At 41.7% G+C, this 115,343-nt stretch carries 114 protein-coding genes, 4 pseudogenes and 3 riboswitches (1 of these 121 running past the window's edge); of the genes and pseudogenes, 50 read left to right on the top strand and 68 right to left on the bottom strand.

The genetic code is table 11. The annotated features are described in order from the left end of the window. Positions 1-360: 360 nt before the first annotated feature. On the bottom strand, positions 361-1,533 hold the full coding sequence (locus tag V7L31_RS06370; RefSeq protein ID WP_334695465.1) for an AGE family epimerase/isomerase: 1,173 nt from the start codon (positions 1,531-1,533) through the stop codon (positions 361-363). Positions 1,534-1,709: 176 nt separating this feature from the next. Between V7L31_RS06370 and V7L31_RS06375 the strand changes: the two genes are divergently transcribed. Continuing rightward, positions 1,710-2,609 (top strand): aspartoacylase, encoded by a 900-nt coding sequence (locus tag V7L31_RS06375; protein ID WP_179064666.1) that lies wholly within the window; start codon positions 1,710-1,712, stop codon positions 2,607-2,609. 158 nt (positions 2,610-2,767) lie between these two features. Here the strand turns inward: V7L31_RS06375 and V7L31_RS06380 are convergent, their stop codons facing one another. Then, entirely contained in the window at positions 2,768-3,454 is a 687-nt protein-coding gene (locus tag V7L31_RS06380; protein ID WP_334695466.1) for a DUF6875 domain-containing protein, read from the bottom strand. Between the two features lie 730 nt (positions 3,455-4,184). After that, complete coding sequence (locus V7L31_RS06385) at positions 4,185-5,852, bottom strand: alpha/beta hydrolase (protein WP_334695467.1); 1,668 nt, start codon at positions 5,850-5,852, stop codon at positions 4,185-4,187. A gap of 504 nt (positions 5,853-6,356) precedes the next feature. Here V7L31_RS06385 and V7L31_RS06390 point away from each other — a divergent pair. Continuing rightward, complete coding sequence (locus V7L31_RS06390) at positions 6,357-6,800, top strand: hypothetical protein (RefSeq protein WP_334695468.1); 444 nt, start codon at positions 6,357-6,359, stop codon at positions 6,798-6,800. Positions 6,801-6,891: 91 nt separating this feature from the next. On the opposite strand, the gene V7L31_RS06395 is transcribed toward V7L31_RS06390, so the two are convergent. Beyond that, entirely contained in the window at positions 6,892-7,926 is a 1,035-nt protein-coding gene (locus V7L31_RS06395; protein ID WP_334695469.1) for a M28 family peptidase, read from the bottom strand. Between the two features lie 739 nt (positions 7,927-8,665). On the opposite strand from V7L31_RS06395, the gene V7L31_RS06400 reads away from it, so the two are divergent. Beyond that, complete coding sequence (locus V7L31_RS06400; protein WP_334695470.1) at positions 8,666-9,811, top strand: hypothetical protein; 1,146 nt, start codon at positions 8,666-8,668, stop codon at positions 9,809-9,811. A 357-nt stretch (positions 9,812-10,168) separates the two neighbouring features. Then, complete coding sequence (locus tag V7L31_RS06405; RefSeq protein WP_334695471.1) at positions 10,169-12,514, top strand: adenylate/guanylate cyclase domain-containing protein; 2,346 nt, start codon at positions 10,169-10,171, stop codon at positions 12,512-12,514. 120 nt (positions 12,515-12,634) lie between these two features. Here V7L31_RS06405 and V7L31_RS06410 read toward each other — a convergent pair whose 3' ends face one another. The 4 genes from V7L31_RS06410 to V7L31_RS06425 all read right to left on the bottom strand — a co-directional run bounded on the left by V7L31_RS06410 (position 12,635) and on the right by V7L31_RS06425 (position 17,641). Then, positions 12,635-13,810: a homospermidine biosynthesis protein gene (locus V7L31_RS06410; RefSeq protein WP_334695472.1), complete on the bottom strand. Its 1,176-nt coding sequence runs from the start codon at positions 13,808-13,810 to the stop codon at positions 12,635-12,637. Positions 13,811-14,330: 520 nt separating this feature from the next. Then, positions 14,331-15,029, bottom strand: a complete 699-nt coding sequence (locus V7L31_RS06415) for a DevA family ABC transporter ATP-binding protein (protein WP_334695473.1) — start codon at positions 15,027-15,029, stop codon at positions 14,331-14,333. A 132-nt stretch (positions 15,030-15,161) separates the two neighbouring features. Further along, positions 15,162-16,337 carry an ABC transporter permease DevC gene (gene devC, locus V7L31_RS06420; RefSeq protein WP_334695474.1) on the bottom strand — a complete coding sequence of 392 codons (1,176 nt, stop codon included), beginning with the start codon at positions 16,335-16,337 and terminating at the stop codon, positions 15,162-15,164. After that, entirely contained in the window at positions 16,334-17,641 is a 1,308-nt protein-coding gene (locus V7L31_RS06425; protein WP_334695475.1) for an HlyD family efflux transporter periplasmic adaptor subunit, read from the bottom strand. The genes devC and V7L31_RS06425 overlap by 4 nt, the downstream gene beginning before the upstream one ends. 340 nt (positions 17,642-17,981) lie before the next feature. Between V7L31_RS06425 and V7L31_RS06430 the strand changes: the two genes are divergently transcribed. After that, positions 17,982-18,599, top strand: a complete 618-nt coding sequence (locus V7L31_RS06430; protein ID WP_334695476.1) for a TetR/AcrR family transcriptional regulator — start codon at positions 17,982-17,984, stop codon at positions 18,597-18,599. A 138-nt stretch (positions 18,600-18,737) separates the two neighbouring features. Here the strand turns inward: V7L31_RS06430 and infC are convergent, their stop codons facing one another. Beyond that, positions 18,738-19,229, bottom strand: a complete 492-nt coding sequence (gene infC / locus V7L31_RS06435) for a translation initiation factor IF-3 (RefSeq protein ID WP_334695575.1) — start codon at positions 19,227-19,229, stop codon at positions 18,738-18,740. A 236-nt stretch (positions 19,230-19,465) separates the two neighbouring features. Between infC and V7L31_RS06440 the strand changes: the two genes are divergently transcribed. The 3 genes from V7L31_RS06440 (at position 19,466) to V7L31_RS06450 (ending at position 22,927) form a co-directional block, all read left to right on the top strand. After that, a complete protein-coding gene (locus V7L31_RS06440) occupies positions 19,466-20,806 on the top strand; it encodes a DEAD/DEAH box helicase (RefSeq protein WP_334695477.1) in 1,341 nt (446 codons plus the stop codon). A gap of 413 nt (positions 20,807-21,219) precedes the next feature. After that, the gene (locus tag V7L31_RS06445) at positions 21,220-21,924 is read left to right on the top strand and encodes a Uma2 family endonuclease (RefSeq protein ID WP_334695478.1); all 705 of its coding nucleotides are present in this window, start codon (positions 21,220-21,222) and stop codon (positions 21,922-21,924) included. A gap of 331 nt (positions 21,925-22,255) precedes the next feature. Then, entirely contained in the window at positions 22,256-22,927 is a 672-nt protein-coding gene (locus V7L31_RS06450) for a glutathione S-transferase family protein (RefSeq protein ID WP_334695479.1), read from the top strand. Between the two features lie 250 nt (positions 22,928-23,177). On the opposite strand, the gene V7L31_RS06455 is transcribed toward V7L31_RS06450, so the two are convergent. From V7L31_RS06455 to ndhC, 3 genes are read right to left on the bottom strand one after another with little or no spacing between them, the layout of a single operon-like run. Beyond that, on the bottom strand, positions 23,178-23,708 hold the full coding sequence (locus V7L31_RS06455) for an NAD(P)H-quinone oxidoreductase subunit J (protein ID WP_334695480.1): 531 nt from the start codon (positions 23,706-23,708) through the stop codon (positions 23,178-23,180). Next, entirely contained in the window at positions 23,701-24,438 is a 738-nt protein-coding gene (gene ndhK / locus V7L31_RS06460) for a photosynthetic/respiratory NAD(P)H-quinone oxidoreductase subunit K (protein ID WP_334695481.1), read from the bottom strand. The genes V7L31_RS06455 and ndhK overlap by 8 nt, the downstream gene beginning before the upstream one ends. Continuing rightward, positions 24,429-24,791 carry a photosynthetic/respiratory NAD(P)H-quinone oxidoreductase subunit C gene (gene ndhC / locus V7L31_RS06465; RefSeq protein WP_104908259.1) on the bottom strand — a complete coding sequence of 121 codons (363 nt, stop codon included), beginning with the start codon at positions 24,789-24,791 and terminating at the stop codon, positions 24,429-24,431. The genes ndhK and ndhC overlap by 10 nt, the downstream gene beginning before the upstream one ends. Positions 24,792-25,146: 355 nt before the next feature. Here ndhC and V7L31_RS06470 point away from each other — a divergent pair, with 355 nt between their 5' ends. From V7L31_RS06470 to V7L31_RS06495, 6 genes are all read left to right on the top strand, one after another. Next, positions 25,147-25,482, top strand: a complete 336-nt coding sequence (locus V7L31_RS06470) for a rubredoxin (protein ID WP_334695482.1) — start codon at positions 25,147-25,149, stop codon at positions 25,480-25,482. A 94-nt stretch (positions 25,483-25,576) separates the two neighbouring features. After that, the gene (locus V7L31_RS06475; RefSeq protein ID WP_334695483.1) at positions 25,577-26,596 is read left to right on the top strand and encodes a photosynthesis system II assembly factor Ycf48; all 1,020 of its coding nucleotides are present in this window, start codon (positions 25,577-25,579) and stop codon (positions 26,594-26,596) included. 206 nt (positions 26,597-26,802) lie between these two features. Next, complete coding sequence (gene psbE, locus V7L31_RS06480; protein ID WP_094348030.1) at positions 26,803-27,051, top strand: cytochrome b559 subunit alpha; 249 nt, start codon at positions 26,803-26,805, stop codon at positions 27,049-27,051. A gap of 9 nt (positions 27,052-27,060) precedes the next feature. Continuing rightward, complete coding sequence (gene psbF / locus V7L31_RS06485; RefSeq protein WP_015115279.1) at positions 27,061-27,198, top strand: cytochrome b559 subunit beta; 138 nt, start codon at positions 27,061-27,063, stop codon at positions 27,196-27,198. 8 nt (positions 27,199-27,206) lie between these two features. Beyond that, complete coding sequence (locus V7L31_RS06490) at positions 27,207-27,329, top strand: photosystem II reaction center protein L (RefSeq protein ID WP_012411802.1); 123 nt, start codon at positions 27,207-27,209, stop codon at positions 27,327-27,329. 70 nt (positions 27,330-27,399) lie between these two features. Next, positions 27,400-27,522 (top strand): photosystem II reaction center protein J, encoded by a 123-nt coding sequence (locus tag V7L31_RS06495; protein WP_179065658.1) that lies wholly within the window; start codon positions 27,400-27,402, stop codon positions 27,520-27,522. Positions 27,523-27,713: 191 nt separating this feature from the next. On the opposite strand, the gene psaI is transcribed toward V7L31_RS06495, so the two are convergent. Beyond that, positions 27,714-27,863, bottom strand: a complete 150-nt coding sequence (gene psaI / locus V7L31_RS06500; protein WP_334695484.1) for a photosystem I reaction center subunit VIII — start codon at positions 27,861-27,863, stop codon at positions 27,714-27,716. 217 nt (positions 27,864-28,080) lie between these two features. Then, positions 28,081-31,278, bottom strand: coding sequence for a hypothetical protein (locus tag V7L31_RS06505; protein ID WP_334695485.1), 3,198 nt, complete (start codon positions 31,276-31,278; stop codon positions 28,081-28,083). A 552-nt stretch (positions 31,279-31,830) separates the two neighbouring features. Here V7L31_RS06505 and V7L31_RS06510 point away from each other — a divergent pair. Then, the gene (locus V7L31_RS06510; protein ID WP_334695486.1) at positions 31,831-32,028 is read left to right on the top strand and encodes a hypothetical protein; all 198 of its coding nucleotides are present in this window, start codon (positions 31,831-31,833) and stop codon (positions 32,026-32,028) included. An 81-nt stretch (positions 32,029-32,109) separates the two neighbouring features. Then, positions 32,110-32,586: a Tic20 family protein gene (locus V7L31_RS06515; RefSeq protein ID WP_334695487.1), complete on the top strand. Its 477-nt coding sequence runs from the start codon at positions 32,110-32,112 to the stop codon at positions 32,584-32,586. Positions 32,587-32,589: 3 nt separating this feature from the next. Here the strand turns inward: V7L31_RS06515 and V7L31_RS06520 are convergent, their stop codons facing one another. After that, positions 32,590-33,363, bottom strand: a complete 774-nt coding sequence (locus V7L31_RS06520) for a fumarylacetoacetate hydrolase family protein (RefSeq protein ID WP_334695488.1) — start codon at positions 33,361-33,363, stop codon at positions 32,590-32,592. A 266-nt stretch (positions 33,364-33,629) separates the two neighbouring features. Here V7L31_RS06520 and rpsF point away from each other — a divergent pair, with 266 nt between their 5' ends. Both rpsF and V7L31_RS06530 read left to right on the top strand, forming a co-directional pair. Further along, positions 33,630-33,986, top strand: coding sequence for a 30S ribosomal protein S6 (gene rpsF, locus V7L31_RS06525; protein WP_179065663.1), 357 nt, complete (start codon positions 33,630-33,632; stop codon positions 33,984-33,986). Positions 33,987-34,338: 352 nt separating this feature from the next. Then, positions 34,339-34,899 (top strand): Npun_F5560 family protein, encoded by a 561-nt coding sequence (locus V7L31_RS06530; protein WP_292842107.1) that lies wholly within the window; start codon positions 34,339-34,341, stop codon positions 34,897-34,899. 1,020 nt (positions 34,900-35,919) lie between these two features. Here the strand turns inward: V7L31_RS06530 and V7L31_RS06535 are convergent. Continuing rightward, positions 35,920-36,276 (bottom strand): STAS domain-containing protein, encoded by a 357-nt coding sequence (locus tag V7L31_RS06535; RefSeq protein ID WP_334695489.1) that lies wholly within the window; start codon positions 36,274-36,276, stop codon positions 35,920-35,922. Between the two features lie 486 nt (positions 36,277-36,762). Here V7L31_RS06535 and V7L31_RS06540 point away from each other — a divergent pair, with 486 nt between their 5' ends. Further along, positions 36,763-37,395, top strand: a complete 633-nt coding sequence (locus V7L31_RS06540) for a DedA family protein (protein WP_334695490.1) — start codon at positions 36,763-36,765, stop codon at positions 37,393-37,395. Positions 37,396-37,503: 108 nt separating this feature from the next. Here the strand turns inward: V7L31_RS06540 and V7L31_RS06545 are convergent, their stop codons facing one another. From V7L31_RS06545 to V7L31_RS06585, 9 genes are all read right to left on the bottom strand, one after another. After that, positions 37,504-38,706, bottom strand: coding sequence for an argininosuccinate synthase (locus V7L31_RS06545; protein ID WP_334695491.1), 1,203 nt, complete (start codon positions 38,704-38,706; stop codon positions 37,504-37,506). A gap of 303 nt (positions 38,707-39,009) precedes the next feature. Next, the gene (locus tag V7L31_RS06550) at positions 39,010-39,519 is read right to left on the bottom strand and encodes a PEP-CTERM sorting domain-containing protein (protein ID WP_334695492.1); all 510 of its coding nucleotides are present in this window, start codon (positions 39,517-39,519) and stop codon (positions 39,010-39,012) included. 74 nt (positions 39,520-39,593) lie between these two features. Next, positions 39,594-41,585: an alkaline phosphatase gene (locus tag V7L31_RS06555; RefSeq protein ID WP_334695493.1), complete on the bottom strand. Its 1,992-nt coding sequence runs from the start codon at positions 41,583-41,585 to the stop codon at positions 39,594-39,596. Between the two features lie 39 nt (positions 41,586-41,624). Continuing rightward, a complete protein-coding gene (locus V7L31_RS06560; protein WP_334695494.1) occupies positions 41,625-41,864 on the bottom strand; it encodes a hypothetical protein in 240 nt (79 codons plus the stop codon). A 125-nt stretch (positions 41,865-41,989) separates the two neighbouring features. Then, complete coding sequence (locus V7L31_RS06565; protein ID WP_334695495.1) at positions 41,990-42,964, bottom strand: cation diffusion facilitator family transporter; 975 nt, start codon at positions 42,962-42,964, stop codon at positions 41,990-41,992. Positions 42,965-43,395: 431 nt separating this feature from the next. Beyond that, positions 43,396-43,554, bottom strand: coding sequence for a hypothetical protein (locus V7L31_RS06570; protein WP_334695496.1), 159 nt, complete (start codon positions 43,552-43,554; stop codon positions 43,396-43,398). Between the two features lie 30 nt (positions 43,555-43,584). After that, entirely contained in the window at positions 43,585-43,926 is a 342-nt protein-coding gene (locus V7L31_RS06575; RefSeq protein ID WP_334695497.1) for a hypothetical protein, read from the bottom strand. Then, positions 43,905-44,405 (bottom strand): hypothetical protein, encoded by a 501-nt coding sequence (locus V7L31_RS06580; RefSeq protein WP_334695498.1) that lies wholly within the window; start codon positions 44,403-44,405, stop codon positions 43,905-43,907. Before V7L31_RS06580 ends, V7L31_RS06575 begins: the two co-directional genes overlap by 22 nt. Continuing rightward, a complete protein-coding gene (locus tag V7L31_RS06585) occupies positions 44,365-44,706 on the bottom strand; it encodes a hypothetical protein (protein WP_334695499.1) in 342 nt (113 codons plus the stop codon). The genes V7L31_RS06580 and V7L31_RS06585 overlap by 41 nt, the downstream gene beginning before the upstream one ends. A 49-nt stretch (positions 44,707-44,755) precedes the next feature. On the opposite strand from V7L31_RS06585, the gene V7L31_RS06590 reads away from it, so the two are divergent. From V7L31_RS06590 to V7L31_RS06600, 3 genes are all read left to right on the top strand, one after another. Next, positions 44,756-44,893: a hypothetical protein gene (locus tag V7L31_RS06590; protein ID WP_334695500.1), complete on the top strand. Its 138-nt coding sequence runs from the start codon at positions 44,756-44,758 to the stop codon at positions 44,891-44,893. Positions 44,894-44,997: 104 nt separating this feature from the next. After that, a complete protein-coding gene (locus tag V7L31_RS06595) occupies positions 44,998-45,939 on the top strand; it encodes a glycosyltransferase family 2 protein (RefSeq protein WP_292842087.1) in 942 nt (313 codons plus the stop codon). Between the two features lie 44 nt (positions 45,940-45,983). Then, on the top strand, positions 45,984-46,784 hold the full coding sequence (locus V7L31_RS06600; protein WP_334695501.1) for an RMD1 family protein: 801 nt from the start codon (positions 45,984-45,986) through the stop codon (positions 46,782-46,784). Between the two features lie 286 nt (positions 46,785-47,070). On the opposite strand, the gene V7L31_RS06605 is transcribed toward V7L31_RS06600, so the two are convergent. The 4 genes from V7L31_RS06605 to V7L31_RS06620 form a co-directional block, all read right to left on the bottom strand. After that, positions 47,071-48,507 (bottom strand): esterase-like activity of phytase family protein, encoded by a 1,437-nt coding sequence (locus V7L31_RS06605; RefSeq protein WP_334695502.1) that lies wholly within the window; start codon positions 48,505-48,507, stop codon positions 47,071-47,073. A 241-nt stretch (positions 48,508-48,748) separates the two neighbouring features. Continuing rightward, a complete protein-coding gene (locus V7L31_RS06610) occupies positions 48,749-48,901 on the bottom strand; it encodes a hypothetical protein (protein WP_334695503.1) in 153 nt (50 codons plus the stop codon). A gap of 273 nt (positions 48,902-49,174) precedes the next feature. Then, a complete protein-coding gene (locus tag V7L31_RS06615) occupies positions 49,175-49,447 on the bottom strand; it encodes a hypothetical protein (protein ID WP_334695504.1) in 273 nt (90 codons plus the stop codon). Positions 49,448-49,747: 300 nt separating this feature from the next. Beyond that, positions 49,748-52,867: an MFS transporter gene (locus V7L31_RS06620; protein ID WP_334695505.1), complete on the bottom strand. Its 3,120-nt coding sequence runs from the start codon at positions 52,865-52,867 to the stop codon at positions 49,748-49,750. A 332-nt stretch (positions 52,868-53,199) separates the two neighbouring features. On the opposite strand from V7L31_RS06620, the pseudogene V7L31_RS06625 reads away from it, so the two are divergent. Beyond that, a pseudogene (locus V7L31_RS06625) lies at positions 53,200-53,343 on the top strand (high light inducible protein); the annotation flags it as partial. Between the two features lie 221 nt (positions 53,344-53,564). Here V7L31_RS06625 and V7L31_RS06630 read toward each other — a convergent pair. Both V7L31_RS06630 and V7L31_RS06635 read right to left on the bottom strand, forming a co-directional pair. Continuing rightward, positions 53,565-54,416: a sulfite exporter TauE/SafE family protein gene (locus tag V7L31_RS06630; RefSeq protein ID WP_334695506.1), complete on the bottom strand. Its 852-nt coding sequence runs from the start codon at positions 54,414-54,416 to the stop codon at positions 53,565-53,567. Positions 54,417-54,616: 200 nt separating this feature from the next. After that, positions 54,617-55,237 (bottom strand): universal stress protein, encoded by a 621-nt coding sequence (locus tag V7L31_RS06635; RefSeq protein WP_334695576.1) that lies wholly within the window; start codon positions 55,235-55,237, stop codon positions 54,617-54,619. 83 nt (positions 55,238-55,320) lie between these two features. Between V7L31_RS06635 and V7L31_RS06640 the strand changes: the two genes are divergently transcribed. Further along, positions 55,321-55,446, top strand: a complete 126-nt coding sequence (locus tag V7L31_RS06640; protein ID WP_334695507.1) for a hypothetical protein — start codon at positions 55,321-55,323, stop codon at positions 55,444-55,446. Then, positions 55,413-55,632: riboswitch (cyclic di-AMP (ydaO/yuaA leader) on the bottom strand. (Overlaps the previous gene by 34 nt.) A gap of 17 nt (positions 55,633-55,649) precedes the next feature. Here V7L31_RS06640 and V7L31_RS06645 read toward each other — a convergent pair. The 3 genes from V7L31_RS06645 to ntrB form a co-directional block, all read right to left on the bottom strand. Beyond that, on the bottom strand, positions 55,650-56,486 hold the full coding sequence (locus V7L31_RS06645; protein ID WP_334695577.1) for an ABC transporter ATP-binding protein: 837 nt from the start codon (positions 56,484-56,486) through the stop codon (positions 55,650-55,652). A gap of 55 nt (positions 56,487-56,541) precedes the next feature. Further along, on the bottom strand, positions 56,542-57,984 hold the full coding sequence (locus V7L31_RS06650; protein WP_334695508.1) for an ABC transporter substrate-binding protein: 1,443 nt from the start codon (positions 57,982-57,984) through the stop codon (positions 56,542-56,544). A 270-nt stretch (positions 57,985-58,254) separates the two neighbouring features. After that, positions 58,255-59,106 (bottom strand): nitrate ABC transporter permease, encoded by an 852-nt coding sequence (gene ntrB / locus V7L31_RS06655; protein ID WP_334695509.1) that lies wholly within the window; start codon positions 59,104-59,106, stop codon positions 58,255-58,257. 97 nt (positions 59,107-59,203) lie between these two features. Continuing rightward, a riboswitch (cyclic di-AMP (ydaO/yuaA leader) is annotated at positions 59,204-59,413 on the bottom strand. Between the two features lie 280 nt (positions 59,414-59,693). On the opposite strand from ntrB, the gene V7L31_RS06660 reads away from it, so the two are divergent. Next, complete coding sequence (locus V7L31_RS06660; protein WP_334695510.1) at positions 59,694-60,887, top strand: sensor histidine kinase; 1,194 nt, start codon at positions 59,694-59,696, stop codon at positions 60,885-60,887. Positions 60,888-61,076: 189 nt separating this feature from the next. Here V7L31_RS06660 and V7L31_RS06665 read toward each other — a convergent pair whose 3' ends face one another. Next, positions 61,077-62,387: an aminopeptidase P N-terminal domain-containing protein gene (locus V7L31_RS06665; protein ID WP_334695511.1), complete on the bottom strand. Its 1,311-nt coding sequence runs from the start codon at positions 62,385-62,387 to the stop codon at positions 61,077-61,079. A 293-nt stretch (positions 62,388-62,680) separates the two neighbouring features. On the opposite strand from V7L31_RS06665, the gene V7L31_RS06670 reads away from it, so the two are divergent. Together V7L31_RS06670 and V7L31_RS06675 are read left to right on the top strand one after the other, a co-directional pair. Beyond that, positions 62,681-63,148, top strand: a complete 468-nt coding sequence (locus V7L31_RS06670) for an NUDIX hydrolase (protein ID WP_334695512.1) — start codon at positions 62,681-62,683, stop codon at positions 63,146-63,148. A gap of 305 nt (positions 63,149-63,453) precedes the next feature. After that, positions 63,454-64,695, top strand: coding sequence for an FG-GAP repeat domain-containing protein (locus tag V7L31_RS06675; RefSeq protein ID WP_334695513.1), 1,242 nt, complete (start codon positions 63,454-63,456; stop codon positions 64,693-64,695). Positions 64,696-64,786: 91 nt separating this feature from the next. Here the strand turns inward: V7L31_RS06675 and V7L31_RS06680 are convergent, their stop codons facing one another. The 8 genes and pseudogenes from V7L31_RS06680 to V7L31_RS06715 form a co-directional block, all read right to left on the bottom strand. Further along, a complete protein-coding gene (locus tag V7L31_RS06680; RefSeq protein WP_334695514.1) occupies positions 64,787-65,554 on the bottom strand; it encodes an MBL fold metallo-hydrolase in 768 nt (255 codons plus the stop codon). Positions 65,555-65,569: 15 nt separating this feature from the next. Continuing rightward, the gene (locus V7L31_RS06685; RefSeq protein WP_334695515.1) at positions 65,570-66,157 is read right to left on the bottom strand and encodes an anthranilate synthase component II; all 588 of its coding nucleotides are present in this window, start codon (positions 66,155-66,157) and stop codon (positions 65,570-65,572) included. 315 nt (positions 66,158-66,472) lie between these two features. Continuing rightward, positions 66,473-66,928, bottom strand: a complete 456-nt coding sequence (locus V7L31_RS06690) for a diacylglycerol kinase family protein (protein WP_292843743.1) — start codon at positions 66,926-66,928, stop codon at positions 66,473-66,475. 152 nt (positions 66,929-67,080) lie between these two features. Continuing rightward, complete coding sequence (ybeY, locus tag V7L31_RS06695; RefSeq protein WP_179068961.1) at positions 67,081-67,608, bottom strand: rRNA maturation RNase YbeY; 528 nt, start codon at positions 67,606-67,608, stop codon at positions 67,081-67,083. A gap of 40 nt (positions 67,609-67,648) precedes the next feature. Continuing rightward, positions 67,649-67,804: a DUF3285 domain-containing protein gene (locus V7L31_RS06700; protein ID WP_334695516.1), complete on the bottom strand. Its 156-nt coding sequence runs from the start codon at positions 67,802-67,804 to the stop codon at positions 67,649-67,651. 214 nt (positions 67,805-68,018) lie between these two features. Then, positions 68,019-69,141 (bottom strand): peptide chain release factor 2 gene (prfB, locus tag V7L31_RS06705; RefSeq protein ID WP_334695517.1). Its coding sequence is split into 2 segments (ribosomal slippage): positions 68,019-69,068 and positions 69,070-69,141, totalling 1,122 coding nucleotides; the frame shifts between segments, so codons are not numbered across the junction. A 117-nt stretch (positions 69,142-69,258) separates the two neighbouring features. Further along, a pseudogene (locus V7L31_RS06710) lies at positions 69,259-70,390 on the bottom strand (PCRF domain-containing protein). Positions 70,391-70,522: 132 nt separating this feature from the next. After that, positions 70,523-71,251, bottom strand: coding sequence for a Bax inhibitor-1/YccA family protein (locus V7L31_RS06715; RefSeq protein ID WP_334695518.1), 729 nt, complete (start codon positions 71,249-71,251; stop codon positions 70,523-70,525). A gap of 533 nt (positions 71,252-71,784) precedes the next feature. On the opposite strand from V7L31_RS06715, the gene V7L31_RS06720 reads away from it, so the two are divergent. Next, positions 71,785-72,570: an RNA polymerase sigma factor SigF gene (locus tag V7L31_RS06720; RefSeq protein WP_334695519.1), complete on the top strand. Its 786-nt coding sequence runs from the start codon at positions 71,785-71,787 to the stop codon at positions 72,568-72,570. A 390-nt stretch (positions 72,571-72,960) separates the two neighbouring features. Here the strand turns inward: V7L31_RS06720 and V7L31_RS06725 are convergent, their stop codons facing one another. Next, on the bottom strand, positions 72,961-73,842 hold the full coding sequence (locus tag V7L31_RS06725; RefSeq protein WP_334695520.1) for a shikimate dehydrogenase: 882 nt from the start codon (positions 73,840-73,842) through the stop codon (positions 72,961-72,963). A 101-nt stretch (positions 73,843-73,943) separates the two neighbouring features. On the opposite strand from V7L31_RS06725, the gene V7L31_RS06730 reads away from it, so the two are divergent. Then, entirely contained in the window at positions 73,944-74,876 is a 933-nt protein-coding gene (locus V7L31_RS06730) for an alpha/beta fold hydrolase (RefSeq protein WP_334695521.1), read from the top strand. An 82-nt stretch (positions 74,877-74,958) separates the two neighbouring features. Here the strand turns inward: V7L31_RS06730 and V7L31_RS06735 are convergent, their stop codons facing one another. Together V7L31_RS06735 and V7L31_RS06740 are read right to left on the bottom strand one after the other, a co-directional pair. Next, positions 74,959-75,678 (bottom strand): hypothetical protein, encoded by a 720-nt coding sequence (locus V7L31_RS06735; protein ID WP_334695522.1) that lies wholly within the window; start codon positions 75,676-75,678, stop codon positions 74,959-74,961. A gap of 907 nt (positions 75,679-76,585) precedes the next feature. Then, positions 76,586-76,753 carry a hypothetical protein gene (locus V7L31_RS06740; RefSeq protein WP_334695523.1) on the bottom strand — a complete coding sequence of 56 codons (168 nt, stop codon included), beginning with the start codon at positions 76,751-76,753 and terminating at the stop codon, positions 76,586-76,588. A 239-nt stretch (positions 76,754-76,992) separates the two neighbouring features. Here V7L31_RS06740 and V7L31_RS06745 point away from each other — a divergent pair, with 239 nt between their 5' ends. From V7L31_RS06745 to V7L31_RS06760, 4 genes are all read left to right on the top strand, one after another. Beyond that, positions 76,993-77,592, top strand: coding sequence for a DUF1802 family protein (locus V7L31_RS06745; protein WP_334695524.1), 600 nt, complete (start codon positions 76,993-76,995; stop codon positions 77,590-77,592). A 330-nt stretch (positions 77,593-77,922) separates the two neighbouring features. Further along, complete coding sequence (locus tag V7L31_RS06750; protein ID WP_334695525.1) at positions 77,923-78,213, top strand: hypothetical protein; 291 nt, start codon at positions 77,923-77,925, stop codon at positions 78,211-78,213. Between the two features lie 229 nt (positions 78,214-78,442). Beyond that, positions 78,443-78,706, top strand: a complete 264-nt coding sequence (locus V7L31_RS06755; protein ID WP_334695526.1) for a hypothetical protein — start codon at positions 78,443-78,445, stop codon at positions 78,704-78,706. Positions 78,707-78,830: 124 nt separating this feature from the next. Beyond that, entirely contained in the window at positions 78,831-79,460 is a 630-nt protein-coding gene (locus V7L31_RS06760) for a Uma2 family endonuclease (protein WP_334695578.1), read from the top strand. 44 nt (positions 79,461-79,504) lie between these two features. Here V7L31_RS06760 and V7L31_RS06765 read toward each other — a convergent pair whose 3' ends face one another. The 4 genes from V7L31_RS06765 to V7L31_RS06780 all read right to left on the bottom strand — a co-directional run bounded on the left by V7L31_RS06765 (position 79,505) and on the right by V7L31_RS06780 (position 82,856). After that, complete coding sequence (locus V7L31_RS06765; protein ID WP_334695527.1) at positions 79,505-80,407, bottom strand: glycine betaine ABC transporter substrate-binding protein; 903 nt, start codon at positions 80,405-80,407, stop codon at positions 79,505-79,507. 380 nt (positions 80,408-80,787) lie between these two features. Beyond that, on the bottom strand, positions 80,788-81,420 hold the full coding sequence (locus tag V7L31_RS06770; RefSeq protein WP_334695528.1) for an ABC transporter permease: 633 nt from the start codon (positions 81,418-81,420) through the stop codon (positions 80,788-80,790). Next, positions 81,417-82,175, bottom strand: coding sequence for an ATP-binding cassette domain-containing protein (locus V7L31_RS06775; protein ID WP_334695529.1), 759 nt, complete (start codon positions 82,173-82,175; stop codon positions 81,417-81,419). Before V7L31_RS06775 ends, V7L31_RS06770 begins: the two co-directional genes overlap by 4 nt. Before the next feature lie 315 nt (positions 82,176-82,490). Further along, positions 82,491-82,856 carry a hypothetical protein gene (locus V7L31_RS06780; protein WP_334695530.1) on the bottom strand — a complete coding sequence of 122 codons (366 nt, stop codon included), beginning with the start codon at positions 82,854-82,856 and terminating at the stop codon, positions 82,491-82,493. Between the two features lie 503 nt (positions 82,857-83,359). On the opposite strand from V7L31_RS06780, the gene V7L31_RS06785 reads away from it, so the two are divergent. From V7L31_RS06785 to V7L31_RS06810, 6 genes are all read left to right on the top strand, one after another. Further along, positions 83,360-83,896 (top strand): GAF domain-containing protein, encoded by a 537-nt coding sequence (locus tag V7L31_RS06785; protein WP_334695531.1) that lies wholly within the window; start codon positions 83,360-83,362, stop codon positions 83,894-83,896. Positions 83,897-83,989: 93 nt separating this feature from the next. After that, complete coding sequence (locus V7L31_RS06790) at positions 83,990-84,379, top strand: VOC family protein (protein ID WP_334695532.1); 390 nt, start codon at positions 83,990-83,992, stop codon at positions 84,377-84,379. Positions 84,380-84,568: 189 nt separating this feature from the next. Then, a complete protein-coding gene (locus V7L31_RS06795) occupies positions 84,569-85,426 on the top strand; it encodes a hypothetical protein (protein WP_334695533.1) in 858 nt (285 codons plus the stop codon). A gap of 339 nt (positions 85,427-85,765) precedes the next feature. Continuing rightward, entirely contained in the window at positions 85,766-87,505 is a 1,740-nt protein-coding gene (locus tag V7L31_RS06800) for a Dyp-type peroxidase (protein ID WP_334695534.1), read from the top strand. A 204-nt stretch (positions 87,506-87,709) separates the two neighbouring features. Continuing rightward, entirely contained in the window at positions 87,710-88,897 is a 1,188-nt protein-coding gene (locus tag V7L31_RS06805) for a class I SAM-dependent methyltransferase (RefSeq protein ID WP_334695535.1), read from the top strand. Positions 88,898-89,532: 635 nt separating this feature from the next. Then, positions 89,533-90,411: an NAD(P)-dependent oxidoreductase gene (locus V7L31_RS06810; RefSeq protein ID WP_334695536.1), complete on the top strand. Its 879-nt coding sequence runs from the start codon at positions 89,533-89,535 to the stop codon at positions 90,409-90,411. Positions 90,412-90,655: 244 nt separating this feature from the next. Here the strand turns inward: V7L31_RS06810 and V7L31_RS06815 are convergent, their stop codons facing one another. From V7L31_RS06815 to pheT, 6 genes are all read right to left on the bottom strand, one after another. Further along, the gene (locus tag V7L31_RS06815) at positions 90,656-91,015 is read right to left on the bottom strand and encodes a type II toxin-antitoxin system PemK/MazF family toxin (protein WP_334695537.1); all 360 of its coding nucleotides are present in this window, start codon (positions 91,013-91,015) and stop codon (positions 90,656-90,658) included. Further along, positions 91,002-91,232 (bottom strand): type II toxin-antitoxin system MazE family antitoxin, encoded by a 231-nt coding sequence (gene mazE / locus V7L31_RS06820; RefSeq protein WP_334695538.1) that lies wholly within the window; start codon positions 91,230-91,232, stop codon positions 91,002-91,004. The genes V7L31_RS06815 and mazE overlap by 14 nt, the downstream gene beginning before the upstream one ends. A gap of 313 nt (positions 91,233-91,545) precedes the next feature. Next, positions 91,546-92,340 (bottom strand): Tab2/Atab2 family RNA-binding protein, encoded by a 795-nt coding sequence (locus V7L31_RS06825; RefSeq protein ID WP_334695539.1) that lies wholly within the window; start codon positions 92,338-92,340, stop codon positions 91,546-91,548. 84 nt (positions 92,341-92,424) lie between these two features. After that, positions 92,425-92,694 (bottom strand): YciI family protein, encoded by a 270-nt coding sequence (locus V7L31_RS06830; protein ID WP_334695540.1) that lies wholly within the window; start codon positions 92,692-92,694, stop codon positions 92,425-92,427. Positions 92,695-92,709: 15 nt separating this feature from the next. Further along, complete coding sequence (locus V7L31_RS06835) at positions 92,710-93,105, bottom strand: hypothetical protein (protein WP_334695541.1); 396 nt, start codon at positions 93,103-93,105, stop codon at positions 92,710-92,712. Positions 93,106-93,226: 121 nt separating this feature from the next. Next, the gene (pheT, locus tag V7L31_RS06840) at positions 93,227-95,677 is read right to left on the bottom strand and encodes a phenylalanine--tRNA ligase subunit beta (protein ID WP_334695542.1); all 2,451 of its coding nucleotides are present in this window, start codon (positions 95,675-95,677) and stop codon (positions 93,227-93,229) included. 60 nt (positions 95,678-95,737) lie between these two features. Between pheT and V7L31_RS06845 the strand changes: the two genes are divergently transcribed. Next, on the top strand, positions 95,738-96,115 hold the full coding sequence (locus V7L31_RS06845; RefSeq protein WP_334695543.1) for a hypothetical protein: 378 nt from the start codon (positions 95,738-95,740) through the stop codon (positions 96,113-96,115). Positions 96,116-96,225: 110 nt separating this feature from the next. Further along, positions 96,226-96,480, top strand: a pseudogene (locus V7L31_RS06850) (ATP-binding cassette domain-containing protein); the annotation flags it as partial. 149 nt (positions 96,481-96,629) lie between these two features. On the opposite strand, the gene V7L31_RS06855 reads toward V7L31_RS06850, so the two are convergent. Genes V7L31_RS06855 through V7L31_RS06870 form a run of 4 tightly spaced genes read right to left on the bottom strand, consistent with a single transcriptional unit; the run spans position 96,630 to position 99,315 of the window. Further along, on the bottom strand, positions 96,630-97,463 hold the full coding sequence (locus tag V7L31_RS06855; protein ID WP_334695544.1) for an energy-coupling factor ABC transporter ATP-binding protein: 834 nt from the start codon (positions 97,461-97,463) through the stop codon (positions 96,630-96,632). Further along, positions 97,438-98,250, bottom strand: a complete 813-nt coding sequence (cbiQ, locus tag V7L31_RS06860; protein ID WP_334695545.1) for a cobalt ECF transporter T component CbiQ — start codon at positions 98,248-98,250, stop codon at positions 97,438-97,440. Before cbiQ ends, V7L31_RS06855 begins: the two co-directional genes overlap by 26 nt. Then, positions 98,247-98,549: an energy-coupling factor ABC transporter substrate-binding protein gene (locus tag V7L31_RS06865; RefSeq protein WP_334695546.1), complete on the bottom strand. Its 303-nt coding sequence runs from the start codon at positions 98,547-98,549 to the stop codon at positions 98,247-98,249. Before V7L31_RS06865 ends, cbiQ begins: the two co-directional genes overlap by 4 nt. Then, positions 98,536-99,315 (bottom strand): energy-coupling factor ABC transporter permease, encoded by a 780-nt coding sequence (locus tag V7L31_RS06870; protein ID WP_334695547.1) that lies wholly within the window; start codon positions 99,313-99,315, stop codon positions 98,536-98,538. The genes V7L31_RS06865 and V7L31_RS06870 overlap by 14 nt, the downstream gene beginning before the upstream one ends. Positions 99,316-99,341: 26 nt before the next feature. Next, positions 99,342-99,480: riboswitch (cobalamin riboswitch) on the bottom strand. A 149-nt stretch (positions 99,481-99,629) separates the two neighbouring features. On the opposite strand from V7L31_RS06870, the gene V7L31_RS06875 reads away from it, so the two are divergent. From V7L31_RS06875 to V7L31_RS06890, 4 genes are all read left to right on the top strand, one after another. Continuing rightward, positions 99,630-99,950, top strand: a complete 321-nt coding sequence (locus V7L31_RS06875) for a 2Fe-2S iron-sulfur cluster-binding protein (protein WP_334695548.1) — start codon at positions 99,630-99,632, stop codon at positions 99,948-99,950. Positions 99,951-100,282: 332 nt separating this feature from the next. Further along, a complete protein-coding gene (locus V7L31_RS06880; protein WP_334695549.1) occupies positions 100,283-100,462 on the top strand; it encodes a hypothetical protein in 180 nt (59 codons plus the stop codon). Between the two features lie 117 nt (positions 100,463-100,579). Then, positions 100,580-101,635, top strand: coding sequence for a DUF3326 domain-containing protein (locus V7L31_RS06885; protein ID WP_334695550.1), 1,056 nt, complete (start codon positions 100,580-100,582; stop codon positions 101,633-101,635). A gap of 44 nt (positions 101,636-101,679) precedes the next feature. Then, entirely contained in the window at positions 101,680-102,276 is a 597-nt protein-coding gene (locus V7L31_RS06890; RefSeq protein ID WP_334695551.1) for a CPBP family intramembrane glutamic endopeptidase, read from the top strand. Between the two features lie 238 nt (positions 102,277-102,514). Here the strand turns inward: V7L31_RS06890 and V7L31_RS06895 are convergent, their stop codons facing one another. Beyond that, positions 102,515-103,150, bottom strand: coding sequence for an HAD-IA family hydrolase (locus V7L31_RS06895; RefSeq protein ID WP_334695579.1), 636 nt, complete (start codon positions 103,148-103,150; stop codon positions 102,515-102,517). Further along, positions 103,125-104,098, bottom strand: a pseudogene (queG, locus tag V7L31_RS06900) (tRNA epoxyqueuosine(34) reductase QueG). Before queG ends, V7L31_RS06895 begins: the two are co-directional and overlap by 26 nt. Before the next feature lie 221 nt (positions 104,099-104,319). On the opposite strand from queG, the gene V7L31_RS06905 reads away from it, so the two are divergent. After that, entirely contained in the window at positions 104,320-104,751 is a 432-nt protein-coding gene (locus tag V7L31_RS06905) for a ketosteroid isomerase family protein (protein ID WP_334695552.1), read from the top strand. Between the two features lie 345 nt (positions 104,752-105,096). Here the strand turns inward: V7L31_RS06905 and V7L31_RS06910 are convergent, their stop codons facing one another. The 3 genes from V7L31_RS06910 to V7L31_RS06920 all read right to left on the bottom strand — a co-directional run bounded on the left by V7L31_RS06910 (position 105,097) and on the right by V7L31_RS06920 (position 108,083). After that, a complete protein-coding gene (locus V7L31_RS06910; protein ID WP_179065960.1) occupies positions 105,097-105,522 on the bottom strand; it encodes an ATP-binding protein in 426 nt (141 codons plus the stop codon). A 3-nt stretch (positions 105,523-105,525) separates the two neighbouring features. After that, on the bottom strand, positions 105,526-107,199 hold the full coding sequence (locus tag V7L31_RS06915; RefSeq protein ID WP_334695553.1) for a SpoIIE family protein phosphatase: 1,674 nt from the start codon (positions 107,197-107,199) through the stop codon (positions 105,526-105,528). 164 nt (positions 107,200-107,363) lie between these two features. Beyond that, positions 107,364-108,083 carry a response regulator transcription factor gene (locus tag V7L31_RS06920; protein ID WP_334695554.1) on the bottom strand — a complete coding sequence of 240 codons (720 nt, stop codon included), beginning with the start codon at positions 108,081-108,083 and terminating at the stop codon, positions 107,364-107,366. Positions 108,084-108,413: 330 nt separating this feature from the next. Between V7L31_RS06920 and V7L31_RS06925 the strand changes: the two genes are divergently transcribed. Both V7L31_RS06925 and ftsE read left to right on the top strand, forming a co-directional pair. After that, the gene (locus V7L31_RS06925; RefSeq protein ID WP_334695555.1) at positions 108,414-109,178 is read left to right on the top strand and encodes a WecB/TagA/CpsF family glycosyltransferase; all 765 of its coding nucleotides are present in this window, start codon (positions 108,414-108,416) and stop codon (positions 109,176-109,178) included. 185 nt (positions 109,179-109,363) lie between these two features. Then, entirely contained in the window at positions 109,364-110,110 is a 747-nt protein-coding gene (gene ftsE / locus V7L31_RS06930) for a cell division ATP-binding protein FtsE (protein ID WP_334695556.1), read from the top strand. Positions 110,111-110,218: 108 nt separating this feature from the next. Here the strand turns inward: ftsE and V7L31_RS06935 are convergent, their stop codons facing one another. Both V7L31_RS06935 and V7L31_RS06940 read right to left on the bottom strand, forming a co-directional pair. Continuing rightward, entirely contained in the window at positions 110,219-111,016 is a 798-nt protein-coding gene (locus V7L31_RS06935; protein ID WP_334695557.1) for an armadillo-type fold-containing protein, read from the bottom strand. Positions 111,017-111,295: 279 nt separating this feature from the next. Then, entirely contained in the window at positions 111,296-111,880 is a 585-nt protein-coding gene (locus V7L31_RS06940; protein WP_334695558.1) for a hypothetical protein, read from the bottom strand. Positions 111,881-112,412: 532 nt separating this feature from the next. On the opposite strand from V7L31_RS06940, the gene V7L31_RS06945 reads away from it, so the two are divergent. Then, a complete protein-coding gene (locus V7L31_RS06945; protein ID WP_292841158.1) occupies positions 112,413-113,309 on the top strand; it encodes an alpha/beta fold hydrolase in 897 nt (298 codons plus the stop codon). Positions 113,310-113,599: 290 nt separating this feature from the next. Here V7L31_RS06945 and V7L31_RS06950 read toward each other — a convergent pair whose 3' ends face one another. Further along, complete coding sequence (locus tag V7L31_RS06950) at positions 113,600-114,133, bottom strand: DUF4330 domain-containing protein (protein ID WP_179065968.1); 534 nt, start codon at positions 114,131-114,133, stop codon at positions 113,600-113,602. 393 nt (positions 114,134-114,526) lie between these two features. Between V7L31_RS06950 and V7L31_RS06955 the strand changes: the two genes are divergently transcribed. Further along, a protein-coding gene (locus V7L31_RS06955) for a M48 family metallopeptidase (RefSeq protein ID WP_179065969.1) crosses the window boundary here: on the top strand, positions 114,527-115,343 show its 5' portion. It continues 47 nt past the right edge of the window; the window shows 817 of its 864 coding nt (coding positions 1-817); the start codon lies at positions 114,527-114,529; its stop codon lies beyond the right edge, outside the window.

The raw sequence follows: 115,343 nt of genomic DNA on the forward strand, positions 1-115,343 counted from the left end.
CTATCAAATAGATATACTTTAATCTTCCGCCCAAAATTTAACATATTTTGGGCTGTTTTTATCGGATTTTTCTTAACATTCAACACTTTTGGTATTGGGTGAGGAGATTTCTTGGCTCTTAACAACTACACTGCCAAAAGCTAGGATAGCTAAGGGGAGAATCAGAGACAGTTTCCTCATATTAAAAACTTTTTGTTGGGGAAATACCTTTAATTAAATCATTTTGTGTTTAGTTTGTCTAATTACTTCACTTGCCATCTGTGAAAATGTTGGGTTGAGGAACGAAACCCGACCTACATTGGAGTTATTTTTTAAGCTTAACCGAACAGTATAGGGGTACACTAGCAGAGATTAAACTGACTACGATTTCAATGCCTCAAATTGCTTCCAACAAAGGTAGAATGCACGCGGTACATGAAAACATCCTTTCCATTTGCCGCCTTTGAGGTTCAACAATACTTCTCCACGCCGATTCAGGTAGCCGAACCACTCACCGTACTCGGAATCAGCAAAGTGTGACCAGGCGTAATTGTGCATCTTTTGATACCATTCCCAACACACCTCACGCCCTGTCAGGCGATAGCCCATCGCTAATGCAACCAATGATTCTAGGTGAACCCACCACAGCTTTTGATCCCATTCCAATTGTTGTGGGGGATGACCGACTGCATCCATAAAGTAATACAAGCCGCCATACTCGTTATCCCAAGCAAAATTCAGGATATTTAGCACCACATCAACGGCTTGGTTAATAGTTTTGGTATCGTTTTGGCGACGGGCAATGTCCATAATAAACCACATCGCTTCGATACCGTGACCTGGGTTAATCAGCCGTCCCTCAAAACAATCAATGTGGGAACCATCAGGGGCAACGTTTTCATACATTAGCCCCCGTTCTGTGTCGAGAAAATCGGTCATTACTTCGCGGACAGTTTCAGCTAGGACATTCTCTAAGGTTTCCTTTGGCAGCAACCATTCCATTTCTAGAGTCAGGTTGGCTAAAATCATCGGTACAGCCAATGATTTCATCGGGCGTGTGCCGGGATAGGTTTTATTATATTTGCCCTTCGGGTTATCTTTGCGGCGTAATACGTTGTTATAAGCTTGTATAGCCACATCCTTTGCCCATTCTTCGCCGCCAGCGAGTGCATATTGACTAAATGCCATCGCCGCAAAGCAATCAGAAAAGATATTGTAAGGCTGAACCAGTGGTTTCCCTTCACGGGTGAGGGCAAAGTACCAGTTACCATCGCTATCTCTGCCATGTTGGGCGAGAAAATTGGCGCCATTACTGGCAATTTTTAGCCAATTTTCGCGCTTTTCTAGCTGGTTGTAAAGCATCGAAAAAGTCCACACCTGGCGGTTTTGCAGCCAGATGAATTTGTCTGTATCATAAATTTTGCCTTCGCGATCGAGGCAGGTAAAATAACCGCCTTGCTGCCAATCGAGAGAATATTTTTCCCAAAAGGGGAGTACGTCGTTGAGGAGGGCGTTTTTGTAAAGTTCAGCGAGCGCTTGAAAGTCCTTCTCCATAAATTTGCTCCCCTTTTATACCAAAACCAACAGCTTAACAGTTATCATATTTTGGCTCGAACATGGAGCATAGGCGTCAGTCTTTTACAAGATTTAGTTAGCAGCAGTTATACTTCTATCTTGGATCTTGCACCATTTTCAATAACCGTAGGGTAGTTTTTTAGACAGAGGTGGTTATGAGTCAGATTGAACGAGTTGCGATCGTTGGAGGAAACCACGGTAATGAGTTAACAGGAGTACATTTAGTCAAAAAGTTTCAGCAGTATCCTAATTTAATCAATAGAGCAAGTTTTGAAACTCTGGCATTACTTGGCAATCTTAAAGCTATTGAAGAAGGCAAACGATACATTGAAAAAGATTTAAATCGTTGCTTCACTAATCAAGGCTTGCAAAATCCCCAACTCTCAAGTTATGAAGATACGCGGGCAAAAGTAATTCAACAGATATTGCAACCGCAAAATCAGCCTTTTGTAGATGTAATTATTGATTTACACAGCACAACTGCCAACATGGGGTTAAGTCTGATTTTTTGCGATATGCATCCTTTATTGCTTCGTTTAGGTGCTTATTTAAGTTCTATCAATCCTTTAGTGAAAGTCTATATTAATCAGGAATCCAAAGAAAATGGTTTTCTCCGTTCTTTGTGTGAATTGGGTTTTGTTATAGAAGTTGGGGCTGTGGCTCAGAATATATTAAACGCCGAATTATTTCAGAAAACAGAACAGCTTATTTATGCGGTTTTAGACTATTTTGAAAGGTGCAACCAGGGGAATATTCCGCAGACAAGCAACCAGCTTACACTTTATAAATATATTAGAACTGTGGATTATCCGAGAAGCGATGCCTACGGCGGGTTGCACCTACGAGGGGAGATTCAAGCGATGATTCACCCCCAGCTTCAATTTAGGGATTATGAACCTTTGAATCCAGGCGATCCAATGTTTCTGACTTTTGAAGGCAAAGATATTTTCTATGAGGGAACGTCTACTGTTTATCCTATTTTTATTAATGAAGCAGCTTATTATGAGAAAGGAATTGCGATGCATCTAACTCAAAAGCAGCAAAAGGTCGTTTAATTTATTCGCCCTTCTCGCCAAGATTGCAAATCAGCCTCATAATTGTCTGGATCTTCTCATATAGGTAGTCTTGATAAACCAGCTTTACTACCAACGCTTTCCTCATCTTATGCACATTTGGGCTTTGAACGATCACTTCTTGCGGCTGTTATTACTGATTATATGCAGGAACTCACTAAATTTTCTTTTTTAAGCTGTTCTTTCGCTAAAGCCAATGCTTGATGAGCATTTTTAAACTTAGTTGCATCTGTAAAATTATGACCAAAACGCTGTAAGTAAGCTTCCAGATAGCGAATACGTAAGCGTGGATCGGCTGGACTCACAAGAAAAGGGAGGTCAGCTTCAACCATAAACCGGATAGCTAACAAAGGTATAGGGCTACGAAGTGGACGAAAATTTGGATTGTGCAGACCAGGACTTTCATTACGTTTATGAAATTCCCCTATCATCAGTCCTGACTCAACAAATAAAGGTTTGAGTTTTTGTTGGATACGATCTACTACTCTAGAAGCATCATCTATATGGATATCAGGCAAGATCAGTAAAAAAGCTTTATTAATTGCTGATTCCTGCTCATTATTATCTATTTCTAGAAATATATCTCGGTAGCGTCCAACAACCTCTTCTAATTGTTCTGGATACAAATTTTCTGTGTGAATAACTGCTAAACGAATACTATTTGACTTGAGAGAGTAAGGCACAAAAGGGCAAACTGCGCCGGGTCTGCCTAAGTTCGGATGAGGTTTTCCTAAAAAATTTTTCACCCACTCCATAATTTCAATTAAGGAAGAAAGGTCTTCGTGCTGTTGAAGTTGTTCGATTTCACGAGTTGTATAGAGTTGCATAGGCTTGGGCGAAATGAGTAATTGTTTAATTCTAAATCCGAAATTAGTTTTGCTATATCATGTGCCTAGAAATCTTTGTTGTCTGAGTAAATGAAAACAAGATTTAGGTTTTTATGTTGTATTCATCTGTAGTTTTTAGTCGATAAATTTGAAGAAGTTTATACTACAAAATGTATGAATATATTTTGCAATAAGCAACTTGTATTCATTGATTTTTGGTATTTTAGCTGAAATACAGATGTATTATCCAGTTGATGCTCCTCATTTTTACACTCTCAAGCTTCTATTATTTTTAACGAAAATATTATGAAGTTTATATCTAAATAGTTATTTTTACTGTGAAAGTTTAGTATTGCTTTAATAGCAACTATAAATTTATTAACAGCTTGGTATACTTTTATCTAAGTAAAATCATCAAAATTCAGCCCAATTTTATTGTACAAACTGATTTACAACAGTTTGCACGTAGGTGAGCTAGAAAATGTAAGACTCACGGATCAGATATAAAGAGTTTCTACCTCCTGCCTCAAAATCTGTAACTTCATACTTCATGTAAGAGAAAACTGCTGTATCTATTAATCGTAAGGAAGGCAGGATGAGAGGCAATACTTTTCGGTTAAGACAAGAGACGCGATGAATCGCCGTCTTTACAATAATCAGTCTTTCGTCTTGAGGGCGATTTATCGCGTCTTTGTATTGGATATTTTTTTATTTTGAAATCCTTTAAAGCTTATTTGTCAACAAATTCTTTTACTACTGCCATAGCATCAGGAGGAATCTCCGTAATGAGGCGAAATGGAAATGCAGCAGTTGAAGCAAACTGAGCATAATCTGATGTCAAAAAGACAGCGTAGTTTTTAGCCTCTGGAGTCATCTGTGCAGCGAAGGCTAAAGCTATAGCTTTAACGTACTTACGAACATCTGCTGCTTGTTCACCCACAACTTCACCGCCACTAATCGGTGTATTGGGTTGTCCTATCTGATCCAAAGTGGTGCTGGGGTCTTTGACGCTCAAATGAGTGCCTCCAACTATACCAACTAGCCATTTTGGGGATGGGATTTTGTCAAATCCTACAATCTGTTCAGTTAAAGCTGGGGTGGTTTTATCGGCGGAACCTGTTAACACTAGGGTAGGAACTTGTATCTTAGTTAACCCAGTTTCGCCAAAAATCAGAGAAGTTGTCGGATCGAAAGCGATCGCTTGTTTTATTCTGGCATCTCGTAGCTGATAACTATTTTCTGGCAATTCTTGAGCGATGCACTGCATATCTTCTCCCAGACTCAAGACAGTCAAGTTCTTTTTACAGCGTTGTTTAAGATGTTCTAGTTGTAACTCGGCTCCAGCCAGTGCTAAAGCTGTACCACCGCCAAAAGAATAGCCAATAATCATCGCTTTATTGGTTGCAAGTTTCCCTTGCAGCGGATGATTAGCCGTTTGGTTGAGCTTTTCTAATTCGTCGAGAACAAAACTAATGTCTTGAGGGCGATCCAAAAACTCCTGAGGCTTCATAACTCTAGTTTTGCCTTGGAATGCTAAGTCAGTATTTGCCTGATTACTACCGGGATGTTCTAAAGCTGCGACTACATAACCGTGGGATGCTAAATGTTCTGCTAGATAACGCAAGTCTGTGCGGACTGAAGCGAAGCCATGAGAAAGGAGAATTACGGGTTTGTCGGGAGTTGCAGCAGTTGACCAATAAATATCAACTGGAATTTGGCGTTGGCGTAGCCCGCCGTAGGCATCGCGCTTTTGGTCATTCAGGCTTAAATTGAGTATTTTTACTTGAGCGTTTCCTGGTTGGCTGGGATCAAAAGGGAAAGCAATCTGTGGTGTTTTAGAGTCGAGTTGCGGAGCGATCGCTAGCATAAATTGTTGAGTACGCCAAAAAGCTGTATTCAAACTCCCTGCAACTAAAAAAGCCTGTGACAAATCAATTTCTAGGCGTTTACTGGGATAAGCGGCGATAAAACTTAGTATAGAAAGACCCTGTGGTGCGGCAGAGCCTAATACCAATCCGGCTCTCAGTGCTTGTACCCCAGCTTTATCCTTTCTAGCTAAGGCCGTAGCGAAGTCATTGAGAATAGTTGTGCCAATTCGACTATTAACTAACTTATCAACGGTGACAATATTCATCGGTATATTCATACCCAACGCCCCCAGGAAGAAGCGGCGTTGTTGTTCAGATAATTCTTTAGTGTAAGGCTGCAAACTCTCAGGCAATTCCCCAGTTTTTACAGCCTTTTGTAACTCAGTAAGAGAGATGGACTCTGTAAATAAGCCCAAACGCACAATCACTGTGTCAGCCGCAATGGCCGAAGCATTTCCCCCGAACTGTGTAAGTACAATTGCACCTAAGAAACCCGCAACTGTCTTAAGACTTCCCCAATTTATTCCCATAAATATTTATACCAAGTGTTACTTACGGGAATATAACGGATATTTGTGTATTTGACTACCCTATTAATGGCTGAGAAATAAAAGTAAATTTTTTCCTGAAGTTGATGGCGATGTCTACGATGGGCTACGCCTACGCCCAGATATCCTGAAAGTATCTGCTGATGGGAAAAAAGCTGATAAAAAGCAAAGAATTGTAGAATTCATCACAGCTAAAAAATTGAGCATAAATCAGTGTTAATAGCCACAAAAGCCTAATTGTTTCTCAGCTAGGTTTAATACTATAACAGCGATAATTAAAAATTAGTTATTCAGAGCAATTTATGTATGGATTAATCCAAAATCCAAAACTGAGTATAAGTTTTGATAACACGAAAATTTAAAGACAAGTTAATGTTTTGTCTTTGACCTTTAGAGCGTGTTGCAGGTAGATAGTCTTAGTGCTGTAGCTGCATTATCATTACTCATCAAATTCTACCAGCCGCATCAACAATTTCTCTTAGTTTTATGCGTCGCAGACTCCGCTATATTTTACTTTTGCTGCTCTCCCTGAGTATTATTACATTGTGGTGGACTGTGAATGATTCTGATTGCAATTTCGAGCCTTTTTTAGCATCAAAAACTACAAAATTTCAAGTACATGCTACTAAAGTTAGTATTCAGCCGTGGCGTGGTCGTCACCATGTATATGGAATATTTATGATTCCTGATGAGTACAAACAAGCTCCATTTTTTGTGGTGACAGTTCAAGGTGCTGGTAGTTATTGTTCCAAACAATCTGGTTATCAAAAAAACTTTGATGATATCTTTGCTGAACCAGGAACTTATCTGGTCAGAAAGTTTATTAGAACTCGAATAGCTCTACGGCTAATTCTCCAAGGTTTGTACTTTCAACTCAATGATAAACAGAACTGGACATTGACTTTCCCGGAAGCAAAGACTATTCAGTAGTGCTGAGTAATGAGTAATGAGTAATGAGTAATGAGTGATGGAGATGAAGGACAAACAACTCCTGCTCCCTGCTCCCTGCTCCCTGCCTCCTTCAAAAGTCGGTCTTCTCTAACAAGGTAGTCGTAGCATTGACTACAATCTGTGCTGCTCCTGTGAAGAACGATCGCTCGATAGTTGCTGGAACATCGCTAGGTTTATGATAGTGCGGAGTACGTAAATTTGCGGTATCTGTAACTAGCACAGCACCCACGCCCTGATACCAAAATGGTGCATGGTCGCTGCGTAGGGTATCGGGTGTCAGTAAACCTTTAAAAGGAATCGGCAATGTTAGTACTGCTGGCAGATTTAATTCCTGTTTATTCAGGGCGGTTGAGGGGATATTTTGTGAGTTGTGAAAGGCACTCAGTAAAGATAAATGTTCTGTATCACCGATTACTGCTAAAAAGTCGCCTTTGTCGCTAGGTGGCTTAACAGGCAATCCAGTAGGGTATTTCTGACATCCAGCAGTGTAACAAGCATAACCAACCATATCCATAACGATCGCTCCGCCTAAGTTTTGCAAGCGTGCTTTCTTGTTAACGAAAGCCTGACTACCTAAAAGTCCTGCTTCTTCTTGGTCAAAAAAAGCTAGCTGTAATGTTCGTGGCGTGGGGTAGGAACCGAGTAACCGGGCAACTTCCAGCACTACAGCTACACCACTAGCGTTATCATCAGCGCCGGGGGATGAGGCAACAGTGTCGTAATGCGCTGCTACCAGAATTGCTTTTGCGGCTTTGTTAGTTCCTGGACGTTCGGCAAAAATATTCACACCATCGGAGAACTTTTCTAATTTAGGCTTCCAGCCTAATTTTTTTAGTTCAGTTGTGATATAAGTGCGAGTAAGCGATCGCTCTGTTGTTGTGTAGCGCTGAAAATTTAACTTTTGAATATGGGTTAACAGCTTGTCAGTAGATACTTGTAGGATATTGTCAACTTCTTGCGATTCTGGCTGTGGTTGGGGTGTTTCTACTGGAATACGCTCAACAATCGTCGGTGAGGGAGGCTGTTCAAAAAACGTGCTACCTCTGCTACCTACCACCACAACTGCCATCAGCGCTAACAGTATCAGCCAAATCCATTTTTTCATTATGATTGATCCTTGGCTTCCTGACTTAGGGTAGCGCAAATTTACAAGCATAACTTTCCAGAATTGTTAGGAAGGGTTTAATATTTCGGTTTTCTAAATTATTAAGGAACAAACAATCAATACATTAGCGTCTGTCTTTACATCTGTTTCAAAAGACAAATATTAAATTAATTCCAAAGTGTGAAGTTTTGGAATTATATGCTTTATAGGAAGAATTCAGAACTCAGGAGTCAGAATTCAGTATGAATTCTGTACGAGTGGGTAATGAATATTGGTTAGAGGGTGTTTGAAAAGTCTAAATTATTACTAGCCCTGGCGATTAGAAATCGCGGCTACACGAGACTTAACCCACCTCTGTGGGTTAAAAAACCTTAATTTTTTATTAGTCCACGGAAGTGGAATTGGTTTGTGTGGTAGCGAATTATATGAGACTGTTGGTCAATTCATGGTGGGTTTGACTCCTCACCCCTAAAACATTGGTTTGGCGTTGCTTTCCCGCCCTGAAATAAATTTCGGGCTAATAGCTCAAGTCCGTTTCAACGGACTGAAATCAGAGTAATGAGGAATGATGCGTTAGACTCCCTATTAATTCGCCAACAGTCTCATGTTATTCTCTCAAAACTTTTCAAACATCCTTTTAGGGTAGAGTATCCATAATTCTGAATTCTGAATTCTGAATTCTGACTCCTGGTTTATTATCCATTAGTAGCTGGATACTATTTTTTTGTTCTATATTAATATGAAATTCATGTTGAAAAACTACTTTAGCACCAATGGAAGACGGGTTTTCACGGCTTTAATTCTGACTGGAATTTTATCCGTTTCTAGCGGTTTTACACTTATCAAAGGTGCTGTGGGAGCTTCTGCAAACTTTTCTTTAGAAACAAGCAATGAAGTCCTCAAAGACAATATTAAACCAAACCGCTTGCCACGTCTAGTAGCTAATGCAGTACTGCGAGATTTAGCCAGTAGACAGGGAATTTCAACCAGAGAACTGCAAATCATTGACTATAATCAACAAACTTGGCGCAATGGTTGCTTGGAACTGCCTCAACCGGATGAAATCTGCACCCAAGCATTAATTCCGGGTTGGCGAATTGTGGTATCTAATGGCAAACAAAACTGGATTTATCATACCAATAATAATGGGCGATCGCTACGTTTAGCTTCGGCAAACACTCCCTCAGAAAATCTGCCAGATCAACTACCCACATCTGTAAAAAATGCTGTTTTGCAAGCCGCATCCAGACGTTTGCAACAGCCAACTTCTCAGCTAACTATCATTCAGGCTCAACAGCAAACCTGGAGAGATAGCTGTTTAGAATTAGCTAATGTCGATGAATTTTGTACTCAAGCTTTAGTATCAGGTTGGCGGGTGGTTATCGGCGCAGTTGACCAAACTTTGGTTTATCATACCAATCAAACAGGTTCTTTACTCAGGCTGAATCAAAAGGCTAACGAAAGTACACTGACTCCTGTGCAAATTCCAGTTAGCGAGTTACCACCACCCTTAGATAGAGATATAGTATTTCGGCAAATCTCCAGTGGTGGTTTTACTGGCAGAACCTACGAGACTGTTTTACTCAAAGATGGGCGATTGATTCGTGTGCGGATTGGTGATGCCAATGATTCTGAGCGTAGTGTTCGCCGCGTTTCTGTACAACAGGTAAAACAATTTGTGCGATCGCTAGAACATTCTAAGTTTAGTAAATTTAAGAATTTGAGTTACCCAGCCCCCAGTGGTGCTGCTGATTATATCACCTATACTCTGACCAGCCAAGAGGGTACGGTTCAGTACAACGATATTTCTCAAAATAACCTACCTAAGAATTTACAGACAGTAGTTAAAGCCTGGAATCAACTCGCAGCCAGCGCACAATCTTGAAGAAGAATTCAGAAGTCAGAATGGGCGTTAGTTGCTAGAATTCAGAATTGAATTCTAGCAACTTCTATTTTGTTAAAGTTAAACATGAAGACCACTATTGAGTACAAGTCTTCAAAATTTCACTATTCTATTCAATTGTCAATCATCCAAAAGAAATACATTCAAATATTATGCGGGCTTATTTATGCCCACTTACTTAAGCAAGGTGTAGGGGCATGCCCCTACGGATGTACCTCACGTGAATGAGAACTGCTGTATCGCAAAAATTAGAGGTTTTTTCTTCCTATTTCTTAAAATCTTCTCTTTCCTCTAAATCTTTCTTTTAAAGATAAGTCTAAAGTCTGTTTCCATACCATAATGAAAGACCAAGTATTAGACCAGATTTTTAACAAACCTTCTTTTCCCCTTAAATTTGAACGCTTGGAACTGGATGAGAATTTCTGCATCATCCATACATCCGAGCAAGTGCAACGGTTTGCAGAACATCCTGAGGACGTGATTCGGGGAAAAGATATCCGGCTAAGTTTTCCTGAGTTGAGAGGACTTGAAAATATCCTGAAATCTCTTCTACAAGGAGAGCAAGAACTGTTTGAATTACAAGCAATTGAACGATATTCAGAGCATAATATTTCTGTATATATAGATATATATATTATCGGCGAACAGCAAGAAAATAAATTAATTATCCTGATTGAAGATGTTACCGACAGGCTTGTTTTAAAGCAAAAACTAGCACAGCAAGCTAATGAAACGAATCTGCTATCAAGTGCATTAATCTCATGTGAGAACTACATGGAACAAGTAATCACTTCAATGGCAGATGCTTTGTTAGTAACAAGTAACACAGGAAAAATAAAAAGAATTAATTATGCGGCTCAAAAACTATTTGGTTTTAGGGAAGAAGAATTAATTAATCAACCAATATCACTGATTATTGATAATAATCAGATATTACTAAAAGCTATTTATCAGCATTCTTATTTGAAACGAAATTTACAGAATCTAGAGGTAGTTTGTCGAACAAAAACTAGAGAAAAGCTGTTGATTGCTTTTTCTTGTTCAGTGATTGCAAAAAAAACAGAAGAACTAGAAGATATTGTCTACATTGGTCGAGATATTACTGCTTGGCAGCACCGAGAACAGCGTACAAGTGCCCAATATGCTATCACTCGGATATTATCAGAATCTCAAAGTATCAAGCAGGTAATTCCGCAAATTTTGCAGTCGATTTGTCAAAACTTAGGGTGGGATTTAGCCGAGCTTTGGACACCAAGTCAATATATTGGCACTTCAGTACCAGGAGATAGTCTGAATGTAGTACTAAGGTGTGTGGAAATTTGGTCAAGTCGATTGATTTCTGTCCGAGAATTTAAAGCAATCACGTGGCAAACTACCTATACGCCTGGTGCTGGCTTACCTGGTCGAATTTGGATTAGACGTTTGCCTTTGTGGATTAAAGATATCACAGAAGATGGAGATAAAAGGCGATCGCAAGCCGCGACTGAGGCTGGATTACACGCAGCCTTTGGCTTCCCGATCTTAGACGATAGTGAAATCTTAGGAGTGATGGTTTTCTTCAGTCGGGATGTACAACCAAAAGACAAAGACCTCTTGCAAATGATGGGTGCTATTGGGAGCCAAATCGCCCAGTTTATCAAACGCAAACAAGTAGAAAATGCTCTTAGAGAAAGTGAAGAACGATATCGAGATTTATTTGAAAATGCTAACGACTTGATTCAAGCTGTCAATGCTTATGGGCGTTTTTTGTATGTTAATCGTGCTTGGCGAGAAACTTTAGGATACAGCGAAGCCGAAATTGCGAATATGAATATTTTTGATATTATACATCCAGAGTTTAAACAACACTGTTTGCAAAGATTTTATCGCGTGCTATCAGGAGAAAAGCTTGGGCAAGTAACAGCTACATTCGTTACTAAAAATGGTCAAACAATCTTTTTAGAAGGTAACATTAACTGTAAATTTATCGAAGGTCATCCGGTTGCAATTCGCGGCATTTTTCGTAATGTCACCCAGCGACTAGCAGCAGAAGCAGCGCTGCGCCAACAGCAAGTAGAAACCGAACGTTTATTGCTAAATCTTTTGCCAGCAGCAATTTCCAAAGAAATTCAAGAAGAACCAGCCGACATTGCCCAAGATTTTACTGATGTCGCAGTTTTATTTGCAGATATCGTCGGCTTTAGCGAAATTGCTGCTTCTATGAGTGCAATTCAACTAGTGAACTTACTCAACTCAATTTTCTCAGCTTTCGATCGCCTCACCGAAAAACATGGTTTAGAGAGAATCAAGACTGTTAACGATGCTTATATGGTAGTTGGCGGCTTGCACACACCCCGCCAAGATTGTGCTAAAGCGATCGCTATTATGGCACTGGATATGCAAACTGCGATCGCTCTCTTCAATACTGAGAATAACCAAAATTTCAGCATCCGTATCGGTATCCATAGCGGTTCCGTAGTGGCAGAAGAAATCGATCTAAACGAGTCTACTTGCGATCATCTCTGGAGAGACACAGTAAACATCGCTAGCTGTATGAAATCCCAAGGTATTGCTAATAAAATCCAGGTTACAGAAGATATTTATAAGTCCTTGTGTAATGAATTTTTATTTGAAAAGCGGGGCGAAATCGAAGTTAAAGGCAAAGGGAAGATGACAACTTATTTGTTGATTGGACGGAAGGGATGAGGGGGATTGGGCATACAAGTAAAAAGAACCAAGTAAAAAGTAAAAAGAAAGATAAATTCAATATTTCTTTTAACTTTTAACTTTTAACTTTTAACTTGTTTCTTTCCCCCTGCCTCTTCCCTAATGACTATTCGGAATCAATCGACCACAGGGATAAGTCGCTGTTTGCTGTGAAGCACTTTCAGCAACTACTGCTGGAATCCGATCTGATGGTTGGGTTTTGGCTGCTAGATAGTCTTTTTGCAGTTTATCGAAAATGGCTTCTCGCTTATCGTAAATACGCTTCAGGGGACGAGGCTGGCATTTGTTCAACACATACGCTGTCACCAGTGGTAAAGCGATGGTGCTATCGGTATAACAAACGATTGTGTTAGGTAACTCATCTGGGTCAATCTTACCCCAGCTGACTGCTTCCGATGGGGTTGCCCCAGATAAACCGCCTGTATCTGGACGTGCATCGGTAAACTGCACAAAGTAATCGTGTCCTCGTTCTTCTAGTCCTAAAACCTCGTGAAGTTGCGGCTGAGTTTGTAGTAAAAAGTTCTTAGGACTACCGCCACCGAGAATTACAGCTGCACTTTTACCTCCTGATTCACGGGCATTATATGCGATCGCTGCTGTCTCATTCACGTCAATTGATGGATCTATCACCAACTGCGAACCTTCCAATGCTAAAGCCGCCACGTTCATCCCAATTGAGCTATCTCCTGGAGAAGACGTATAAATCGGTACGCCATATTCATAAGCTGTAGCTAACAAGCAGGAATGCTGCACACCCAATTGCTTTTCTACTTCTCGGACATATTTACCTAATAAATGGTGAAACTCAGCCGTTCCCATCCGCTTTTGAAACGCTTCTCCTTGGAGAATTTTGCGGATAAACGCATCAGTTTCTAGCAGCACATCGTAGCCAAAGATAATGTCGTAAATGCGAATAGTGCCTTCTTGGCGCAGTTTCACATCATCCAAAAACGGATTACCAGCAAAAAGTTCAAAACCTAATCCGTAGTGCATATCGTGGTAAAGATTTGCACCAGTACTAATCATCCAGTCAATAAAGCCGTTGCGAATTAAGGGTGCAAGTGCTGAAACCCCAAATCCTGCTGGCGTCATCGCACCGGAAAGGCTAACTCCCACCGTAACACCTTCCGTTAGCACATCGCGACTCAGTAGTTGGCAGATTTCCCGCAACCGCGCTGAGTTGTAAGCGGTGAAGTATTGATCGATCAAATCTACCACATTGATATCATTAGATATAGGTGTGGGTGCGATTTTTTGACCCAGCTGTTTAGACATTTTGGCACTCCCGAACAGTAAACACGCCCGAATTAATGTTATCTAGCTTTCAGCCAAAGTGACAGCAATACTTTTTAAGCTAGCGCTCAAAAAGTATTGCGATCGCTTCTTGTTTCTACGAGAGGCTGCGCCCTAAGTACAAAATTTCATTAATTCATAGCGAATTAACTTTGGCAAAACTCTGTGTTCCTCTACGTTTAAAAAAGTTACGAACTTATGCAAAGCTGTACTAAGCATAGCTATACCCCAGGCTTTATACCAATTCACGAAAATCCTGATACATATAAATTTATCGTAGGGGCATGGCAATGCCCATTGGTGTCAACTTAACGTGAAACCGCTTGTCTGCCGGGAATTTAAATTCCCGTATTATAGCTAAAGTCATCTGAAGATGACTAAATATCGCCAAAAATCTCTAGTCTACTGAAGTAGACTTAAGCTAAAAGCCAAAAAAATTTATTTCCGGGCGGACATATCAGCCAACAGATAAGCTCTTTCCATCTGAAGTTGACACCTATAGTTAAGATGCTGCAACAACAGCACGGTCATTTACTAGCTTGCCATCTTCCATGTAGACGATGCGATCGGCAATATCTAGAATGCGGTTGTCATGAGTAACCAAAAGAATGGTGCAATCTTGCTCTTTAGCTAATTTTTGCATGAGGTTGACCACATCTCGTCCCGATTTACTGTCAAGGGCGGCGGTAGGTTCATCCGCTAAAACAATTTTAGGACGACCAACTAAAGCACGTGCGATCGCAACTCTTTGTTTTTGTCCCCCAGATAAATCATCAGGATAGTAATTCAGGCGATGCCCTAATCCTACTTCCTCTAACATTTGGGCTGACCGGGTTTTCATTTCTGCCGGTGAAATATTATTATGCACTTCTAGTCCCATTCTGACGTTCTGGAGTACTGTCAGGCTACCGTGCAAGTTGTGCGCTTGGAAAATATAACCGTTATTACGTCGCACCTGGGTAAGTTGTGCTGTACTAGCGCCACAAAGTTCTTGTCCCAATATCTGCAAACTGCCGGATTGGGCAGAACGCAAGCCGCCTGATAAGGTGAGAAGTGTAGTTTTACCAGAACCAGAAGGCCCAGTCATAATAATAATTTCGCCAGCGTTAATATCCAGGTTGATATCAAAGAGAACTTGCTTACGAAGTTGACCATGACCAAAATAGTGGTCAAGGTTTTTAACAGAGATCACGGGAAACATACTAAATTTTAGATTTTAGATTTTGGATTTTGGATTGGTGATTAGGGACTGGGGACTAGGGATTGGGGACTAGGAATTAAAAGTTAATATTCAACACCCAGTACCCAATACCCAGTCCCCAGTCCCCATTTTTTAAAACATATCTGCGGGGTCAGCAGATTGTAATTTCCGAGTAGCGATCGCACCAGAAATTATGCACATAATCATAGTCAGCGTTAATACCGTCAAGGCTCGTGCTACGGTCATGTAAAGTGGTAAATTAGTGGCATTGCGAGTTAAAGCATAAAGTCCTAAAGGTGCGATCGCTCCTGGGATAAAGCCCAAAATTGCCAAGATAATCGCCTCTTCAAACACTACACCTAATAAATAAAGATTGTTATATCCCATTGCCTTGAAAGTGGCGTATTCTTTGATATGGGAATTCACATCTGTAGAAAGAACTTGATAGACGATAATCACGCCCACCATAAATCCCATTCCTACACCCAGGCTGAAGATAAACCCGATGGCGGTATTTTTTTTCCAATAATCTGTTTCAAATTCGATAAATTCTGCTTTGGTAAAAACTTTAACATCATCATCTAAATGAGATTCTAAAGCTGCTTTCGCCTGTTTTACGTCATAGCCTGGTTCTAGTTGAACCAACCCTAAACTGACACTACTTGCTTCTCGCTTCGGAAATAGCCGTAAGAAATTCTGGTCACTGGTAATCAGGTTGCCATCAGCCGCAAAGGAAGCGCCGATGGAAAATAAGCCGCTAATGGTAATCGTCCGGCGGTCAATTTCAGTCGTTACAGGTTTCCCTTGTGCAACTTGAGCGATCGCTTCTTGATAATCTCCTCTAGAAGCGCGATCGAACAGCAGAGTATCTGGTAGCTTCACTCGATCTATCTGGCTGTTCACATCCGGTAAGTCAAAGGCTGGCTTTTCAGGATTGATCCCGATAACTAGCACAGATGTCTTTTGGCGTGTTTTCGGATTCTTCCAATCGACAATGCTGATATACATTGGTTCTGCTGACTTCACCCCTTGTACATCCATTGCCTGATACAGCCGCCGCCGTGTAAAGGTGGACGCATTTAACACGTTACGGCCTTGAGGACTAACTAGAATAATATCAGCCTGTATACTTTTGTGCAGCTTAGTATTACTTTCAAATAAGGCGGTCTGAAACCCTAGCTGCATGAACATAAGAACATCAGCGAAAGCAATACCTCCCAATGCCACCAACAGACGGCTTTTTTCGTGACTCAGTTGCAGCCATCCTAAAGGGGTTCGCTGCCGCAATTGTTGAATAAATCCAATCATAGTTCTATCACTGCCTTTACTTGTAGATTGGTAAACTTGGCAGCTTTGACGCTAGATGCTTCATCTAGTCGCACATGAACTTCCACTACTCTGCCGTCAATATTGCTAGAAGGATCGCTGTTGACGAGATTTTGTCGCTGTACCTGCATCCCCATCCAATCGACAGTTCCCTGCAATTCTCCAGGTAGAGAATCGCTGATTAGTTTAACCCGTTGCCCCGATCGCACTTTGTTAATATCACTTTGGTAAACTTCTGCGACTGCATACATCTGATCGGTTCGACCAAGTTCTACAATCCCGTCATTAGAAACGGTTTCTCCGGCTCGTGTATTAATCTTCAGAATTTGTCCAGCTTCGGGTGCGCGGACATAAGCCTGATCGAGTTGCGCTCTAATTTTTGCCACAGTCGCTTGAGCGCTGTCTACCTCTGCTTGGGCGTTGGCAATATCTGTAGGACGGACTTCAGCCGTTTGGTTAAGGGTGGCTTTAGCTTCGTTAATCTGCTGTTGCAAGCTAGCGAGAGTTTGGTTACGGTTCGCTTTAGCTTCTTTAATCTGCTGTTCTAAAGTCGCGACAGTTCTTGTCTTATTAGCTTGGTTTTCAATTACCTGCTGAGTAGAAGTTTCTGCACTCAAGCGTTTTTGATCGGCTTGCTGGCTAGAAATTGCCCCTGCTTTATATAGAGCTTCGTAGCGTTGCACTTCTACTTGAGCGTTCCGCTTTTCGGCGGCGACGCGATCCACTGTTGCTTGTAAACTCTGCCGTTGTCCTTGCAAATCTGCTTCTAGGCGATCGATTGTGGCTTGCTGAGTTTTGACATTTCCCTCTAATTCAACTTGCAGACGGCTGACAGCAGCAAGTTTTGCTCCAATTTCTCCCTGTTTCGCTCCCGCTTTTACTTTGTCAAGGTTGGATCGGGCAACTTGAACTTGTTTTTGGGCTTCCACTAAACTTGCTTGCAAGCGATCGCGACTGTCCATAATTGCAATTATCTGCCCAGCCTTGACGCGATCGCCTTCTTTTACCAATAGCTTCTGAAGCAGACTTCCCTCAGTAGAAGTTGTTGCAGACAGTTTTATAACTTCTCCATTGGGTTCTAAGCGTCCCAATGCTGTAACTGTTTTTACCACTGGCTGAACAGCTATTGGTGTGGCTGGCTTTTCATTAGCGGTCGCCTGAAACTTTAGCACCGTATAAACACTAGCTCCACCTATTGCTAAAGATGCAATTATTGCTAGTGTGGTGGGCGATCGCAAAAGATTTTGGGGAGACTTTAAATCCTGTAATTTCCAGTTCTGCACCATTGTGTTCACCTTTCCCCGTTAGTAACTTGTACTAAACTGTTCAGTTCAGTTTATGCTAAACTAAACGGAGTAGTTTAGTCAAGTGCGCCAAGCTAAAATTCTCAATTTAATGGGTCACGCCAGGAGCAGGGGAGCAGAGGAAGGAAAGAGGTAAATAATTACTCATTCTCCCCCTTGCACCCTGCACCCTGCCCCTCTGCCTCTTCTGCCCAATCCCCAATCTCTTTTTCAATAAATTTGCGTTGAGTTATACACCAGAATGCTTGTCACAACTGGATTAATGACGTAAGGTAAATTGCCGCATCTATTAAAATTGTTTATAAGAGAGGATAATTAATAAATGGTACGGATTAAAGCTGACGAAGTTGAGCGAGATCATTCCGTTGATAAAGTAGAGCAAATTTTGCAAGGAGCAATGCAGGAGTTCCTGCAAAATGGCTATGCTGGTACAAGCATGGATCGAGTAGCGGTAGCTGCGGGTGTTTCTAAAGCGACAGTCTACAGCCATTTTCAAGATAAAGAAGGACTTTTTAAAGTACTGATAGAGTCCTTAGCACATCAGAAGTTTAACTCTCTCTTTGATACGGAACCGATGGAGGGAGAACCAAAAATCGTCCTGCGCCAATTAGGAAGCAAATTATTAGAACAGATGAATAATGACCACGAACACTGTGCATTTATGCGAGTGTTAATTGGAGAATCGGGTCGTTTTCCTGAATTAACTCAGATTTGCGTAAGGGCGATGATTAAACCAATGCTGGAAACGATCGCTCAATATTTGGTTGTTCACCCAGAACTGAATATTACTGACCCAGAGGCAACGGCGAGGATTTTTTTAGGTACATTAGTTAATTTTCATGTGACTCAAGATGTGATGCATGGGAGAGATATTATACCAATGGAAAGCGATCGCTTGATTGATGCCTTGACACACCTAATCACTAAATGCGCCGATTGATTGGTTATATCCCGGCGCGTGGCGCTTGTTTGGTCGGAAAGTTAAATTTACCTTGAGTAACAACAATATTGATTGTCTCCGGCTTTTTTCGTTCCTTACAAGCTGCCACAATACATCTTCCAGCGATCGCCAGATTAACTAAGCAGGAATAACTTGAACAATTAGTGCGCGTTTATCCAACGACTGGATTTTACCTACTTGACTGAGATCGTTTGCAATTCGGTCTAGCAGTTCTCCTGCTTGATCGCGATATTGATGTTCTCGGCCTCGTAAACGGATGGCAAATTTCACAGAATCGCCTTTACTCAACCACTCAACTGCTTTCTGAATGCGTAAATTGTAATCAGCTATACCCACGTTTAGTCCGAACCGAACTTCCTTTACCGTGGGTCTAGCACTCTGGCTCTGACGTTTTTTCTTTTGATACTGAAGCTTCCCATAGTTGAGAATCTTCGCGATCGGAGCATCTTTGCCTTGGGAAACTACAACTAAGTCAAGCTCTAAGCTTTCGGCTAGCTGTAGCGCCTCATTGGTATCGATCAGACCACGATTATTATTTTCATGGTCAATCAAGAAGACGCTAGGTGACTTGATTTGTGAATTAATCAGTTGCTTTTGGATTGCGATAATGAATTTCTCCTATTTGTTCAATACTTTGCTTTATAAGCAGGTAATGCCAATTTAACACAACACTGAATCAGAGCAACTTTAACAACACAATGGACGGCAATCTGTTAAAATGAAATACTGCGGCACTCGCTCTCAGTCTTTGCGCTACTGCCCATCCAGCTTTTCAATAATTTTTATCCGTCCGCCTAAGACTGACGCCATCATTGGCGACAGGCCGATGTTATTTTTGGAGTCTTATGTCTTTTTCTGATCTCGGCTTGTCCAATGAAATTATCCGTGCTGTTACCGAAAGAGGGTACACGGAACCCACCCCAATCCAGATGCAGGCGATTCCTGCTGTATTGTCGGGTAGCGATTTGTTAGCTGGGGCACAAACTGGCACTGGCAAGACCGCTAGTTTCACCCTGCCGCTCTTGCATCGGTTGTCGTCTAACAAAAGCAAAGGTACGTCTAATGGATACCCACCAATCCGAGCCTTGATTCTCACCCCGACTCGCGAACTCGCAGCACAAGTGGAAGAAAGCGTGCGCGAGTACGGCAAGTACTTAAACCTCAATTCAATGGTGATTTTTGGCGGAGTCGGTATTAATCTGCAAAAACAGCGTTTGAGGGGTCGAGTGGATATTTTGGTCGCTACTCCAGGGCGACTGCTAGACCACGTACAGCAGGGTACGCTAAACCTATCGCAGATTGAGGTTTTGGTGCTAGATGAAGCCGATCGGATGTTGGACATGGGCTTTATTCATGATATCCGCCGCATCCTCTCACTTCTGCCCAAACAGCGGCAAAATTTGCTATTTTTCGCTACTTTCTCAGACAAAATTAAGGCACTGGCCGCCGGACTACTCAATAACCCAAAAATGATTGAGGTAGCACGCCGCAACGTTACCGCCGAAACGATCGCCCAGAAGATTTATCAGGTAGACCGTGACAAGAAACGTCAATTACTTGCTCATCTAATTCGGCGAGATAATTGGTATCAAGTTTTAGTATTCACTCGCACTAAATATGGCGCTGACCGTTTGGTGAAGCAGTTGGGCGAAGACCGCATTCAAGCATTAGCAATCCACGGCAATAAAAGCCAGCCGGTGCGTACCAACGCTTTGGCGAAGTTCAAAAATGGCAGCTTGCAAGTATTGGTAGCAACGGACATTGCTGCTAGAGGTCTTGACATCAGCGAACTGCCCCATGTAGTTAACTTCGATCTACCCAATGTACCCGAAGATTATGTACATCGCATTGGCCGCACCGGTCGCGCTGGCGCATCAGGTGAAGCCGTATCGCTGGTTTGCGTCGATGAATACCCTCTATTGAAAGATATCGAAAAACTGATCGAGCAGCGCTTGCCCAGGGAAGTAGTCGCTGGCTTTGGCCCCAACCTCGACATTGAGCCAGAAGCAATCCCCAATGGACGGCAACACAGACCAAAGCCAGGAGGTGAGAAGCGTCCGGCTCGTACTGCTAAACTGTCGCCACCGACATCAGCGAAACGTAAAGCCGCACCGCCTGCCACCAATGGCGATAAACCTAGCGCTCGTTCATCTGCATCGCGCCGTTCTGCTAAACGCGATCGCTAATTTTCTTTAGCTGTTCAAGTGGAAAACCTTTCTCTTGTTAATAAGAGAGAGGTTTTGAATTTTTCATGCAACCTCAATACGGTTCAGTTAAAGAACGAACCCCAATAAACCCTATGAAATCTTGAGTTTCGTTCACTTAGGTAGTTTAAGGTTTTTGGCTCTAACTGAACCGTATTGAGTTAACGATCTGTTTCTGCGACAAAATAAAAATCCCTAGCAAACTGTTTGAGCGATCGCTAGGGATGATTAATATTATTGTCAGGTGTTGCTGAATCAAGGTATGAATTTGGATGTAGAGACATTGCAATGCAACGTCTCTACAAGGATTTTGAAATAACGCAAACGAGTATTTTGGATGATGATAGAACTTAAAGAACAGCAAGTTAACTGATAACTGTCAACCAACAAGTATTATGTATAATTACAATCCCTTAGACTGCCTACCTTCATCGGCGGAATTACGAGATTCTGATGATACCCCTGTGGATAACGAACTACAAATATTAATTCCCAATTTATTGTTAGCTATCTTAGCTTCGATTTGGCACAACCGTGATGACTGGTTTTTCGGTATCAACATGGGAATTTACTATACACCATTACAACCTGCTATAGTCCCCGATGGGTTTTTGAGTTTAGGTGTTGAACGTTTTGTTGGAGAAAACGGACGTTCTAGTTACGTTTTCTGGGAAGAAGAAGGGATTACGCCTATTTTAGCTTTAGAGGTGGTTTCTCAAACCTACAATGGCGAATATGAACAAAAGAAAATAGATTATGCTCAATTAGGCATTTTATATTACGTCATTTATGCACCAACGCGGCTACGTCGTAAGCGTCAACGTTTAGAAGTTTATCGCTTAGTTGAAGGTAAGTATATTTTACAACTCGGCGATCAAATTTGGATGCCAGAAATTGGTTTAGGGATTGGACGAGAACAGGGCACTTATCAAGGAAGAACACGAGAATGGTTGTTTTGGTATGACCGAGATGGTAACAGATACCAAACTCCAGAAGAAGTAAATGCACAACAGCAACAACAGCTAGAACAAACTCAGCAGCAGCTTCAAGAACTTTTAGCGAGATTACAACAACAAGGAATTGACCCCAATTCACTGTAAACTACCCGTGGCTCAAACTTTTGCACAGCAAGAGGTCTATTATCGAACAGAATTTAGGAGTCAGAATACTCTTTCAGGGAAGCAAGCTACGCTTTTAGCGTTTTTTTGGCGAAGGTATTGCTATACATATTTTCATAAAGACTGTAGACTATAAAAAGTCCGGTAAGTCGACCGATAAGCTGGAGTATATCATCTAAGCTGACGTAGATACCTGCCAGTAAATTATTTAACTGCACTAATTAACGCATCTCAACTTTTGTCTTATTGCTTGAGTTGGAGTTATGCAATCTCAAATAGTCTGCATTCACAATAATTGCAAGGAAAAGATTTCATGAGTAACATACAACTGTACTTCGCCCAAGCCTCTACCTTCTCTCAACGTACTCGTGTAGTCTTACTGGAAAAAGGCATTGATTTCACCCCAATAGAAATTGACTTACAGAACAAGCCAGATGAGTACACGCAGATTTCGCGCTATGGTAAAGTTCCGGCGATTAAACATGGGGATATTGAAATTTACGAGTCCGCCGTGATTAATGAATATCTAGAGGAGGTTTTTCCAGAACCACCATTGTTACCTAGCGATCCCGCAGCCAAAGCGATCGCTCGTATTTGGATAGATTACGCCAATACTCGCTTTGTCCCAGCTTTTAACAAATTCCTGCGCGGTAAAGATAGCCAAGAACAGGAACAAGGAAGAAAAGAGTTCACAGAAGCGCTTCTATATATCGAACAAGAAGGGTTAGGCAAAGGTGATTACTTATTGGGAGATCGGTTTAGCCTTGTTGATATCAGCTTCTATCCTTGGTTTGAACGTTTACCACTCTTAGAACACTTCCGCAAATTCACACTACCAACAGAAACACCCCAGTTGCAAGCATGGTGGAATCTGGTAGGCGATCGCTCTTCAATTAAAGCAGTTGCAAATCCTGTGGACTTCTATTTAGAAAGATTCGCCAAAGTTCTCGGTGAACCTCTTCCCTTTGGTGCGGTACAAAAATAGGACACACGGGCGTGGTGATGGGAGTAAATCATTAACTTTTTTCTTGCCATTCATACACCTCAACTTCTCTGTCTCCCCTCATTTACTTGAATATCTAACCCAATACTGTTCGGTTAAGTCAAGAGACGCGATAAATCGCGTCTTTGTGATGATTTATCGCATCTTTAAGCGATCTTAAAATGACCAAAAACATAACCCCTCTCCGCCACCGGAAAGGGGTTAATTAGGGGTTGCTGAAATTCAGCAATTTCTAATAAGCGTCTTGCAACTCATAGAAATCAGGCGAGATGTAATCTTTCCGCAAAGGCCAACCTACCCAATCTTCCGGCATCAAAATTCGCTTGAGATTTGGGTGTCCTTCGTAGATAATGCCGTACATATCGTAAGACTCGCGCTCTTGCCAATCTGCGGTCTTCCAAATCCAGTACACAGAAGGGACTACGGGGTTTTCCCGTGGTAAGAACACCTTAACTCGAACTTCTTCGGGGCGATCGCTGTTATCACCCACTTTATTCAAGTGATACACACTCACCAATTCTTGTCCTGGCCCAAGATCAACACCACCTTGAAACTGGAGATAATTAAACCCGTAGGCATAAAGGGCTGTAGCGGTAGGAAGCAAAAAATCTGCCGACACCTTAATTATCTCTACACCATTCTTGTCTGGTGCCAAAAACTCATGGTCAAAGCCATTTGCCGTTAACCACTGGGAAACTTTACCCGCTTGTACCAATGCCTCTTCTTTGGCTGCTGGTACTGGTTTAGATTCTTCTTCAGCCACGGGTTTGTTCCTCCTTTTGCGCCAATTCTTTCAGCAGTGCAGGTGGTACTGGTAAACCAATCGCTTCCGCCAATTCTTTCGGTGGTGCATAGCGAGTTTCTGACTGCAAATACTTACCAGTTAAGATTTCATCTACTGGCTTCAAATTATGAGTCGTGCTGTAGTAGCGGTGAGTTTGCTTAATTTTATCCCGCTCTTGCATCGATTCATTAGAGATTTTCTTCCGCAGCTTAATAATTGCGTCGATAATTGCTTCGGGACGAGGAGGACAACCAGGTAAGTACACATCCACAGGAATCAATTTATCGACTCCGCGCACTGCTGTGGGGGAATCAACGCTGAACATCCCGCCAGTAATTGTGCAAGCACCCATCGCAATTACATACTTTGGCTCTGGCATTTGTTCATAAAGACGCACCAATTGAGGAGCCATCTTCATCGTAATAGTCCCTGCCGTAATAATTAAATCGGCTTGGCGGGGGCTAGAACGGGGAATTAGTCCAAAACGGTCAAAGTCAAATCGGGAACCAATTAAAGCTGCAAATTCAATAAAGCAGCAAGCAGTACCAAATAACAACGGCCACAAACTAGAAAGCCGCGCCCAGTCGTAGAGGTCATCAACCGTCGTCAAAATGACGTTTTCTGAAAGGTCTTGAGTGACATTGGTACGCTCAATGGGGTTGATGATTCGTTCTTTACCCTGGGTTGTTAAGTTAGAATTCAAGACCATTCCAAAGCTCCTTTACGCCATGCGTAAACTAAAGCGACTACAAGAATTGCAATAAAGACTAGCGCTTCAATAAAAGCCAATAGCCCCAAACGGTGGAAAGCTACAGCCCAAGGATACAAGAAAACAGTCTCCACATCAAAGACGACGAAGACCAGAGCAAACATGTAGTAGCGGATGTTGAATTGAATCCAGGCTCCCCCGATGGGTTCCATACCAGATTCGTAGGTGGTGCGCCGTTCTGGGCTGTAACTACTGGGTCGTAGGAGCTTGGATGCTGAGAGCGCTAAGGCAGGCACTAGGCTACAGATGATGAAGAAGCCTAGAAGGTACTCGTAACCGCTGAGGACAAACACAATGAGTATCTACCGCTTATGGAGTATTTTAAGTAGTGAGTGGGGAGTGGGGAGTGGGGAGTGGGGAGTGGGGACTAGGTACTGGGTACTGGGTACTGGGTAATCCTTCTGAATTTCCAATCCCTTATCCTTAATACCAAATTCTTTATTTTTAATCCCCAGTCCCCAATCCCCAGTCTCCAATCCCTCAACTACGTTACTTTCTTTTACATTATATCTGTTTGGTTTTTCTGAAATCTGGGAAACAGACGCACTTCAGGTATTTGATTCGCTTTTGCTAGTGATAGAAAAGTCTAACAATTATGTCATAATTTTTAACGTATATTTAAGATTTCTTCTCTGCGAGGCCTTAGCCATGAGCGAACCAGCTGTTGAGACTCCGGTGTTAGACCGCTACGAGTGTCGCGCCTGCGGTTATGTTTACGAACCTGAGAAGGGAGATGACAAGCATGATATTCCTTCCAGGACACTCTTTGCAGAACTGCCTATAAATTGGCGCTGTCCAGTTTGTTCTGCTAAAAAGACCGCTTTTGCCAACATCGGCCCTGCCGGTACTGCATCTGGGTTCAAAGAAAATCTCGGTTACGGTTTGGGTGTCAACAACCTAACGCCAACCCAAAAGAATATCCTAATTTTTGGTGCTTTGGCTCTTGGTTTCTTATTTTTTATCAGTCTCTACGGCTTACAGTAACAGCTGTTAAGCAATTCAAAATGAAAAACCCAGGATTGTCGAGCATCCTGATTACCGACTCCTAGAGAAATTTAGAAACAACTAAGAAATACTGATGCATTCATTTTTGAAAAGTTGGCAACGAATATTTGCCTTGTTAATAGTAGTCGTAATATGCATGGGTTGTAGCAAAATTCCCTCTGTTAGCTACAACCCTTGGAAAGTCATTTCTGTACCAACTGACTCGAATCTATTGGATATAGGTTTTACTGATAACCCTGAACATGGTTACTTAGTAGGTAGCAATGCCACCCTGTTGGAAACCAATGATGGTGGTAATACCTGGAAACCAATCACATTGCAACTCGATGAGCAAAAGTATCGTTTTGACTCAGTAAGTTTTGCAGGAAAAGAAGGCTGGATAGCCGGAGAGCCTGGACTATTGCTGCATACAACTGATGAAGGTGCTTCATGGTCACGTATTCCTTTGAGCGAAAAGCTACCAGGTAGCCCGATCGCAGTTAAGGCACTGGCAGCCAATACAGCAGAGATGGCTACTGATGTGGGAGCCATATATAAGACCACAGACGGCGGCAAAAACTGGAAAGCCCAGGTAGAATCAGCAGTTGGTGTGGTACGTAACTTAGAACGTTCTGCTGATGGTAAATATGTTGCTGTTTCTGCTAAGGGTAGCTTCTACTCAACTTGGGAACCGGGGCAGGATGCTTGGGTTCCCCATAATCGCAATAGTTCTCGGCGGGTAGAAAACATGGGTTTTGCTAACAATGGGCAATTGTGGTTACTAGCTAGAGGAGGCCAAATTCAGTTTAGTGACGAAACTAAACCTGACGAGTGGCAAAAGGCACAATATCCAGAGTTATCTACAAGTTGGGGTTTACTGGATTTGGCATATCGCACACCCAATGAAATTTGGATAGGTGGCGGTAGCGGTAATTTACTACGGAGTGCCGACGGTGGCAAAACCTGGGAAAAAGACCGTGAAGTGGAAGAAGTGGCGGCTAATTTGTACAAGATTGTATTCTTAGAGCCAGAACGGGGATTTATAGTTGGCGATCGCGGTGTTTTGCTCAAATATCTACCAAACCCGGAAACAACTACTCCAGAAGCAGCTTAATGGGGACTGGGGACTAGGGACTGGGGACTGGGAACTAACTAAGAGTTTTCCCAATACCCAGTACCCAATCCCCAGTACCCAATCCCCAATCCCCAATCCCCAATCCCCACTACCTATTTCTGAGAAGAACTTTGCAACTTGTAACTCTTTCTTAACTTTGTAGGATAATAAACTCTATAACATTCTTTGTGAAGGTAGGAATCTAAATGTCAGGTACCACTGGAGAACGTCCGTTTTCGGACATCATTACCAGCGTTCGCTACTGGGTAATTCACAGCATCACCATCCCGGCATTGTTTATTGCTGGTTGGTTATTTGTCAGCACCGGGCTGGCTTATGATGCCTTTGGTACACCCCGCCCCAACGAGTATTTCACACCAGCGCGCCAAGAAGTGCCCATTGTGAAGAACCGTTTTGAAGCTAAAAAACAAGTTGAAGAATTTATTGGAAAGTAGTTTGAAATCATGACTAGCGGAAACAACATCAATCAACCAGTTACCTATCCAATTTTTACCGTTAGATGGCTGGCAGTACACACCTTAGGTGTGCCAACTGTATTCTTTTTAGGCGCGATCGCCGCAATGCAATTTATTCAACGTTAGGAGCAATTATGGTAGAAAGATCGCCCAATCCCAATAATCAGCCGGTTGAACTAAACCGGACTTCGCTATACCTGGGATTACTGCTAGTTTTCGTTCTGGGTATTCTATTTTCCAGTTACTTCTTTAACTAACTGGAACTACTGTTGTTAATCTTTGTTTATTGAACGTGTGTTGAATTTTTGTTAAGGGAGGAGAGAAGCTGTGTCTGCAGGAAGTGGGAGAATTCCCCTGTGGGTCGTCGCTACGATCGCAGGTTTAGGTATAATTACAGTCTTGGGCATTTTCTTTTATGGTGCCTACGCCGGACTCGGTTCTTCGATTTAACATTAGTTAGTTTGAACCGAATACTATAAGTTAGAATTTTCTAGCATTTGTTGAGAAATCAACGTTAAAAAAACCGCCTGTCTCTATGAGATAGGCGGTATTAATTTTGGTCATTTGTCCTTTGTCCTTTGTCATTTGTTTTTTACAAATGACTAATGACTAATGACTAATAACCAATGACTACATCAGTATTAGTTAATGTTGCTGATGTCGTCGCTTTCAATGTATAAAAACAGAAACGAGAATACCACACCTGGCAAAATCCAACCGATTATGGGAACGAAAATAGCAGGCAAGTAGGAAGTACTAGCCAAGATAGAAGGCAAAAAAGAAGCTGCCATAGTAAAGGTTCCTATCGAATCACACTACAATTCAAAATGAGCTTACTGCAAATTCTGCCAAATATTTGAAATTCTTTCATATTTTTAACACAGGCAATATTGGGGATTGGGGATTGGGGACTGGGAAAGAAGCAAGGGAGAAGAGTTTTCCCCTCAGCAAGAGCAGCACCCTGCCCCTCTGCCTCTTCCCAATGCCTAATACCCCGTCATCCCTAAGTTAGAGACCCAGGAGTTCATCTAGCTGCAAGTCTGGTAAGTCTGGAGGAATTACAGTCCGCAATATTGTGACTTTGTGGCTTTCTTGTTGGGTTGTCAGATCAAGTGCGATCGCTTCCAAGCGAATTTCTAAACAGCCAAAGGGAATGTTTAATTGCGTCATCACTTCCAACCCACCTGAAGCATTAGGTAGTAAATTTGTCAATAAATGGGGCCCATCTAGTAACCAACGAGTTTGATAATCTTCAACCCATAACTTGACAATAACTTGCGGAGGTACTTCAGGTAGTACTACGCGCACTATGATAAACTTACCAGCGATTAATTCGCCTTCTGGTACATACAGCTGTGGAATTGGCAAAACCTTAGTGGCTGCCGTAATTATAGGTAAGGAAGGGGATATATTTAATAATGGTTGCTCCTTTTGTTCAAAGGTGTAACCCCTAATTAAATCGGCTTCCAGTTCACTATCTGTATCATCTACAACGATTTCTTGCGCCAACCAAGCTGACGCTATATTTGTTTTTATCGGAGGAGGCGGCGGCGGTATTTGCGTTGACAAAGCCGATGAGAGTATTGCTTCTTCTAGTACTTTTTCTAGTTCTGTATTTTCTCCTATCTCTACATCCGCTTCCCGCGCTGTGTCTATATCTTCCCCAAAGTTCTTCAGTTCCTCAGCCAAATCTTGGACTTCTTCCCATGTAGCTTGTTCGCGCCATATCTCAGTGTTAGCATTTAGGTTTAATGGCAAGTTAACATCCGCATTCGCTGTTTCTGAACTCAGAGAAAGGGGTGTCTGCGGCGCTGGCTCATAATTATCGTAGTCTTCAGGTTGCAGATCATTGATTGATTCAGGCAAAGAGTATCCTTGGCTCTGCATCCACTTTCTGAGTAAAGGAGATGAGTAAAGGTTGTCTGTTGTAATAAATTGTGCATTTGTCTGGGGTTCTACTTCAGCAACAGGTTCTTTCTGCAATTGCTTATTTTGCGAAGGTTCTACTTCCGCAACAAATTCTTCTTGAGATGGTTCATTTTGCGGGGGTTCTACTTCAGCAACAAATTCTTCTTGAGATGTTGCATCAGCTACTATTAATTCAGGTGTATTTTCATCTTCAGGTACAATTGCATCTAACTGCGGTAAGTTTTCAGTCCCTTGAACCTCCAAGGCATCTGGGAGGACATTTTTTTTAACTTCTTCTGTATCACCTGGCAAAATTTGTCGGCGTCTCAAGTATGGCAAAGTAGTTTCTAGTATTGGCATCCGACGTTGCTTGATAACCAATTGCTCCAAGTTGATGGCGGCTATATTAGCGTCTTTTTCTAGAAGTTCTTCCTGTATAGGTTGTTCTGCAACAACATCTGCGGGATTATTGGCATCGCTTTGAATCGGGGGCAGTTTCGGTAATTGAGGTGAAGTGCCTGAATTCTTTAGTTTAGATGTCCGTAGAGTAGCTTCTCGCAGAGCTTGCAGGTTAATTTGCGGTGGTAATGGTGTATTTGGGGATGGATTAACTATCTGAGACTGGTCTGTTTTTGCCATTTTGACCAGATTTAATAGTTTCAAATCTAACCTAACAGGTGTCTCTGGTTCTATGAAAGCAGCAGATGAGTCCGATGGTATTGCATCTGTACTAGGTTTTGCTATGGCTGTGATTGCCAGTAATTCTGTGACATCTGCTGTAATCGTGAAAGACTGGCTAGCTAACCGAATGACTTCACCAGCATCGGCGAATTTACCATACAAATTGATATCTGCCAAAATTAACTTAGATTCACAGTCAGCTGGAATATTAATTGAGGTATTCATACTGAAGGGTAACTCTTGATCTGGTAGAATTTGGCGTACCTTGGTCAAGATTTTCAAGTTTTTGGGCGATCGCAGTTCAATTCCTAGTTCAAGTGCCCGTAGCCTTTTTGGAGATAATGTTTCAGCCTGATCTAGATTTGTATTTTCTTTGGATTCTATGTGCCCATTGATTGCAAGAGCTTGTCCCCAACGAGCAATATAATTATCCTGGTCTAAAATTAATAGTAATGGTGGCGGTAGTTGTGTCGCTAAAGAATCTGTAACATTATCATCGTTGGGCAGCAGTTCAGAGGCGGGTAAAGCTAAATCTATTAAATTTTGTAAAATCTGTTCTACTGTCTCACCTTTGAGCCACAAAGGACTCACAGGCTCGTTGATCGCTATATTTTCTTCTGTTTCATCAGGCAGAACAGTTTTAGTAGTGTTGCTGTCTGTAGTAATTGCCAGTTCTGCGGGAACAGCGATCGCTTGATCTAACCCAATTAAAGGTTCTACTGGGGCAGTGTCTTCTAAGTTCCCTTTATCTGGCAGAACAATACTAATAGGTTTGCTGTATAGAACAATCGCCGATTCTGTGGAAACAGCGATCGCATTATCTAAAGTAATTGCGGTTTCTGCTGGGACAGTCGATTCAAGTTCTGCGGGAATAGCGATCGCATTATCTAAGGTAATTGTGGGTTCTGCTGGGACAGTCGATTCAAGTTCTCCAGTAATTGCTAGTTCTCCGGGAACAGCGATCGCATTATCTAAATTAATTGTGGATTCTGCTGGGACAGTAGATTCCAGTTCTCCGGGAACAGCGATCGCATTATCTAAGGTAATTGTGGATTCTGCTGGGACAGTAGATTCCAGTTCTGCGGAAACAGCGATCGCATTATCTAAGGTAATTGTGGGTTCTGCTGGGACAGTAGATTCCAGTTCTGCGGAAACAGCGATCGTATCTGATTCTGCTGAGGCAGTGCATTCCAGATTTTCAGAAACAGTATTTTGCTGAACGAGTAAATATGATTCTGCCTTCTCCCTCTGCTTCGCCTCCTCTTCTTCTTGAGACAAAACTTGTACTTGGACTCTGTATTGCCAAGATTTACCCAGCAGATCCGACATCAAATCGCCAGAACAGCGCAACTCCCAAACTCCCGCCTGGAAGTAGGTAAAAGGAATTACCGCCATTAAGCCTTCTGAGTTAGTGCGACGCGATCGCTTGAAAATTCGCCGCGTTGGTTGAACTTCCTGGGTTGAAGAGTGAGTTACCCGTACTTCCACATCTGTATTCGGAAGGTTAGAACGAGCCAAAACTCTATACTGCCCTTCCGAAATTTCCAAATTTGGCGATTCTAGAATATGCCACGAGCGAGCGCCTTGTTTCTGTATCAGAAATTGCCAGTGTTCCATTGTAAGTGATGCCCAGACCGACGAGCCGCTGAGTAATATTATGTATTAACTTGCTTGCAAGTTTACCTCAGTATTTTAGAAATGCATCACTTAAATGGCTATCAAGTTAACTGAGTTTTACTGACTTGATTATCACACTTTCACCAGTCACGTCAAGGAAATTTCAAAGATTCGCCGTGTTGCTTGTGCATAAAGCTTTTGTTATTTTCTGAATATTAAGTTTGACACTCTCAAGTGCTAAATTAACAGGGTTCAGTGGATACCCTTGGCTGTATCTGCCCAACTTATTGCCAAAAATTGTGTATTATTTTTTACAATAATGTCCAATTTGGAATGTACACAACGTACAATAAATTCAGATTAACTTGACAATTTTTATTGAATCGTAATTGCCTACATTTTTGCTACAAAGAGGTAGGATGTGGCTCTTAAGTGTTATCTGCGATCGCCAATCACAACACTTAACCCTAGATATAATCTATGGGGTCAATCCAAAATCCAAAATCTAAAATCCAAAATTGTTTGACAATGAGGATTTACAGGAGGGATTCGATGTTAGTCATTTTAATGGACGATCAAATCCTTGCCCCTGAGCAAGTTTGTCACTCTTGTTTACTCGCTGACGGGAGCGGTCAGCCACGTTGGCGTGGTGGTCAATTGCGCTGTGGTCAAGCTATTCGCAAACTTACTCAACAGCAGCCGGATCAGTATGAGTGCATGATGGGCTTTCGCGTTGCCCATATAGAATAGTTGAATTTGTCAGCAAGACCAAGCAACTGCGTTATCCTAAGCTCAAGTGACTATAGAAATTTAACCACAGGAGAACGCATAATGTCTTGGCGCGGGTCTACAACAGTTTCAGATCGAATTTTTGCTTCCTTGCCTTATTTGCTTCCTCTAGTCGAAGTTTTTGTATTTGGTAGATATTTGTTCTCAGAGTTTCCACCACTACAACTGCTGTTTCTGCCGCTTTTGCCATTGTTAAATATTTACTATGGTGTACGTTATGCAGGAATGATTATTTTCTTTGCTTTATTTTTGCTGGTAGTAAGAAACGAAAAAATTAGTCACTTTATTCGCTTCAACACCATGCAAGCAATCCTTTTGGACATTATTATCTTTTTGTTTGGCATCCTGACTGATGTTGTGGGGCTAATTCCCGCTGGTGGTTTTGCAATCCAAACCCTATCCACAACTATTTTTATCGGCATAGTGGGAGCAGCAGTATATTCTGTGATTCAATCTGTGATCGGGCGTTATGCCGAAATACCGGCAATTTCCGATGCAGTGTATATGCAGGTGCGTTAGAAGTTAACGAGCCACTACACTGTTTTCCAGGCGACCAATACCTTCAATTTCAACGCGGACGCGATCGCCTGGATGCAATGCATTGACACCCTCTGGTGTACCTGTAAGCACCAAATCACCAGGTAATAACGTCATCACCTGACTGATATAGGAAACTAAAACATCGGGAGAAAACACCATCTGATCGATACAAGCAGATTGGACTGGATTAACGTCGTCATTCACAAAAGTCTGTAATCTCGCTCCCGGATTTAATTCTCGTACAATCCAAGGGCCCAAAGGACAGAAAGTATCAAAACCTTTGGCCCGCGTCCATTGACCATCCTTTTTTTGTAAATCCCGCGCTGTGACATCATTAGCGATGGTGTAGCCCCAAATTTTGGTTTGGGCTACCTCTGGTGTGCATTCAAAGGCGTAATCGCCAATCACTAATGCTAACTCTCCTTCGTAGTCAACTCTTTGCGACTGGGGAGGATATTTAATTTCCCTTTCAGATGGAATGATCGACGTGGGTGGCTTGAGAAAGATTAATGGCTCAGAAGGTACTGGAGTTCCCATTTCGGCTGCATGATCGGCATAATTCTTACCCACCGCCACAATTTTTGAGGGAGCGCAGGGAGCCAGAATTTGGTAATTTTCTGGTGTCAAAGTTAAATCAGTGGGTTGTCCATGTAACCAGGGCGGAGCATCTAACACCTGCACATTCAGGGAGAGATGTAGTAACCCGTAGTAAATCTGTCCTTCTGGATTTTGAATTCGCACGTAGCGCTGCGCCATAACCTTGATGAATATCCTTTTATATGCGATTAGAAGCTGTAAGCAAGTGGCAATCCTTCAGTTAGGGGTTGCCTCCCGACCTAGTTTTCATTATGGGCATCCCAAAAATCCCAATTTTGGCGATTTGGCTAATGAAACAAAATTGAAAACTGGTAAGATTATAGTTCCTTGTTGCTTCAGATGTTGATCTACACTGGCATTTCTAATACAAAAAAGGTATAAATTAACATCAGCAGCCACTTTTGTCCATGAGGAAATTGGAAAATATGACTACAAGTTACGAAACAATGTACATTCTGCGTCCTGACCTCGGAGAGGAACAGGTAGAGCAAGCAGTTACTAAATATCAGAATTTGCTTCGCGATCAAGGCGCTGAAGATATCCAAATTCAAAATCGTGGTAAGCGTCGTCTCGCTTATGAAATCAAAAAACATCGAGATGGCATCTACATCCAATTAAACTACGGTGCCCCGGCAACTGCGATCGCTCCCTTTGAACGTGCCATGCGCTTGAGTGAAGAAGTAATTCGCTATCTGACAGTTAAGCAAGAAATTGCCGAAGAAAAACCTCCTAAAGAGGAAAAAGAAAGGCCCACTAAAGTAGCTGCAACTGCAACAGTGTAATGAATGGGGAGTAGGGAGTAGGGATTAGGGTACAGGTAGATGAGGAAAAAATAATTAAAATAATTAATCTCTATAATGCCTAATCCCCAATCCCCAATCCCCAATCCCCAATCCCCAAATCCCATTCAATAAAATTTTGTATTTTTCTTTTCCCATAACCGAAACCGACTCATAATACAAGCCCTTAAATTGATTTATGGGGATTATTAATTTTTAATTTTTAATTTTTAATTCGGAGCGAAGCGACGTGACCTGTTTGGGAATGCTAAATTAACAAATACTTGCCAAAGGTAGTACTCCCGCAGTTATACCTAAGAGTGGACAAGATTCTGAATGGGAGCTTTAAGCTACTGTGATCCAATCTGATACACCGAATATTCAAGTTCTCTCTACCGAAGTATCGCAGCTACGCCAAGAGTTGCAACTTCGCGATCAATTAGTACAACAACTATCTCAAGAACTTTTCCGGCTGGTAAAGGGCAATACTAGTTTTATGCCCCCACAGCCTGATATTGAGCGCGATTTAAGCCAGTTACACGCTTTGCAAGAACAACTCCAAGCTGTAGAGCAGCAGGTGGGATTCTACCAAGAGCAAATTACAACTCGTGACTCCGAGATTTATCAATTGCGACAATCAGTTCAAGAACTCACCGATCGCACTCGGATGTTAGAGCAAGTAGTACAAGAGTTGCCTCAAATTTACCGACGGAAGTTTGAGGAGCGGATGACGCCAGTCAGAGAAAAAGTAGCAATGCTACAACGCGAAAACCGCCAGCTACAAGCAGAACTGCAAAGCGTGAGTTACCGTTTAGCACTCAAAACTCGCAATGCCAGTCATAGCGGTATTGATTTGCCAAATTTTCCCCGTCCAGCATCCGAACAAACTAACATTTCGACTCCCCAGAATGCCTAATATTACCATTATGGTGGAACCTTAAGAGGTAAGAAATTGTTGCGGCAAAGGATTTTGGAGACTATTTAATTATTTATGCCGCTCTAATTAGAAAAATTAGCTCAGAGTAATTTGTAATTTGAAAATCCCTGTCTTTAAAAGATTGGGGAGTGCCACCAAGAATTACATTTGCTTTGACGATCTTTGCTATTTTTTGCTTTAGAGGATGTTTGAAAAGTAGTAGAGCATACCAAAAACCCTACTTATATTCATTGCTCTCCCTCTTGGTGTCAGCCTGCCGTTAGGCAAGCAAAGAAATGCTTTGAAACCCCCATTCCCCAATCGGGAAGGCAGGGTGGTTTCATCCGAAAAAAGAAAAAAATAGAAGCTTTTATAAGAAGAATTCAGAACTCAGGAGTCAGAATGAGCTAAACCTTAGCTATCCGCTAACAGTATGAATTCTGTACAAGTGGGTTATGAATATTGGTTAAAACTGTACAACTCTTAGAGACGCTACCGCGTAGCAAGATCCCCGTAGGGATATGTGCCGCTACGCGCTTTCGCCCACCAGGGGCGAAAAAAATTAAAATATTCTCGCCTTAAAACTCTATCCTTTTATGGATAGAGTATTCTGAATTCTGAATTCTGACTCCTGAATTCTGACTCCTGTTTTATTTATCGTTTAGAGCCATAAATTTTTACCCATATCCAAAGCTCTCTCCGAGGTGGAGAGAAGCTTTGCAACCCGGTTTTAATTTTTCTGAAACCATCGTGCCATTCAGAAGGCTAGGGGTTAGGTTTCTGAGATTGCCATGTTAGCAATAGTACTTTTCAAACATCCTCTTTGGTAGATGGCTTGCAGCAAGCAGATTCATTCATCTGCCATTCATACCACCTAACTCAAAACCATGAGTTTTCCGCAACATTCTTCTCTAGAAAAAAAGAACACAAGCCTGCTAGCACCAGACTGTTATCTTGGAGAACGCGAAAAAATGCAAATATTGCTTGACTTTACCATCCTTCTATCGGTAGATTTATTAGTTAGACTGTTAGCACCAGACTGTTATCTTTGACGGTGGTAAAAATGTCTTGGTAAGTATTGAAAATTTCAAACACTGTATCAAGTTGGGTAAGCTCCAAAATTAACCGTACAGGAGCCTTTACGTTGCATAAAACCAAGCGGCAACCACTCTGACGTGCAGCTTTTAACCCTTTTACTAAAGGGACTAATCCAGAACTGTCCATGAAATTAACCTCTGTGAGGTCGATAATCCAGAGTTGATGAGCTTGAGGCACGACTCCAGCCATTTGTTCACTTAAGGCCTTACCGCCTTCCAAATCTATGCTTCCTTTGGGTTTAAAGAAAATCACTGGAAATTCTTGTTGTGTGAGAGCCATGAATTTAACAGGGTAATTGGAACACTTGACAAAAACTGAAAAAAGGCATCAATACTTTTTTTCTTTCAACTACAAAATGACTGTTTTACCCAGATATTTGGGCAATTGCAGTCGTGCAGTTGAAAGAAATTATTTCAGTATTCATGCCGTATAATTTGTAATAACTTTCATCAATATAGGCATAAGGGTCTAATAATTTCGGTATCAAGCGTATCTTTTACAAAATTTTTATAATTCATCTCGAAGTTTATGAAATTTCTATAAATTTTTTATTTTATTTTTAATAAATATTAATTCGTGGTAATAATTTTCAATAATCACATTGCTAATAGTCGAAAATTAATAGTTACCATAGACTATAAGTTATGAATTGTGCAGAATTAAACTAATGACTTAATGAATGAATCTAGTGGTTTGATTGACACCCTACTCAAAAACAAGCAAAGATGTAGTAAAAGTAAAAATTTGTAAAGACGGCGGTGCGGGATGTCTTTAGAGCTGATTTCACTAGAAAATATCCAGAAAGTCGCCCACACTTACGGGTATTGGGCAATCTTTTTGGGAGTTTTGCTAGAAAATTTAGGCATTCCCCTTCCTGGTGAAACCGTAACCTTAGTAGGTGGGTTTCTAGCTGGCAGCGATGAACTAAATTTCTGGCTGGTTCTCGGTGACGCAATTATGGGTGCTGTCATTGGTGGCACTTGTGGCTACTGGATTGGTAGAGTTAGCGGTTGGACTTTTCTGGTAAAAGTCGGTAGCATATTTCGGATTTCGGAAGTGCGGCTACTGAACATTAAAGAGCAATTTAGTCAAAATGCTGCTAAAGGGGTATTTTTTGGACGTTTTTTGGCATTGTTACGAGTTTTTGCTGCACCACTAGCTGGTATAGCTGAAATGCCCTTTGGAAAATTCTTTTTATACAACCTTTTAGGAGCAGTTGCTTGGGCTAGTTTGATGGTGACGTTAGCTTTTTTTGCTGGCCAAGTTGTCTCTTTAGAACAATTGGTTGCTTGGGTGGGTCAATTTGCGATCGCAGCTTTACTGATTCTCGCTGCCTTAATTATTGTGCCCCTGTGGCTAGAGTCTCGGCAAGTTAAAGAAGTGAGTAGTGAAGAGTAAAAAGTGAGGAGTGAGGAGTAAAGTAAAAAGTTATTTTTTTAACTTTTACTTTTGTATTTTGCATTTTTAACTCCTAACTCCTAACCCTTAACTCTTAACTTCTAACTCCTAACTTTTAGCGTGCCGCGACCAAATGCGAGTTGGTAATCCCCAAACGTAGATAAAGCCTTCGGCGGCTTTGTGATCGAATTGGTCTTCGGCTCCGTAGGTTGCCAAATCGGGAGTGTAGAGGGAATTATCGCTCGAACGCCCAACAATCGTAGAGTTGCCTTTGAACAACTTCACTCGCACAGTTCCAGAGACTCGTTCTTGTGTTTTTTGAATAAAAGCATCGAGTGCAACTTTTAGGGGACTGTACCATAAACCGTTGTAAACGATTTGGCTGTAAGTTTCTTCAATACCGCGCTTGTAATGGGTGACATCTGCCGTTAAAGTCAAGCTTTCTAAATCTCTATGTGCCTGAATTAGCACCAACATCGCGGGTGATTCGTAGATTTCCCGCGATTTTATGCCAACCAGACGGTTTTCAATCATATCAATCCGGCCGATGCCATGATTGCCTACAAGCTGATTGAGTTCTTCAATTAGCTCAACTGGCTTTTTAGCTATACCGTTGATGCTTGTCGGAATACCACCTTGGAAACCAATTTCGATGTACTCTGGCTCATTGGGAGTGTCAGCGATCGCTTTGGTCATTTCATAGATTTCTTCTGGTGGCTCAAATGACGGATCTTCGAGTAAACCAGCTTCAATACTACGACCGAGCAAATTCTTGTCAATGCTGTAGGGAGAAGATTTTTTGACTGGTGAGGGGATACCAAACTTTTCCCCATAGGCGATGGTTTCTTCACGGCTCATTCCCCATTCTCTGGCGGGTGCGAGAATCTTCAGGTTGGGGTTCAGGGCGGTTACAGAGACATCAAAGCGAACTTGATCGTTACCTTTGCCAGTGCAACCGTGAGCGATCGCATCAGCACCATATTTTTCGGCTGTTTCTACTAATACCTTAGCAATCAGTGGACGGGCAAGAGCAGTTCCTAGAGGATAACGATTTTCATAAAGAGCGTTAGCTTGAATCGCTCCAAAGGCGTAATCTTTAATGAAGCTGTCTTTGACATCCGCCACGAGGGATTCACTTGCACCGGATTTCAGAGCTTTTTCTCGAACTGGCTCTAATTCATCTCCCTGACCTAAATCTGCTGCTAGGGTAATCACCTCTTCTACACCCCACTCCTGTTTGAGGTAGGGGATGCAAACTGAAGTATCCACTCCACCAGAATATGCTAGGACAACCTTTTTGGCGCGACCCATTAATTTCTCCACTTAGGACAACAAACAATGAGTCATTATTATATCTAAACTAATCCATGTATATTTTATTCATGCAACTGAATAATAAAAATCCCGACTTCTCTAAAAGTCGGGAATTCAAGCCTTGCAATTTTCAGAAATTAAATAAGATTGCGATCGCTTCTAGATAAAACTTTTTTATATTGCTTTGTATCAGTTTTCACCAGACTCAAAAAATGTGAAAAATTGACAGGGTGGATAATCCCACCCTGTTTTAGATAGATGCAAATAAACCGCTTAACAGTTTATTCTTGATAATCTGGATTAAGCTTTTGTGCTTAATAGTCTAGAAGATCCGAGCTTTTTACCCAAGAACAAACTCAACCCGAATACAGACAATCCCAGCATCAAACTTGGCTCTGGAACACTTGTGTAAGTGACGGTTTGAACACCCGCACCACTGGAATCATTCAAATCGATAAAACTATCACGGAAGACGTTAAAAGTGCCAGGTGTAAAATACAACCCTAACCCCGCTTGGTTCAAAATTGTTCCCGAAAAATCGGTGAAAACTGAGGCTAAAGGATCATCCGCTTCAGTGTATAACTGTCCACCATAGGTAGCAGAAATCTTTAAACCTTCGGCGATGGTTACTTCTTGATCGTCTGCTGCTGCTGCTTGGTCGAATGAAAAAGCGCCTGTGAGAGTTTTATCGTTGTTAGAAAAATTATAAGTTAGGACTGCTGCTTGGGCGGGGATAGTCTCGCCGAAGGAAAAAATCAAAGCAGTTCCTACGGTTGCAGCGGCTAACTTCTTAAAGATGGAGTCAGTCATTTTTTTACATTGATAAAAGAACCATTTTTTGAGACAGAGACGCGTGTTACCAAGTCTCTGCAAGACAAAGCTTGTCAGTTCGTATTTCGTGAGTGGTGCGGACTTGCGATCGCAGTTTTCATGGCTTGGAAGATATGACTTTGATCGACCACACCCCGAACACCGGGCGCAGTGTAAGTACCAGAACTATCTGTAAACTGGAGTTTTTGTCCAAAAGATCGAGTCAGAGTTGATGAATAAGCACCTTGATAGTACACAGGTACAATCCGGCGGCTATGGCTACCCCAGAGGTACTTGTAATTTGGATCGGCTCCCCAGAAGTGACCAGCTTCTCTAGGGTTGTGCTTGTTGAAGGTGATGTCTTTGGCGTTATACTTTAAGCCTCTAGCCTGATTCGGGTCAGGATTAGGAGTCAATTTAGAGGCAAAATCATCATTCAGAGTTAGATAGTGGTCATGATCAGCAGTAACCAGTAGTAGGTTCTTACTCCAACCACCATGATTTTCTACCCAAGTAATCACCTGCTGGACTGCTTTATCAAAATCATTCATGGTACCAATTAGGTTATCCATGTTGTTGTCATGAGCAGACCAATCGATATCGCCTCCCTCAACCATCAGCCAAAAACCATCTTTGTCTTTACCTAGAACTGTTAAAGCTGCTTTGGTCAGATCAGCCAAAGTCGGATTTTCGTTAATCTCTCTGGCGATAAAGCTAGCATCGGTTTCACCAGGAGCCAGAGGACGGAAAGTATCAGGTGTGGGGCCACTAACTGGGTTTCCTGCTGCGTCAACGACAGGAACACAATCCCCAGATGTACCAGGAATGATTTGACCTGATGGACAGGGATTTACACTCTTAACAACAGAGCTATAAAGTGAGCCGTTGTTCAGACCTGTGAGACTGTAGTCTCCCTTAGAAGAACTAGTAGGAAGGTTGCCTTCTTGTCCACGCGCACCATATAGACCAAATAATTTATCTCCCTTATTTGGATCGAGTTTAGCAGCCGTGTTTAGCAATGTCTGAGTTGCATTTGGCCCGCGTTCCAAAAAGGTGTAGCCATAACGATTTGATGTAGGGTTATTGCTGAGATGCTGATAAGTGTCTTCTGTAATGTACGTATAGTTAAAAACACCTTCCGCAGTACTTGTACTACTTTTATTGTCAAAGTCTTTCGGATGACCACCACCCAACAAAACATTAGGCTGAAAGTTCAGTAAAGTCTGTTGCAGAACACTGTCTTGGTTAGTCTTGGTGGGGTCGTATTTACTATCGTATTTGCTGCGGCGATTCACAAAAGAAGCGGCAGCACCAGGCGTTGCGTGGCTAATGGGTACGGAAGTAACTAGTCCTGTAGACTTATTATTTTCCTTGGCAATTTCCAAGATGGTTTTCAACTTTTTCTCGTAAATGTCTACACCCATCGCGTTGTTAAAGCTCTTTACGCCAGTATAAAGAGTTGTCGCGGTGTTAGCAGAGTCGGGATAACTGTGTTTGATGTACTCTTTGTCATAAGTACCAGCATTAGCAGGGGTCAGAGGAATCCAAGGAAGAGGGCCGCCCTTACTAGGGTCGTAGCCGGTGAGATTACCTTCTGCTAAACTGTTGCCATCAAGTCGATCGCCTGGATTAAAAGGAGTAGGCTTGAATGAGAAGTTGGGACGAACAGGACTTGCACCTGTGAATGTATCAGATCCATCTAGAGCAGAGTTACTTGTTAGGTGGGGCTGACCTGTTGGGTTAGCTGGTGTATTTCCCTCAATTGTTGTGCCGTAAGTTGTTACCAGCCCATATCCACTTAGCTTTTGGAAGCTCAGACCTGAGCCTTTACCACTTGTGTAAAAAGGAGCGCCTTTGGCAACGGCTGCGGCTCGGGCCATATTCCAACCCATACCATCGCCAATCATGATAATTACGTTAACTCCATTACCAGCAGCTAGAGTCGGCTGAAAAACAGAATTAGCAAATACCAGTAGGACTGTACAGAGCAAGCCGACCATAGTCAAAGCTAGCGTAGGCGTAGCCCGCCGCAGGCATCGCTTGTACTTTCGCAAAAATGAAATCATTACAGTGTGCCTTAAAATTAATTGAGCAAGTATTAGCCGTTAGTACTGATAAAAGTTCGGTTCTAGGTGAGTAGCACCAAAGTCTGAGTATGTAGAAGTCACATTTGGCACAGTTGAGGGTGTAGGATAACTTGAGTTAGAGGCGGTTGCTGGTTGTTGATTTGATGTTCCCAAGAACAATAAAACTGCCAAAACCAGGCCAGAGATGAACCAAGCCAAGATGCGTTTGTACTGTTTCAGTAATGAAATCATTGGGGATTTTTGCATGAAACTCATCATCAGGAAACCTCCTAATTAATAACTGGTCGCGATGCTTTGACAATTAAAATCAATGTCAATAAGCATGATTTTAAAATATTAATTTAAGTAATTTATGCAGACAAATAAACAGAAATATGCTGGTTTTAATTTGCTTTATTATGAGACAACATAAAAACTAAATCTTGTTTAAATAAAGGATGAATTGGCATTAATGAGGATTTTTTATAGCTAGTTAGCTGCAAAGTTATTTCAGCAATATGAAAAGTTTGCCGGATGTGATTTTCCAACTTATTGAGTAAGCGATCGCGTTCTTGGATGGTTGTACATTCAACCGTTAAATTTGCACAAAGCATTACCTTATTTAAGCTAAGTGTCCAGATGTGGAGTTTTTCTACTTGTACAACACCAGGAAAGGATTTGAGAGATATTTCCACCTCAAGAGGGTCAATTGATTCTGGTGCATATTCCAAAAAAATCTTTAAACTTTCTTGCACTAAAGGTAAAGCACTTAAACCCGTAAAAATTGCAACTACTAAACTAATAGCAACATCTGCCCACCACCAATCCCAAAGATGAACGGCTATTGCAGCTATAATTACGCCCACAGAACTAGCAGTATCAGCGATGACATGAAGCAAAGCTCCGCGCAAGTTTAAATCGTCGTGAGTGTGGGGATGAAGCAAAGTAATATTGAGCAGATTGACGATTAAACCTAATACGGCAATCCCTAACATTGGTAAGCCTAAAATGGCTGCTGGATGTTGCCAGCGTTGAATAGCTTCCAATATGATAAAAGTAGCGATCGCCAGCAAACCTAATCCATTTAACAAGGCTGCTAAAACTTCAATTCGCTGATTTCCAAAGGTTGCTTTTTTCTTCGCTGGTTGCTGTGCTAAAAAACTAGCAAGTAGAGATATTAATAAGGCTGTAATATCCGATAAAATGTGTCCTGCATCCGCCTGTAAAGATAAACTTTGACTCCATAAACCCACACTCCACTCAGCAACGAAAAAAACAGCAAGTAAACCTACAGTTAGCCACAATACTTGAGATTTCTGCTGATTATTCAATACTTTTGCCGAATCATGTTCACATCCACACCATTCAAGTGAAAGCATTACTAGAAAAGCCTTTTACAGTACAGGATTCGCTCAATTGGTATGCCGCTTAAATTCACAAATATGTGAACACCAGAAAAATATAGAAATCCGATAGCGAAGCGGTAGCGAGTCAGACGCTCCTGCATCGCTAACGCTGCGCTATGAGCGTCTTTGATTTCTGACTCACTCGTATAGGTAAGGGACTGGGGACTGGGAAAAAGGAATAAAGGTGTACTGAGTTTTGTTCAAAAATCAAATATGAGTCCTATATCAACTTCTAAAAAGTTATCTTGTTTAGTTTAAGGAATGGTAATAATTGTGTTAAAAATGAATTTACAGAAAATTAAGCAGCAAATATCCTATTAGTAATTTATTGCTAATTGCACAATGACTTTGTTTGTAATCAATACTTGCGATCGTCTTTTCAAGCAGATAGAGGATGATAACCATTATCTTTTGTTTTCTACTGATATCATGTTCAGTAAATCACTTACTTGGCTAGAGTAGAAGTCAGATAGCTTTTTATTTTGATAATCAGATAGTGCTTTTGCTTCGTTAGTGCGATCGCATTTAAATGTACCACCATCTTTGGTTTCACCTGACTCCACGTACCTCTGCGTTTAAAAAGCTTACGAACCCTAGCTATCTAATTGGTATGAAAGAGCCTGAGACTCAAGCACAGAGAGAATTTCTTGATGTTGATGAACTAAACTTTGTATTGCGCTAACTGGATCATGATGAAGACGATGTTTTTGTTGACGAGGGGCTTCGGACAAAGCTAATCTACGACGTTGAATTTTATACTCAGTTACAGGCACTTGCTGAATTTGTGCAAGTAAGTATTTCCCAATCGCTGATAATTGCTGGTAGCCTTCAATACCACCCAATCTCCAGGGTTTGCGACTTGTGCGATTGACACAATCTCGAATTGCAGCACGAATTTGGGCTTCAACGGACACTAACTCTGCGTCTCGTGACATATAGGGGATTGCTGAAAAAGGGGGGTACTATCTGGTTGCTTTTCGGAGCTTGGGTCTTGGGGTCTTTCTGAGTACTCAGGGACTTTTGGCAGTCTATCTAAATCTGCCTTTAATTGTTGTCGCAGCTTTGTATCTAACGGCAACACCGTTTCACTCAAATTACTGAGAAAATGTGCCTGACAACGTTGATGTGGTGCATCTGGCCAACTGGAATTCATGGCGATAATAATTGCTAATTCCCCATCTGATAGCGTTGCCAGCACTTTGTACGGTAACTCCTGATATGGTTGCAGCCACTCAATTAATCCAGATGCCTGTGCTTGTGGCAACTGAATTGCACTGACTGGTGTACCACTTAATACTTCATATAAAACGTATAAGAGCGTCCCGTGTCCTTCTGGCTGTAAGGCATCTATTGCCCAAATTAAACCACCATGTTCAACGCCTGTAGCAGCTAATTTTTCCTGTGTATGTGCCATTGTTCCACCCAACAGTGCCAGAAATTGAAGGGTTTTGCTTGCCTACGTTACTCTCATTAATGGACACACCGCGCTGATTTAATGAGCGTTGAATTTCTACCAACTGTTGATGTTCATGCTCATGTTGCCAACCGATAAACGCCAGCACGTCTAGCCCATAGGTACTGTAAGGTAAGCTGTATTTTAGTACGCCAGTAGCGTAGTAATGTTTACCAAAATGCGTGCAACTAGGATTGGTACATTCTTTACTCTTGCCTGCCACAAATACTGCACCATCCATTGTTTGAATGGTTTTACGCATGTGTCTTGGTCTGCGTAGCGTTAATTCTGCCCCACAATGCACACACTCAATGAGCGAACATTCTAAAATTATTCGTTTGATATTACTGAATTTTCGTTCTGGGCGATGGCGAGGCAACTTTAATATCACTAATTTTTTACTGCTGCTAGGTGCTTTCCTCAGCTTACCTGCTTTGTATACCAATTAGATAGTTAGGGCTTACGAACTTATGCAAGGCTGTACTAAGGAACAGTGTCAGCGCCCCATCTGTCCTATCCTGGAGATGGATAAATAGTGTTGTGGGTGGAGACTGTGTTTTTCAGCGTTGTGATACCGACTTATAATCGCCAACCGATTTTAGAAAAGTGCCTCCGCGCTTTGGAGGTGCAGGAGTTGAGTCAGCCAAATTCGGTTATTGATTACGAGATTGTCTTGGTAGATGATGGTTCTACTGATGGTACATTAGAGTGGTTGGCAGAACACAAAGAAGAGTTTCCTCATGTGCGATGGTTTCAGCAAGACCATGCTGGCCCAGCTGCGGCTCGGAATTTGGGGGTAAAAGAGGCGCTGGGAGATACAATTATTTTTATTGATAGTGATTTAGTAGTGCTGAATAATTTCCTGCAAGCTCATGATAACGCCTTAGTGCAGGGGAAAGAGAAATTGGGGAGCGATCGCCTTTTCACTTACGGCGCAGTTATTAATACTTGTAATTTCAACAATCCAACGGCTGAACCCTACAAAGTCACAGATTTTTCAGCAGCTTTTTTTGCTACGGGGAATGTCGCAATCCCCAAACATTGGCTAGAGAAAGCCGGGCTTTTTGACACCAGCTTTCAACTCTATGGCTGGGAAGATTTAGAACTAGGTGTGCGACTGAAAAAACTAGGTTTGACACTAATTAAATGTCCAGAAGCCGTAGGATATCACTGGCATCCAGCATTTAACTTAGAACAAATTCCCCGATTAATTGACCAAGAAATTCAACGTGGACGTATGGGAGTTTTGTTTTATCAAAAACATCCCACATGGGAAGTGCGAATGATGATTCAAATGACTTGGCTGCATCGCTTACTTTGGGGTATTCTTTCACTCAATGGTGTACTGAATGAACGGACAATGGCTCCGTTATTGCAATGGCTAATTAATTTAGGTAAACCGCAATTAGCTTTAGAAATTGCTCGAATTTTCCTCAACTGGTATAACGTGAAAGGTGTTTATGAAGCTTATGCTCAAATGCAGCAAACATTGTGATTGAAAAGTGGAGATCAGCAGGCAGAATATAGCATAGGGCGACAATGCAAAAACTTCTTTTTAATGACAGAGATAGATTTAGAGCACAGGCCCTATTTCTTGGTGAGGATATTAACTTACAGACGTTGGAGAATTACATTTGCTTGGCGACTATGCCAGTAATAATTTCAGTCGGTGAACACGGCTGTGCGGTACTACTGGACTATGGTGCAGTTGTCCTGTTTAATCTTGAGCCGATAGAAAAGGCAGTCTTCTTGACCAAACTATCCTCTCAAGTTAGTGACTCTTTTGCCAACCCGGAAACAGAAGAGGTGGAAGTTTATCTCAATGTTGTGGAGAGTGAGCGAGTTAAGGAAGGAAAAATTTTTCTCCATGAATTTAGTGTAGAACGCTTGCAGATAGTGGCAGATATTCTCGCTAAGAGTGTTGTGCTGTCTCATTATGAAACTAGCCTCGCGGCTGTATTCGATCAAATTGAACCGTTTGCGGCTAGTCTCCAGCGTGAACACAGGGGAAGACGCCAGAGTATGGAATTACTGCGTCAACTTGGGACTACGCTGTTAGTTCAACATAAGATTGTAGGTCGAGTAGAGATCATCGATAAGCCGGAGTTACTCTGGGAGTCCCCACAGCTAGAAAACTTATATCTGCGCTTGGAGGATGAATACGAAATCCGTGAGCGTCATAATGCCTTAGAACGCAAACTAGAGCTAATTACCCAAACAGCACAAACAGTACTGGAGTTCATGCAGCATAGCAGTAGTCAGCGAGTGGAGTGGTATGTAGTGATTCTGATTGTGGTGGAGATTCTGCTGTCACTATACGACATCATTTTTAAAGGCTGAAGACGTGATTTATCGCGTCTCGACATCAGGGTTTTGGGCTTCTCTGAATTGTTTGCAACTAAGTAGGAGAGAAAATTTATAACTATGTCATTATGAATTGAGTGAAGCTAAGTGAAGTAATTACAAGGGTTTAAAGCCTTTTATATTTCGCTGCATAGTTGGGTTTATTTGTGCCTAAGTAAGTCGGTATAATAAAATCCAACTGTGAGAATAAAAGTAAACAAGGCTCAAACCCTCTCTCCCCCTGCCTTATCCCAACAATAATTATTTACGCCAACTTACCTACTTATCTTCTTCCCCTTCTTCCTCGGAATCCCCGATATTCATGTTCTCCTTCAATCTTTTGGGGTACGAATCCTGGAATGTCAGTAGCATCAATTGCAAAGACAAAAAACTTGTTTGGGTTGTCGATACCTGCTGGATGCAAAGCATCCGACGTTATAGTACCAACAAAGTCGTTATCGTTGCTGATAAAGAGCGTATGCTTGATCGCGTGGTTAATAAACACATCTGGCCCGAAAGCCAAACCTTCAAGTTTGGCGGGTATGTCTTCTGGTTTGATCCCATTCTGAGTTAGCGTCGCTACGACATCAAGGAAGAGGGTTTTGTTAACTTCTTTACCTGCAAGGTTGCTTTCCCCGGTGATATTGCTGACTTCTTGAGCATTGGTCAGATCGATATGATATATCTTCTTGAAGACAGCCTGAGAGCCATCGCCCAATCCCTTACCATCTCGTTCGTCTACTAGGAATTCGCGATCGCTGATCGACACAATTTCACTTACTGTCGGGTATTTCGGTTTAGCTGGTGTGCCGATATTATCTAGCTTATAGGCGTATTCTTGGGTAGCACCTGTTGCAATATCGATCTTAACAATTCTGGTGTAAGCGCCATTAGTACCCCCATCCTGAATCAGCGGACTTTGCAGTATACCGATTAGGGTATTGCCATTAGGAGTAATTGCCAGTCCTTCTATACCCTTGTTTGCAACACGTCCAGATGTGTTACCGCTAATCTCTGTAGCACCAACAGGATTTAGATTGCTGACAGCAAACTTGCTGTTGAGTGTAAAGAACTTGATGCGCTTACCTGTTTTGCGATCGAATTGGTACACATAAGGGCCGTATTCATCAGAGATAAAGATGGACTTACCATCATTGGATACACGCACGCCTTCAGGATCAAAGCGGGCATTATTGGGATTGGTCGATATCTGAGTGGGGTCAAAGTTGTCTGAGCGTCCAGTGAAATAGTAGGTGTTCTTGGCATTCAGGGTAGGGGCACCGTTAGGCACTCCCAGTCCTACGCCAGTACCGTAGTAAAGAGGCTTATTGCTGGATAGCAGAGTCGTGTCAACTAAATAAGGAGTAAGAGTAAAGGGCAACCCTAAAGGAGACCGACTTGGTTCGAGTTCCACAGTAATAGTTTGGAAGCGGTTGATATAAGATGTTGTGTCATCCACAGCGCTATTGTATGCCTTGGCATTGGGGCCTCGATCTGGGATTGCAATGAAGGTGTTACGACCTGCATAGGCCAGTCCTGATCCAAAACCACCAAGGAGATTTCCCTGAACACCATTTTCGAGCGGAGCGGAGGTTTTCTGGGAGCGATCGCTGATATTACCACTCAGGCTTCCAATTGCGATCAGCTTAACATCTGCGTTGGCTGCGGGGGCAACAAAAAATGATGCTAACAAGAACAGAAAGAGATTTCTCTTGAGCATATCAGTATTCCTACTAGGTACAATATTTGCTTAGGGATATTGTATTTTTTTGACTTTTTCATTATCTATACTTAATGATTAAGCTATTTTTAAGCACAGATTAAGTCAAGGTTAATGTAGGAATGGCTGATGCTTACCAGTCTTAAGTTTAATGGGTAGGGCAGGGATATTACTACCCCTTTCCCCCCGACAAACAGGACTTGCAAGTTAACCAAGCATCCGGCTTTAGCAAATCCTAGAGCTACCAAAGACTCAGTTCATCATCAAGTTCAGAATTGGGTTTCTGTACTAGAGAATGTATTTGTTGATGACAGTAATAATGCACTAATTCCAAATTTTTAATTGCACCTAACTTTTCCCGAAGAAGTTCGGTTTCCGTTGCATTCGACTTCAAGGGATTCACTCGCCACACGTCAGCACTGCTTCAAGTTGGTCATTTGACCTATCTGCCCAGCTCTGCTATCCTTTCCCGCAGTGCTTGATTTTCTTGCTCTAGTCTCTTTATTTTTTGATCTTTTTCTTCTGGACTCATCCTTGAAAATTACCATCTTTCTTCCCTCTTGGGAATATCCCTGACATTCCTACCTGGGCAGTTACCTTTGGATAAATAAAGAGTAACTCCGTAATATTGCATAACTAGTGCTAATCATTACCTATAATCTTGTAATTACTGAATTTTTAAGACGATAATACCAATTAATACAGCAAGACCTAGCGCTCTACGAAAATAGTTAACGCCTTGAAATAGTTCCAGCCACGCCCAAGTAAACAACGAGCCATTTGCCAGAACGTCTAATACTGTATTGATTTTACCAGTTGTAAAAACTAGACTTAGTAAACTAGCTACTATCCAAAGAATAAGTGGTGGGTTTGGCATTTCAGCCAAAACAATTTTGCCATTGCTATCACGGAAGGTTTTATCAACTAATGTATTTTGCATTCTTTGAAATTACTTGCTAATTAGGTAAAAATTCTTAACTTGCAAAAAAATCGGGGCGTTCTATAGAGAATAGGCTGAGGATTTATTGCAAATAATCTAAGAATATTAAAACATTGAGATAAATATCTTTTCAATTATCTAATGGCTGAGATTAGAGCGGTCAAGCATATTCATATATGATTATATTGAAAGGCATACACAGATAAAATTCGCCAATATATTTCGGGATAAATGACATCCAAACATAGAAAAGCCTCCTAGTATAGGAGGCTTAAAAATTAGCGGAGACAACTTGTTTAACTACAGCTTAATTACAGCGATCGCTCCTCCTAATGCAGAGAAAACGGCGGAGACGGATGCTGTGGCAAATAACCACCACGCTGCTGTCGCTGCGGCTTTGCGGGTTTCTTCTGCTTGCCGCTGTGCTTGATGCTTCACCTGTTCTAGGCGGCGTTGGGCTTCCTGCTGTATGCGTTCTGCACGTTGCAATACTGTGTTGCGTGCCCGTTCAATTTGATCGATGATCCGGTTGGCATCTTCCTCGGAGATGTCCTCACGAGAACTGATAATTGCCACTAGGGTATCACGGTCGAAAGAGGAGAGGCGATCGCGCAGAGCATCAAATCCTGCTTGAGGATCGTCAAAAAATGTGCGAACATCGCGCTTAATACTATCATAGTTAAGTTCTGGGCGATCCAGAGAGTTGAGATAATTACGGATACGAGCAAAAACCCCATCAATTGCATCTTGAATGCCGCGTTGGATGTTCCGTACTTGTTCGACAAATTGATCCTTTACGGATACGATGCTATCGGCAATCCTTGCTGCTTCTTCATCAGAAATATCTTCCCGAATTTTCAGCAGGGCGATGATGGTATCACGGTCAAACTGAGAAAGGCGATCGCCAAAACTTTCTACGCCGACTCGCGGATCGTGCAACAATAATTGCAAGTCGCGTTTGATACCTTCTGGATTGAGTTCTTCTTTGCCAGTTTGACGCAGATATTCTTCCAGATAACCTTTGAATGTTTCCACTCTTTGTTGTGTACGGCTAGCTAGGCGACGAGGCGCGCGCACAAAGTTACGAATCGAATTTTGGGTGGAATCAATGATTTCATTGACTTGTTGTTCGCTCAAGTCTTGGCGTTGACTGAGCAATTTAACCAGTGTATCCCGGTCTACTTGCGACAACCGACGGCGCAGGGCGACGGCTCCCTCTTTGGGATTTTCAAACAATTTGGTCAAATCTCGCTGAATACCTTCTGGATTGAGTTCTTGTTTACCAGTGCTTCGTAAGTAATCTGCGATCGTTGTCGTCACCGAGTCGTATTGCTCTTTCGCTTTATCGACTACAGCTTGGGGTGTGTGGCGAATACTATGCCATGACTCTTCAGTAGCATTGATGATTTGATTAACTTGGTCTTCACTCAAATCTTCTCGCTGACTCAACAATTGCACTAAGGTGTCGCGGTCAAAGCGAGACAAGCGCGCCCGAATTGAGCTAATTCCAGCTTGCGGATCTTCCAGTAACTTTTTGAAGTCGGCGCGGATAGCATCAGGATTCAGTTCTGATTTGCCGGTGTTACGCAGATATGATTCTACATTCAGCCACAGGGTTTCTGCCTGATATTGTGCCTGTTCTGCTAATCCTTTGGATTCTACCAAGACGCGATCGCGTTGTTTTTCCAACTCGTCGAGAATGCTGTCTACTTCATATAGCTGGACATCATTACGTTGTAGCAATATCTCCCGAATTTCTTGGCGTTCAATGTGAGCCAGTCGCAATGTCAGGGTTTCATAATCTGCCTCTGAGTCTGCCAGCAGTGGTTTAAAATTCTGCTCAATGCCTTCGGGTGTCAAATCTGCTTTCGGAGTAACCAGCAAATAACTTTCTACTGCGCGTTGTAAGTCTTGGACTATATCTCTTTCTTCACTAGCTCTGACTGTTATTAGCACTTCTTGGCGAACAGTTTCTAGCTGATTTGCAATGCGCTGAATTTGACCTTGGGTAAGCAATCCCCGTTGCTGCAAAATTTTAGCGAAATCATTGCGGGATAGTCGTTCTAGTTCTCTGCGGACGATTCCAGGGTCGGCTGCTGGGTCGTAGATGACATCATGAAATTCTTGGGCAATTCTTTCTGGACTCAGTTGCCAAGCATAAGTATTGTAGAGGTAGTTTTCGATATCAGCCCGAATTGGGCTATAGGGTTGTGATGGTGTGGGCAACCCTAGTTTATCTGCTTGTTGGGTAACCTTATCTTTGGCGGTGGTGAGACTACCCAAGATTTTTTCCACATCCAAATCAGACAAATCTGTGCGTCCTAACACAATGCCGGTTAAGGCAGATAATCCTTGCTGGAGTGTACTTTGAATTGGCCCGGTAGCGGTTTTTTGGTCAGATTCTTTGGAACCACCCTTTTCTGCTAATAACCGTTCCAGCTTGGCGTTGAGTTCGTCTGTTTTGCTTTGTCCCGGTGGAAGTGATTTTAGATAATCGATTAACTCACCCAAACGGTCTTCGGTAGCTGGTTGCTGACTTACCACTTGCTGCCAAACTTTATACAAAGTATCAGCAATGCGGCTAACGTCTTTTTTGGAAAGGTCGGTGCGACTGCTGACTAACTCGATGAACTTTTGGCGGTCGATGTTGCGGATATCTGGAGTCCCAGCGATCGCTTTTAATTGCGGATCGTTGAGTAAATTTTCAAAATCACTCCGAATCTTTGACACATCGAGTTCTGGAGGACGGATCTTTTCTAAGTAATCTTCAATGTTTTCCCGGATACTCGCAGGATCGATGCCACTTCCGAGTTCTCGACGGACAGCGGCGGCGGCGGCTTCTGCTGTGGCTACCACTTGATTATTTACAGCTTTAGCACCCAAGGCGGCTGTAGCAGTCCCCATAATCGCCTGAAACCCAGATGTTGCCGTATTGACAACTGAGCCGATTAAGGAGCCTACGGTGGTGGAACTTACCCAAACGAGGATCAGAAAGTAAGCACCCCAAATCACCAAACCGAGAATCGCTCCCAAGGTTGGATCTAAGATTACCAGGCTCAATTTTACCGCAAGGAAAGAAGCAATTAATAAGGCGATCGTCACAGTGACTAATGTCCAAATCCCTACTGCTGTGCCGATTTTGCGAATACTACCGCCCAAACTACCTACTTCCCCATTATCTGAATCCGAGTCAGATGAGTGCCCCAGGTAGGAAATACCGGCTGCAAGGGAGAGATTAGTTAGAACTAATTGGAAAGCAAAGGCTAGAATCACGCCGGAGATTAAAGCTACAAAAAAGCGCGGCCCAGAAGTAAGAACCGATGCCTGTGCTGGCGTGATGTTTGAGCCATCTACCTGAGTCTGTGCTATCCATAGTAGTGGTTTGTAGAGTCCCACCATGATTTCCGTACTTTGGAGCATTGGATTTCCTTTTTCTAAGTTTAAATTTGGGGAATTAAGAATTTCTTGAGAAGCAACTCTTAGTATTTATTGTTTTTACCTATGGCAATGCCTAACTCTTTAGATCAGAATCGTAGAATTTAGCTATTTAAAGCATCTCTCCAAAGGCTGAAATTATCATACAGCGTAAGATATAACTTTTAGCTTCTTTCGGTAAAAATATTAATAAAATTGCCAACTACTATTAATTATGTACCGCTATTTTTGAATTTTAATTATTTAACTTATAGCAAGTGATTATATTTAAATACAAGTTTGCTTCCAAGGAGTTTAAATTTATTTAAGTATCTATTCGCAATGCATTTTTGTTTGGTTTTACTCCTCAAGCGGAAATTTGGAATGGTCGCTTGGCAGCAATTGGCTTTCTTGCCTATTTGCTTTGGGATTTAGCTGGTTATAGCGTCTTACGCGACGTTTTACATCTGATTGGCTACTAGTCTCCTGCCACAAGCATGGTAGTGTCTGTAAAAGTTGTGTAATGTACTCCTTCGGAGAACCTGTAGGGTAGCAATCGCAATATCTGTACTTTGCGATTGCTTTGCTTCACCGCGTTACACTCGCAATGACAAATTATGTTTTTACACATTTGGGATGCTCCTATTTACGATGCAATTCCACTCCGTAAAAGCTTCTATAAAATACTTTAAAAGTTAAGTCATTAATCTTGGGATTTAGTTTTGCGGAAAACCCGAAACGCGGAGATATTCAAGATTACCCCCAGTGTGAACTTTAGTACTGTTGGTGGAATCACCCCAACAAGCAATCCTCCAGCGACGGCTCCAATAACCGAACCAACTCCCATAGGAGCAACGGTATTGCTCAAAGCTGCTCGGTCTGCAAACGCTCCCCGACTAGCATATTTAATAACACCCACCAGTACCGTTGGTAAACTGACCAAAAGACTGGCTGTACCGGCTGTTTTAATATCGGCACCAAAAGCAAAAACAAGTGTTGGGATAATTATTTCACCCCCTGCAACTCCAAGCAGACTGCTCACCAATCCAATTGCCAAGCCAAACAAAACACCTGCTGGAATGCGCCAGCCTAAAGTAGGGGGTAGAAGGGCTGGTATTTGTTGAGGAAGAAAGCTTTCGACTATCAGGGCAATACCAATTAATACCAATAACACTAAGATAATTCTCTCAAGCTGCTCGTTTGAGAGTTTTCCTGCCATCGCTGCCCCCAAAAAAGCTGTAATAACGGCTCCAAAAATTAAGGAGAAGACCGCAGGTAACAACGGAATCACTAAGCTAAAAGAAAGTGTACTACCTCGGATTGCCAAGGATGCAGCAATTGTTACCAAACTAACAGCTAGGTTTAGAGGTACAGCCTGCCGTGCTGAATAACCTAAAATGCCCGCAAGAACCGGCAATCGAAACTCTGCCCCACCCAAACCAATTAACCCTCCTAACATCCCAATCGGTACAGAATAGAGAAAAGATAATCGTAAACGACGTGATTGCAAGAAATTGTTTGTTGACTCTGGTACAGACAAGTTATTCTTTTTCATCAACTTCTATCTTTCTATATCTTTTAGCGCTTAATAATACAACTTTATTGATGCAGGGTAAATATCCTTTAATTTGGAAAGTTTCACGCTCAAAATCCTCAAAAACACTAAAACGTTTCTATAGCTAAAAAAGCCACCTAGTTTTAGGTGACTTTTCTCAGAGCAAAATTGACAAAAATTACTGAAATTTTAAAGAGTGATTATTCATCAATACTACTGGGAATACCCAAAACGGCACAGGGAAAATTAGAACCTAGAGCCTCAATCATCGGATGATTGACAGAGTTGCAACCTAGAAACAGAATATCAGCCGCTTCTGATTCAACAACTTTGCTAAGTTCTGTAGAAATACAGCCAAACCGCAAATGAGATTTAAAGGAACCCTGCCATTCTTCAGCTAAACTTCGCGCTTGCCAGAGAATTATATCTGCTTGTTGCAGGGGAGTTACCACAGTCTGCAATTTGGGTTGAGTTAATACCTGTGTGACAGATTTTGATACTTCACTAACTTGACATTCCAACGGAAACTGTTGTGTTGGAAAACTCAAGATATTTGAATACTGATTACTTTGATTATCTTCTAACACATAAACGGCTTGAACTGTAACTTCTGCATTAGTAGCTAAACGCGTTTGATGGGCAATCCAAAAGGCAATATCTAGTGCTGTATGACTGTTGGGAGATGCGTCATAAGCAACAATTAAGTTAACTGCTTTGGAGCTTTGAGGTTTTTCAGAAAAAGGTTTTTTTGGTTCTGGCACGAGTACCATTTGTTCAATTAAGTCATCTCGACCTGTTGCACTTTGCAGACGTGCTAACATTGGTTTGATTTGCACAGCTTTACTTCTCCTAATGAAATGAATTAGCAATGAGAAGCAGGGGGACAAATTTTAGATTTGAGATTTTGGATTTTAGATTGAGTGACGATCGCCAAAATCTCAAATCTGAAATCAGTCAAGGAAACCCCAATAATAACTGTATTACAGCCAAAATCTTGGGGGTTCCTTCCATTGCCTACGGAGTTAGCTGACGGGCTAAGACTGGAAGGTGTCTCTCTCTTAGGAGTGCTGAGTACTGAGTGGTGAGTGCTGAGTTAATATTAATAATTCTTAACTTCTGACTTTTAACTCCTCATGTTCTATGAGATACGCCCCACAATATGGTTCCTCCGTTCCAAATCCAGCTTTCATGAATTTGAATTAGGCTACCCACTAAAAAAAATGATAATCTAATTTACTCGTCTTGGGCAAAATATCGATCCAGGAAATTTAGGGCGTGGTTGCGGAGTTCAAAATATTCTTTTGAATTTCGCATGGCGGCGCGATCGCGTGGATGATCAAAAGGAACTTCTAAAATCTCTCCGATAGTAGCAGCTGGGCCATTGGTCATCAAGACGATGCGATCGGACATATAAATTGCTTCGTCTACATCGTGGGTAATCATCATTACTGCTTGACGATTATTTTCCCAAATATCCAATACCTGACGCTGCAATTTACCACGAGTTAGTGCATCTAGTGCCCCAAAAGGTTCATCCATTAGTAACATTTTGGGACGAATTGCTAAGGCTCTGGCAATACCTACTCGTTGTTTCATACCTCCAGAAATTTCATCGGGATATTTGTCAGCCGCCGCCGTCAAGTTTACCATTGCCAAGTGTTGATTTACAATGCTAATTTTTTCAGATCGATTAGCATTTTTTAACACTTCATCTACGGCTAAACGGATATTTTCTCTCACTGTTAACCAAGGTAACAGCGAATAGTTCTGAAATACCATCATCCTTTCGGCTCCCGGCTGACGAATTTCTTTGCCATCTAGCCTGACTGAGCCGGAAGTTGCTTTTTCTAAACCAGCTACTATCTTTAATAGAGTTGATTTCCCACAACCGGAGTGACCAATTACAGAAATATATTCATCTTCACCAATCGTCAGATTAACTCCATCTAAGACGACAAAATTATCTTTATCAGGTGTCGGATAAGACTTGACTAAATTTTCAATTTCTAAAAATACAGGGCGGGGCAGAACTTGGTTCTGAGTATTAATAGGTAATGAGGTATATTCCATCATCCAATGCTCCGCAAATAATTTACTCAATCAATCAAAATTTAAACTTGGTATTTTAAGACATGAAAAAACGAGAGGGAGCGTTGGCCCTGATGGCAAAACTATTCAGATAGCCGACCGGATCGCTAGGATCGAAGCCTTTCTTATCTATAAATACTTCTGGTGGTTCAACCTTGTAATCATCCTTGGGACATTTGATGCCCATTTCTGATGCTATCTCCCGATATAAATCTGTTCTCCAACCTTGTGCAGCTATTTTCTCGGCATTTTTGGGGAATTGATGAATTTGTCCCCACCGCGCTGCTTGTGTCATTAACCACATACTTCTGGATCTCCATAGAAATGTTGAGTGTTCTCCTGGCTGTTGGGGAATGTTGTCAGGGATATCAAAGAAAATCGTGGTGTCAGCGGCTTGGATGGTGCGATCTTTGCCGTCAAAGCCGCCATAGTTATAGTTACCAAGAATTCCCGGACTTGTAAATTTGGCAATTGGGGCATCTTTCTTTTTTGGTCTAGCACCTGTAAATGAACGTTCTGTAAGTAGTTCGGCTACCTCTTGGCGGTTTTCTACTTTGCTACAATATTGACAAGCTTCAATCATCGCCTTGACAAGGGAACGATAAGTTTTAGGATATTTGTCAATGAAAGATTCCATCACTCCTAACAAACGATCTGGGTGTCCTAACCAGACTTCTTTACCTTGGGCGAAAGTAAAGCCGATGTTTTCATTACCTGTAATTGCTCTCGTATTCCAGGGTTCTGCAACCATGTAAGCTTGCATCGCACCAATCCGCACGTTTGTTACCATTTGGGGAGGTGGAACGATGATGATCCGAAATTCTTTGAGAGGATCGACACCTGCGGCGGCGGATACGTAGCGGACAAAGTATTCGTAAATTGCGGAACTCAGCACTACCGCCCAAACCCTGCTTTCTGGCGGCTGCTTGTCAAAGTAGCCTCGAAAATCTCGCCCAAAGGCTTCTAGTGCGCCATCGCCATATTGTTGTTGATATTCGTACCACGGACGCAGCCCAAAATCCCACATGGCTTTATTCATGGTCATGGCGTTACCGTGGCGATGAATGGTCATGGCTGCACACAAGGGGGCGTGGCGTGCGCCTTCAGCACCAATTCTGGCGTTAGTAACAGCACCAGATACAACGGGCGAAGCATCTAAGCGACCAAATATTAAACCGTCGCGGGAAGTAGCCCAACTGGCCTCGCGGTTGAGTGTGACATTCAAACCATATTTGCGGAAGAAGCCTTTTTTCCAAGCGATCGCAAATGGCGCACAATCATTAACGGGAACGTAACCAACAGTAATATCAGCTTTTTCTAAGTCTTGGGATCTAACTACTGGTTGTACAGCTAAGGCTTCTTCTGTTAGTCCTTTAGCGGATCTATCTCCTGAAATCGCACAAGAAGATAACGCTATTCCCGTTGTGGTTGCTCCGATTCCTTTAATAAAGTCTCGTCGAGTCCAGTTATTATCACCCATTTTTATAGCTCCATTGGTGGATCAATTTTGGATTTTGGATTTTGGATTTTAGATTTGTTCGATTAGGGACTGACAAATAAAAAAATATTCAATTAACTCTTGTGGGGTGGGCGTCTCGCCCGCCCAGTCCATAGATAGGGCGGGCAAGATGCCCACCCCACAATATTTATTGGAGTTCCCTTAGACGCTGCGCGAACAGATATTATTAAATTTTGGATTTTAAATTCTTCAATCCAAAATCTAAAATTTAAAATCTAAAATCCCGTTTAACTAGTTGAAAGTTCTAGGACGATGGGTGACTAATTCTTGAATTTTGCCCACGGCGTAATCTAAAATTAACCCAGTTAAGCCAATTATAAACACAGCTAAAAAGACTGAACTCAGGTTTAAACGACTCCACTCATCCCAGACGAAAAAGCCGATACCAATACCACCTGTCAGCATTTCTACGGCAACGATTACTAGCCAAGCTATGCCTAAACTAATTCGCAAACCTGTAAAAATATACGGCAAACTTGCAGGCCAAATGATTTTTGTAATCCGTCGCCAACGCGGCATTTCTAACACTCGTGCCACATCTAAATAATCTTGAGGAACGCTAGAAACTCCTAAGGCGGTATTAATAATTGTCGGCCACAAGGAGGTAATAAAGATGACGAAAATGGCGGAAGGTTCTGCTAAATTGAAAATTGCTAAGGCAATGGGTAGCCAAGCTAGAGGCGATACTGGTTTAAAAATTTGAATGATGGGATTGAGTGCTAGCATTGCCGGTCTGGACATACCAATTAGAAACCCCAGAGGAATCGCTACTACCGCACCTAACGAAAAGCCCAGTAATACCCGGCGCAGACTTGCAATCAACAGCCAACCAATTCCTAAGTTACCTGGGCCTCTTTGATAGAAGGGATTTAAGATGTAGTCTAGATTCGCGATTAGCGCTTCTGGTGGAGTGGGCATTAATTCATGATTGGCAAGTGCAATAATCCACCACAACACAATTATTCCCAAAAAGCCCAATACAGGTAGAATGAAGACATCTCTAAGGATGACAGGTTTTGTCTTTTTCCAAGTCGCTTGCGCGGCGATCGCTGCGATCGCTGCTATATTTAGTTGAAATATCATTTACGACCTCAACAGATTTAAGTGCAGGTACAAAAAATTTGAGCAGTACCAGCCTTGGACACCGATGAGATCGGAACATTATAAAAATGCCGTCTCTTCAGTCTCCTCTCAATGCCTACGAAGTTAGCTGACGGGCTAGGGCTGAGAGATGCCCTTCTGAAGAAAGTTATGAGTTATGAGTTAATTAATTTAGTAAAATAACTCCTCACTCTCAACTCCTCACTTTCTTTGAGATACGCCCCACAATTTGGTTCCTCCGCTCCAACGTCACGCACTTGCGATCTGCTAGATTAGGCTGACTTACTCTAATTAAATACAAAGTTATGTACAGCATAACATTGATATACATAATATAACATCAATGCTTACGTGAAAGTATTTGTCTTATGCTCTATTTTGTTACATCAATCAAGCGCATACCCTGAATTTTAGGGAATCAAGCATAATCTCACCAACAAAAGATTTTATAAAATCTATTTCTTTTGGTGGGTGAAATATATCACTGTTTTTGTTAAAGCACTATTCTAGTCGTTAAACTATTTGGATATGCAAGTTTACTCATCTATCTCTTAGCTGAATTTAACATAATGGATTTTAGTCAACTACTGGCTGAAAAAACTGACATCATCCTTGATAAATGGATTTTAGCTGTTCGCGAGGATAGACGGATTGAAAGTGCTGATGAATTATCTTATACATCGGTAAAGGATCACATTCCTGATGTTTTGAAAGCGATGGTGACAGTGCTTTCAAAATCTCAGGATAATGATATTCAGTCAATGGTTAATGCCAGTTTTCAGCATGGAGCTATTCGAGCCGAACAAGGCTTTGATCCAGCAGAAATTGCTAGAGAATATCATCTGCTACGGACAGTAATATTTGATGCTCTACAAGCAGATTTATTAGAGGGAACACCTGTAGAGATAATTCGTTCCATGCGTTTGATTGATGCGATTGTAGATGAAGCGATCGCTCGATGTTTTAAAAGTTATGTTGAGGAACGCTTACGAGAATTAAAGCAGTTGCAGTTATCATTAACGCTTCATAATGAGGAACTGACGCGCTTAATTAGCGCCAATCAAGAATATCTTTCCCAACTCGCCCACGAATTGAAACATCCTTTAACTTCCATTATTGGCTACTCGGATCTGTTTTTACGCCAACAGCGACGCAAGACTGATGAAATAAAAGATAACTATACCAATTTAGAACATATTGAGCGGGTACTACGCAATGGTAGACAATTACTCCATTTAATCAATGATGTGCTAGAACTTTCGCGCTATGAAGCAGGGCAGATAAAAATCCAATTAGCGCCTACCAATGTGCATGAATTAATTGATAATATTTGTGAAATGTTGGAACCTTTGGGTGCAGGGAAAAATTTACAAATCGTAGTAGATTGCGATCGCGCTCCCGAAAAACCATTAACAGATTCTTTTCAATTGCAACAGATTGTCACAAATCTTATTAGTAATGCAATTCGTTATACAGAGTCGGGGACTGTTATTATCATGTGTCAGGTGTTGGAGAAGCAGAGATGGGCGATCGCGGTTTCTGACACTGGAGTTGGCATTGCCCCCGAAAACCAAGCCCAAATATTTGAACCCTATTTTCGGGTGAGTTCTAGCGATCGCCCCTATCTTCCTGATAGTACAGGATTAGGATTAGCGATCGTCTCGCGGTTGGTGAAACTACTGCGGGGTGAAATTAACCTAGTCTCACAGGTAGATGTTGGTTCTACTTTCACCGCGATTTTCCCCTTAGAGTTTGAGTTTTAAAAGTATTGGGCGATTGGAAATCGCGGCTACACAAGCATAGACGCTTTGCGGCTTCCCGCAGGGTAGTCCACTTCCGTGGACTAATACAAAATCAAAAATTTCAAACCCACGCAGGTGGGTTTTGTCTGTATAGCCGCGATTTCAATCGCCAGGGTTTTTCTTAGGGATGGTACACACCATCCCTATATTTTATCTTTCTATTTCGTCTACTGCTTTAGGAACCCCCGCAGTTAACACCTCATATCCATCAGATGTAACTAACACATCATCCTCAATCCGAATGCCAATGCCAACCCATCGAGGATCGGTCTCTGGTTGGTCTTCTGCTAGTTTGGTATCTGGCACAATATAAATTCCCGGTTCTACCGTCAAAATTTGACCTGGTTGCAAAATCTGCGATTTGTCTTCACCATGCTGGTAAACCCCCACATCATGGACATCCAAACCTAACCAATGACTGGTACGGTGCATATAATATGGCTTATATTTCTCTTCTTCAATTAACTTATCAATTTCGCCTTTGAGAATGCCAAGTTCAACTAAACCTTCCGTGAGGACGCGTACTGCTGTATCGTGAACTAATTTGAAGGGATTACCTGGTTTAATTTGAGCGATCGCTTGTTTTTGCGCCTCCAAAACAATCTCATACAGTGTCTTTTGTTCTGGCGTAAATTTACCACCCACAGGAAATGTTCGGGTAATGTCAGAGTTGTAATAACCGTAAGCACAACCGGCATCAATTAGCAGTAATTCTCCATCCTGCATTTGACGATTATTTTCAATGTAGTGGAGTACGCAAGCATTCACACCAGAAGCCACAATGGAAGGATAAGCGGGCCCCAAGCCACCCCGTACTCGAAAGATGCGTTCCATCTCCGCCTGTATTTCATATTCATAACGTCCAGGTGCGGCGATTTCTTGGGCGTAATTGTGTGCTTCTGTAGCGATCGCTGCTGCTTGACGCATCAATTCGACTTCAGCTTCGCTTTTGATCAATCTCATACTGTTGAGGACAGGGCCAGTATCTTCAATAGCGATCGGCCCAGTACCGCGCTTCGGATAAGTCCGCAATAAACTTTGGTAATGTCTGATGATTTGATCGTTGAAATTGCGATCGCGTCCTAAATGATAGTAAATCCGGCTAGCTTTTTCTAAATACTGCGGTAGCTTTTCATTTAACTCGCTAATTGGGTATGCTTCATCAGCACCATAAATTTCCTTCGCTGCATCTACTCCACAAAGATAGCCAGTCCATACTTCCTTTTCGCGATCCTTTGGTTGGACAAACAGCACAAACCGATGTTCTGAATGATGCGGCGCTAAAACTGCTACTGCCTGTGGTTCATTAAAACCTGTCAGGTAGAAAAAATCACTGTCTTGACGATAAACATACTCGACATCGTTGTGCATTACTGCCATAGGCGCACTGCGAAAAATGGCTGTACCATCACCAATTTTTGCCATTAATTGCTCACGACGCTGCCGATATTCTGCTTGCATAGCTGATATTTTTAAATTGTATTATTTTATACTTTTAGCAACTAGCAGATGCACAGTTCAGGCTTCTTAATAGTTGCTAATCTAAGTTATTCTAACCAATATTTGTTTCCACTCAAGCCAAAAATCATTAGAGAATAATCAATTATCTCGAAAGACTCAGCTCCCGGACTTCTTAAAGAAGTCCGGGAGCTTGTTGTTATTGAATGATTTAGGATATTCATGAAATAATTTTTAAACGTTTCCCTTATAAAAATTCTAGTATTTCCTAAATCTAACAACACATAGCAAAAAATATGTCTACTCAACTTACAACAAAAAAAGCGATCGCTTACGTAACCAATAAAGATGAATTAATGGTGTTTACACATGCTGATTTTCCTGAAGCTGGCGTGCAAGTACCTGCTGGGACAATTGAAGAAAGTGAGAAGCCATCTGAAGCTGTGCTGCGAGAGGTTTATGAAGAATCTGGTGTTAAGGGAGTTCGTATTATTGAGTTATTGGGTATTTATCAATACAATATGACTCCCTATCGCAATGAAATTCAAGAACGTTATGTTTATCATCTCGAATTAACTCAGCCTACACCATTTACTTGGCGGCATTGGGAAATACATCCCAGTACGAGCAAAAACCCTATAGCGTTTGATTTTTATTGGGTTAAATTAGATAGCTCAAATTTAGGTTTAGCTGGTGGTCAAGGTTATTTTTTATCTAAGCTTGTTCACAAAATAAAAAATAATGGAGCTTCAGCCAATACTTGAGAAAGTGCCAGGAAAACAAAGCTAAAACCATACAAATTTATTAGGAATATTGTAGCGATCGCTTTTTATCTACAAATAATTATATATCTATCAAATACAAAAAATATTTCGCAATTGCTTATATAGAACTTGAAAATTTTAGAATAATAGTTTAAAACAAAAAATATTTATTTTCAAACATTGACATTAATAAAGAAAAAATAGTTATAAAGAAATATTGAAACCCTGGTAAATGTTATTTCGTTACAGAAAGATATGATTACAAAAAGTTAAAAGAATATAATAACCAATCATAAAAATACACCATGCCTGGAACTGCAAATTCCTCACCCTTATCTTTGAATACAACTCAATGGGCATCAGATTCTTTTGCCAAATCACAAATATTGACAAATTCTCTTAGTAGTTTAGATACTAATTTGGGGCTTGGGAGTAGTAGTTCCTCACTATCACTACAAAGTGAACCGACGACCACACCTGTTAAAACGTCAGCAAATCCCAATCCTAATCCTTATATAACTAGTGCGGCGATTACTCCTGACTTTAACGGTGATGGTAAAACAGACAAAGTTTGGGTGGATTCTACAACTGGTGAGATTATCATTCGGTTAATGGATGGATCAAAAGTTTTGGAACAGGGTTCTCTAGGTAAATTCGACCTATCCGCCTATGATTACAAAATTGCTGACTTCAATGCTGATGGCAAAACCGATTTCTTATTACGCAATAAGACAACTGGTGAGAATAGTATTGTGCTGATGGATGGAACCAAAGTTGCTACTGCGGCTTCTCTAACTAGCGTTGACCCAGCTTGGACTCCTCAAATTGGGGATTTCAATGGCGATCGCAAAACCGATATCTTCTGGCATAATGCTACAACCGGTGAGAACGCCATTTGGGAGATGGATGGCACCACAGTTCTGAGTGCAACTGTTTTAGATAAAACAGACCCAGCGCTAACTCCTAGCATTGTTGATTTCGACGGCAATGGTAAGAGCGACATTTTCTGGCGTAATCCGACAACCGGTGCTGATACTGCTTGGTTTATGGATGGCACACAAAAGACTGAATTGGCGCTGCAATCACAGGATGCTGCCTGGACTCCTACCTTTGGTGACTTCAATGGCGACTATAAGACTGACATTCTGTGGAGAAACGCTCAAACAGGTGAGAACAAAGTTTGGACAATGAATGGTATCTTAGTCACAGAAGGTACTCTAGGGACACTTGACTCAGCTTGGACTTCCAAAATTGGTGACTTCAACGGTGATGGCAAGACCGATATCTTCTGGCATAATGGAACCACTGGTGAGAACACTGCTTGGTTGATGGATGGCACAACAGTTGCAACTCAAGCTTTCCTACCTACTAATAACGCAGCCTTGACCCCATCTCTTGGTGACTTCAACGGCGATGGTAAGACCGATATCTACTGGCGCGATCAGACAGCAGGTGCAGACACCATTTGGACTATAGATGGAACCACAGCCGTTGATAACCCCATTAGCGATGCAGATAAGCTGACCGGAGAGTGGTATACGTTCTAAGATCAGAATTCAGAAGATGGAGGCAGGAGTCATTATTCTCCCCCTGCTTCCTCTGGTTCTTTCCCAGTCCCCAATCACCAGTCCCCTTTATTCAAAATTTGTAACTCAAAACCTGAATTTCTCCCTTTTCCGGCAATTTACCAGGACTAATGGAAATACTATCTCCATTGCTACGCCGCACTGGCGTACCTTGCATCAACGTGAGAAAATTATCCAGTGGCGAAATATCGCACTTAGCAGCATCAGCAGCTTGTGTTCGGTAATGGGTCGGAATCACCAACTTGGGATTTAACACTTGTACAGCCTGCTTTGCTTCTTCAGCATTGTAGGCTTTTGCGCTACCTCCAACTGGAATAAATGCTACATCGGGACGCCCCATAAGGATTTTTTGCTCAATGGAAATGGGTGCAGCGGCTCCGCCTAAGTGTAGGATATTAATTCCGCCTTGCTTCCAACTCCAAGCTGTATTTAAGCCAAACTGCTTACCACCTTTGCGATCGTGGTCTATAGCAATTCCTTGAAACTTAATACCTTTGAACTCGTAAACTCCTGGTTCGTAGATGAGTTTTGCATTTCCCGGTAGTATGTCCACAGCCCCTTCATCCAGCAGTTGACTGCTAATCAGTACCAAATCTGCTGCAACTTTTGGTGGACGATACTTAGCAGTACAGCCGACTGTCCGAAATGGATTGACGAGAATTTTCGCACCGCCACCAGTAAAAAGAAAACAAGTATGACCCAACCACTGAACTGATAAACCGCTAGATTGTGCGTCAGCTTGAGATTCAGAACCCAAGGTAGTAAGCAAAGCCGTTACCAACCCCGCTCCAGCATAGCCCATCAACTGTCGTCGTTTCATTAATTATGCTCTTGACTATAACTGTTCCAGAAAATTTCGCAATAACTGTTTTCCTGAAGATGTCAGGACACTCTCTGGGTGAAACTGGACGCCCTGAATGTGAGGATAGTTCCGGTGTCGCACTCCCATAATGGTGTTATCTTCAACCCAAGCGGTGATTTCTAACACATCTGGGCAAGTCTCACGTTCGATTACCAAACTATGATACCTAGTGGCAGTTAGAGGATTTTCTAATCCCCGGAAAACCCCCACCCCAGTGTGAGAAACCTGAGAGGTTTTGCCATGCATCAACTCTGGAGCCGGAATTATTTTACCACCGAACACTTGACCAATACTTTGATGTCCCAAACAGACACCCAAAATAGGTAAGTCTTGTCCTAGCTGTTTAATCAATTCTAAAGAAATGCCAGCATCTTCCGGGCGACCAGGCCCAGGAGAAATAACTACAGCTTGCGGTTTTAATGCCCGAATCTCATCTATGGATATTTTGTCGTTACGAAAAACTTTAATATCATCTGCTACTGGGAATTCTGCTGCCAATTCTCCCAAGTACTGCACTAAGTTATATGTAAAACTGTCGTAATTGTCGATAACTATAATCAAAGCTTATCACTCCTGGTTTTTACTACTTATCAGTTGCAAAAAGCATGGATAAGTATCTCATACTATTTGTTGGTTAAGTATAAAAATAACGCTGATGTGGACGCGTAGGCATTAAGCGGCTACTCCACGGCATAAATATAAAGATTACCAAGTAAACCTTTAGTCAGGATGTTTGGCGTGTTGGCATAGCCCATCGTAGACATCGCAACATTTAAATTTTCAATATATTTCTCCAAAGGAGAGCAGACAGAGTGCGATCCTCTGACTGAGTAATTTGGCGATGCCTGGATTGGGCGACACCTACGCAAATCACGTCTACAAAGCCGATATAATTAACTTTACGAGAGGAGGGAGTAATAGGATGCTAGCTACTAGCATCGCTACCAAAGCAGAAACAAGCACTGCACCAGCTGCACAATCTTTAGCAATTTTTGCCAAATCATGGTATGTCTGCTTAACGGTTAAGTCCACAACGGACTCGATCGCTGTATTTAGTAACTCTAATGCCAAAACTAAACCACTAGTTATCCCAATTACCGCTATTTCTACCGCTTGCAGATGCAAAAAAACGCTTAAGGCGATCGCTAAAGCACAAACGCTGATATGGATGCGAAAATTACGTTGAGTCTGAAAACTATAGCTGATTCCAGCCCAGGCATATTTAAAGCTAACAAATAAATTAGAGGCTACTTTCCAGGAAAATTCCCGTTCGTTAGACACCAGTGTTTGTAACGAGGTGGGCGTTGGTGATGAAGAAATTTTTTGGGACATAGACTTAAAAACACAAGAACAGAGTTGCTACAGTGGGAATATTCGCCGATCTTAATGGCGAAATTAACTTTGAGGCAATCTTTAAGCAATTTTGCACAAAAGTATTATAAAAGTATTACCCCAAATTAACATTAAGGGATATGTAATTACTGCTATTCTATGTCAATAGCAATACCTATTCCCTTCAGCAATTTTACTTGCTGTTCTAACATTCGCTCCAAACTCTCTTCATCAGGATGATCCCAGCCTAATAAGTGCAATAAACCGTGAGCAGCTAACCAGGCTAGCTCGGTTGGTAAGCTATGTTCTTGTTGTTGAGCTTGTCGTTGTGCTGTATCTACAGATACGATAATATCACCTAAATATAATGGTACAGAAGCAAGCATTTCTTTGCTTTGAGGAAAATCCACCTCCAAAGCTGCAAATGCTAAAACGTCTGTCGGTTTATTTTGCTGACGATACTGGGCATTTAGTTCTTGAATTTGCGAATCATCTGTCAAACGCAGCCCGATTTCATAACTTGGCGCTGGTGGGATTTGAGGGTGAAGTATTTCTAACCAGTGATTAAACCAGTTTTCCCAAGTTTCAGGAGTAATTCGGGCATGAGTGTCCTCAATCTTTACAGATGTTGTCGGGGACAACTCATAAAAATACTCTTCTACATATAATTCAACTCTCAGGGGCATATAGCCTCCTCGTCTGAGGTTTACGGTTTGTTGATTAGTGAGTAAGATAAGCAAGACCAACAAGCAGAGCTAAAAGCCCTACGGCAGTCAATCCAAAATGCTTTAGGGAAGTTCCACCCTTCCGCACCATATTTCGCATGCCGAGTTTTACGTAGCTAGGTTGGGGTTCTGTTGAAGGTGAGTTGCTCATATTTATTTGTCTACAGACTCTTTTATAACTGTAACAGTTGGTCTGGACATAGAATTGCGATCGCCTATATATTGCAATACGCTTTTTGGGTTAAGAAATTTATCCGTTGAGGCAGGGGGAGAAAAAAGCTTATCCCAAGCGTATTGCCCATATATTGTTAAGGCGTTTCTCAGGGAAACGCCTTAGCAGTTGGGGTGTTATGTAATGAGCGCCTCTATGCCAGAGTGTTTTCTACCAGCTTATTTTCTTGGCGCAGATAAGCTTGGATGAATGTATCAAGTTCACCATTCATCACATCGCCGATCGCTGTTGTTTCCGTGGTTGTACGCAAATCTTTCACCATTTGGTAAGGATGAAATACATAGTTACGGATTTGGTTTCCCCAGGAGGCCTCTACCATATCGCCGCGAATTTCGGCAATTTCTTGGGCGCGTTGCTCTTTAGCTATGACCAACAGCTTTGCTTTGAGACGATTTAGGGCTTTTTCTTTATTTTGCAGCTGCGATCGCTCTTCTGTACAGCGCACGGCAAGACCTGTGGGAAGGTGAACAATCCGCACCGCAGTTTCTACTTTGTTGACGTTTTGTCCACCTTTACCGCCAGAGCGAGTTGTGGTGATTTCCAAATCCTTGTCTGGAATATCCAATTGCACAGAGTTATCAATCTGTGGCATCACTTCCACCCCTGCGAAACTGGTTTGTCGTTTACCGTTAGCATTAAAAGGTGAAATCCGCACTAAGCGATGTGTACCCATTTCCGATCGCAAATAACCATAAGCATAGCGACCAGTAATTTCTAGGGTTGCCGATTTAATTCCGGCTTCATCACCCTCCGACTCTTCTGCTAAAGTTACCTTATAGCCGTGAGCTTCGCCCCAACGGGTGTACATCCGCATTAGCATAAATGCCCAGTCTTGAGCATCTGTACCACCAGCACCAGCACTAATGGTCAGTACAGCACCTTCCGCATCATAGGGGCCAGAAAGTAACTGTTGTAACTCCCACTGATCGAGATCGCGATTCAGTTTAGTGATGGTAGATTCTGCTTCTTGGAGTAGTGCTTCATCGGTTTCTAACTCCAACAACTCAACAACTGCCTTAGTATCTTCTAGATTGGCGTGCCAGCGATCGTATTGCTGGAGATGGGCTTTCAGGTCATTGAGTTCTTGCAGGGTTTGTTGGGCCTCGGTTTGGTCATTCCAGAATTCTGGCTGTGATGATATTTTTTCGAGGTCTTGAATTTTGGCTGTCAGTGCAGGTACGTCAAAGATAGTCCTGGGTTTTACCCAGGCGGCCAGACAACGTTTCGATTTCGCGTTTGAGTTCTAGGACATCCATAATGCTTGCTGAATGATAGATAGAGCGCTTTGGATTAAAAAATTGCTCTTTATTCTACTGATTATTTCTTGATTTTAGCTGTAGTTGGGCAAATTTTTTCTGCACTAGTTACAAAAGTTACTTGAAATTATCAAGCGCTTCTTTACTCACTGAAGTAGCGTGATTTAGCTGTTGCAGATAGGCTTTAATCAAAAAATCAATCTTACCGTCTAATACCTCTGTCGCAGCAGGTGTTTCGACATTGGTACGTAAATCTTTCACCTTGGTGTAAGGATGTAAGATATATTCACGGATGAGCTTGTTGGATAGGGATTTTATCAGCCGGGGTTGAATTTCGTCAAGCTGGACACCTTGGGCTTGTGCAATCGCAAACAGTTTACTCTTGAGAATAGCTAAGGCTTTCTCTTTGTTTTGCATCTGACTGCGCTCCTCCTTACAAAATACACTAATCCCGGTAGGAATGTGAAACAACAGCACCCTTGTTTCTGGGCGGTTAACATTCCCCCGATGCCGGGGCAAGGTAATTTCTAAATCCTTCTCTGGTATCTCAAAATTAATAGACTCATCTAAAATCGGGCTGACTTCTACGCTGGCTAGGCAAGTATGCCGTTTGCCATTGCCATGAATAGGAGAAATTCGCTCTATTCTTGCATGAGTTCCTTGTTCCGATTTTAGTCAGCCATAAGCATAACGCCCTGTAATTTCTAGGGTTGCATGTTTGAACCCTCCTAAATCACCTGCTGACTCTTGCACTAGATGTACTTTATGATTATGATTTACTGCCCAACGGTAATACAGATGCAATAACATAGATGACCAATCTTCAGCATCTACGCCACCAACCCCAGCATTAATAGTGAGAAATGCCCCCTTTTGGTCGCAGGGATCGGACAGAAATTGTTGTATTTCTACTATTTCGAGTTCTTGTTGGAGTTGGATAAGGTTGGTTTGTGCCTCTTGCAACAATTCCTCATCAGCAGATAATTCTAGTAGTTCTAGTGCAGCTTTGATATCTTCTAGAATGAAGTGCGATCGCTGATATTGTTTCTTTGTAGCCTTGAGGAAATCAATTTCTTGAAGTATCTGATAACAACTGGCAGAATTATGCCAGAAAGTAGGTTGAGAAATCAATTGATTCAACTCTTCAATTCTTGCACACAGTTCTGTCAGGTCAAAGACAGCCTTCAGCCTTCGTCAAGATATTAGACAACCTTTCTACTTCAGTTTTGATACTTAAGAGTTCAAGCATAGTTTTGCTCACTTGAGGCTTAACTTAGTCTACATATATTACTGCTAAACGGATGAAAAAAACCGTGGTTGCGAAAAATTTAACCACGGTTTCATCTTATAAAACTTTACTTGTGTTATTGCTTACAGACAATTAATCGCGGCCATTGATGGCAATTAGCAAGCGCAAGATAAAGACAAATAAGTTGATGTAAGTCAGGTACATCGACAAAGCAGCAGGGAGATATTGGTCATCGCTGTAAGTGCGGGGCAAGATGTAGAAATCAACTACAGAAACTCCAACAAATAGGAATACTCCTAAACCGGAGATGGCAATTTCTAACCAATTTGGCGTATAAACACCAAACATCGCAAAGCCGAATTGGGCAAGGCACACAACCACCAAGGCAATGACACCAAGATTAATGGTTTTCGTCAAAGCCATGCCGTCTTGTTCAGAAAGATTTGAACCAATTTGACGGGCAGCTATAAAGGTGACACCACAACCAAGGGCAGCCAACCCAATGCCTTGAATGCCAACACCTTTATGGCTCAAAGCGACATACACCAAGCCACTGAGAGTATATCCAGACAACAGGCTGTAGGTTGCCAACAGGGGTAACGCAAGACCCTTATTACCTTTTTGAGCAACATTTTGGGCAACAAAGAACAAAATTAACTCCAAAATCACCGCACCAATGAAGGTGGGAAAGAATATTTCGGGGTTAGTACGGATAACTCCCAAACCGCCGTAGGTTCCTAATGCCGTTAGCACCAATCCACCACCGACATAGGGGAGGGCGTTGGCAATCACGTTTGGGCCAACAAGGGCGTGAGATTTAGCCTCACGGATAGCTTCACGAAAATTACTGGTATTGCTCATATTGAAAAACTGTTTTTTAGGAAAACGTTCTGCTTATTCCTATTCTTACCAATCTTTGCCGTTAACGGACAAGGATTTACTATCGTTGTCAAATCTGAAGGACGGCTTTGTTGTTGAAAATTAGAGTCGTCAGCTTTTGAGTATTTCACAGCCTTTTTAATACTGATAGCATACTCTTTAACCTTCATTGCAACCTATTTTGCGATTAATTCAGTACCGATCCACCTGCACTGAGCATGACAGATGCGTATTATGTCAGTCATGCATTTTTCAGCATAAATAGCTAGTTTTTGTTGCAAAAGCTAAAGATTATTTACCATTCAGAATTATATAAAAAGCAAAAATCACCTGTAACAGAGGGGTTCGCAAAATCATGCGTACAAATACTGAATTGTGGAGTTAGACCCCTAACAAGTTCAGTGAAACGACGATAGCTTATTTTTCCCTGACTCAGCAAAATAATAACAGCTTAGAAGAAAATATACGCAGCTCCATTTTCCCAGGAATTAGGAGTTACAACAAAGGTAATGTATATGGCAACAAGTGAGTCCTCTTTACGAACTGATGGTATAGAATTATTACACTTGTACCACCAGAATCCTTCTATTAAACTTCGTAATAAACTTGTACAGTTACATACTGGCTTAGTGCGAAAGATGGCTCATAAGTTTAGCCATCAATGTAACGAACCTTATGAAGATTTAGAACAAATTGGTTATTTTGGTTTAATTAGGGCAATTGAGCGCTTCGACCCTAGCCAAGGATATGCTTTTAGTTCCTTTGCAGTGCCATACATTCGCGGTGAGATGCTGCACTTTTTGCGCGATCGCAGTACTCTATTAAAAATTCCTCGTCGTTGGCAAGAATTGTACAATGAAGGACAAAAGATTCGCAAGGACTTGTCAATCTCTTTAGGTCGCCCGCCCAAGGATGCTGAAATTGCCAACCAACTCCGGGTATCTGTGCAAGAATGGCAAGAAACCAAGTTAGCGGCTCAAAACCGGATGCCTTTGAGTTTAGATGCAACCGCAGTTAACTATGTTGATTGTCAAATAACCTTGGGTGAGGCACTTCCTTGTCCTCGTTCTCATGTGCTTCTGCAACAAGAAGAAGAACGCCAACAACTCCAAGGCGCAATCAATATGTTGGAAGAAAAGCCCCGTATGGCAGTTGAAATGGTATTTTTGAAGGAACTTTCTCGCAAGGATGCGGCTAAAAACATTGGCACTAGCCCAATGACAGTGACGCGCTATCTCCAAAAGGGAATTCAAGATTTGATTTGCTATTTGCAACCACAGATAATGCCCACTGGTTCGTAGTCGTTTGAGGGAGATGGGGGAGAACAAATTATTAAAGATCGCAAAGATTTAGAAGTTTATAAAATGGCTTTTGATTGAGCCATGATAATTTTTGAACTATCAAAAAAGTTTTCAGTAAGTAGGTGGGTGGGAAAATTTATAAGTATGTCATTGCGAGTTAAACAGAGTGTAACGAACGCGAGTGTGTCTCCAAGGGTTGCAATCGCAAGGACTTTGACTATTTTACATTTGGTTACATAGTTATTAGGTTAATTTGTGCCTACCTACTTAGAGGAATGTTATTCACTAACTTACGGGCTACTGGCAACAATTTTGGGTTTTCGAGATGCGATAAATCGCGTCTCTACAAGTGTTTTGGGTTTATCTGAACTGTATTGTCCTATAAAAATTTCATTTCCCTAAGCCCAGATGATTTTGTAATGCTTGGCGCATTACTTCTACAGGCAAGGTTTCCTGCTGCAACCAGATTTTTAATGCTGCTACCCCTTGTTGAACTAGCATTTCTAATCCATCGATTGCAATTGCGCCTTGTTTTTGTGCCTGTTGGAGAAATTGCGTCGGTTTAGGAATGTATATTAAATCATAAGCGATCGCACCCGTTGGTAAATTTGCTATTTCTTCTACACTCAAAGGCGATTCATCAACTTTGGGATACATCCCAATCGGAGTTGTGTTTACCAGCAGATTGGCTTGGGGAATGAGCTTTGGTAATTCCTCCCATTGATGAACCTGGAATTTCTCGGCTAGGGATGAATTGCTCCAACTATTGCGGAATTCTTCTAATTTCTGCATATTGCGTCCAACAACATGAATTTGGGCAAAACCTAGCTGAATACAACCTGCTACAACTGCTCTGGCTGCACCACCATTGCCTAAAATTACCGCTACTTTCTGACTCCAATCTTGTTTATATGTTGTCTGTAAAGGAGCGATAAATCCTTCTATATCTGTATTTGTGCCTACCCATTGGTTATTTTGGCGGCTAACAGTATTCACTGCACCAATAGTTTGAGCCAGGGGCGTAATTTCTGAGAGTAAAGGGATGATTGCCTGTTTGTGAGGGATTGTCACACTAAAGCCCACAACCCCAACAGCCGCGAAACCTGCGATCGCCACCTCTAAATTTTGTGGTTCAATCGGAAAAGGTAGATAAATGTAATCTAATCCTAATTGTGCGATCGCTGCATTATGCATCACTGGTGACAGTGAATGCTCCACCGGATGTCCAATGACTCCTAGTAATTTAGTTTTCCCTGTAATTTCTTTCGTCATTTGTTATTTGTCATTTGTCATAGCTCATCCCCTTTGTCTCCAGTCACCACTCCCCCACCTAGCCTACAATTATTAAAAGCTCCTTAACATTTCTTTAAATCATGCAGGCAACTACAGCCCCCTCTACAACTCCAATTCCTGGTAAATATTGGCAGTGGCGCGGGCACAACGTTTACTACGTGCGTGCGGGAGAGAAACAAACGCAACGTCCGCCCTTGCTTTTGGTACATGGATTTGGTGCTTCTACAGACCACTGGCGCAAGAATATCACAGGATTGTGCCAAGATTTTGAAGTATTTGCGATCGACCTTTTGGGATTCGGGCGATCGGCAAAACCAAAATTGCAGTACAGTGGCGACTTATGGCGCGATCAACTCCATGATTTTATCAGCGAAGTGATTGGTCAAAAAGCAGTATTAGCAGGTAATTCCCTTGGTGGTTACGCTTGCTTATGTGTTGCCGCCCAACGTCCCGACAGCGTAGCTGGTTTAGTTTTGCTAAATAGTGCCGGGCCTTTTAGCGAAAGCCAGCCCACATCTGAACCTGAAGCTTTGCAAAGCGAAATTCAGCCACCCAAGCAACCCTCTTCTTTAGAGAAACTCTTGGGTGATTCAGTTAAGTGGATTTTTCAACAACCTTTAGCTCAGTTTGTGTTATTTCAATATGTGCGACAACGTTGGGTAATTCGCCAAACTTTAGAAAAAGTATATCTTGATAAAAGTGCAGTTACAGACCAATTGGTAGAAGAAATTTATCGTCCTGCTTTTGATGCAGGTGCATTGGATGTATTTGTTTCAGTTTTTAGCAGTCCTCAAGGGGAAAAAGTTGATGTGCTATTAAAGCAATTAACTTGTTCTTTGTTGATGTTATGGGGAGAAGCCGATCCTTGGATGAATACTAGAGAACGTTCTCAAAAATTTCGCCAATATTGTCCTCAACTCACAGAGCATTTCTTAACAGCAGGTCATTGTCCTCATGATGAAATACCCGATACAATTAATCAACTTTTACGCGATTGGGTTTTGTCTAAGTGAGTGAGTGCCTCGCCTGCCCAGCCGATAAGGCGGGCAAGATGCCCGCCCCAAAATATTGGATAATTTATTTCTTGGAGTTCCCTTATTTAAAAATATATGATTTAATTTCTTGCTCGATTTGGTCAGTAATTATCTCAGTTCCCATACCGATTTTATCGAGATTCACCCTCACAAAATTTGTTTTGTCTTCTGCCGTAAACTTTTTATTATTATCTGAGTCTTTGATAATTTTTAGAAAAAGTGCATTTTGACCGGGAACAACAACCCAACTGATGATTCGAGTATTATCTGGGGTAATTTGCTGGAGGTTTTTACCTGATAAATCAGAAAGATAGCCAATAGTCGCATCTTCACTGTTGAATTTTGTATCTGTATTTGTGTCTTTGTCAATGATTTTATACAACCAAACTCTTGTAGCTGGCTTTTGTGCTGCTTTGATTTCCAACAAATCGAAGGAGTTGATAATGTCTTTTTTATTTAATAAAAGATGAGCTTCGCCACTTTGTTTTTGATAAAAGATGATGTTATACAATGGGTTACTTCTTTCATTTTCATAAGAACGGGAAATTTTTAAATTAATTCCTTTATCTTTGTTTTGCTCTGAAACAGCAACGGGAATCATCAGATAATCTGATTGTTCTTTAATAATTAAATCGCCATAGATAATATTTTGTTGTGGTTGTGGTTTGTCAGTTGCTTTTGCTTGTTCAGTATTTCTGCTAATAGAAGACTTACAAGAAAAAGAAAGAGTCGCTATCACAATAGCTGTAGTAATTTGTTTTAAAAAGCTATAAGTTTTCATCAAATTCTCCTAGCAGGATATGTTGCTGTCTTATTTTATTCCCTGCTGAAAAAATCACCATAAGTAAGTCGGTGAGAAAAATTCAATGTATATGAAGAAATATAAATTAGCTGTAGGGTGTGTTATGCCTTCGGCTAACGCACCTGAGATTGTGGACGGTGCGGCGCTTGGCGACAACACACCCTACATTAAAATTCCTTAACATAGCTGGAAATATTAGCACCAACTTACTTAGTCTGAATTCCCGCATTTCTCACTCTTGAGAGAAGGGATTGAACTTGGCAGATTGAACTCTCCCAAAGCGTGAACCTCACGGGCGAAGTAATAAGTAAGATTCATTACTCATTACTCATTACTCATTACTTATTACTTATTTAATTATTGAGATGTGGTGAGAAATCTGGGAATTGGAGTTTATGGCAAGCAATCCCAATTCATACTCAATTCTGACTCCTGAGTTCTGAATTCTTCTTATAAAATACCAAAAACCTGGTCGAGGTTGACCAGGTTTTATCGAGTTTACAGATTTCAATTTTAAACTAATTAACTAACTGAATGTTAATAACTAAGGTGGACTGAATAACTAACAAACTCAGCATTCCTGCGTTTTTCCGCTTTAGGATTTGGCTTTGCCTTCTACAATTAGGCTTTTTGCCACTTTCATAATATTTGATATGCTGAAGTTTGCTTGGTCTTATGACAAGGGGACACTAAGTCATTGACCTTTTTTGTTTGGTTTTCTTTTATTTGGTGTCCTACTAACTAATTTATCACTTGGTTTCGTGAGTTGCAACCCTTGGTTTACTAAAGTTGATGTTTTGTTAGATTTTGCAATCTAAAGCTATAAATTTGATCCCTAGCCTTCTTTCTAAGAAAATTAAAGGGATCTTGGAGAGATCAGCATGACTCAGCAATTTGTATTGTCAGCAATTCCACATAATTTGATTGTAATCAAGATGGGAACAATTTCTGCCAATTCGGCGACAGAAAGCTTGATTTGGGCGGCTAAGGCGTTGTTGTTCAGGATAACGTGCCCCAGCGATGTCTGGCGACAAGCCGCTGTGCGTCTACGCATTTGTTTGTGATTGAGCAATTAACCAGTCCCAAGCTAACTGAGCAAAGGTACAATTATAAAGAAGGGCTATAGGACGCAGTTTTTCTAGCGCTTGTTTGGTTAGGGAGCGATCGCAAGCCTCAATCACTTGTTCATACTTTAGATGGTTAGCAAAAACTTTAACTGATTCCTAATTCATTCCCTTGGATAGGTTCATACTTTATCGGTTTTAGCTTCAAATTAAATCAGAGTTACAGTAGATGCTGATGGAATTGACTACAACTTTTCATGCCCTCAAAGAATGGGCAGTTGCCGTAAATGCCTTGGAAAGTGGCAAAACAATTATGTTGCTCCGCAAAGGCGGTATCCATGAACGAAATGGACATTTCCAAGTTGCCCACAAGCAAATTTTGCTTTACCCCACTTATGAACATCAACAAGCTTTCATGCTGAAAGCTGAGTATGCCAATAGTGTCTATCCAGTAACATCAGGCTGGCATCCTGAAACAGTTCGCATCGGCAGTTGGGCTGAAATTACCGATATTTTGCCAGTGAGTGACGAATCTATTGTCAACACCTTGCTTCCTTTCCATATTTGGAACGAGCATTTTATTAGCGATCGCCTCAAATGGAAACCACGTCAACCCCTTTATATTCTCCTCCTGCGGACTTACAACCTACCCCAAGAGCAAGAAATTCCCTATTACGCTAAGTACGGCGGCTGTAAGTCATGGATTGATTTAGATCGACCAATTCACTTGCAAACAGCAAAACCAGTTTTATCTAACTTTGCATACAGCCAACTAGTAGAGACAATTCGCGAGATTGTCAGCGATAAATTGTACGCTCCATCCTTCTAATAACCCAAGTTGCTGTCCAGATACCTGATTTTTTGAATAAGTCGGGTATTTAACAATTCAAAATTGAAGGCATTTCCGGCGGGGATTTAAATCCCGACAGTTTTCGAGACGCGATACGCCGTCTCTACAAGTGTTTTGAGCAGGGGTCTTAAACCCTTGAATTTACGATAAATTTAGCCTTAGCTAAGTCCTATTCTATTTAATATTTAATTAATTGAGGGTTTTTTGGGCTTTTTTGAAGAGTCTAAGTAGTTACGCAAAATTATTTATGTCATTGTGTTCGCCCTTGGCGTTCCCGTTGGCGCAGCCTCTCGTAGAGAAGGGTACGAAATGATATGTAGTGAAGCAATCCCAAACCTTTGCGATTGCTACCCTGCGGGAACGCCAAGGGCGAACATTTCGCTTCTCTACGAGACGCTACCGCGTAGCAAGATCCCCGTAGGGGTACGCTTCATTCGCAATGACAAATGTATATTTAATTCTGCACTACTAGTTATTATCTGTTGCGAGAAATACATCAGCCTGACTTCTTTCAGCACAGGCGATATGGGTGGCATCAGATTACGAGCCTCAGTCAAAACAGTAGTTATTGTTACACACGATCGCAAAAAACGCGGATAACATTAGAAAAATCTCACCTAATTAAGAAGGTGTGGCGAAGCCGTTTATCAAGATGTACTACTAGCAGCAGTCTTCCAAGGTATGACTTTTTAAGCAATTATCCCTTACAGGATAAAACTTAATTACATTTGTCTAAAGATATTAGGCAAAAAATTACCCCACAAGGGTGAGAATATTCTTGACAAAAGTCTGTTATCATGCTTGTTAGCAAAAAGTAAAGGAGTTTGCAATGCCTCGACAAATGTGCTGGTTATCTAAGTCTAGTGGCGACGGAGAAAAAATTTTGTATTTGCAGGCAGAACCCAATCAACCTTGGCGTCCCTACACAGCTTTTGGACATTTGGCAGCCCCAGATTATAAAATACAAGGTGGTTCTAAAGGTTGGGCAACTTATCAAAAACTGATCAAAGCAGGCTGGACACTAGTACCTAGCGCACGGGCAAACGAGTTTGGTACCAGCAGCTACGCAGAGTCAACAATTCAAAATCAATAAGAGCATTAGGCAGTAGTTATTGTCCTCATCTTCTTTACTGCCTCATCCCTTCATTGAATTCATGAATCTGGCGATCGCTCATCTTCCATGTAAAAATGCTGGTAATATCTACAATGTGGCTAATATGGATACCGTAATTACACCACAAAGAATTGAGTTACCACCTGGCGCGGTGTTGAAACTTTTGGGAAACTGGCAAGACTATCAAGTATTGAGTCAGCAACTAGGCGATCGCTCCTCGCCTCGGATTAAATATCGCCTTGGAGAAATTTTACTGATGGCACCGCTACCAGAACATGGAAGAGATGCGAGTTTGCTGGCATTGATAGTAATAGCTCTACTTGACCACTTAAACCGCATATACGAGTCATTTACGCCCATTACCATGAGTTTGCCAGAAATTAGTGGTATTGAGCCAGACTTTTGTTTTTACATTGAAAATTGCAGAGCCGTAGTAGGCAAAAATAGAATTGATTGGGAGTCAGATCCACCACCAGATTTAGCAATTGAAATCGATGTAACAAGCTACACCGACATTAATGATTTCTTGCCATATCGAGTGCCAGAAGTTTGGATATTAAAGAGTAATCGGTTATTAATTTATCGATTGCAGGGAGAAAGTTATGTGCTTACAGAAAGCAGCTACTTTCCTAACGTCAGAGAAATTGTGCAGCAATGTCTCCAAATGGCTAATGAGCAAACAACAAGTGAAGTCATTAGGTGGTTAAAGAACTTTTTGCGTGGACAACAGTAGACTTATTAATTCTTCTGTAACGCACCATCTCATTTTGGTGCGTTTTATTTTAATCCCTTCAATTTACGAAACTCTTGGACAACATCTTTAATATCCCGTAATTCACCCTCAACTAAATAGTTTAACTGCCGCATTTCATCTGCTGAAATCTTTCCAGCAAGGGAAGCGATCGCTGTTTTTAATTCGGGATACTTTTTTAATATTTCTTGTCGAACAATTGGCACAGTTTCGTAAGGTGGAAAATAATGTTTATCATCTTTAAGTACAACTAAACCTAAGCGAGAAATCTGTCCGTCAGTGGAATTACCCGCTACCATATCCACTTGTTTTTGAATCAAAGCGCGATATATTAAACCCAAGTCCATAATTTGGGGAGATTTAGCAAAACGTAAATTGTAAGTTTTAGCTAATCCTGGAAAACCATCTTCCCGTTCTAAAAATTCGTAGCCGAAACCGCCACGCCACTGCGGTGTATATTGAGTAGCTTCCGAGAGAGTTTGAATGTTGTAGCGTTTGGCATCCTCACCCCGAACAATCATCGCAAAAGTATTTTCAAAACCCAAACTTGGCATTACCTCCAGCTTAAATTGCTGAGAGTATGCTTGTTTTAATCTTTCATAAACTTCTTTCGGATCGTTAACTGCCTTCTGCTTTAAAATTGCAGTAAAAGCTGTGCCTGTATACTCAATATAAGCATCAATTTTGCCAGCAGTAATAGCGCTATGACAAACAAATGAACCACCCAGACGAGGGCGACGAGCTACTTTTAAATTAGTTGTTGCCTCGATTTGCTGTGCTAACAGTTCACCTAAAATATCTTGTTCGGTAAAATCTTTGGAAGCAACAATTATATTACCACTGTTATTACTATTTAAATTTGGTGTGCAGCTAGTGATTAGCAGTAACAAAGTCAAAGTTAAACAGCAAAGTGTGAAAAATCTTTTCATGACAGACCATTTATAAATTAAATTTTAGAGGATGTATTACAAGTATTGGGCGAATTCTATGAGACTATTGGTCAATTCACGGTGGCTTCGACCCTCACCCCTAAAACATTGGTTTGGCGTTGCTTTCCCGCCCTGAAATAAATTTCGGGCTAATAAGTTCAAGTCCGTTGAAACGGACTGAAATCAGAGTAATGAGGAATGATGGGTTAAATTCCCTATTAATTTGCCAACAGTCTCATAGAATTCGCTACTACATAAACATAGACGCTTTGCGGCTTCCCGCAGGGTAGTCCACCTCCGTGGACTAATACAAAATCAAGGATTTTTAACCCACGCAGGTGGGTTTTGTTTGTGTAGGCGCGACTTCTAGTCGCCAGGGCTTAATTTTTAATTTTTAATTTATTCTCCAACCAGCCAATTGCAAAGTCAGCCAGTAATGCAATTACTGCCGCCGGAACTGCACCAGCTAAAATTAACTGATTGTTAACTACAGATATGCCGCGAAAAATAAACACTCCCAAACCACCAGCACCAATCGCTGCTGCAATAGTTGCAATACCTATGGCGATTACTGTTGCTACTCGCACACCTGCCAAAATTATTCCCATTGCCAAGGGAATCTCAACTTGTAATAACAATTGTCTATCTGTCATTCCCATACCTCTGCCAGCTTCTCGAATCGCTGGATCGACGCTAGTAATGCCTGTGTAAGTATTACGAATTATCGGCAGCAAGGAATATACAGTCAGGGCAACAATTGCTGGGACTGCACCAATTCCGCCAATTATGGGAACAGGAATGAGTAAACCAAAGAGTGCCAAACTAGGAATAGTTTGGAGAACATTTGCTATGCCGAGAATTGGTTGGCGGAGATAAGTTTTACGTGTAATTAAAATACCTAATGGGATGCCTACAAGTATGGCAATTCCGATAGCGATTCCTACTAAAAATAGATGTTCGAGAGTATGCTGAAGAATTTCTGGGGCATACTTAACCAGGAAGAAATTTTTCATAAAGTATCTTGTAGGGAATGCAGACATTGCAGAAAGGCGAGACTTTCTGGATGTTGCGATCGCATAAATTCATCTGTCGTCCCCAATACTACCAATTCTCCGCCATACATTAAACCAATTCTGGATGCCAAAACTAAGGCTTCTTGAATATCATGGGTGACGAAAACCACTGTCTTACCTAACTCTTGCTGCAAATGCCGAAATTCTTGTTGCAATTCTAGGCGTGTAATCGGATCGAGTGCGCCAAAGGGTTCATCCATCAACAACACTGGCGGATCTGCTGCTAAAGCCCTGGCTACACCGACTCTTTGCCTTTGCCCTCCCGAAAGTTCGTGTGGGTAACGCCCAGCGAATTGTGCTGGTTCTAAGCCTACTAATTGCAACAATTCATAAACCCGCGTTTTAATTTGTTTTGGTTGCCAACCTTCTAAAGAAGGAACTAAACCTACATTGCGTTCTACAGTGAAATGAGGAAATAAACCAATTTCTTGAATGACGTAACCAATTTTTCGCCGCAGCTTAATTTCATCCCATTGAGTTGTGGGAATACCATCAAATAAAACTTCGCCTTGTGTGGGTATAAATAGGCGATTAATTAACTTCATTGTGGTGGTTTTGCCGCTACCACTGCGCCCAAGTAATACCAGTGCTTCTCCTTGACGGATGCTGAAGTTGAGATTTGACACCAATGGGCGATGGTTACGGCTAAAAGTAACATGGCGGAATTCGACGGCGGTTTGGTTATTTTGCGGCATGAGTGGCTTTTGGTGGACGCTAGCTGTATGTATTATGTGCTGATTTTGCTAGCGTGCTAACGCCCGATTGCTGTAGCGTAGTATTAGCTACTATATGTAGAGTGTATTATGGCGTTATCCTAACGGAAACCACGGCAGAGAGTGCATTAGACGTAGGTTGGGTGGAGCGGAGTGCCACAAGATATCAAGAGCAGGTTGTCCAAGATAAATTTTATGTAGGTTCCCTCGTGCCTCCTGAATTATCTCGAACAAATTTGCCTACATTAGGATTTACGCATAAAGATTATTTAGAAAAATTGAGTGTAAAGCTTACTATTAACGCTGCCAATCATACATTAATCGTCCATGACGATCGCGCACAAGTTCCCATTCTCCATGACGATATCCTTGTCCGTGATAACCTATAGAGCGATAGCGTCGTCTATAGTAATATCGTCGATTTTGCTGGCGTTGATAATAATATCTTCCAGTCCGTTGCCGTCTATGATAACGTCGTCGAGTACGTCTGTGAGCTAACAAAATTTCTTCACTTTGCTCTCCAACTAATTTTGTCTGTGCGTCAATACTCTGTTGATTGAGAACATTATTTAGAGTATTATCCTTAGCTTCAGCTAAAGCAGGTGGATAAGTGAAGGTTAATAGCAGGAGTACAATTGAGGATAGCTTTTGGAAACGGTTCACGTCTTTGCTTTTCCTAAATATTGGTAATCTTTTTATTTAATACTTAAGTTGAGCAATTATATAGTTCAAAATTCACAAACTTGACGAGCGCAAATGTAATTAAAGTACTTAATATTAATCGTCAGTGATAGCATGATTCAGAGAAAATTTTGGTTTTCTAAACAATGGCATACATTCCCAAAAACGCAACGTGGTATATTGCTGAATTAGCGATCGCGTGTAACATTGAAGGAAATTCACACAATGTTATTTATGCAAACTGAGCATATTATTTGTAAATTTCTAAAATTCTTAATTTTAAATTTATAATTGGGAATTCTTTTTGGTACAAATTAAAAATTATAATTTCTTAAGAATTTAGTTTAAATTCAGCCAACAGGTTGACTAGTATTAACTTCCGTTAAAATGGAATTACTGCTATAAATACAAAAATGTATTTAAATAAGGTCTAATAAATTACTATATAAATCCAGCAGCATTTACTTAGTCATAATTTTACAACCGTGCAAATTCATCCTCACTCCGAATTTAACCATAGCCGCGATCGCCGTGAACAGGGTTTGCAAAAATTGCTCGATCGCCTTGTTAAAACAATGCAGCGCGATGAGTTAGTGCGGCAAACAACCAATCAACTCAGAGAATCGCTTCAGGTTGATCGGGTGGTGTTGTATTATTTTTACGAGCAGTGGCAAGGACAAGTGACTTTTGAATCCTTGAGTTCTAAAGAATTTTCAATACTTGGTTCCACTGGCCCAGATAGTTGTTTTAATGACGAGTATGCTGCTTTATACTTGGCAGGACGGGTAAAGGCGATCGCTGATATTGAATTAGAGCCAATCGAATCTTGTCATCGAGATTTTCTCCGCAATATGCAGGTTCGCGCTAATCTGGTTGTACCAATTTTGATTCCCAGAGGATTATGGGGATTGCTAGCAGCACATCATTGTCAAGGGCCTCATTATTGGTCGCCATCAGATATAGAAATGATGCAAACAGGGGCACAAACTCTAGCAACAGCCCCTTACATACTAGAAAGTTAAAAGGGCGGTTAGAAACCGCGTCTATACGAGGCTTTACCCACCTCCGTGGGTTGAAAATACTCAATTTGATTTTTCTAATTAGGAGAAAGAATTATGAAATTTGGTTTCACGGTCATCTGGGTTGAGGATGTAGTTAAAACCGTTGAGTTTTACGAAAAAGCATTTGGTCTGGTTCGTCGCACTCTCCAAGAGAGGGGGCAGTTTACCTGGGCTGAAATCGAAACCGGAAACACCACACTAGCTTTTTCTTCTAGTAACGAAGCCCAAAAATTATTTCCTGGCGGCTTCCATACCAACGATGCCACACAACCACCGACATTAATCGAGATATCATTTATCACTCCTGATGTTGGCAGTGCTTACATGAGAGCGATCGGGGCTGGTGCAAAAGCATTAGATGCTCCTAAAGCCCAGCCTTGGGGACAAACCCTCGCTCGTGTCCGCGATCCTAATGGCGTGCTGGTGTCATTGGTGAGTGGCTAGTACCGCAAGGCGGAATTAAAAATTAAAAATTGAAAATTAAAAATGAATACAGCGTAATGTATGGGAAGTTTCCTTAGAGGCAATAATTGGGCTGAGGATTGCGATCGCAATAGTTAAAATCAACGCCTAATGTTCTAACTTTGGCTAGTTGGATAGTTAAATGGGTAATCTTATTAAGTACACTAAGGGATGTCAAAGATTTTTGAGTTGACAGGACAGCAAGAAGCTCTGATTACTGACTATCGAATGAAGTGGTATTTAATAGCAATCTCAACTCAGGCAGTTGATAAAGCGAGAGCTTTTTCCGCAATCGAGGCAGTTTACAAGAAAATATCAAACGCAGAAATACCTGAAATATACTATTTTGAAAGTCCGCTTCATGTGGCTAATCTCAACTTTATCAGCCATATTCATCCAGCTGCAAATTTATTCAATCAACGTAAGCTGAATAACATCATTAGGAAAGTTAAAAATCAATTACTCAAAGGATTGCTTTGTAATTCTTTTCACAGACATATTGTTTATCCGCTGATTGAAATTGTTGGACAGCAGTTTGACATTGAGCTATGGAACATTTTGCAGAAGCAATTAAGATTCTGCTCACCGCTCAATAATCTGATACCTGGAAGCCTACGCGATAGTGAAAAATCATCTTTAATCTGGAAATTTGCTAAACCCAATCAGCAAAGGAATATAGAGCAATTTTGGTTCTATTTGGCATCAGGTTTAGTCTCACCAGATACGATATGTAGTGTTTGTGGATTGTTGGACTTCTGCACCTCTGAGCTAGAATGCTTCATAGAAAAAGACTTATGGGACACATTAAAAAGATACGTTTCTGAGTGTGGTTGGACATTCTTTTTTCAAGATTTCTGTTTCACCTGTCAACGTCCACATAAATTGCTGCTTGATGAGCAAAATCGACCTCATGCAGATAATGAAGCAGTGATAGAATTTTTAGATGGTTTTAGCGTATTTGCCAAGAATGGTACTCTGGTTTTCGATTGCGACCAGTTTAACAATCTGTTTGTACCTGATATAACGTGATTTGTCAGTTTTACATAGCAGTGTCTTAGGTACATTAAAAATCGCTATATTATTGAACTTAGCTACTATAATCAAAATTCTTCTTCTTTAATTTTGTGTGTCACAGGGTTGAGGCAGACATCTGTAACTCACGCCATACTACAATTTATGACAATATCTATAATTTGTATAATTTATTTACACAACACAAACTTCCTAACCATTAAATATGGATAGAATTGCTGCATAAATCTTTTAACTACCTCCGATAAGTTAACACAGGTTCCCATTAGCGATACCTGATTCCATGTTTTTATTCTGGAATAGCCAATAGGCTTTTCTATCAACAGGACTTTGATTATGACCCAACAAATCATTCGTGAAGCACCTGCTCCTGATCCGTTAGAAGGTCAACAGACAAACGAACTCTTCTACGTCGCTGCGCCTAATGAGCCTATTCTCAATGTTAATAACATCCAAGGCAACATTCTCGGTGGGTTCAATAAAGATTACCAGGCCCTTTTGTTCCTAGAAATTGAAAATCCCAAAGCCTTCAAGCACTGGCTGAAGTCACAAATTGACTTCGTTGCCACCGCCTCAGAAGTGATTGCCTTTAACCGCTTATTCAAGTCCGCCAGAAAACGACGAGGCCGCGAAGGTGCTGTTAAGGCAACCTGGGTCAATATAGCTTTCTCCTTTGAGGGGCTGAAGAAACTAACCAATGATGCCGACTCATTTACGGATGATTCCTTTAAAGCTGGGCTAGCAGCACGCGCTGTTGATTTGAACGACCCGGTAGACAAAGATGGTAAACCTATTGGCTGGGTCGTGGGTGGGCCGGATAATGGCAAAACTGATGTGGTTTTCATCATTGCCAGCGACGAGCGCGCGGACTTGTTGGCAGAAGTATCACGGATCTTAGAAAGCATTGTGGTATTTACAGACGAGCATGGCAAGCCCAAGAGCAGTGGAGCCAAAATTACCTTCTTGGAAGAAGGAGCCAATTTACCCCCACCTCTGACTGGACATGAGCATTTTGGCAACCTGGATGGAATATCACAACCTGGTATTCGTGGCCGGGTTGCTGATAATCCCAAAGAACTTCTCACTCCTCGGCAGAACCCAGAGAATAAAAATCAGGGCAAACCAGGACAGGATCTTCTCTGGCCAGGAGAGTTTGTTTTTGGCTATGAAGGTCAAAACAATGATGCTAAAACCTTGGAAGATAGCAAAGGTCAGGTTGTATCAGCAGGACTACACTGGGCGAATGATGGCTCTTACCTTGTATTCCGCCGATTGCGTCAAGATGTATACAAATTCCATGATTTCTTACACGAAAATGCTGCCGAGCTAAACACTGACCCGCGAAAGGTGAGCGCAAAGCTGATTGGTCGCTGGCCTAGTGGCGCTCCCACTGTCCGCACGCCCGAAAAAGATGCCCCACAATTGGGTGATAATGACGATGCGAACAATGATTTTGAATTCAACGGTGATGATCCACCGAAGGATTATTTCTTCAAAAACGATGTAGTTCCACCTTCCAAGGATGCAACGGGTCTGCGCTGTCCCTTTATTGCCCATACCCGCAAGACTTATCCACGTAATGACAAAACACCAGAAGGTGGAGGCCCTGGTCCCGAAGAGATTGACCGCAGTGAAGTGACCACTCAAACACACCGCTTACTCCGTCGCGGTATTCCTTATGGCCCGGTGTCTGCTTCGACGCCGAACAATCCACTACAAGATGAGAAGTTTGTTGACCGTGGTCTTCACTTTTTAGCTTATCAGACATCGATTGTAGACCAGTTTGAGTTTGTAACCCAGAATTGGGTTAACAATGCAAAGTTCAGTGAGGAGGCGGCTACCGGCCACGAGTTTGAAGGTAAGTTAACTCTTGGTCACGATCCAATTATTGGTCAAAGTGAAAATAACAAACCAAATGGCGATCGCACACGCAAATTCTACATCCACCTTGAGGATGACCAAGGTAAACCTCGAACTAAGGAGTTAACTGCACCTGAAGATTGGGTAATTCCTACTGGTGGCGGCTACTTCTTTGCACCGTCGATTTTTGCTTTGAAGGAAGTATTGACAAAATAACGATTTCATGATACCGCTGGGCGATCGCATGAAACCGCAAACTTCTCAAATTTTGTCTGTCAATAAATGCCAGCGCTCATAGCACAGTGGTCGATATTATGGGGTTTGTAGACCGCTAGAGAAATTTTGAATTATGAATTTTGTTTTGCATCATTCATAATTCATTAATTTTCTCTACTCCCCAAATCTCAAACCTGAAATTTTATGGATTCAAATCCAGCATTGTGTGCTGCGATCGCTCATCACATTACCACCAGTCCACAGCAGCGAATTACTTTTGCTGAATTTATGGATATGGCACTATACCACTCTGAACATGGCTACTATTCCAGCGATGCTGTCAAAATTGGCTTTCAGGGTGGTGATTTTTTTACCTCTCCTAACCTCTGTGCTGACTTTGGCGAGTTACTAGCAGAACAATTTTTGCAAATGTGGGAGATTTTAGGAAAACCTGTACCCTTTTCTCTGGTAGAAATGGGAGCAGGTCAAGGACTGCTAGCATTGCATATCCTGAAATATCATCAGCTGCACTACCCAGATTTTTTTACCGCGCTGGAGTACATCATTGTTGAAAAGTCACCAACTTTAAGAGAAGAACAGCAGCAACGTTTGCAAGATTTACCCGTGCATTGGTGTAGTTTAGAGGAAATACCACCTAATGCGATCGCAGGCTGCTTTTTTTCTAACGAGTTAGTAGATGCGTTCCCCGTGCATCAATTTATCCTAGAAATGGGGAAACTCCGAGAAATTTATGTAACCACAGATCCGAATGAGCAAGAAACCAATGCCCCATACGCATCATTTATAGAAGTCACAGAGGAACCTTCAACGCCCCAACTAACTGAATATTTAGATTTACTGGGAATCGACTTAACCGAAAGTGCTTATCCAGATGGCTACCGTAGTGAAATTAATTTAGCTGCTTTAAACTGGTTGAGTATAGTAGCAGACCGCTTACAGCGCGGCTATGTGCTAACAATTGATTATGGCTACCCCGCCAGTCGTTACTATAATCCCAGGCGATCGCAAGGAACACTACAGTGTTATTACCATCATCGTTTCCATGACAACCCCTACATTAATATTGGCAGGCAAGATATTACTGCCCACGTTGACTTTACGGCTTTAGAGCGCTGGGGCGAGAAGTGTAATTTAGAGAATATTGGTTTTATCCAGCAGGGATTGTTTTTAATGGCGTTGGGGTTAGGCGATCGTATTGCGGCCCTTTCCGATCAAAAGCAACCCCTCTCACAGTTACTACAGCGGCGGGACGCACTACACCAACTTATAGATCCCACAGGCTTAGGCGGCTTTGGAGTCTTAATTCAGAGCAAAGGTTTACAGAAGACAGAAACTTCTCAATCACTAAAAGGATTGACCTTGCCAGAGTAAATGTAAAGAAAGAAAAGTTAAAACTCTATTTAAGAATGCCGTATCAGCCTTATTTAGACTAGCATAACAGTGATTACTGTAAAGTTAAACACACTACCAAAGTAATAATTATGACTACCCACGACCTGTTAATGCTAGCAACACTACTTACCCCCGGTATTTTACTTTCAGTGATAATTATGGTGACTTTTGCCGCTGGTGGTTGATTGCCAGAGTTAGAAACTAGGGAGTGGGAAGTAGGAAAACTGGGATTTAGGATTGCATCTTAAGTCTCAAATAACCACTTCCCAATTAATTGGAATCAAACAATACAAACGCGATGTCCCCGATGGGCTGTAACGCTCGTCAAAAGAGGCAGGGGAGCAGGGGGCAGGGAGCAAGGGGAAAACTGAGACGGAGCTTGTACTCCGCCCCAGTAAGAGCGCCCTAGAAGGGCGGGGCAACTCTTGGAGACGCTTCGCGAACATACCCCCCATGTTCCCCTCCACAGAAGAGGTGCAGGGCTTGCTCCCCCTGCTCCCTGCTCCTCCGCTTCTTCGGTGAGGCTCGACAGCACGAGCGTCTGACTTGCGATCGCTCTTGGCGTCTCTCTTTGGGAGAAGACTCGCTAACACATCATTAAAGGAACTTAAAAAATGAAGGTGGCATTTCTGGGAACTGGACTGATGGGACTACCAATGGCTCAAAGGTTATTAGCCGCAGATATACAGCTAGTTGCCTACAATCGCACCCCAGAAAAATTAGCACCACTACAAGCTGCTGGCGCTGAAATTGTCACACATCCCCGCCACGCTATTCGCGCTGCTGAGTGCTTAATTCTCATGCTTACTAATGCCCCGGCTATTTATAATGTGTTGCTTTCAGATACAGCTTGGCAAACCTTAGAAGGACGCACAATCATTCAAATGGGAACAATTACTCCCACAGAAAGCCAGGAAATTAGAGATGCAGTTGTTGCGGGTGGTGGTGAGTATTTAGAAGCACCTGTATTAGGGAGTATCCCAGAAGCAAAAGCTGGTAAGTTGAGTGTTATGGTAGGAGCCGAGCCAGAACAATATCAACGCCACTTAAAATTACTCCAAAATTTTGGGACAGAACCTTTGCTTATAGGGCCGGTGGGAACTGCGGCGGCGCTGAAATTGGCACTCAATCAACTAATAGCTTCCCTAACAAGCAGCTTTGCTCTGAGTCTAGCTTTTGTCCAGCGTCAGGGTGTGGATGTAGATGTGTTTATGCAAATATTGCGCGACAGTCCACTCTACGCGCCTACCTTTGACAAAAAGCTACAACGGATGTTGGATGGCAACTATGCCGATCCAAATTTCCCTACAAAACACTTGCTGAAAGATACAGAATTGTTTATCTCGGAAGCGAAATCTCAGAGTTTGGATCTCAGTAGTATTAAAGGAGTGCGGCAAATTTTGCAAACAGCCGTAAAAATGTCATTTGCTGATGATGATTACTCATCACTATTTTCTGTAATTAAAGAATGGGGAGAAGCGATCGGAGATTGAAGTAGGCAGTCCCGATGAAAAATTTTTTTATTGGGACTATCAAGATATTAAACTCACAAAAGTCTGTTATTTGATATTCTTTCTACTAAAATATTTCTATTTCAGAATAATATCACCTGGTTTCTTTGACTTATCACCAAATAATAATATAGAAGCAATATTCTGATTACAAGGCTTATTACAGAAAAGCGAAAAAGCGATCGCCTTCGCCTCACTTTAATCCCTATTTTTATTCCCTAACATCCTAAACCACAAATCCCAGAACTACATTTAAAGCTGTATGAATAAGTTCCCAGTAGTCTGACTCCAGCACACCCACCAAACCCAAAATACGACTATGGTCAACAGCACGAATTTGTCCAACATCAATAAAACGGTCTTGGTCTAGTCCATTATTTGGTGTTGCTTTCACATTCACAACGTAGGGGGCTTGTTTACTTCCGGGCCGAAATGGCATGACAATTGTCAGCAACCCATACTGATTCATGATGTCATTTTGCACAACCAAACAAGCGCGGATTTTTTTTGCTTCAGCCCCCACTGTTGGATCAAGATTCACCCAACGTATTTCTCCTCTCTGATAAGTTAAGTTATTCCCTGGCATTTATGCCATCTCCAGCAACGCCGTCCCAAGCAGCAATTTCAGTTTGATATTCTGGATCTTCAATATCCTGCTTAAGGGCTGCAATCATTTCTGTTGCTAAAATTCGGCGGCGGTGTTCTGCCAGCAATGTATTGATGTATGCACTACGGTTGCCCTGTGCATACTGATCTACAAATCGCAGAATATCTTCTTCTAAGGTAATTGTGACTTTGAGCATCTATAATTAATTTTTAGTATTACTATTTAGTATGACTTTATCATCATACCAAAATTTACTAAACTCATACACCTCATCTATAGCAATCCGATTTGATTTCTGAATCACTCGTAGAGGTAAGGGACTGGGGACTGGGGATTGGGAAGAGGGAATAAAGATGTATTGAGTTTTGTTCAAAAATCAAATATGAGTCCTATATATATAGACAAATTACAGTAAAGTGAAAACATGTAATGTCTTGCAGTCAGACATCGCTTTAGTCTATTCCTTTGGGTACAGAAATTATGCGGACATATATTTTTGGCAATTAATATCAATTTTCTATCTGCAATAACCAAAAACCGCTATAAGTCATCCCAGAATCATCAGGTTGCACTAACAAAAAATGCAATCCTCGGCTTTGCTTTTTGCGTTGTTCAAATGCTTGGGCTGCTGTTGTAACTTCTGGATCTTCAAATGTGGCAACAATCCACCTATCGACTAAACCAGCTTCTAATATTAAGCCATCTGGTGCGCCAGAGATATAGTTTAATGCTACAGAACGGGCTTGCTGCAACCACCGTGCTAAACGCATTGATTGCCGTCCACCATAAATTACGACACCAGGGACGGGTAATGTTGACGCTAAACCCAAATTGATGGGTTTGAGATGTTCTGGAATGTGCAAAATGGGAATGGGGCGATCGCTAAATCTCGTTTCTACATCACTAGCAGCTAGAGTTGCAAAACGCCATTGCTCTCCCCAGAGATTTTCTGGTAATGGTGCTGGGGGCGGTTTATCTAGGGTTGAGGGATATTGCTTTTCTTGTAACCACTGCTTTAACGCCAAGGTGTGGCGGGTAGGTTCGACATTTATACTTAAGTTGCGTCCAGCCGCCTCAATTAAACTGAGAGACTGAGGACGAAACACCTGAATCACATCTGGCAATTTTTCACCAGCAGCTAACTCAAGTTGAGTAGCAACCCAATTAGAATTTGCTGCTGACTGGAGACAGGTAGCTTCGTATTTAAAACTGCGAGTTGCATCACAAATCAACAACTCCCAGAAAACTTGTCCAGACGCATCTTGTGAGGGACGACGATAAAAATCAACTTGCCAAATTTTCATTATGTGGGGAGTGGGGAGGGGGATGAGGGGGATGAGGGAGAAATAACCAATACCCCATCCCATACCTAATGACTAATGACTAATTTAAAAAGCTTGAATCCATTCTTTGATAGAATATTCAGTCCAGATGCCATTTTTCCAGTAAGGATCGTTTTCAATTAACTGGCGCACAGTGGCTTCGTCTTCGGCTTCATAAATTCCAAAAACTTTTGTGACATCCTTGGTGGGGCCGAGAGTAATCAGCACACCGGATTCTTTCTGTTTTGCTAACCCGTCTAAATGATCTTGACGGTGGGGGACGCGTTTTTCGAGAACGTCTTCGCAGTAAGTTCCCCAAAGTATATATTTAGTCATAATTGCTTGTTACTCCTACTGGTTAATAAGATATTGCTCTGCTAAAAGCTTGAGTCGCTCTCCTTCTAAAATGAGATTATCAATTGCTTCTTTGATTTCAAGATATGGCTGACGAGAGATTATTTTTTCTCGTTCAATTGCACGTCGAGTTTCTGCCCTCAACCTTCCAGCCCACTTGTGTTTCCCAAAAATGTCCAAGCCAACTGACACAATACTATCTGTACCAGATTGACTTGCTTCCTGATTAATATTACGTATATTTACATTAACCTCCTTTTTAGTCGCTCTGAGTTGCTTTTGTAATAGAGAAATTTGTTTAACCTGTAGTTTGACTGATTTAGGATTATCAAGTGTGAGAGACATCTGTGATTGCATCTGCTGAATTTGTTGAGTTATTTCCAGCGTGTTCATAATATGCCCCAATCTAAAATTGAAAATTTTTGGCTAGTCTTTACAGAAGAATTTGAGGCAGAGCCTCAAATAAAGTATTCCCAGGTTGAACCTGGGAACTAGACCAAAAAACTCCTAAATCCTAACTCCTCAAATTGACGCCAAATTTTTCCACCAAAGCTTCGCGGACTTTATTGTGTACTGGTTCAACTTCAGCCTCCGTCAGAGTGCGATCGCTAGCCCGATAAATTAACCGGAATGCTAAACTCCGCTGTCCTTCAGGGACATTTTCACCCCGATATTGATCAAATAATTCCACCGATTCGAGCAAATCTTTACCCGCTTTGGTAATTACTTTTTCAATTTCGGAAACTGAGATTTTCACAGGTGCGAAAAAGGCGATGTCGCGATCGCTAGCCGGATAGGTAGAATAGGGCTGGAATGTCTGGACAAGAATTTCATCTTGTTCTAGTGAATCTAAAAGTACATCTAGATCCAATTGGAAAACGTAAACGGAATCTGGTAAACCTTTTTCTCGTCGTAATTGGGGATGGAGTTGCCCAAAAATACCCAGTCTATTACCCCGAATCCACAGAGAAGCGGTGCGCCCTGGATGTAAGCGTTCGTCGCGGCGATCGGGTTGAAATTCGATTTCCAAGCTAAGTTGCCGAAATACACTTTCTAAAATGCCTTTGGCTTCAAACCAGGTGATAGGTTCTTCGCGTCCACTTTTTGACCATTTGCCAAGGGTGCGATCGCCTCCCACAATCCCCGCCAGAGCTTCTGTTTCTTGCAAACCGTCTTCTTCTTGCCAGAAAATCTGCCCGATTTCAAAACCGTTCAGCGCCCCATTACCCTGCTCTAAATTATATTGAAAGGCATCAATTAACCCCGATATCAAATCGGTTCGCAGCGCCGAATATTCGACAAATAAGGGGTTTGACAGTACTATATTTCTGTCTTCTCCTGGTTTGACTAAAGAATAGTGGATTAATTCTGTCAATCCTTCAGCCCGCAGGAAAGCTCGTAATTTGCGAACCAGTTCTTGATCTAAAGGCAGATAACCCGCTTCCGATTTTTCTGGTAAAGTATCGCAGAATTTGTTGTAGCCATAGAGACGGGCGATTTCTTCAATTAAATCAATTTCTCGCTCTAAGTCGCGGTAACGATAAGGTGGGACGGAAACAGACCACGTAGGTTGATGGCTGCTATCTTCTCCTGAAGAAGTTAACTGACACCCCAATGCAGTCAGGATGCGCTCAACATCTTGTTTTTGTAGTTCGCCTGTATCTTCTTCTAATTCGATGGGCCCCAATATCTGATTAACTCGGTCTAAACGCAGGGCGATAGAACGACTCCAGGTAGAAGGATCGGGGCGGGTGTCGGCAATTTCTTGCTGGACTATAATTCCACTAGCCAATTCGCTAATTAAGGATAAGGCGCGGCGATTAGCTATTTCCAACTCAGCGCGGTTAACTCCCCGTTCATATCTGCCAGAAGCCTCACTTCTTAACCCAACACTCCTCGAAGAACGGCGAATTGCCACGGAATCAAATAACGCTGCTTCTAAAACTAGGCTTTGAGTACCTTGATGAACTTCTGTTTCTTCCCCACCCATGACTCCCGCCAGTGCAACGGGTTTGTCGTTAGCGGTAATTAACAAATTTTGGGATGCTAGGGTGCGAGTTTGTCCATCTAGGGTTTTGAGGAATTCTCCATTATTAGCGAAGCGAACGCCAATGGTTAAATTTTCGCTACTTGCAACAGATTGTAGGCGATCGCGGTCAAAGGCGTGCAGTGGTTGTCCCCATTCCAACAAAACGTAATTAGTAATATCCACAACATTACTGATGGGACGTACCCCAGCCGCCCTTAAACGCTGTTGCAACCATTCGGGAGATGGAGAAATTTTCACCTGTTCAATTACCGTACCGATGTATGCAGGAGAAGCTTGGGTATCGGCAATTTTTAAAGTTAAATTTCCGGCATTTTTAGGAATCGAGACTTCACCAGGTTCAGGAATGCTCAACTTTCCACCAGTTAAAGCTGCTACTTCTCTGGCTACGCCTACCATACTCAACGCATCAGCGCGATTGGCAGTTGCCGTAAGGTCTAAAATTACATCATCTAAACCCAACAACGGACGCACATCACTACCCAATGGTAGATTTTCCTGAGTAAAAATATGAATTCCGTCTACATCGGTGGGCAAACCAAGTTCCTTTAAAGAACAAATCATGCCCTGAGATGGGACACCACGTAGTTTTGCAGGTTTAATTTTTAAATCGATTTTGGGTAAGTAAGTACCCGTAGTTGCCACTGGGACATAAATATCTGCCTTCACATTGGCAGCGCCACAGACAATATTTAAAGTTTCACCTGCACCGATATCCACTTGGCAAACACTTAATTTATCGGCATTGGGATGGGGTTGACGCTCAAGCACTCTGCCGATAACCACGCCATTTGCCCAAGTGCGGCGATCTTCAATTTCTTCTACCTCAAACCCTGCCATTGTGAGGGTTTCAGCTAAGTCTTCTGGACTAAGTTTTATCTCTACTAGTTCGCGCAGCCAATTTAGAGAAATACGCATGGAGTGTGCTTGTTTTAGGAATCGTCTTTTGTTCTCATTTTAGGGTGCAATAAGCGCTAGATGGCTATTCGTACCGCAAGGCGTACCCTTTCACTTGAACAATCCTACTACGTTAGACTGGCAGAACAATCTCTCATGCTCATCTTTTCTTGTCGTTTTGGCTCGACCACCGGGTTTTTGTTCTGGAATCATATCACTCATAAATTCATATTGAACACGGGTCAGATTGCTGGGGTATGCTTTACTCATGTTGCTCTCTCAGTGCTGTCTACTATCTATTCACAGCGTATACTGAGAGAGCTTTTTTACCATCTCTCCGATTTTTCAAACAGCCTTTTAGCATTGTTTGCAGATTTGTTTTCTGCTGTCACCGTTTTAATTGGAACTCCTGTTGTCACTTGGGTAATTCTGCGGCGTAATCCCCAAAAGGCTTTTTAAGATTTTTGAAACGCAGAGGTACGCGTTCGCAGAGCGTCCCATAGGAAGGTAAGCGCAGAGGTACGCAAAGTGTTTTTAAGGTTAATTCGCTATGAATTATTATTCTGATAATGAGTAACTCGATTTTAACAACTCATAACTTGACTATTAGTTATAAAACATCCCGAAAAACTGTTCGGTGTGTTGCATCGGATATTTCTGTATCTCTGCAAGCTGGGTAACTTGTATGCTTACTTGGCCCCAATGGTGCGCGTAAATCTACATTACTGCGATCGCTCGTCGGAATGCAACGCCCAATCGATGGTGAAGTGCGACTCTTAGGCGAAAATATTTACAAGTTAGCACCACAAGAATTAGCCAAACGTCGTAGAAGTAATATCACACTCTAAGTTTTTGTGCAAAATCAGAAACAATAAGACTGTGTACACTAATAATTCATTGGATGAAATTATTAAATCTTTAAATTCTTTATAAAAGCATTTTCCTTAATTTTTTGAATTATCTAACTATATAATTAGGAAAAATTACGAAATCGCTCTAATATCAGTTGTCGCACTCTTTCTATAACTACTCTCTCCTCAGCAGATAGCCCATCAAATAGCATCTCATATATCAATGGTACGCCCAACTCTAACTCTGATAAAAGTGTACGCTGGCTAAATACATCTTGTGGTTTACCTTCTAGCATCAGCCGCCCTTTATCCATAACAAAAACCCAATCTGCCCACCGATAAACTAAATCTAAATCATGGGTTGCCATCAACAAAGTGGTTCCATCTTGATGAATTTTTTTCATGGTTGCTATCAAGTTACGAGTATGTTTTATATCTAAATATGCAGTTGGCTCATCTAACACCAATAGTTCTGGTTGTAGCACCATCACATCTGCTATGGAAACTCGCTTTTTTTGTCCTAAACTCAGATGATGCACTGGTCTTTCTGCTAAAGCAGTCAGTTCAAATTCAACTAATGCTTGTTCTACTCGTTCTTTAATTTCTGGTTCTGGTAAACCTAAATTACACAAACCGTAAGATATATCTTCTTCAACAGTAGAAGCTACTAATTGTTGTTCTGGGTCTTGAAATACTAGTCCAATTTTTTGCCGTAATTTACCTAGATAATTCCGATTATAACTTAATGGTTCACCACGCCAACGGACAACGCCAGAATCAGGTTTATATAAACCGTTAGCTAATAGAAATAGTGTTGTTTTACCACAACCATTCTGACCAATTAATGCACACTTTTTACCAGATGGAATCTTCAGTGTTAGACCATTCAAAGCTGATTCCTGTGCGCCTGAATAGGTGTAATATACCTGCTCAAATTCTAGTAAATATTCCTGCATTTCGCCAAAACTCTAATCCTATTAATCCTACACAACCGCAAATCGCTTCGATGATATATCGTGCTTGGGGACGATAGCGACGAGGATACCAAACTCGAAATTCACTTACAAAACCCCGTGCTTGCAATCCGAGAGAGAACTGACTATATTTTTGTAAAGTTCGCTGTAATAATTGTCCGATTAGTAGTGCTAAACTTTTCATCCCACTTCGCCAAGTACGGTAGCCACCACGAGAATTTTGTGCTGTCCACAATTCATTGGCTGTGTTCAGCAGGATGAAAATAAACCGATACATTAATAATAATAAATCGGTTAAAAGCACTGGAAATCCTAAGTGACGCAGAGTTTGTAAAATTTCAGTAAAAGGGACAGTTAGCATGAGAAAATATAGGCAAGAAACAGAGGCTAATGCTCTAGTTAAAATTCCCAATGCTTGGATGCTGCCACTATGGCTGATATAAATATAGAAGTGTCCAAGAGTGAGTCCATACCAGGAATCTAATTGTACCCTTGGCAAATCATTAATCGCAACTCCATTCACCATTAATGCTGGTAAACTCGTCAAACAAAAAACTATGGTGAACATTAACAACCGAAAATAAACACCAGCCGGAATTCTTGCATAAATAACTGTCCAAATACCCATCCAAACCGCTATTAAAATTTGCACTAGCGGATGGGTAGCAAGGGAAATAGCAAGAGTAGTAAATGCAAAAATTAGTTTATGTTCTGGTGGCAATCTTCGCAATCGATTGGTATAAGCTAAAGTGTCTATTTGCAGGCTCATTCTTCACGTTTTTGTTGTTGGGAACGTCCTTTATACAACCCAATCGCATAACCGACTACTCCCGCACCCAAAGCTGCTTGCGAAGCAAATAATAAGCTTTCTATTTCACTACTAGCTGGTTCAAAAAATGATTTAAACCAGGGTTTATATCCTGGTTGTATTTCAGTAATTGCTTTTTCTGCTTTGTCATCGGAACCGGTAAATTCGCCACCACGCACAAATATTAACGGTGCAACTGCTAAGGCTAATACAGCTACTACCAATAGCCAGTTACTCAACCCTTTTTTAGATTGACTCATTTCCTTGGGGTTCCCGTTTGATTAATTTCAGCAATTCTAATTCTTGAGGATTATAAGATTGCAGCCAGTTCCACACCAACACAGTTAGCAATCCTTCACTAATTGCTAAGGGAACTTGAGTTATAGCAAAAATTCCGGCGAATTTGATAAATGAAGCGATAAATCCGCCAACAGGTGCAGGAAAAGCTAAGGCGAGTTGGATAGAAGTGATAACGTAAGTGAGTAAATCTGCGATCGCAGCTGCTAGAAAAATGGCGATTTTTTGCTTACCACCCAACTTTATTGTCAGATTATATATCCAGTAAGCTGCAAATGGGCCAGCGATCGCCATCGAAAAAGCATTTGCCCCCAGCGTCGTCAAGCCGCCATGCGCCAGTAACAAAGCTTGAAACAACAATACTAAGCTACCTAAAACCGTCATGGTGAGAGGGCCAAATAGCACCGCACCTAATCCCGTCCCTGTTGGATGAGAACAGCTACCTGTCACAGAAGGGATTTTCAATGCTGACAGCACGAAAGTAAAAGCACCAGCCAAACCCAGCAGTAGTTTCAGTTCCGGGTTAGCTTGGGTAATGCGAGTCAGACTACACAATCCTAGTAGAAAAAACGGTAATGCCACAATCCACCAAAAAATTGCCCACTGCACTGGTAAAAAACCTTCCATAATGTGCATAGCGTAGGCGGGTTTGGGTAAACCAACTACTAGATAAAAACTAATAACTGCCATCAGGGTTAGACTGACTAACGCCTGTTTTTTTCTGTTCATAATCTGTACCTCGCAGATTTATGTAAACGCATTGATTCTAACCGGCGGGCATCCTGACTCACCAATTTTGGTTTACAGTTGCGGGACAGCGCCGGATTTACACCGGACTTTCCCCCTTGCGTCCGATGGCTGCTCCCCATCAGAACCGATTAGAGTAACTATATCACCAGTACTAAATTTTTATAGTAAAATGTTCAGAATTAGTTGCTAAAAGTATCACTCTTTAAGCTAAATTTTTATATTAACATCTGGATATTTTTAACTAATTCAGATAAACTAATAAGTTTGTCCGTAGGATCGCACTTCCTTTGTATATGTCAAAAACTTACACCGTAGAAATTAATCATCAAGGCAAAATTCATACTTTGCAAGTTCCCGAAGATGAAACGATCTTATCAGTTGCCGAGGCTGCTGGTTTGGAGTTACCCAGTTCTTGCAATGCTGGTGTTTGCACAACTTGCGCCGGTCAACTATCTGAGGGAACTGTAGATCAAACTGATGGTATGGGCGTAAGTCCAGATTTACAAAAGCAAGGTTACCTATTGCTTTGTGTTGCCAAACCCCTTTCTGATTTGAAACTTGAGACAGAAAAGGAAGACATTGTTTATCAGTTACAATTTGGCAAAGGGAAATAATCAACGAACAGTTATCAGTATATCGGATGATTATTCATCACTGAGTAACTGTTCAAGAACATAACAAAATATCATAAATATCATAAATAACATAAATGTTTCATCGCAGTTGACAGAAAACGACTCATGATACAAGCCCCTAAATTTATTTATGGAGAAGCAAAAAAATGTATTTTTAGACGCACAGCGCAAGAAATACTACGTCCTTGTTTCAAGTCCCTAAATTTCTTTATGGGGATTGTAATTTTTAATTTTTAATTTTTAATTTTTAATTCCCCAAAGGGGTTGACATCAGCTATTCTAGAAACTACAAATCAACAGGATTTACCAAAATGACGACTCATTTTATTACCGCAGAAATTGATTTACAAGAAACTCCCGCAGAATTACTAGAAGTAATTGAAACAGAGTTGAAGAAACAAGGCGAACCCTTGCGTTGGGCAGTTACCTCTGTGGACGTTGACGAACAAAAAGCGACAGTTGAAGCTGTGGTGACAAACAGTGCCCAGTAGTGAGTGGTGAGTGCTAAGTGCTGAGTTATAAATCAAAAGCCATTAAAAACTAACTCCCAATTACCAATACTCAACTTTACAACTTCCAACTCTCAACTCCTAACTCAGCACTCAATTATGTACACAGCTATCTTAATTGTACCAACTGGCGTTGGGGCTGCCATTGGGGGTTATGCAGGAGATGCTTTGCCTGTTGCTAGAGTTCTAGCACAGGTTTGCGATCGCCTCATAACTCATCCCAATGTCCTCAATGGCGCAAGTTTATATTGGAATCTCCCTAACGCTTTCTATGTTGAAGGTTACGGACTTGACAAATTCGCATCTGGATGCTGGGGTTTGCGTCCAGTCCGTAGCAACAGAGTAGGTTTGCTTTTAGACCAAGCTCTTGAGCCAGAGTTACGGCTACGACATATACAAGCCGCCGATGCAGTTAGAGCCACTCTCGGATTGACTTTAACAGATTATGTAATTACAGATGCACCATTAAATGTAGAATTACGGACTACAGCATCGGGAGCGAGTTGGGGAACAATTGGCAACCCAGATAGCTTGTTACGGGCAGCTGAAATATTAATCAAAAAAGCGGGGGCAGATGCGATCGCAGTTGTTGCCCGTTTCCCCGATGATATGGATGAGGAGGCAGTACAAAAATACCGCCACGGTGAAGGCGTAGATCCTTTAGCGGGCGCAGAAGCCGTAATTAGCCATTTGCTAGTGCGAACCTTTCAAATTCCTTGCGCCCATTCTCCCGCACTTTTGAGCGCACCTCCCGAACCTGATTTATCTCCCCGTTCAGCTGCCGAAGAATTGGGCTATACCTTTTTGCCCTGTGTCCTTGTAGGATTAAGTCGTGCCCCACAATTTATAATAGAAAAAAGAGCGATTGCATCAAAGAAAGAAGATATTTGGGTAGATGAAGTAGATGCTGCGATCGTACCTGCAACTGCCTGTGGTAGCAGTGCCTTACTGAGTTTAAGTCAAAGACGATGCCAAATAATTACAGTCGAAGAAAATAAAACTCTGATAAAAGTTCCTCCCCAGCCGTTGGGGATCAAATCTATACAGGTAAACTCATATTTAGAAGCAGTGGGTGTATTAGTAGCACACAAAGCAGGCATCAACCCTTCTGCTCTCCGTCCTAAATTATTACCTTTGCAGTCAATTAGTCATTAGTCATTCTCCCCCCTGCCTCCCCTGCCCTCTCCCCTTAAAAACCCGTGGTTGAACAACAAAAGCAAGAGCCAGAAATTCCATACCTGACGCGCATCCAAATACTTGGGGCGATGGGAGCGACTGCAATCATTTTGTTGATAGTCGCCAAACTCTCGTTATATTTTGGCAACTTTTCCCTATTTTCTTGGGACTTGAACCAAAGAGAGTTGCTGTTGGGCATAGGGCTAGGGTTTGTCATCACTGCGTTAAGTGGCTTAACTTACCGCCTATGGAGTGCCTATCGTAAAAGTGCAGATTATTACCTAGAAGTGGTGCTGAAGCCTTTAGCTTTACCAGATTTAATCTGGCTGGGGTTACTACCGGGGTTAAGCGAAGAATTATTATTTCGAGGTGTGATGCTGCCAGCTTTAGGCTCTGATCTTACAGCCGTAATTGTATCGAGTCTTTGCTTTGGCATCTTGCATTTTAGCGGCTCGCAACAATGGCCTTATGTGATTTGGGCAACAATTGTCGGCATCATATTGGCATATAGCGCCCTGCTCACGGGCAACTTATTAGTACCAATTGTCGCTCATATTATTACCAATTGGATTTCTAGTTATTTCTGGAAAATGTGGCAATTGTCGGCAATTAAAAAGTGAAGGATTTTCAGTACTAAATCAATCTGCCAAAAGTTTCTTTTTGCTTAACTGTTGGCTTCGTCGCCTGCCAGAGAATAAATTCTGTGGCTAATAGCTTAAGTCTACTGAAGTAGACTGGAGACTTTTAGTCATCTTCAGATGACTTTAGCTATGAGGCGGGAATTTCAATTTCCGGCGGACAATGCCCCCACACCTTGCGATGTAATCTTGTACCTCATCTGAATGGTAAGCGCTATAATTAACCACTATTCATCACTTCTAGTAATTCACTAGGTCGCTCAATTAAATAATCTGGATTTTGCTTGGCGAGTACTTCTGCTGAGTTAAAGCCCCAAGTAACTGCAATCACTTGGATATTGGCTTTCTTTGATGCTTCTATATCTCTGGTTTCATCTCCAACATAAATAACTTCTTGCGGTTTGAGTTGCTTTTGCCGCAATACATTATTAATAATCGTTGTTTTGCCAAAAATTGTAATTCCTGAGTAGATAAAATCAAATAGATGATTTAAATCATTGATTGTGAGGAATTGCGTAACATTTTCTTTAGAATTAGAAGTGATAATACCTAGTTTATATCCTTGATTTTGGAGTTCTGTTAATGCTTCTTTAATTCCTGGAATTGGCTTTAATTCTGGAATTTTGTTTTTTAATTCTCCTTTAACTTTTTTAACTAGAAAAGGTATTTTAAATAGAGAAACTCCAGAGTACTTAATAATTTCCCTAGATGTTAAGTTCTTGAGAAAGGCTAATTGTTCTGGATGTATATGTCTATAACCAAAGTCTAAAGCTAGACGATTAGCAATACTTACAAGCGCATCTACTGTATCAGCAATAGTGCCATCAAAATCAAAAATAATTACTTTCGGGGTCATTCTTTGTCTAGATGCGTCAAGATTAGCTAGGGCGTTTCGTCGTAACATTTCTGGCTTAATCCGCCGCAAGGCAGATGCTCGAAATTGTTTATCCCACTCCCGATCTGAGATTTGGGCTAATTCTAGCAGCTTGGGAGCAATATTCCCAGGATAGGGCTGAAACTCTGCAATATCAGTTGTTTGGGCAAAACGTTGATTCCAAGGACAAACATCTTGGCAAATATCACAGCCAGCAACCCAGCCTTGCAAATGAGGTGTGATTGTCTGTGGCAATTCCTCGGCGCGATTTTCAATGGTATGATAGGCAATGCAGCGATTAGCATCTACAACAAAAGGCTGAGTAATTGCACCTGTAGGACAAGCCTGAAGACAACGAGTACAGCTACCACAGTGTTCTGTATGCGGGCGATCGCTCTCTAATTCCAAGTTGGTCAATACTTCTCCTAAAAATACCCAAGATCCATATTGCCGTGTAATAACATTACCATTCTTGGCAATCCAACCAATTCCGGCTTGTTGAGCCAATACTTTATCTTGCACTGGGCCGGTATCTGCATAATAAGTAGCTCTTACGGCGGCATCAAGAGATTCTAGCCACATAGATAACTGCTTAAGTTTTTTATGCATCACCTTATGGTAATCTCTTCCCCAACCATAACGGGAAATTTTGGCGTATTCCTCACTTTCAGGACGTTGATGTGGTGTGTAGTAATTCAGCGCCACACACACTAGCGATCGCACTTCTGGCATCACTAAGCGGATATCCTGACGCTTTGGGTTAGCCATCCATTTCATATCGGCGTGATAACCCAGTTCAATCCATGCTTGTAACCTCTGCGCTTCTGTGGCATCTACCCTATCTACAGCAGCAATTCCAACTTTGTGAAAGCCCAACTCGCTGGCTTTTTCTTTCACCAGACTGCTGCTTGTTACGGAATAGTGATTCATTTTTTTATTTGGATTTTGCCTAACCAAAGGCGATTTTAGTCTACATTATGTAGTCAATACTTTTGATTAAGATTTATTACTTCCTTTACATATAGCCACTCTTAAGACTTCCATCGTGGGGAAGATTTACCAATATGTAGCAATCTATCTCAACAGCAGCTTTCTTTTCACATATTTTTGTACTGAAATTAATATTTAGTTAACATAATACAGGTAATTTTATGACTTCTGCTGAATTTATATCCCCAGCGCAATTGAAAGCTGAATTCCAGATTCAGGGAATTACAGAAGCAACTGTACTGCGTTATTTTGAAACCTTAAATGCAGGCGAATTTGAAGCGACTGCTGCCTTATTTGCGGTAGATGGTGTGATGCGTCCACCATTTGAATCTGATATTGTGGGGGCAGATGCGATCGCAGCCTATTTAAAACAAGAAGGTCAAGGCGTTAAAGCTTACCCCAACTCAGGAATAGCCGAGACTTTAGAAAATGCTACGATCCAAATCCAGATCGGAGGCAAAGCACAAACTTCGTGGTGTAGTGTGAATGTATTGTGGCTATTTATCCTCAATCAACAACACCAAATTTCATATACTAGAATCAAACTTTTAGCTTCCCCCAAAGAGTTAATTTCTTTACGTCGTGAAAAATAGCAAATAAGCTGCTGCATATTTAAATTGCATATACTGGGCGGGCAAGATGCCCACCCCACAATAGTTATATTCAATTTGATTATGCAAATTAGATATTTTTTAGCTTATTAACTTAAGCGCTATTTTTTTGCTTGTCACGCCAGTAGGAGGCAAGAGGAATCCCCATTAAAAAGTAATGAGTTTTAACGTGTCGAATATTCAGATACTAGCGGACTCGCTTTGCGCGTTGTTATCACCCAGTCAAACGAAACTTATAGCTTTATTCTGACTCCTGTTAGCGATAGCGGGGCGTTTAGCCCATTCTGAATTCTGAAATAAAATGACTTGAAAAATAGTAACTTTCGTTTATTGGACTAATTCAGGTAAAGTAGCTTCTAACTTGAGACAGTTAGCACCATTAATCTGCAACTTGTAATCGACTTTATCCATAAGACGATTCATAATCAGCCAACCATAACCACCTTCTTGTTTTTCCATAGGATTTGGAGCGTAGTAATTAGACATATCAAAACCTTCGCCGTAGTCCCAAATTTCTAGGGCAAGATCCCGATCTTGCACTTCCAAACGTAGTAAAATCGGTAAATTTGGTTTATCCCTGTGAGCATGACGGACTGCATTTGAATAGGCTTCCACTAAAGCCAGTCTCAAACGACTTGATTGCCGCGACCAATCCACAGATTCTCCTAGTTGAATTTTCAAACATCCCAGCAACCAGTTTTCGACAATATTCAGAAAATTCAAGTCACTTGGTACATGAAGCTCACTTTTCATGACTTACAAAATCTCCAGCGAAAGTATAGTTTGATCGTCTTCTTGAACGTGATTATCTGCCTGGATGCGAGCTAGTAAATGGTTAAGAGAAAGTGGTTGTTGCTCTTGTTGTAGGAGTTGCCAAAGACCATCTTGATTCAGCATAGAACGGTTCTCTGGTTCAACCCCAGGCACAGTTTTTACTGATGAATCAGGACTACTTGATACCATTGCTTCTGTAATTCCATCGCTGGCTAGTAACAATGTGTCTCCAGTAGCGAGAACCAAGCGACCCGATTGTGCCTGCCACTTCGGCAAGATCCCCAAAGGAACGCTACGGACTTTGAGGTAATTGGGATTGTCGGCTAAAGTCGAACCGCGTGACCATAATAGTGGATAGATATGACCGGCATTAGTGTACACGAGTTCCTTTGTGCTAGGGGTATAACAAGCTAACACAAGAGTGATAAAATAATTGTTGCTAATTAAATCTTCGCTGAGAGCGTGGTTGAGGTTCTCCATGACCACATTCGGCTCTGCTGGCGTTTCTTGAGATAATTCTCGGCGCAAAACTGAAATAATACTAGCCATAAATAAAGCTGCTGGGACGCCCTTGCCAGAAACGTCACCCACCGCCAACCACAAATCGCCTTTGGGATGGACAAACACTTCAAAAAAATCGCCTCCCACTTCCCGCGCCGGATAGCAGCAAGCTTGCACCTTCACCCCTTTGATGTCAGGTAAAGTTTGGCGTAGCAAATTGTATTGAATTTGGCGAGCCACTTCTAACTCAGTGTGAATCTGCTGTTGTTTTTCTTGGAGGCGCTGGTAGAGTTTTGCTTGAGAAAGGGCCAAGGCTGCTTGTTCGGCAACACCTGCAATCAGTTGGATGTCTTCATCCTCCCAAGGGCGATCACCTCCCCATTGGTGCAGGGCCAGCACAGCTAATAGATGCTGCTGATAGCTCAGTGGTACAACCAGATGGTGACAAGGATTACCGTCGTATACATCTTGAGCAAGTTGATAATGTCGGGTTTCCAGGACTTTTTCGATTAAAATACTGGGGTCAAACAAACAATCAGATACAGGAGATTTGGGATCGTGGTAGAAGAACTTGTCTTGTATCAGGCGATCGCCCTCTACTGGTCTGAGTAAGCAACTGGTAGCTTCAAATGCTTCTCCAATAGTTGCGACAATTTTTTGTAGCATACTGTCGTAGTCTAAAGACTCCCGAATTGCCGTTGTCACCGCATTCACCAAGGATTCTCGCCGTAGGGCCCGACGTAACTCTTGGGTGCGCTTCTTAACTAGGCGATATGTATCAGTAGCTTGCTCAACTAAGCCCCGAAGCCGTTCAGGATTCCAGGGTTTAGTAATGTACTTGAATACCTGACCAGAGTTAATCGCATCAACCAAATCTTCGACATCAGTAAAACCAGTTAACAAAATCCGAATCGTGTCTGGAAAGCGTTCTACGGTGCGACTAAAAAATTCAGTCCCATTCATTTCTGGCATTCTTTGGTCAGAAATAATCACCGCCATCTCGCCAAATTGATCTAAGATTTCCATAGCGCCAAAGGCATGATTGGCTTTATATACTTGAAAATCTCGCCTAAAAGTGCGGTAGAGTAAATCTAAGTTATCCGGCTCATCATCTACCACCATGAGCTTAAGTTTTTCCGCCCCATTCTCAGCCATATTTGACTTTTTTTTTCACATATTTGAATGGCGAGATAGTATGATGTTTATCCCACCTGATAAATAACAGAAAATCAGAGAAGCCATTCACTTTGAAAATATAACTTTCTCAAAGTTGTAAGTTTCCCTTGATTATCCTCAATTGTTCCACACCAAAATTAAATTTATCCAACTAACCCAGAACGCAAGGCGCGGACTGCTGCTTGGGTACGGTCATCGGCACATAGCTTATTCAAAATATTGCGAACGTGAGTTTTAACAGTGCCAACTGTGATGTAAAGTCTTTCCGCAATTACTGCATTACTACAACCTTCGACAATCAACTGTAACACTTCCAATTCCCTTTCTGTCAGGGTGTAAGGTTGAATTCCTTCCAGATTCTCAAGAGAATCAGGGTTAGAGGCAATAGTTTTAGTACCAACAAAAGCCGATTCCAACTTTTGGGGATTTTGTTGCGCTTGTTGTAATACAATCCGAGCGATCGCTGGATCGATCCAGGCGTTGCCATTGTAAGTTACTCGTACTGCTTCCAGCAAATTATCAAATTTGATATCTTTCATACAGTAAGAGTCTGCACCAGCAGCAAAAGCAGCCAACACGGCTTCTTTGTTATCCCGCAGCGTCAAAATTAAAACTTTTGTAAGTAGCTGCTGCCCATTAGTAGTAGATTTTACCTCCCGTGTTAACTCAATGCCATCCTTATCTGGTAAACCAATATCTACAATGGCAATATCTGGTCGTACCATTTTTAACATCTTTAGCCCTTCAGCAGCATTGGCAGCTTCACCTACAACTTCAATTTCATCCTTTTGCTGTAGTGCTGTCCGAATACCTACACGAGTTAGGTCATGATCTTCAATTAAAGCGATACGAATTTTACTCATAGCCAACTTCAGCCCGTTACACTACCTTAACCATAAAGTCGAGTTTTGTGACATACTCCCACACTAACCGCAAGTAGTATAGTGGGGACTTCTGTTCCCGGAACCAGAGTTGTGAGTCGAGCGTTTTATACTGAGTGAATATTACACTTTAACAATAAAAGTTGGACTGGTTCAGCCCAAGTACAAGCGCCCAAAACTAATTAGTTTAATTATGCTTTCTATTCTTGCAGGACAATGGGGTGTCAATCCTTGTCAAAGTTCTAATATAAAAAATTTGATAAACTTAACATTCATGCAAAATCTGGTGTGAGGATTACTCAATAATCGGCTATGTCTAACGGCAATCAAGCATTTTCAGTGTTGGGAATACCAGTTCATGTGATGGCTAACTATCCAGGCTGGTTGTTAGAATGCCTGCGTGCAGGCAAAGGAACTCATGTAGTAACGCTCAATGCAGAAATGACTATGCAGGCAGAGCGAAATCAATTATTAGCTCAGGTCATTAAAAATGCTGAACTCGTGATTCCAGATGGAGCCGGGGTTGTTCTGTATTTACGCTGGCTGTTATGGCAAAAAGTGCAGCGTTTTCCAGGGATTGAATTAGCAGAAAAGCTTTTGCAAGAACTTGGGCAACAGAAGACAGGAGCAAAGATATTTTTCTATGGAGGAGCGCCTGGAGTCGCTGCAAAAACGGCAGATTTTTGGCAGCAGCAAATTCCAGATTTAAGTATAGTAGGCACTCACTCAGGCTACCATTCTCCAGAAGAAGAAGCGCAATTACGACAAACTCTTGCTCAATTGCAGCCACAAGTGATTTTTGTCGGTTTGGGAGTGCCACGTCAAGAATTATGGATTGCCGAAAACCGCCATTTGTGTCCTCAAGCAATTTGGATTGGTGTTGGTGGCAGTTTTGATATTTGGTCAGGAAGCAAAACTCGCGCTCCCGCCTGGTTAGGAAATAATAATTTGGAATGGTTGTATCGCCTTTATCAAGAACCTTGGCGCTGGCGGCGGATGTTGGCTTTGCCGGCATTTGCAGTGAAAGCGTTTGTTTATCGTTTGACTGCAAGGGGTGCAATTAGTTCTGAATTCTGAGTTCTGAATTCTGAGTTCTGAATTCTGAGTGTTCTTACTTAGTTAGTATTAAGGTCTTCAAAAAGTTTTAAATTTTCTTTGTTGAATTTAAATTCCCAGGCGAAACCTGGGAATCCTTATTTTGAGAAGAATGTCACATCTGAGACACCAAGCTGTTCGGTTGTGGGTATGAGGAAAATTTAACAATGCCAGTATTAACAACTCAAGTTAAGAAAGACAAATCCCTTCATAGAGAAGATAGTAAAACTCAACAGCACGGTGGTAATAGTACTGCAAAGGTGCTATTACAATCTGTAACCAAGACTTATGCTAACGGCACTCATGCCTTGTTGAATGCGAATCTTGAAGTGAAAAAGGGAGAATTTCTGTTTATTACAGGGCCAAGTGGTTCTGGTAAATCAACGCTCTTAAAATTGCTCTATGGCCAGGAGTTGCCTACACAGGGAGAAGTAATTGTTGATGAATGTAATGTAGCGGATTTGCGGGGCGATCGCTTGTCATTATTGCGGCGACGGATTGGTATTGTATTTCAAGACTACAAACTCATTACCCAACGAACAGTAGCAGAAAATGTCACTTTTGTGCTGCAAGCTCAAGGATATACCCGTAAAGAAATTCAACGACGTTTAGAACCAACCTTAAAGCTGGTAGGTTTACTGAGTAAAGCTGACTGCTTTCCAGATCAGTTGTCTGGGGGAGAGCAACAGCGGGTGAGTATTGCCCGTGCGATCGTTGGTACACCACCGCTACTGTTAGCGGATGAGCCTACTGGAAATCTCGATCCAGATAATTCCTGGCAAGTGATCCAGATTCTCCAGAAGTTAAATTCCTTTGGGGCTACGGTAATTGTTACCACCCACGATGAACAATTGGTACGCCGATGCAATCATCCGGTAGTGCAAGTCCGCAATGGAAGGCTGTCTCGAAAATAGTCATTAGTCGCTTGTACTGAGCGTAGTCGTTGGCGCAGTCTCTAGTCTTTCGTAGAGAAGTATTGGTCATTGTTCATTTGCAAAGGACAAAGGACAAATGACAAATAACTAATAAATGTGGTGTTTGACTTTTGCCGATACGGCTGTGAAAGTTGTTGCTGTTTTGGGAGGTAAAACTTGTAGGCGATGGTCTCCGACCGACCGGAGGTCATCACAAGCTTGTAAACTCTTAAAAGCTGCATCTCGAATCGCAACTTCTTCTTCTCGACGAAGTAGGAGTTGCAAGCATTCGACAATATCTTGTTGCACTGAAGAATCAACCCGCTTACGGCTGATCAATTTAGTTAGTTGACGTAGGGCAATCAACCGCTTCAATGGATCTTTTTCTGTTAAATTGACCAATAACTGATCTAGGTGGTCTTCTTGGCGATTTTCATAGAAGTTGACAATTTGCCATACCAATAAAACTAAAGTTAACAGGGTTCCCACACCTTGGGCGATCGCACCAGCAGCAATCCAGTGACTATGAGAGTCAACCCATATTGCCGCTGCCATGTAAGTGCTAACAGTAGCAATACCACCACTGATGACTGCTAAGGCCAAGCGACGATTTGAACTGTTTAAGAAATTACGTATTTTAGACCAGCGTAACTGCCAATTCCACTCCTGCATTGAGTAAACCAATACCATTACCCCAATGCCGATTAAGAGAGCCAATAGCAGTTTCCAGTTCCACAACAACATGGCGATGACGATTGTCAAGAACCCAAGAAAGCCCCCAGGCCCAGAGAAGCGCCTAAATGTTTGCTGCTTTATGGCTCCCTTTGTCTTGAATTTTGTCAGCGACCAGTTCCAGTCGGGGATCTGGTTGATCAATTGCTGCCAAGAAGACGAAGCCTGTGCCACAGTGTTTACCTACTTGATTACGAAATTACTTATTGTATAAGTTTTACTATGGATGAAGAAAGAATGAAGGTTAAAACCACAAAATGTCTGGTTTGATAGACGGACAGTAGACTAGTGCCGCAAGGCGGAATTAAAAATTAAAAATGAATATAGCGTAAGCGTTTCATTGATTTGGAATGAGTGGTTTATTTACGCCGTGTTGTACTAGTACAGCACAGCGCAAACTAAGATACCATTTTCAACGGCTCAGAGCAAGGGCATCTTGTACGTAAGTCTTAATTAAAGACAAAAACAAAAGTTATCAAGGGTGAATTGACCATCAAAAGCACAGAAGGTAACGCTGTAAATGTTATTCACATTGATAGATAATAAGGTATTAGGGGAAATTGCCGAGTCTGAGTTGGCAAGATTAGAGGCTGGTAGTACAGTTTGACCAAGCAGTTGCCCATCGCGATCGTAGGCGGAAAGCACTAGCCGTTGCGAACTAGTGACAAAGGCGCTAACCGAATTAACCGGACGCAAAAAAGTAGCTTCTAAAAATCCGCTTTTGGGCGCTCCCATTAAAACTGTTAGCCCTGAATAGGTTGGAAAGGCTGGATTTGATGGCTGTATTGCTAGAGAATTATGAAAAATAACTCCCCAACCTTCATATTGCCGCTCTACTGCTTCAAAACACTTCAAGTCTTCTAAGTCTAAAGAAATACAAGTAGGTACAGTAACTCTCGCAGCATCAATAGGTAGCTCGACCTGACCACGCCAAGCTGAAGCTTTAATTTCGTTTTGTATACTAAAGTTGTCAAGTGCAAATTTAGCGTCTTCAATCGTTAGTAGTTTATTTGATTGAAGAGTAGCCTGCTTTACCATGACATCCCGCCTTACCATTACTTAGATAATAATCAGATTAGTTATACATTAAATACTATTTTTTCCACATCATATAGAAGTAGGATTAATAGCTTACTAAAACAAGCGTTTTTACTATTGTTGACGCTCAAAATTATTTATCGGTTTTCTGATAGATTACCATAAAAACTTATGCTAAATTCAGGCTTGAGTGATACTAGCTACCATGAAAAAGCCTTATAAAACAGTATTTTCAACGTTAAGTTGCTTTTTGTCATGAAAAAAAATCACCCAATCTTTACAAGTAATCTAGTAATTTTATATCTACTTAATCTGACTGTGGCAAGAAGTCTTAGGTGATTGGTTCGTAGATAATAACAATGACCACGAAGTTTGAACTAAACACGTAAACATCCAAAGTGACTAAAGAAGAGGCGGGGAAGAAAGATGCGTAGATATAGAGAAATAATCAAATATTTTCTTTGTATCCCTGCATCCCAAGTTTCTTTTTTCACTTATGCCAACTAATCACTACAGTTAACAAAGAATACTTATGTTTCAACCACTGGGATTTGAACAACGCTCCATAAATACCTCACTAGGTAGGACGGTATATTATACTGCTGCTGGAGCGCCTTGGGAGGGCGATGTGACTGCCAAAGACGATCGAGAAACTTTGGTATTTCTGCACGGCTTTGGTGGTGGATCTTCTGCTTATGAGTGGTCGAAAGTTTATCCAGCTTTTGCTGCTGAATATCGGGTGATTGCGCCAGATTTGCTCGGTTGGGGTAGGTCTGAGCATCCGCCACGGAGTTATAAAATTGAAGATTATTTGACGACGATTCGGGAGTTTTTCGAGCAGACTTGTACTGGGCCAGTAACAGCGATCGCTTCTTCTTTGACCGCAGCATTTACAATTCGAGTAGCAGCAGATCATCCTGATTTATTCAAGTCTTTAATTCTTACCACCCCCGCCGGACTTTCCGACTTTGGCGAAGACTACTCCCGGAGCTTTTTTGCCCAGTTAGTTAGTGTTCCCGTTGTTGATCGTTTACTTTACAGCACTGGAATTGCTACTAGTGGTGGTATTCGCGGTTTCTTAGAGCAACGGCAATTTGCCAAATCCAATCGAGTCTACCAGGAAATTGTAGATGCTTATTTACAATCTGCCCAACAGCCTAATGCTGAGTATGCAGCACTATCCTTTGTACGTGGCGATTTATGCTTTGACTTATCCCTTTACATTCAACAGTTGACGACTCCCACTGCCATTATTTGGGGAAAACAGTCAGAGTTTACAGCGCCTTCAATTGGTCGCCGCCTTGCCGAAATCAATCCCCAAGCAATCCGATTTTTTCAACAGTTGGAAGATGTCGGATTAACACCACAGTTAGAATTGCCAGCAGTGACAATCGGTCTAATTCGCAAATTTTTGCCTCTGCTTAATTAGGGACTTCCAAATAAAAAAATATCCAACTATTTATTGTGGGGTGGGCGTCTCGCCCGCCCTATAGACTGTGCGGGCAAGATACCCACCCCACAAGATTGGATAATTTATTTCTTGGAAGTCCCTTAACAGGATCAAAACTCCCCTCGTGGTTTCAGGGTATATAGTCATCCTGAATTATTGGTGATAAATAAAATCCCCGACTTCTTAAAGAAGTCGGGGAGCTGCGGGTTTTAATTCTCACAAATCAAATAGGATTACTAAAGAAAATAGTATCAAAAAAAGTGAGAGTACTATTTGTCTTTTAATCTAATATCAATGACAGTTGCATTGAAGTTATAGTTAAAGCCTTCTAACTCAAATGGCATCCCAATTTTTACTTTACTGTTACCCAAAACTGGCCCGCTTTCAGTAACTTGGGCTTTGCCATCTAAAGTCAAAAGAAAATCTGTACTATAATTGTTGGTCTTGGGATCTGGAAGTTCTTTGACAGTGCCATCAGGTTGGAAAACATTGACTGTTCTAGGTAGCTGTTGAATAGATTTGATCTCAATCTGTCCGTAGGGTTGGTTGCGGATAATTACATTAGTTTTTCCGCCTTTTTTCAAACCATTATCGATTAATTTTTCTGGGTCACGTACATTCAAACCACGAACTACTAAATCTACTTCAATGGGTACTGTTTTCGCACCAACTTGGGCAACAGAACCAGAAGTGCCAGGAAAGACAAAGATGCCAAATATCACTAGCAGAATTACCAGTGCAGCACCTAAATCTAGGAGGTTTATTTTGCCAAACAACCGACCTTTGGAATCTAAAATAGCCATAAAAACTTTTCCGAGGTAATAGCGAAGTAATTGATTGTAGCAAGAAGGTTTTCGATGGGAACGGCAATTTTCCCTATTTGGTAATAACTCAAAGCATCCGGGGGTTGCGGTTATGCGACAGTTTATCACGAGTTCGTAAGTTCCAAGGAGCGGCAGCTAACCCTCAAACTTTTACTTGTTAAGACTGACGCAGCTAAAAAGTAAAATCTAGTGTTTAAGCCTATCTTTAGAGAGAATCACTAGTCCCCCGCAGTTCGGTAGATTTGCCTAAGAATTATCTGTATAACAACTCCTTTGGGCTGAAGTTAAGAATGCAACTTAGAATACTTTAAATTCGTCTCATAATTTGTCCCATTATTTTATGTTCTCCCGAAATAATCTTCAGAGCGTATTATGTTCAACTGGAAAGGTTTTGTTACAAATTACCGTGTGTGGCGGCGTCGCTGGTTTTATCCCCTAATTTCGGTGGTAGTTGCCTTGAGTCTATGCCTAAGTACACCCTTGCCTGGAAGAACTTTAGATTTCTTGCCTCTTCTACTCCAAGGTTTTCAGGCATTTCAGCTTTCTAATATATCTCCTAATCAAGAAGTTGATCTTGGTAAGCAGATTAATCAGGAATTAGTCAGCAGTCAAGTCCGGCTTTACCGCAATCCCGAAGTTAATCGTTATGTAGAACAAGTTGGTCGGCGTTTAGCAGTAAATAGCGATCGCCCCAATCTCCCCTATACTTTCCAGATAGTTCAGGATGACTCTATTAACGCCTTTGCGACCTTGGGCGGCTATGTATATGTCCACACAGGTTTGCTGAAAACCGCAGACAATGAAGCGGAATTAGCAAGTGTACTCGCCCATGAAATTGGCCACATTGGCGGAAAACACGTAGTCAAGCAGATGCAGCAAAAAGCTCTCGAAAGTGGTCTATTAACAGCTGCCGGCTTAGATCGGAATTCAGCAGTGCAAATTGGTGTACAGTTAGCGCGAGACTTACCACGCAGTCGTCAAAATGAATTTGAGGCCGATCAAAGAGGACTACGAACTTTGACACGTACTGGTTATGCCCAGTCTGCAATGGTCTCTTTCATGCAAAAGCTACTGAAAAAGGGTGGTTCTGCGCCGACATTTTTGAGTACACACCCCGGAACTAGCGATCGCATTGATGCCCTCAGACGTGCAATTAACTCTCAACCTAGTAATGAAAAATATGGCTTGG

Origin of the sequence: Nostoc sp., from assembly GCF_036916655.1 — a bacterium.
Classification (GTDB): Bacteria; Cyanobacteriota; Cyanobacteriia; order Cyanobacteriales; family Nostocaceae; genus Nostoc.

Excerpts from the sequence above, each read along its gene's own strand:
- V7L31_RS06370 (WP_334695465.1), bottom strand. The coding sequence starts at position 1,533 with ATGGAGAAGGACTTTCAAGCGCTCGCTGAACTTTACAAAAACGCCCTC.
- V7L31_RS06375 (WP_179064666.1), top strand. The coding sequence starts at position 1,710 with ATGAGTCAGATTGAACGAGTTGCGATCGTTGGAGGAAACCACGGTAAT.
- V7L31_RS06380 (WP_334695466.1), bottom strand. The coding sequence starts at position 3,454 with ATGCAACTCTATACAACTCGTGAAATCGAACAACTTCAACAGCACGAA.
- V7L31_RS06385 (WP_334695467.1), bottom strand. The coding sequence starts at position 5,852 with ATGGGAATAAATTGGGGAAGTCTTAAGACAGTTGCGGGTTTCTTAGGT.
- V7L31_RS06390 (WP_334695468.1), top strand. The coding sequence starts at position 6,357 with ATGCGTCGCAGACTCCGCTATATTTTACTTTTGCTGCTCTCCCTGAGT.
- V7L31_RS06395 (WP_334695469.1), bottom strand. The coding sequence starts at position 7,926 with ATGAAAAAATGGATTTGGCTGATACTGTTAGCGCTGATGGCAGTTGTG.
- V7L31_RS06400 (WP_334695470.1), top strand. The coding sequence starts at position 8,666 with ATGAAATTCATGTTGAAAAACTACTTTAGCACCAATGGAAGACGGGTT.
- V7L31_RS06405 (WP_334695471.1), top strand. The coding sequence starts at position 10,169 with ATGAAAGACCAAGTATTAGACCAGATTTTTAACAAACCTTCTTTTCCC.
- V7L31_RS06410 (WP_334695472.1), bottom strand. The coding sequence starts at position 13,810 with ATGTCTAAACAGCTGGGTCAAAAAATCGCACCCACACCTATATCTAAT.
- V7L31_RS06415 (WP_334695473.1), bottom strand. The coding sequence starts at position 15,029 with ATGTTTCCCGTGATCTCTGTTAAAAACCTTGACCACTATTTTGGTCAT.
- devC (WP_334695474.1), bottom strand. The coding sequence starts at position 16,337 with ATGATTGGATTTATTCAACAATTGCGGCAGCGAACCCCTTTAGGATGG.
- V7L31_RS06425 (WP_334695475.1), bottom strand. The coding sequence starts at position 17,641 with ATGGTGCAGAACTGGAAATTACAGGATTTAAAGTCTCCCCAAAATCTT.
- V7L31_RS06430 (WP_334695476.1), top strand. The coding sequence starts at position 17,982 with ATGGTACGGATTAAAGCTGACGAAGTTGAGCGAGATCATTCCGTTGAT.
- V7L31_RS06440 (WP_334695477.1), top strand. The coding sequence starts at position 19,466 with ATGTCTTTTTCTGATCTCGGCTTGTCCAATGAAATTATCCGTGCTGTT.
- V7L31_RS06445 (WP_334695478.1), top strand. The coding sequence starts at position 21,220 with ATGTATAATTACAATCCCTTAGACTGCCTACCTTCATCGGCGGAATTA.
- V7L31_RS06450 (WP_334695479.1), top strand. The coding sequence starts at position 22,256 with ATGAGTAACATACAACTGTACTTCGCCCAAGCCTCTACCTTCTCTCAA.
- ndhK (WP_334695481.1), bottom strand. The coding sequence starts at position 24,438 with ATGGTCTTGAATTCTAACTTAACAACCCAGGGTAAAGAACGAATCATC.
- V7L31_RS06470 (WP_334695482.1), top strand. The coding sequence starts at position 25,147 with ATGAGCGAACCAGCTGTTGAGACTCCGGTGTTAGACCGCTACGAGTGT.
- V7L31_RS06475 (WP_334695483.1), top strand. The coding sequence starts at position 25,577 with ATGCATTCATTTTTGAAAAGTTGGCAACGAATATTTGCCTTGTTAATA.
- psbE (WP_094348030.1), top strand. The coding sequence starts at position 26,803 with ATGTCAGGTACCACTGGAGAACGTCCGTTTTCGGACATCATTACCAGC.
- psbF (WP_015115279.1), top strand. The coding sequence starts at position 27,061 with ATGACTAGCGGAAACAACATCAATCAACCAGTTACCTATCCAATTTTT.
- V7L31_RS06490 (WP_012411802.1), top strand. The coding sequence starts at position 27,207 with ATGGTAGAAAGATCGCCCAATCCCAATAATCAGCCGGTTGAACTAAAC.
- psaI (WP_334695484.1), bottom strand. The coding sequence starts at position 27,863 with ATGGCAGCTTCTTTTTTGCCTTCTATCTTGGCTAGTACTTCCTACTTG.
- V7L31_RS06505 (WP_334695485.1), bottom strand. The coding sequence starts at position 31,278 with ATGGAACACTGGCAATTTCTGATACAGAAACAAGGCGCTCGCTCGTGG.
- V7L31_RS06510 (WP_334695486.1), top strand. The coding sequence starts at position 31,831 with ATGTTAGTCATTTTAATGGACGATCAAATCCTTGCCCCTGAGCAAGTT.
- V7L31_RS06515 (WP_334695487.1), top strand. The coding sequence starts at position 32,110 with ATGTCTTGGCGCGGGTCTACAACAGTTTCAGATCGAATTTTTGCTTCC.
- V7L31_RS06520 (WP_334695488.1), bottom strand. The coding sequence starts at position 33,363 with ATGGCGCAGCGCTACGTGCGAATTCAAAATCCAGAAGGACAGATTTAC.
- rpsF (WP_179065663.1), top strand. The coding sequence starts at position 33,630 with ATGACTACAAGTTACGAAACAATGTACATTCTGCGTCCTGACCTCGGA.
- V7L31_RS06535 (WP_334695489.1), bottom strand. The coding sequence starts at position 36,276 with ATGGCTCTCACACAACAAGAATTTCCAGTGATTTTCTTTAAACCCAAA.
- V7L31_RS06540 (WP_334695490.1), top strand. The coding sequence starts at position 36,763 with ATGTCTTTAGAGCTGATTTCACTAGAAAATATCCAGAAAGTCGCCCAC.
- V7L31_RS06545 (WP_334695491.1), bottom strand. The coding sequence starts at position 38,706 with ATGGGTCGCGCCAAAAAGGTTGTCCTAGCATATTCTGGTGGAGTGGAT.
- V7L31_RS06550 (WP_334695492.1), bottom strand. The coding sequence starts at position 39,519 with ATGACTGACTCCATCTTTAAGAAGTTAGCCGCTGCAACCGTAGGAACT.
- V7L31_RS06555 (WP_334695493.1), bottom strand. The coding sequence starts at position 41,585 with ATGATTTCATTTTTGCGAAAGTACAAGCGATGCCTGCGGCGGGCTACG.
- V7L31_RS06560 (WP_334695494.1), bottom strand. The coding sequence starts at position 41,864 with ATGATGAGTTTCATGCAAAAATCCCCAATGATTTCATTACTGAAACAG.
- V7L31_RS06565 (WP_334695495.1), bottom strand. The coding sequence starts at position 42,964 with ATGCTTTCACTTGAATGGTGTGGATGTGAACATGATTCGGCAAAAGTA.
- V7L31_RS06575 (WP_334695497.1), bottom strand. The coding sequence starts at position 43,926 with ATGTCACGAGACGCAGAGTTAGTGTCCGTTGAAGCCCAAATTCGTGCT.
- V7L31_RS06580 (WP_334695498.1), bottom strand. The coding sequence starts at position 44,405 with ATGGCACATACACAGGAAAAATTAGCTGCTACAGGCGTTGAACATGGT.
- V7L31_RS06585 (WP_334695499.1), bottom strand. The coding sequence starts at position 44,706 with ATGCGTAAAACCATTCAAACAATGGATGGTGCAGTATTTGTGGCAGGC.
- V7L31_RS06590 (WP_334695500.1), top strand. The coding sequence starts at position 44,756 with ATGAGCGAACATTCTAAAATTATTCGTTTGATATTACTGAATTTTCGT.
- V7L31_RS06600 (WP_334695501.1), top strand. The coding sequence starts at position 45,984 with ATGCAAAAACTTCTTTTTAATGACAGAGATAGATTTAGAGCACAGGCC.
- V7L31_RS06605 (WP_334695502.1), bottom strand. The coding sequence starts at position 48,507 with ATGCTCAAGAGAAATCTCTTTCTGTTCTTGTTAGCATCATTTTTTGTT.
- V7L31_RS06615 (WP_334695504.1), bottom strand. The coding sequence starts at position 49,447 with ATGCAAAATACATTAGTTGATAAAACCTTCCGTGATAGCAATGGCAAA.
- V7L31_RS06620 (WP_334695505.1), bottom strand. The coding sequence starts at position 52,867 with ATGCTCCAAAGTACGGAAATCATGGTGGGACTCTACAAACCACTACTA.
- V7L31_RS06630 (WP_334695506.1), bottom strand. The coding sequence starts at position 54,416 with ATGAAAAAGAATAACTTGTCTGTACCAGAGTCAACAAACAATTTCTTG.
- V7L31_RS06635 (WP_334695576.1), bottom strand. The coding sequence starts at position 55,237 with ATGTTAGCACGTCTGCAAAGTGCAACAGGTCGAGATGACTTAATTGAA.
- V7L31_RS06645 (WP_334695577.1), bottom strand. The coding sequence starts at position 56,486 with ATGGAATATACCTCATTACCTATTAATACTCAGAACCAAGTTCTGCCC.
- V7L31_RS06650 (WP_334695508.1), bottom strand. The coding sequence starts at position 57,984 with ATGGGTGATAATAACTGGACTCGACGAGACTTTATTAAAGGAATCGGA.
- ntrB (WP_334695509.1), bottom strand. The coding sequence starts at position 59,106 with ATGATATTTCAACTAAATATAGCAGCGATCGCAGCGATCGCCGCGCAA.
- V7L31_RS06660 (WP_334695510.1), top strand. The coding sequence starts at position 59,694 with ATGGATTTTAGTCAACTACTGGCTGAAAAAACTGACATCATCCTTGAT.
- V7L31_RS06665 (WP_334695511.1), bottom strand. The coding sequence starts at position 62,387 with ATGCAAGCAGAATATCGGCAGCGTCGTGAGCAATTAATGGCAAAAATT.
- V7L31_RS06670 (WP_334695512.1), top strand. The coding sequence starts at position 62,681 with ATGTCTACTCAACTTACAACAAAAAAAGCGATCGCTTACGTAACCAAT.
- V7L31_RS06675 (WP_334695513.1), top strand. The coding sequence starts at position 63,454 with ATGCCTGGAACTGCAAATTCCTCACCCTTATCTTTGAATACAACTCAA.
- V7L31_RS06680 (WP_334695514.1), bottom strand. The coding sequence starts at position 65,554 with ATGAAACGACGACAGTTGATGGGCTATGCTGGAGCGGGGTTGGTAACG.
- V7L31_RS06690 (WP_292843743.1), bottom strand. The coding sequence starts at position 66,928 with ATGTCCCAAAAAATTTCTTCATCACCAACGCCCACCTCGTTACAAACA.
- V7L31_RS06700 (WP_334695516.1), bottom strand. The coding sequence starts at position 67,804 with ATGAGCAACTCACCTTCAACAGAACCCCAACCTAGCTACGTAAAACTC.
- V7L31_RS06715 (WP_334695518.1), bottom strand. The coding sequence starts at position 71,251 with ATGAGCAATACCAGTAATTTTCGTGAAGCTATCCGTGAGGCTAAATCT.
- V7L31_RS06720 (WP_334695519.1), top strand. The coding sequence starts at position 71,785 with ATGGCAACAAGTGAGTCCTCTTTACGAACTGATGGTATAGAATTATTA.
- V7L31_RS06725 (WP_334695520.1), bottom strand. The coding sequence starts at position 73,842 with ATGACGAAAGAAATTACAGGGAAAACTAAATTACTAGGAGTCATTGGA.
- V7L31_RS06730 (WP_334695521.1), top strand. The coding sequence starts at position 73,944 with ATGCAGGCAACTACAGCCCCCTCTACAACTCCAATTCCTGGTAAATAT.
- V7L31_RS06735 (WP_334695522.1), bottom strand. The coding sequence starts at position 75,678 with ATGAAAACTTATAGCTTTTTAAAACAAATTACTACAGCTATTGTGATA.
- V7L31_RS06740 (WP_334695523.1), bottom strand. The coding sequence starts at position 76,753 with ATGCGTAGACGCACAGCGGCTTGTCGCCAGACATCGCTGGGGCACGTT.
- V7L31_RS06745 (WP_334695524.1), top strand. The coding sequence starts at position 76,993 with ATGCTGATGGAATTGACTACAACTTTTCATGCCCTCAAAGAATGGGCA.
- V7L31_RS06750 (WP_334695525.1), top strand. The coding sequence starts at position 77,923 with ATGATATGTAGTGAAGCAATCCCAAACCTTTGCGATTGCTACCCTGCG.
- V7L31_RS06755 (WP_334695526.1), top strand. The coding sequence starts at position 78,443 with ATGCCTCGACAAATGTGCTGGTTATCTAAGTCTAGTGGCGACGGAGAA.
- V7L31_RS06760 (WP_334695578.1), top strand. The coding sequence starts at position 78,831 with ATGGATACCGTAATTACACCACAAAGAATTGAGTTACCACCTGGCGCG.
- V7L31_RS06765 (WP_334695527.1), bottom strand. The coding sequence starts at position 80,407 with ATGAAAAGATTTTTCACACTTTGCTGTTTAACTTTGACTTTGTTACTG.
- V7L31_RS06770 (WP_334695528.1), bottom strand. The coding sequence starts at position 81,420 with ATGAAAAATTTCTTCCTGGTTAAGTATGCCCCAGAAATTCTTCAGCAT.
- V7L31_RS06775 (WP_334695529.1), bottom strand. The coding sequence starts at position 82,175 with ATGCCGCAAAATAACCAAACCGCCGTCGAATTCCGCCATGTTACTTTT.
- V7L31_RS06790 (WP_334695532.1), top strand. The coding sequence starts at position 83,990 with ATGAAATTTGGTTTCACGGTCATCTGGGTTGAGGATGTAGTTAAAACC.
- V7L31_RS06795 (WP_334695533.1), top strand. The coding sequence starts at position 84,569 with ATGTCAAAGATTTTTGAGTTGACAGGACAGCAAGAAGCTCTGATTACT.
- V7L31_RS06800 (WP_334695534.1), top strand. The coding sequence starts at position 85,766 with ATGACCCAACAAATCATTCGTGAAGCACCTGCTCCTGATCCGTTAGAA.
- V7L31_RS06805 (WP_334695535.1), top strand. The coding sequence starts at position 87,710 with ATGGATTCAAATCCAGCATTGTGTGCTGCGATCGCTCATCACATTACC.
- V7L31_RS06810 (WP_334695536.1), top strand. The coding sequence starts at position 89,533 with ATGAAGGTGGCATTTCTGGGAACTGGACTGATGGGACTACCAATGGCT.
- V7L31_RS06815 (WP_334695537.1), bottom strand. The coding sequence starts at position 91,015 with ATGCCAGGGAATAACTTAACTTATCAGAGAGGAGAAATACGTTGGGTG.
- mazE (WP_334695538.1), bottom strand. The coding sequence starts at position 91,232 with ATGCTCAAAGTCACAATTACCTTAGAAGAAGATATTCTGCGATTTGTA.
- V7L31_RS06825 (WP_334695539.1), bottom strand. The coding sequence starts at position 92,340 with ATGAAAATTTGGCAAGTTGATTTTTATCGTCGTCCCTCACAAGATGCG.
- V7L31_RS06830 (WP_334695540.1), bottom strand. The coding sequence starts at position 92,694 with ATGACTAAATATATACTTTGGGGAACTTACTGCGAAGACGTTCTCGAA.
- V7L31_RS06835 (WP_334695541.1), bottom strand. The coding sequence starts at position 93,105 with ATGAACACGCTGGAAATAACTCAACAAATTCAGCAGATGCAATCACAG.
- pheT (WP_334695542.1), bottom strand. The coding sequence starts at position 95,677 with ATGCGTATTTCTCTAAATTGGCTGCGCGAACTAGTAGAGATAAAACTT.
- V7L31_RS06845 (WP_334695543.1), top strand. The coding sequence starts at position 95,738 with ATGGCTATTCGTACCGCAAGGCGTACCCTTTCACTTGAACAATCCTAC.
- V7L31_RS06855 (WP_334695544.1), bottom strand. The coding sequence starts at position 97,463 with ATGCAGGAATATTTACTAGAATTTGAGCAGGTATATTACACCTATTCA.
- cbiQ (WP_334695545.1), bottom strand. The coding sequence starts at position 98,250 with ATGAGCCTGCAAATAGACACTTTAGCTTATACCAATCGATTGCGAAGA.
- V7L31_RS06865 (WP_334695546.1), bottom strand. The coding sequence starts at position 98,549 with ATGAGTCAATCTAAAAAAGGGTTGAGTAACTGGCTATTGGTAGTAGCT.
- V7L31_RS06870 (WP_334695547.1), bottom strand. The coding sequence starts at position 99,315 with ATGAACAGAAAAAAACAGGCGTTAGTCAGTCTAACCCTGATGGCAGTT.
- V7L31_RS06875 (WP_334695548.1), top strand. The coding sequence starts at position 99,630 with ATGTCAAAAACTTACACCGTAGAAATTAATCATCAAGGCAAAATTCAT.
- V7L31_RS06880 (WP_334695549.1), top strand. The coding sequence starts at position 100,283 with ATGACGACTCATTTTATTACCGCAGAAATTGATTTACAAGAAACTCCC.
- V7L31_RS06885 (WP_334695550.1), top strand. The coding sequence starts at position 100,580 with ATGTACACAGCTATCTTAATTGTACCAACTGGCGTTGGGGCTGCCATT.
- V7L31_RS06895 (WP_334695579.1), bottom strand. The coding sequence starts at position 103,150 with ATGACCCCGAAAGTAATTATTTTTGATTTTGATGGCACTATTGCTGAT.
- V7L31_RS06905 (WP_334695552.1), top strand. The coding sequence starts at position 104,320 with ATGACTTCTGCTGAATTTATATCCCCAGCGCAATTGAAAGCTGAATTC.
- V7L31_RS06910 (WP_179065960.1), bottom strand. The coding sequence starts at position 105,522 with ATGAAAAGTGAGCTTCATGTACCAAGTGACTTGAATTTTCTGAATATT.
- V7L31_RS06915 (WP_334695553.1), bottom strand. The coding sequence starts at position 107,199 with ATGGCTGAGAATGGGGCGGAAAAACTTAAGCTCATGGTGGTAGATGAT.
- V7L31_RS06920 (WP_334695554.1), bottom strand. The coding sequence starts at position 108,083 with ATGAGTAAAATTCGTATCGCTTTAATTGAAGATCATGACCTAACTCGT.
- V7L31_RS06925 (WP_334695555.1), top strand. The coding sequence starts at position 108,414 with ATGTCTAACGGCAATCAAGCATTTTCAGTGTTGGGAATACCAGTTCAT.
- ftsE (WP_334695556.1), top strand. The coding sequence starts at position 109,364 with ATGCCAGTATTAACAACTCAAGTTAAGAAAGACAAATCCCTTCATAGA.
- V7L31_RS06940 (WP_334695558.1), bottom strand. The coding sequence starts at position 111,880 with ATGGTAAAGCAGGCTACTCTTCAATCAAATAAACTACTAACGATTGAA.
- V7L31_RS06945 (WP_292841158.1), top strand. The coding sequence starts at position 112,413 with ATGTTTCAACCACTGGGATTTGAACAACGCTCCATAAATACCTCACTA.
- V7L31_RS06950 (WP_179065968.1), bottom strand. The coding sequence starts at position 114,133 with ATGGCTATTTTAGATTCCAAAGGTCGGTTGTTTGGCAAAATAAACCTC.